This is a genomic window from Sphingopyxis sp. LARHCG72 (assembly GCF_052871675.1).
On the sequence record NZ_JBIXJU010000012.1, the window covers coordinates 1 to 103388 of the forward strand.

Below are 103388 nucleotides of genomic sequence, written 5' to 3' on the forward strand. Positions count from 1 at the left end.
CCCGCGTTCGCGGACCATCCTCACCGCCTCAAGCTTGAACTCGCGGCTGAACTTCCTTCTTTGCATTGTGGACCTCCGATAGGTGGAAACACCCTATCTCGGTGTCCACCAAACCGGCAGCAGGCCATGAAGCTCGTCTCGATCACGCAGGAAATGGGCGACGATCCCATGCACGTCATGATGCGTCAGATTATGGCGCTGTTCGACGAATATCAGTCGAAGGAGACCGCCAAGCATGTGCTTCGCGCGATGCGCGAGAATGCGCGGCAAGGGTTCTGGAATGGATCGCTACCACCGATCGGCTACCGCGTCGTTGCCGCCGAGCAGCGCGGCGCCAAGGTCAAGAAGCGGTTGGAGATTGACCCCTTCCATGCCGAGACCGTGCGCTCGATATTTCGGCTTGCCCTAGGAGGCGACGGTGTATCGGGTTCGATGGGCGTCAAGGCAATCGCGGCGTGGTTAAACGAGAGGTCCATTCGCACCCGCGATGGCGGGCGCTGGGGTCTCGGTGCCGTCCACCAGATATTGACCCGCTCGACCTACACCGGGCGCCACGAGTTCAACCGGCGGGGCAAGGACAGGAAGCTCAAGCCGAAGGCCGAGGCGGTCGTGGTCGATGTCCCCCCGATCATTGATCAGGCGACCTATGACGCGGTGCAGGCACACTTGCAGGCCCGCAACCCTAAGAAGGTGCCGCCTCGGGTCGTCAGCGGTCCTACGCTGCTTACAGGGCTAATCCATTGCGCGAAGTGCGGTGGTGCCATGACGATCCGCACGGGTAAGGGTGGGCAATATCGCTATTACGCCTGTTCGACCAAAGCCCGGCAGGGGCCAACCGCCTGCACCGGCATGTCGGTGCCGATGGAGAAGCTGGACGATCTGGTGGCGAAGCATCTGGAAGACCGGCTGCTCCAACCCGACCGACTGGAAGCCATCCTGTCTGCGGTGCTGGATCGACGGCAGGAACAGGCGACGCGCAAGCGCGCCCATGTGGCCGACCTCAACAAGCGCGCTACCGAAACTGACCTGCGACTCAAGCGGCTTTTTGACGCAATCGAGAATGGCATTGCCGACGTGAACGATCCCGACCTCAAGGATCGCATTGCAACGCTCAAGGCCACGCGCGATCAGGCGAAGGCGGATGCCGAGCGCGTGGCGGCATCGCTCGGCGCTGCGGGTCAAAAGTCGATCGCACCCGACATGCTGGCGAAGTTCGCCAACACCGCGCGCCAGAGGATGCGAATCGAGGGCGGCGGCTATCGTCGCGAACACGTCCGCGCGCTTGCGCAGCGGGTAGAGGTCGATGTCGGAGAGGTTCGGATACTCGGCTCGAAGAGCAATCTGCTGCAAGCACTGATCGCGGGGGCCGCCGAAACAAAGCCGGGCGCCGTGCCCAGCTTTGTTCCGAAGTGGTGCACCCGACTGGATTCGAACCAGTGGCCCCCAGATTAGGAATCTGAGATTGGGCCGCAGAAAAGCTGGCATTCAGCCAGCCTTGTTGCATCCATGTTGCATCGGGCCAAACACGCCGGGTCAGGCTATGCGATGATAAGCCGATATTCGCCGGTCGACCTGTCGCATGTCAGCGTCACCGATCGTGCGTCCGGGTTCGCGGCCAAGACGCCACGCAGAAATCCATAGACGTCTACGGCGGTCATGGTGGGGAAATCGGGATTGCTGGCCTCAGTGCTCATCCTCACCCTCCGCCAGCGCTGCGTCGATCATGGCTTGCCAGACCCGCTTGGCCTCGTCGAAATTCGACCAATGCAGAGGCCTGTCTTTCCCGACGCCGAGCACTTCTCCGCCGGCAACGGCAATAGGATCATCGAAAGACTGAAACGGCTCGCGGATCGCGGTGAGGACGGCGCGAACGGTCTCGACATGGTGGTGCCACTGCTCGTCCTCTTCGGCGAGGGTATAGGGGCCGTTGTCGTCGAGCTTATAGACGGCACGCGCGGCGCGTTCGAGCGGGGTCATGCCAGCAGCTCCGCTTGTGCCGCGGCGATCAGCGCGGCATCGCCCTCGGCGTCCATGATCAGGTGGCCATACGTGTCCAGAGTCAATTCGATGTTCTCGTGGCCAATCCAGACCTGAAGGCGCTTGAGGTCGATTCGCTGCTTAATCCACGCGCTGGCGGCCGCGTGGCGAAGGCTGTGAAGCCCATAGCGCGCCGCCTGAACCGGCTGGCCCTTCGCATCGAGCTTCGGCTTCCCGTCGACCAGCACCGGATCGCAGACCCCCGCCTTGATTTGCAGGGGGAAGAACTGGCGGCGTAGGAGGTGACCATAGTCCTGCACATTGCCCGCACGGTTTGGGAAAACGAGGTCGAAGTCGCCGATAGGGCACCGCAGCTTCCACCGTTTCAATTCGGTGACCAGCGCATCGCCGATCGGGATGGTGCGATAACCGGCTTCGCTCTTTGGGGGGCCGAGATGGCAATATTTGTCGGCGCGCTGCGCAACGGTGATGGTCTTCGCTTTGAAGTCCACGTCTTTCCACCGGAGTCCGCGGATTTCCGAGGACCGCATCCTCACCGGCGCCGTGTTTGGCCTCGTCGCGCTCAAGCCTGAGCTGGCGAAGGACGACCTTTTCAAGACGCTGGCGCAAGCCGTCGTCGTTCAGGGCCTCGTCGGCCTCGCCATGGCGTCGTGGTTCACGATCAAGCGCGGCGGGTCCTCGCCGACCGAAACCACCCCCGAAAAAGGAGAATGACCATGCGTAAGATGATGATCGCCGCGCTGGCGGCGCTCTGCCTGTCCGCGTGCGCCACGACGGGCAGCGGCAAGCCGCCCGCCCCTCCCGCCCCGGCCGAGACGCTGGCGCCGATCCTCGCGCCGATCGCGGGCAACCATGTCGCCGCCGAAACCATCGACCTCGCGTTCGCGACGGCCGACACGGCCCTCTATGTCGTCGATTTCATGCGGTCGGTCGGCTGGATCGTGGACGGCAGTCCCAAGGCGCGCGCGCTCGCCGACGTCGCCGATGACGTGAAGCGCTGGCTCGTCGTCGCGGATGCGGCGCAGACCGCGGGCGATCAGGCGAAGGCCGACAGCGCGTTCGCGAAGGCCAGGGCCGCCTATTCCCTCCTCCTCAAGGCACTGGAGCACTGACATGGACGACGCAATCAAGCTGCTCATCGCGGCCGGCAAGGCCGTGCTGCCCCAGATCGTGCCCGGCGCGGCCGTGGCGATTCAGGTCGGCAAGGGCATCGTCGACGCGCTCGAAGCCGCGAAGGACATCGGCACGCCCGGCGATCAGTCGGAAAATGCGGTTACCCGCGAAGCGGTGCGCGAGAAAATCCTCGAGCATTTCGATGCGACCATCAAAGGCCTTCGCGGCGACGATTGACGTCCTTGAAATCGAGAGCCTCGCAAAGCGCCAAGATGCCGCAGGGCGCGCGAACAGACGTCGCGCCAATTGGCGCTAGGTACGACGCTGCGCAGGCGCGGGGCGAGGTCCGGTCTCGGGCGGACAATCAACATGCTTCTTCCGAACGGGAAGAAGCAGTCGGCGCCTCCGACATCGGCCTGACCCACAAAGATGTCCACGAGGCCCGCACAGTTCGTGACGCCGAAGTCGCCGACCCCGGCGTGACGTGCCGCGCTTCGCGTGTCACCTTATGGTGACGCACGACAGCCTCGGCAGGGTGCCGTTGTCACGATATGGTTACGACTGGCGGGCGCGGCCAAAACTAAGGCAGGTGACCACCGTAGGTTCGCCCAACGCCACGCCCTAAGGCTCCCGTTTCTCACGACAGGCGCCGACCAGCCGGGCGCAACGTGTGCAAAATCTGCACCGGTTCGCAAGCAGAACAACCCTCAAATTGAGAGTATCGCCGGGGGCGGTAGGGGCGTCGGAGAGATCCGGCGCCCTTTTTCGTTTCTGCCCCGCCCGAACAAGCAAAAGGGCCGCGCACTGCACTAGCGCGGCCCTTCCGTCTCTTGGTATGGCTACGCAAGAGAGCCCTTTTGCCGATATGATATTTCTGGAGGCCGGGGAGTCAAGGCAGAGAAAACCCCGCCGGGTACACGTCCGGCGGGGTCAATTTGAGGGTTCCAGGATTATGGATCGCAAACGCTCGGGCGTGGGCTCGGTTCCGCGGGAAAGGTGCGCCGGGTTAGGGCGATACTTGACGTCGAGCCAGATTACAGCGGTCAAGCCGGATTTAGAAATCCCACGGGCGGGATGTGATGACGCACGTTGGCGCTCCGGCGATAAGTCATAACTTTAACCGTCAGGATCATGCCAGCGATCAGCATCAACGCGCCAAAGATCGGGTTAACCGCGACGATGGATACATTATAGTCTCGCTCGAACTCGGCAAAGCGCTTGTCGGTGAACATCTCAGGATGTTCAGACTCAACCCTTTGCGCCTTATCCCAAAACGCCCCAGTGGGGACGATGAGCGCAGCGATCAGGACAAAAGAGTCGATCGCCGCGGCCCTCCACGAGTAGGCGGTACCAAGTTGGTCACGGATGTACCCAGTGATCATTTCGTCATGCGCGTACTCGGCCAAGAGCGCGCCGCCGGTTCGCTTCAGGCGCAAGCGAGCGGGCCGCGCCACAAGCGAAAGCGATGCCAGAACGACAAAATACCCTACGACAAAGGCGATCAAATATTCCATTGCTCGCTCCTAAGTTAGTGTGTTTTCGTCATCGCCGCAATGGCCGGCGGCTAGATCGGGTTTTATGACCAGTTCGACGCAATCGAAAAGCGCACTGAAGCCCATGCAAGCAAGAATGGCGCCAACAGATGTCTGCGGGTCAGACATAAGGTCTGAAAACTGCGGGAAGAGACCAATGGCGTCGGCGAACGCGGCCACAGTGCCTATCTCCCCGGTGCGCGCCATACCGCGTCGTAACAGCGAGATACCGCTTACAATGTGTTGTGCAAACAAATTACCCCGCCCCTCTTATTCAAGAGGTGCTAACGCCATCTGGAACAAAACGGAAGCAACTTCCACCTCTCATACATGCCGGTCCACGCAAAGTTTCAGCAACGGCGCGGGACAGCAGCGGGACACGAGGCGGGACGCGCAACGCCGCCGCCACGGCGGCTTAGCCGGGGATCGCGGGACAGTCCCCGCGCCGAAAGCGAGACACGGTGAAAACCTTTCCGCCTACCGGCCGCTACTCCTCAGGGTCGAAAATGTTATCGAAGGCCGCCAGCGCACCTTCATCCTCAACCATATCCAGAAAAGAGCTGCCGTCCTCGGAAAGCATATTGTCAAGGCTGACTGGGCTACGACTTCCAAGACCGCAAAAATCTGCCACACGATTCACGATCGCACGCCCCTTCTCGGCCAGCCGATCTCGAGGCAATGACCCGTCTAGGACTGAAAGGTAAATTTCGGAGATTGCGTCCGATCTCACATCGTCGGCGAAGCCCAAAGGAATGAGCCGGTCAATCTCTCGGTATAGGTCATCCTTAAGCCGAGAAGATGCCCTGCCCGTTGATCGGAGCGCTCGCAAATTTCTCCCTCGCAGTATTACCTCAGGCGCTTCGCGCAGCCAGCGATCACGAGTGGGACGGGTAGTACGATAATGACGATCAACGCCGCATTTGGTCAAAGTCGGAGCGACTATTAAGAAATCATCCGGCATCGGATGGAGTCCATTCCGACACCCATGTCTTTTCTCGATGCAGTGTCCTCGGTGATTATGGGGGCCGCCACATCTGCATGGAGGAAGCGGTATCCCAGCGGCGCGGTACCGACGGCGAAAAACCTCAATATAGTGCTTTGCAGAAAACCCGGTCAGCCCCAGCCTCTCTTGGAGGCTCAACTTCGAGTACCCTTGCGCGATCAAGTGAAACGCATTTTTCCGCATTCGCGCGTAGGTGGCCGAGTCCGGCATCGGGCCGATTTTGGTCGGATGGTACCGGCGAGTCATGGCCAAGATCATACGAGCACAGTCGCGCTCGCAACTCGGAAAAATTGGCAGGGCGGCGGGCCTCGATGCCTCGCCGCCCTTTTTTATTCAAAGTCGATCGATTCAGGCTCACGCCCTCGGTCGACGGGGCACTCCGCGCTTGCGTTTGAGAAGCTGGCGGCGCGTCGGCGAGGTCGGCGGCAGAAGTAATGCATAACGATCGATCGTCCTCCGCTCTTGCCTCGCGCTCCAGTCGTACCACCGAACATATTTCGGCACGCAGCGCGTCCGACGAATCCGGTCCCGGTGCGGCCTAGATGCTTCCCGGTCGGAAGCGGTGACGATCGCGTCAGGTATATGCTCCCGCTGATCGATGCCCCAGTCGGGCGTCAGGTCACTTTCCTCGTCCTGCGGCTGATCTTCGATGCCATAGTCGGTGTCGGCCACTGGACAGCCTGGCACGCCCTTGGTGTAGCCGATGGCCTGTTTCGTCAGGTGAAAGTCATCCTCGGCGTCCGTGGCATCTTCGATATCCGGGTCGCCGTCGATCACATCGAGCACCGCGATGGCGGCCTCGATGAAGCTTTCGAGCGCCGGCCGACCTTGATCGGCGAGGCTGCGCAACAGCTCGGGCTCGGCAACGCCGCGGAGAAGCGGCGTGAGGTTGATCGGCCGGCTCATGCCAAACCTGCCTGCGCAATCGCCTTTTCCAGCCGCTCCTTGGCATTGAAAAGGCGACTGTCGATCTCAATCAGCATTGTCTGCGCCTTAATAACCTCCCGATGAAGCGGGGCGTTCGGGCAATCCCCGTCCGGCGCAAGCCACGTGCGCAGTTCTTCGAGAAAATTTTCCGCAGCCTCCTTGAAGACACCCGCGACTTCGAGATCGGCCGCCGCCATTTCGAGTTCGTTAATGGCCATGCTCATGATGCACCTCCCATCGCGCGGAGCGAACGCAGCGCGGCGAGGATGAGGCGCACGCTCCAATCGAACTGCGTCTCGTCGATAAAGAACCAGTCGAGATCCATGATATTGATCGCCGTTTCAGCCTCGCGGGTCTGTTCGATATGCGCGAGCGCGGTCCAGAGCTGGACCGCTACGCCCTGCGGGGTCGAGGACGTCGCTTTGCAGATTTGGATTTCAGCCGTATCCATTGCGTCGATCTGCGTTTGCTCTTCCGGCGTGTATTGAGTTTTCGGACACTCCGAGAATGGCAGGGTTCCGTAGATCGCACACGCGGCCGATCTGCGGCCCCATGCGGCGAGAATGTCGGCGTCGGGCTTGTCTTTGGTTAAAACGGTGGCGCCATCAGGCGCGCGGGTGCTATCGGCTCCCATAGTCGTTTCCCTTCGTAGCAGGGTTTCGATCAGGGCCGGGGCGAAGGCTGCAACCATCGCTCTGGCCCGCCTTGAAACGTCTCCAAGGTGATATGGTTTGTAAAGGCGGTTAACACTGGACGTCAAGCCTTTTTGATACTAAATGTAAAGGTATGACACCGACGCAATGCAAGATGGCGCGAACCGGGCTCGGGATGAGCGCTGACGACCTATCCCAAAAATCAGGGGTTTCGCGAGTGACGATCGCGCGCATGGAATCTGGTAAGCCCGTGGCCGACGCCTCGATCGCCGCGGTAGAGAAGGCGCTATCGGACGCTGGCGCGGACTTCACCCATCGCAAGGGCAAGGTCGGGGTCGAAGTCCCCGAATAGGTCATCACGAACGAACGGCCTACAGCGCACCGGCGAGCGCCCCTCTCCGGGGCGTTTCTTGTTGCATCCTTGTTGCATGGAGTGGCCGGAGTCGGAGGGGAACGGACAGAAAACATAGGGAAACTTGTTGCAACAGGATGCAACACGATTTCAGGCCGTTTTCATGCTAAGTCGTTGAAAAATTGGTGCACCCGCCGCGATTCGAACGCGGGGCCCCCAGATTAGGAATCTGATGCTCTATCCTGCTGAGCTACGGGTGCATCTCGGAAACGCCAGCATTTCCGGGGCTCTCGCTAGGATGGCAAGGAAAGCGCGTCAAGGGCTGGTGGGAACAAAACGGAAAGACGCGGCACATTGCGGCACACTGGCGGCACATTTTGCGGCACACTGTGCCGGGGAGGCGCGGCCATGAACAACGACGACAATATCTCCAAGCTGCCGGTCCGCTTCAAGACGCCCCTACCCGAGGGTCGATCAATCATGCGGGCATGGGAGGCTGGCCGCGCCGGGCCGTGCAATCATCTGTTCGCTACCTATCTCATCGAGGACGGCGGGGCGGAAGTGACGTGCGGCCGTTGCAATGGGAAGCTCGATCCGATGTGGGTGCTCGGCAGACTGGCGACCGAGGATCGGCGCATGGCGGAATCGCAGGCGCGGTATCAGGACGAGATGAAGCGGCTCGACGGGCGCATGCGCACGAAATGCCGCCGCTGCGGTGAGATGACGCCGATCAGCCGCGCTTGATCGAAGCCCTAACCAAACGCATCCTTGAAGATCGCCTTCACCACCTCATCCTCGATACCGGGGATCGACGTCAGTACCGAAGCGACCTCGATCTTGAGCAGGGCTTCCGTCTCTTCGGAGAGTTTGCCCTGAGCGGCAGCAGCGAGGTCCAGCACCACATCGAGGGGAAGGGTGATCGCGGATTGTTCGAGGTCGGCGCGTAGGGGCATGCCGGGCGATTTAACACGTCCGCTATGACCTGTAAAAATTCCGGCGAAATCTTTACACCAAGCCCATGCCCGATTCGCCCGAACTCGCCGGACAGAAGCTGCTCGACAGCCTACCGGACGGGTGCGAGCTCGAAACGACTGTCGAGCCTGAAGGTGCGGGCTGGAAAGCAACCGCTTGCATCAGGAACCCGCATGACACGCCTCGGCCCTGCTATGTGGGGCGCGGCGCCAGCGAGGACGAGGCGCTTCTTGCAGCCATCGCCACCTGCGCTCACTATTGGGAAGGGCGTCAGAAGCCCGGCATGAGCGTCATATCGGGCTGGCGCGTTGAGTGACCTCACCCCCGGCCAGCGCCACCGCCTCATCGCTCTGGCTCGCGCCGGAAACTCGCTCCCATGGGCAGACGGTGATGAGGATCTGGTGGAAAAACACCTCGTGCGCCGGTTCAGCGGTATCATGGGCGAGCAGTTCACCCACCTGACCGGACGCGGCATGGCGGCCGCACAGCGCACACAGGAAAGCGCGAGATAGCCGAAACTATCCCGCGCTCCCTGCACGCCCCCTCGGCGATCGGTTATTCGGTTGCCTTCGCCCCGGCCGCGACCCGCGCGCCGCATTCGCCATACATCTGGATCAGCGCCGCCTCCCAAGCCGCGCGCGCCGGATCAATCAGCGGCACCGGAGGCAGTGGCAGTGGCGGGCATTGCGCGCGGAGGCTGGCCGGCAACGGCTCGGTTGGTTGCTTCGGTAGCGTCTCGCAAGCTGTCAGCGACAGCAGCAGGAACGGCGCACTCAGCGGGAACAGCGATTTCACGATAGGTCTCCCGGATGATCGTTTGCGTGTCGTAGGCTTGCCGGTCGAGCGCGGCCCGCGTGTCCTCGAAGCCCATGGCGGCCGCATCGGCGACCTTGCGCTGCGCATCGATCGCCGCCCGTGTGAGCGTCACCTGTTCGAGCTCGTCGCTGTCGGCTTTCCAGCCGCGCACGGTCCAGCCCGCGCCGAAAGATGCCGAGAGGGCAAGCGCGCCGCCTGCGAGGTAGACCCACGGTGGAATCACGACAGGCCCGTGAGGCAGAGGCGGATTTCCTGCTTGCGGCGATTGGCGAGCCCGCGCACCTCTTTGCCGCCTGCATAGCGCCAAGCATAAAAGGCATTGCATCCGCCGCGCCAGTCGCCCGCGCGGAACTTCTTCGCAGCGGTCGACCGGCAGAAGCCTGCGGTGCCGATATTGTAGGCGAGGCTCACCGACGCGGCGAGCTGCGCATCGCGGCCCATGAGCTGCGGCACGCACTTGATCACTGGCCGCGCGTGATCGGCGATTTGTGCATAGAGACGGTCTTTGCATTGCGCGTCCGTCTGGCGCTGGCCTGGAACCACCCCGCGGGTATCGCCGTAGCAGACCGTCCAGACGCCCACGATGTCGCGGTAGGGGTCATTGCGCTTGCCCTCCCATTGCGCGATCAGCGGCGTTGCCAGCAGCAATGCCCCGGCGCCGAGAACGCCAATTGCCTTTTTCTTCGACGCGCTCTCGCCGGCGTCCATCGGCTGGATCGGATTATTTCGCTGCGGCATCGATCTTCTCCTGCATTTTCGGTTGGCGGACGAGGCGAGCGAGCATCGACAACGCGAACAGGACGGCGCCGATGGTCGACAGAAGCTGTTCCGGGATGAGGTCGCGCACCGGGGCGGGCATCATGTTCCAGACCGCCAGCAAGCTCACCGGGTCGATCGCGATCCAGCCGAGGATCAGGATGCCGAGCGCGTTGAGGCGGACGGACCATGAGCGCCAGAGGATGCGCCAGTGGGGGACGAGTTTCATTTGCTTCGCTCCTCGAGGATGCGATCAACCTTCGTCTCGATCCGGGCGAGGCGGTCGCTGTTGCTCACGCGCATCTGGACGATGGCGTTTTCGTTCTTGATCGATCGGGCGTTTGCATCGGAGGCGAGGTTGTAGAGGTCGTTGCCCGTCGCGATGGCGGTCGCGGCCACAACGATGATCGCGACCCAGCCGCTCGCGTTGCTCTGCCACCAGCGGCGGCCCTCGCGCGCCTCGCGCTCCTGCTCGCGCTTCCAGACCTCGAAAAGCTGTTCCGCAATGACGCGGACCATCTCGGAATTACCGGCACCGTCCGACATCACGGCGCCTTTACTTTCGGCGCGGATTCCAGCATGTTCCGGCCATGCAAAATCCCTTCGATCCGGGGTATTACTGCTCCGAAGAACTGCGCGGCTTCGGGTTTGCGCATGTTGGCGAAAATGTGCAGATCGCCAAGAACTGCACAATCATCGGTCTTGAGCACATCAGCTTTGGCGACCATGTGCGGATCGATGGATTTACGACGCTCGTTGCTGCGGCGCCGATGACGTTCGGAAACCGCATCCATGTTGGTGGGCTTTGCCATTTCGTCGCGTCCGAGCCGCTTACGATGGGTGATTTTTTCGGAGCCAGTCAGGGCGTGAAAATTTACACCGCCAGTGACGATTACACCGGGCGTGGACTGGTGGGGCCGATGGTTCCCGCCGAGCTGCGCAGAGCCACCCGGCGCCCGATTGCGTTGGGCGATTTTACGCTGATCGGGGCGAACAGCATCCTCCTTCCGGGGGCTAACATGGCAGAGGGCGCTACGCTGGGTGCGCAGTCGCTCTCGGCTAAACCTATGGAGGAATGGACCATCTACTTTGGCGCCCCGGCGAAGCGCGTCAAAAGCCGCTCGCGCCGATGCGTAGAGCTGGCCGCAAGCATCGGCACACAGCTTGAGATTGCCGCCTAGGATCATGCCGCGATTGCTCCGTAGCCCTTGAGGATCGCGTTCGTTCCGACTTCCTGAAATGTCACGGTGCCAGAGGTGACGGTTGCGCCGGAGCCGGTCGGCCACGACGGCTCGGTCCCGGTCGTACCGCCCACGGTGACAAGATAAGCGTGCGTATTGTCGACGGTCGGCTGCACATACTGGCCCGCGCCGAATTCACCCGCAGGAATGAATGGAGTGCAGTGAACACCGGCCCGGGTGACGACAACGCCCTCGAAGCCCCCCGCTGTCGCTTCGCCGTTCTCGATGCGGAAATTATTCGGCAGCGAATGCCCGAAATAGCTGACAGAGTTCTTCATGCAGCGGGCGGAGAACTGCCCCGGCGAAGCTACGATGACCTGAGGAACATGGATCGGTTGCCCGTACACACCGTCCCACACGTCATCTTCTGATTTGAAGCGCACGAAACCAGTTGTGGTGATCGTCGAATTGTTGAAGTTTCCGCGGCTTAGGGCGCGGGCGTTGCCGTTGATTTCGACGGGCTGGTTGATGATATTGGCATCCAGAATCACTTGACCCTGATCGTTGGGGGTAATCGGATTGTACGTCAGGAATTTGCCGTTGCCCGCTTCGGACTGGCAAAGTGAAATGACGATAGGGTCTGGACCAACCCCCTCCAGCTTGAACATGATGGAGGTGTTGAAGATGAGGCCCGCCGCGCAGTCGGCGATCCGAATGAAGGCGGCCTTCTTCATATAGAACGCGGTGCGCTTCACGTTCTCGAAACTGATCCGCTCGACCTTGGAATAGTCGGCGGCATTCGCTGCATCGATCACGAAGCCGTCCCCGCAGCTAATGAAATAGCCGTCTGAAAAGGTCATGTCGTCGCACTGCTCTAGCGGGTTGTCTGCGTTCGCATTGCCCCATTGCACGCCGATATCGGCCGCGACGATTGTGAAGTGGGAGAACGTTAGGCGCTTCGCTGCGGGGGCATTGTCGGACCCAATGAATATCGCCGTCTGGTTCGAGGCCTCCACACAGAGAATGCCCATATTGGAATAGGCTATCGCTTCCCGCCCATAGAAACTCAGGCAAGGATCGCTGGTGGCGCCCTGGTAGTCGATCCAGCTCCCGTAGAGGTTAAGCCCTCCGTTGAAATCAATGTGACGACCAGAGCCGAGAATATCGACCCCGGACCGCATCGTTAGCGTGTCCGTCGTCTTGTAGCGGCCAGCGGGGAAGTAGACGGTCCCGCCCCGTGTTTGGAGACTGTCGATGGCCTTCTGAATGTATGTCGTCAGGTCAGTGGTATTGGTCCCGGCGCGGATATTCGCGTGCAGGCTGCCCGGGATGAAGTCGAGCACATCGACAAAGCCGAGGAGCTTGTCCGATACGGAGCGCAGAAGAGCGTCCGTGCCGCTTTGCAGGAAGCCAATTCCATCCCCGCCAGTCGATGTGGCGAGCGCGACCGACGTCGGACGCTCTGCGATGGCTGCGGACGCGGCATCTAAATCATCCTGCACCGTTCCCGTGGGTGTCCCGACAAGTGTCGCCCCGTCATCGCCTGAAAGGTCGACAAGCACCTGGCTGGCCTCGAACATCGGGACGCCGATTTCCGCAGGCGCAACGAACACATCGTTCGCGTCGAAAAAGCGAATGTCATAGGTGCCGTTCGCGACATACCAGCGGAACATGCCGTTTTCGTCGCTCAAGGCGGCATTTGCTACGCCAGAGATCGTCGCAATGGGCGTGCCGCTCGCATCGGCGAATAGGTCAACTTGGTTGCCGTCGCTGTCATAGAGACGCGCGAAATAACCCGGCAGAGAGTCGCCGCTGCGATTGGTGAAGGCGTTGGTGTATTTAAACATTTATGCCCCGCTGATGTTTCGGAAGGTGACTGTCGCAAGGGCCTGTGCCGTCAGGCCGTTGCTGTCGGTGACCGTGCAGGTAAAAATGCCCTGCTCATTGGAACCGGGGCCAAGCGCCATCGCGAACCGGCTGGTCGCGTTGGACGGAGAGTCGACCGAAGCGGCAGGGCCGCCGGTTTGCGCCCAAAGATAGGTGTATGGCCCGGTGCCGCCCGTCACCGTCGCGGTAACGGGAACGCTCGTGACGACGGCGACCGATGGCGAGCTAAGTGAAGCATTGCTGGATGCTGGACTGGCCGCGAGCGAGATAGGCGGAGCGAAAGACTGCACAAGCTTCCACGCGCTGCCGTCGTATGCCTCGATCCGGGTCGCGCGCTTTTGCGATCCCTTGGTTACCTCGATCTTGACGCAGGCTTTCTCGGCCGTGCCGACGACGACGTTAAGCGGCATGGTAGATGACCAGAGAGCCCGCAGGCGGCGATGTCGGGGCCGCCGAGCCGTCGACCAGCGTGTAAATCCGGGGACCGGTGTGGCTGGCGTCGTTGGCGTAATAATGCCCGCCGCAGCCCGAACGGATGATGTTGCCTGTCACCATTCCGCCGGTCAGCAACAGCGGGTTACCGATCGCGACGACCTGATTGGACAGCTCCTTGCCATCCGCCATGATCTGGCGCATCTGGTTGTTGTAGCTCGCCAGTGCCGTGCTGTTTTCGGCAAGCGAAAGCCCCGCCAGCGTGAGGTTCGCGCTGGGCGTGAGGGAGTAGGCGCTAAAGCTCATGGCCTTGCGTTCCTTTTTGGATTATGGAGCGGGGATGGATCGAAGCGTGATGGTCCCGATCGCAATCGGGATAGCGGTGCTAATCAGGATATTGCTGACCGACTGGATGGCTCGTCGGAAGCGTCGGTTCCTATTGAGAAAGCTGCGGAAGCATCGCGACGCCCGTCGCCGCGCCGAAAAGGCCCGCTTTGCGACGCTGTTGAACGAGCTTAGTGCCAATAGCACGTGCGGTCGGGCCGCGCCCGGTCAGTGCCTTTTGAGCGACTTTCGCCCCGGCCTTGGACGATAGCGCCGCGAGCAAGGCCAACGGAGCGGCAATTTTGGGGTCTAGGTATTGCCCCGCCGCTACAGCGCCGCCGCCGAGCGTAGCGGGAAGCAGCAGCCCAGCCATCCCGCGATCTGCGCTTCCTGTGTTGGGAACAGTCGAAGGCAAGACCTCCTGACCTGATTTGGTCAATTGGTAGAACGGGGCATTCGTGCCGCTCTGCGCATATTTGCTAGCCCGAACCGCCGCCTGCAACTGCGCGGGGGTGAATACCTCGGGGGTTCCCGATTGCGCGCCGCCCTGTCCGCGCTCAGAAGCATTCTGGAGAAGTTTGTAATCCCGATATGATGTTCGCGCCTTGCCGAGATTCTCGATTACTTCCGGACCAGCGCCGCGAGCGATGGCGCCGTCCAGAGCCGACTGAACGCGGCCAAGCGCGTCACGGTAGTCGCCTTCGAACCCAGCTTTCTGATGCTCGGCGCGGTAGCCCTTAATTCCCCTCGTCATCTCTGCATAATCGTCACCAGAAAGAGTCCCGGACGACACGCCAGGCTGGACCTTGTTCTGGTTCACAAGCGCGAATTTCTGGGCGAAGTCAGGCGGCAGCGCCTCGCCGCGAGCCAACGCGTCGGATAGTTCGCGCTGAAACTGGTCATCGAGTTGAATATTCACACCAGCCGTGGCGTCGTCTATAGCCTGCCCAGACGCCTTCAAGCCGTCCTCGATGCCTGCAAGGCCGCTAGAGCTGGGTGAATAGCCAATCCCGGCCCCGGCGTCGTCGATCGCAGCGCGGTTGAAGGCGTTGAATGAGTCCATCCGGCGGGCGGCCAAGCTATCACCAATTAGGGGCAGGCTTTCCATCTTGCTCATCGCGCGTCCGACAATTCCACGATTGCCCAAGAGTTGGCCTGCCGTCATCGGGACGCCACGGGAAGCAAGATAGTCTACTGCCGGGTTTGAAATGCCCCGCGCAAGCCGTCCAACTCCACCGATCAGGCCAGATCCGACCTTGTTTCCTACCCCAGCCGCGAGAGCGCCGGTCAGAGCGCCAGCAGGGCCGTTGTCGAAGCCGCCGCGGGCAGCGCCATACGCAACGTCTCCCCCCAAGCCTCCGCCGCGCGTTAAGAGCGTCCCGAGACGCCCCGCCTGACCCGCCAAACCTTGAACGCCCATAAGCGCGGAAACACCGCCTGCCACTTCGCCCGCGATTGACGATCCGGGGCGCTCCAATGCCGCAGCCTGCATAACTGCGGCGCCCTGATCTCCAGCGAGATAGGCAGGCAAACCCGCTGTGGCTGCGTTCGCAGCATTCATCGCAAAATTGCCAGCCGTTGTGTCGGCAATACGCCCCATCAATGACGGGGGTGTCGGATCTTCATAGCCTCCGAGAATTTCCCAGCCCTGCCCCAGTGAGCGGACAGGTTTTTGAGGATTGGCGCGATGCTCGGCAACGCGCTGCCCAACCCATGCCGCGAGATCGGGGCCAACGCGGAGATTGCCACCGTGCTCGTTTTTCGTGGCTTCATAGGCCTTATTCAGAAAGCTGATGACCTGCGGAGCGTCAGCACCCTTGCCGATCATGTCCACGACAGCCTGATCAATCCCGCGAAGGCCAGCAACATATTTAAAGCCACCCGACGACGTGACGCCGTCAGGCGATGCTCCCATGTCGGCCTGTGCGCCGACTGCCCGCGGAAGCGCTGCGGCGCCAGTCACAGGGTTCTGAGCGGCGCTAGGAGTAATCTGTCCGGGCACAAACGCCTCGTAAGGAGTCACGTCCTCACCTGCAGAACGCAGAACTTCAATCGCGGTGTCACGAAGGTTCGTCATGCGATTGACGTTCGTCTGATCGCGCTCGGTATTCGACGGAAGCAGATCGCGATAATCGGCGGCGTCGCGATCCGACTGCGCCCCCTCACCCGGCGAGCGGCTAAGCTGCTTGGCGAAAGGGAGCATCTGCGTGCTGTAGTCGTTGAACTCCTGTACGACGCCAGAGAAGGGGTTGTATTCCCCGATTGCCCCCAAGCCGCCACCGCTGAAATTCTCCACAAACGACTTATTTTGAAGTTGGAGGCGCGACAAAAGCTGCTTAGCCGCCCGCACAGCCGCCGGCGACGGCGCATCGCCCTTCTCATCGACTTTCGGGGCAGGGTTGTCCTGAAATAACTGCCGGGGCTGACCATCGGGGCCAACCTCCCAAATCGAACCATCGTTTGACTCAAAGCGGTACGGCGCCTTTGCCTCAGGTGGGCGGGGCGTGCCAACCGTGAATGGACGCGGACCAACTTGCTGCGGGGGCTGCTGCTGTGGCGCGCGGCCTGCGAATACGGGGGCGCCATCGGCACCCACATTCCACAGGTTGCCGTCCTCGTCGATCATCTGCTGCATTATCGTTTCAATCCTGTCGTGCCGCGTGCGCCATAATAGGGAACGTTCCAGCCCTCGCCCTCGGTGTGGACATGGCCCTTGTGGATGAAGGCCTTTCGGACGCCGGGGAGCCTGCGCGCTTGTTCAAGCAGCGCGGGAAGATTCGGACCGTCATAATCAACGGCTCTGCCGGAAAGGTGCGCACTGTTCGGGACACCACCTACGATCCGGTTGCCTTCCGGGGTGCGGCGACCGCTTGTCATTGTCCCGCCGTTGAGACGGGCGGGTGGAACAAAGCCAGCGGGTGCGGGCTTAGCGAAAGTTGCCAGACGGGGTTGCCGTCTGACCTCCATTGTACGGGGTGAGCTTGCCTTTCGGACGTTGGGGTGCCGCGTTCTGGGCCGGGGCCTGCGGGGCCGCATTGATCGGTCCATTTGGTCCCATCGGCACAAGCTGATAGGTCCCGTCACCATTGTCTGCCCTGATCCAGTCGATAGGGTTCGCACGGCTTCTGACGTAATTTTGGATTGCCTCGGTCTGCTTTTCTGGCGACAGTCCGGATGCGGCGACCAAGCGCTCAAACTCGGTGGGCTGCGGTGCGGGACGATTTGCCGCCTCCCATTCCTGCCGGGCGATCCAGTCGGCGTTCTCATCTCCACGGCGTCGCTGGTACTGCTGCTCCGCATAGGCTTGCGCCTGCTGGCGATTGCGTTGGTCGATCAGGCTGGGGACATATTGAGCCTGTCCCCCGCCGATGATCGATAGGCTGTCTCCGAGCACGCCAAGCGCCTTGCCCCAGTCGAAACCCCGCTTTTGAGGTTGCGAGCTGGCCGTCATGGCGGGGGCCTGCTGTGGGACGCGCGCTGACGCCCCGAACAGGCCGCGCGGACGCTGCTGCGTCAATCCGGGTGCCAGTGCCATCGTCAGCCCCCCGTCGCGTAAGCTTGGGCCGCGTTGCCCGCGAGCTGCGCCAAAAGGCCTGCCAAGCTACCTTTCTGAGTGCTTTTGACGGTTTGGTATTGCGACAGTAGGCCGCCGATCCCCTGACCGGCCCCGACAGCAGCGCGAACCGGCGCCTGCATTGCTTCGTAAGCTGCGAACGCCGGATCAAGGATGCCATTCTCCGCGGCGATGAGACCCGGCACCTGCGACACAGCTTGGCCCATGCGATCGCGCTCTTTGCCGTAATCTTCATACCGGAGGCCTGTTTCATTCTCAGCAAGGCGCTTCGTGATGAGGCTCGCGAAATCGCTGCCGCCTGTCAGGCCGCGCGTGCCGAGAGAGGCGGCGACACCGTTGCGGGCGTTGTTATTGGTGAGGGCCACCATTTCCTCAAGATGAGGATTGCCAGCGTCCAGATATTTACCGCCGAGAACGTCAGCATTGTAGCCGCGCGCAGCCGCGATATTGGGATCACCCTGATTATAGCGCTCCATGACACTATCAAGGACGCCGCCGAACTTGGCCGCGCCAGCTTCAAGGCCGGGGCGAGCTTGATTATAGGCGCCCGTGATGTTGTTCGCAGCACCTTCGACCTGCGCCGAGTAAATCGGCTTATTGGTCTGCTTCGTTTTGCTTTTCATGTCACCGGCAACTCCAAATCATCGCCCACGCGCGTCCAGTGCGGCAAGATCCTTTGCCAGCCACGACGCCCTTCAATTTTCAACTTTTTGCACCCCACCGCCTTGGCGAAGGCGCTGATTTCTGCCTCTGCCGTACCGCACCAATCGCGGACGCCCTGGCCAACGCCGACCCAGATCAAGATCGCATCGTCAGCCGTGCGAGCGAGCAACAGGAACCCGTTCGAGACGGGCCAGCCGATTGCTTTGCCCGTAGAAACCTCTTCGATAATCTCCGCTGCCGTGTGGCCGCCCTGTTCCGCGCATTTCACTATCTCGGGCCACCACTCGGAAGCCCAAGGGGTCACCAGTGGTCGTTCCATATGCCGCCAGCGTAAGTGCGCAGCTTGCCGGACGCGCTGTCGAGATACGTCATGCCTTCAACAGGGCTGACGGGTTCTGCAATGGGCGTGAAGGTAACAGTCTCGACCGTGTAGGCCGTCATTCCGAGCAGCGTCCTGACCTTGTTCTCAAGCGCGTTTATCGCAGCAGCGACAAGGCGGGGCCAATCCGCTGTGCGGTTGTAGCTCGGGATCGTCATCGCCGCCCCCCGGCGCCCAGTTCATATTCGAAGGCCCGACAGTAGTTCCACTCTGTTCCGGCTGGGATGGTCATCGTCGTCTTGACGTATTTCCCGGTGGCGCGGCAAGGCATGATACCACTCGCGCGCAAAGGGCTTGCTGTCACAAGGTTCTCTGCATCGCCGAGCCGCTGGCGGCAATCAAGGACGCATTCGGCCGCCGTCATATCACCAACCGGGCGAAACGAGCGAATGCGCGAAACGGCGTCCTTGCTGAATTCGACGAATCCAAGCCCGATACGAGCCTTGAGGGGAACGCCTTCCATAGTTCCGATCTCGCCGTCCTGCACCATGAACAGCCGGGGTGCCCCTCCCGAGAAGCGGGGATCGTCGACGGTCAGCGCCGGGTCGGCGTCGGTGTCGGTGATCCCGGCATTGTCCGTGTCGACCGACGAGGTGAAGCCTGAGAACATACCGTCGCACGAGAACGAACCGAACGACCACTCCTGCATCGTCCAGTTATAAATCCAAATCTTGCCCATCACACCGGGCAACATCCACCAGACCAGCGTGTTGCGCGGGTCAACGGCTGAATAGATGCGGTGCCACTCGTCGCGGGGGATTTGCGACTGAAAATCCCTATCGACCTTCTCATTACCGATAGGCACCGGAATCTGCCCATCCTCGCACGCCATGAACCCGCGGTCAGACAGGAAGAAAACCGATCGCCCTGCCTGTGCGACGCTGCCCTTCGACGCGCAGCCAACATTCGGCGTAATTTCATCAAAGGCGAACGGTGCGTTTGCATCCCCGGTGCGCGACATGCGAACGAGGCGCTGGCGTTGGAGAATAACCCCGAACTCTCCGCCGGCCAGTCCCATGACCTCGCCACCAGTCAACATCGGCTGGAACCCGCTCTGATCGGTTCCCGGTGTCCATCCAGTGTGATCATTGAACGCCGACCACTTGATAAGCAGTATGTTCCCGTCGGCCTGTCCGATCACCACCTGATCGCCGACAACGGTAATGCACGTTCCGGTTGGAGCGCCAGCAAGCGCCCCCGCCGTTCCCGCGTTCAGATCAACATCCTGCGTGACACCGCCGTTGACCGTGACGACATAATCGCCGAACTGCGTATAGGCCCAGCGCTCCGGAACCGTGAGGCCCGTCAACAAGTCAACCCATCCGCCTGCCGAGTAGCGAACAAGCTCGTCGGTCGTCCCCGCCAGAAGGTAGCTAGTGCCGCCAGTCGAAATGAACGCGGCGCCGCCGTTGAAGGGGTTCGGCAGCGCATCCGATCCGGTGAGGAAGTCGCGCACAGGCCGATACCCGTCGACCGCGCGGTAGACGTTCTCTGCCACTGTGATGACGCCGCTATTGAGGGATTGATCCGGCAGATATGCCGGGAGATCGATCCTCACACGACGCCTATCATCGTGGGCTTGAGTGGGGCGCCGCTGTTGCGGTAGCGTTCGCTCTCATCGATCATCTGCCCGAGCACCGTTTCGAACATGGTGCGGTAACGGCCGATTTTGTTCGGATCCTCGATATAATCCGCAGCCTGGACGAGGGCGCCGTAGAAATATGCGTCGGGGTGCTTGTCGAGAACCCAATTCGACGGAGAAGATTCGGTCAGCGCCGGAATTTTTCTCTCATAGACCAGCGTCCCGTTATGAGTGCTGTTCGGGATGGGCGAGAACCAAAGCTGCTGCGCGATGATGGCATAGGCGTTGGGGCAGCCGGTGCACTGGTTGTTTGCCACGACGGAGGCAGCGGCGAGGCTCAGCGGCACGCCAGAGCCTACGGTTATATGCCGTACAGCCTTGAAATCGATCGGCAGCGGCGAGGTCTGCGCGCTAACCGAAAGTGCGGTCGTCACCTCACGAGCAGCGACGGGCAAGACCCGCTCCATTTCGCGCTCTGCAAGGTAGATGAAGTCCGTCAAGTCGTCATTGTCGAACGTGCGATCTAGACGCGCGGAGATCGACTCCTTGAGGCCCGCCAACGTCTGGAAACGAACGCTGTCTTCGGTCGAAATAACAATCGTCATAGCGACCTCACAGTTGGAAGTGGTTCACACGAAGGTAGCGGTATTCGGACGAGTTCAGCAGACGCTTGACGGCCTCTTTGTGGTTCGGATCCCACATATTGACGCCGTACTTGTCGATCCATTCGAATTGCACCTGAACCGGGATCGAGGCGGCGAGACGCATGTCCTTGCCCATCCCTTGGCCCTCAATGCGGGCGTTCTGATCAAGAACCGCCTTCGTCGTCGGAGCGTCGATCTCGTCGATAAGATATTCCTGCCCGTCTGCGTCCACGCCGAAATACTGGCGAACGCCATTCAACGGGTCGTAGTCGAGCAGGAACTTCTTCATTCGACGATCTTCTTGTCTTTCAGCACCTTGGCCTGCTCAGCCGTCAGCGCGATTTCGTCGCCCGCGAGACACTTCTTGCCGTCCTTGTCGAAGGCGACATTGCCCTCGGTGACGGTCAGCGTGGTGTCGGTCTTTTTGGTGTCGGTGGTCATGGTATTTATCCTCAGGTTGCGATGATGCCAGCCGTGCGAAGCTTCGCCAGCAGAGCGTTGAAGTCGGTCACCAAGGCCGCAACGTCGGCAGCGGCAGTGTTGGCCTGCACTGCTCCTTGGAGGACCGTGCCGGGGCGCGAAGTCGTCGCGCGGCCATTGCGTTGAGATACCGGAGAACCAGCAGCCATATCTCTCACTCCTGAAAAGCGGGGGAAGCCGAAGCCTCCCCCGGATCATTACGCCGCCTGAACGTCCGCGATGTTCGCGTTGCCCAGCTCGTTCGCGCATTTGAGCGTTGCCTGAACCGAAAGCATCTTCCGGTCGGCGTGCCCCGTTTTTGCCAGTTCGGCGGTGCTGAACCTCTGGAGGTAAAGCAGCTCCCACAGAGACGTGTCGATGATCGACACGTCGCGGCCTGTGGTGAAGCGCGAGGGAGTGAACGAGATGTTCCCGAAATCCGAAACATACACGTCAGCAGCGCCGATAATGGTCGCCGCCTTGCTTCCCGGCGCATCCTTACGGATGTCCGCGATACCGGCAAACGTCGAAGCAGTCTGCTTGAGAGTGCCCGACATGAGCGCCATCGTCGGCTCGCCGCCTTCGTTCCACGCATCCTGAATGGCATCCTTGATCAGCGCCTCAGTGAAGTTGCGGAGCGTGCCGTTTGTCGCCGCGGCGTTGACATAGCCCGCCGTGGTGCCTGAAAGGGTCGCCGCCGCGCCGCCAGCACCGCGCGAGCCGTTGGTGCGGATGAACGCCACCATGCCCGCCGATTCACCGGCAGTGCCGTTAGCCAGAGGAACCGCGGCAAAGTTGCCGCAGAAACGCTTCTCCATGTCGCGTTTGATTTCCTTGGACTTCTTCAGCATCTGGTAGGCCATCTTGGTCTGATTGCCCGCAGATTTGACCGCTTGCGTGGTCGACGAGATGCCGACCACCTTGTCCATGAGCTGGGTATAGTTACCCAAGCGCACAGCGTCGGTGAGGGCGTCGTTCGCAGCGTCGTCGCCGTCGATTACCTTGTTGTCGGCATCAGCGGCGGCGAGGGTGTCCGTCAGCCATTCCTCATAGGTCTGGTTGGCGTTGCCGCTGCCGATGTTCGAGATGAAGGGGGTCTGCGTCGGCGCGATATTGCTGATCGTGTCGTGCAGGCTTTCGCGCACGGCGACTTTGCCCGCGCGCTGGAAGGTATTACCCGGTACTGCCATGTCTAAAATCCTTGTGCTTCGAATGCCGCAATCGCGTCGGCATCACTGCCGGTCTTGCGGAGCCTCGTGGTTGCGTCTTTGAGGGCACGGGCTGTGCGGCTGCCTGACGGCTGGGCTGCACCCGGCTTGGCGGTCTTTCCGTTCCGCACACGCTGCATCTGCTTCGCCATGATGGCGTCGTATTTCGCAGCTTTGTCTTTCCACCCATGGGCGGCTACCAGCGCCTTGAAGTCGGTCGCGTTGCCATCCCGCAAGAGGATGTCGCGATCATATCCAAGCGCCTCTGCCACGCCGAAGGCCCGGTCGAAGAAGTCCATCCGCGTTTCCTCGTTCGCGACCTCTGGGATGGCTAGAAGTTCCCGGTCGCGCTGCTGGATAAACGCCTGATCGATTTCCTGACTGGCCTCGTCTCCGAGCGCCGATACTTGCTGCACGAGCTCGTCGTGCTGGGCTTTCAGGGCGTCGTAATGGGCTTTCTGTGCGATATATTCGCCCGGGTTCTCGCGAGCCAATGTGGGATCGGGAGGGGTCGGGGCGAGGTGGCTTGCGAACTCCGCAAGCTGCGTGGCGAATACCGCCTTCGCCTTGCTGTGCGCCTCCGCTGCGTGCGCTTCCGCGCTCCGCTGGGCATTGGCGGCTTTGGTGGTCGCATCTTGGACTTGTGAATTACGGCGAGCTTCGCTGGCGGCCCATGCGCGCTGGGCTTCCGGGGGAAGCTGCGCGAATACCGCCTTCTCGTCTGCGTTCAGGCTAACAGGCGCTTCGATGGCCGTTTCCGGTTCGTCGCCTTCCTGCTCGTCCTCGTCTGCCTCCTCACCTTCGTCCAGATCATCGGCTTCAGGTTCATCACCCTCGGCTTCTTCACCGTCTTCCGGCAATTCGTCGTCCTCATTTTCGAGGTAATCTGCAAAAGCCGCTACCGCGCCGTCGTCCCCAAGGGATTCGGACACGTCAACGGCTTCCGAACCCTCAGGGAACGGATGGGCCATGACACTACTCCATGATTTGCGCCGTAGCGCGGCTTAGAAAAACTTCCCGACCCTGTGGATGCGGGCGAGGTGCTCGTCCTGCTGGGCTGAAATATCGCCAGCGGAAATGACGGCACTGATTTGGCGGTCCAGTTCGTCGACCAGCTTGGAAGCGATCGACAGTTTAAGCAGCGCGGCGGTGTCCTTGACACCAAGGTCCGCAGCGCGCTCGAAATAGGCCCGGCGCAGATCGGTCAGCATGTCGTGAAGGCCGCCCTCCTCCTGATAGAAGGCGCGCCAGCGGTCAGAGCGGGCTTTGGGGTCCATCATTTGTCTAGATCCCCGCCGGGTCGGTTCTTACTGACTTCAACCGCCGTCTGCGCCTTGAGCGAGGCCTGTTCGCGGGCCATCGCAGCTTCAAACATCATGCGGTCGCGGGATTGCTCTTTCTCGAACTCGAATTTCTCCCGTGCGAGTTGAGCCTGAAACTCCGCCTCTTCCCGGGCGAGTTGCTGCTTTGCCGCAGCCTCATCGCGCTGGCCCTGAATGCGAATGGCGGAAAGCTGTTGCTCGCCCTCGATCTTCGCCTTCTGCGACTCCGCTTCCATCTGGGCCTTCACCATTTCGGGATCAGGCTTCGGATCTTCGGGTGGCGCGTTCTTGGGGTCGACGAAATAATCGTCCGGCTGCCCAATGCCCATGTCGCGGACAAGGCCGGCGGCGCTGTTGAACAGGCGCTGGTTATCTACAAGACCGATCTCGCGGCCTTCGCGCTGGATTCCGAGCAACTGCATCCGCTGGGCGATGCGATATTCCTTGCGGTTCGTGCCCAGCCCGGTGCGGATGATCAAGTCAGGCTCGTCGGGCCACGTCGAAGGGTCAACCTCCGCATAGCTGCCGCCAACCTTCACCGTGAACGGCTCGCCAGCGTCCTTGACCAGACGGTATTTCCGCCAGAACATGCGGCCCACGCACTCGGCGAAGTTGCGGGCGATGAACTCTTCGTATTGCTGGCCCTGAGCCTGCATCAACGCGGTTCCGGTCGCCGTCTTGTTCAGCGCGTCCGCATCAAGGCCTTGATTCATCCGGGTAATGCCGGTGCGGCTTTCCTTCTCGCCGCTCCAGAACTCGAGAACGCCAAGGGACTTGCCGATGTCGAACCCGTCGTTAAGCGCTTGGGGGGCAGCGCCCTTCCCTCGCACCGGAGCGCCCGGGATCACCGTTAGCAGATCATTGATCGTGTTTTCGGTCGTACTCTCCGTCGGCACCCAATAGCGGGGCATGTTCGATAGGTACATGCCGTTCATCAACTGGCGGGCGACGACAGAGCGGATGCGCTGGATGTCCATCGCCTTCTCTGCGAGGCTGTCGCCAACCATGCGATGCGGGCGCGGGAACGGGCAAAAGACCGTGAACGGATGATCCGTTACAATCTCGGGCTCACCAAGCAGCCTGTCGCCAACCCGAAAGCATTTCAGAAGCTCGGCAATTCCATCGCCGTCCGCGTCAATGCGGATATACTCTTCCCAAAGCTCCAGTTCTTGCATCGAGGCCTGCCGGGTGTCCGACCAGCCCCGGTCGTAATCCTCGTCACGCTCCTGCGATCGACCGTCGCTCCACAACGTGTCCTCGCCGGTGGGCAGATCATAAACAACCTCGACGTCGAAACCCATCTCCACGAGGTCGGAGCGCGTCTTGCGGCACACATGAGCGAGATAGTCCGCCTTGTCCTCATGCCGGGTTCGGGCGCTGAAACGAAATTCCTCGCTCGGCACCGTGTAATCGCAGAAATAGCGCCGCTTGGTCGCCCTCTTCACCGTGACGCGGAATGATCCATCGCCATTGTCGATGATCTCCGCATCCTCGGGAACTTCCCCCCGCTCGTCGGCCGCCGCGATCTCCTCAGCCGAAGCCTCGAATACTTGCTCGTCAACGGCATCTTCTTCGATCACCGCGGACTTCACGACCCCGATAATCTCGATCAACCCAGCCTTGAGCCAGTCGTGCAGGACGCGATAACCGTCCTGGTGCTGCATGAAAATCTGCTGGATCGTCTCGGTCGCCTGATCGACGGCTTCCTCTTCGTCTGGCGACTTGGCCTGAAACTCCACGACCCGATCACCGGCTACAAACGTCCGCAAGACGCTGATCGTCATGTAATCGACGGTTTCCTGAACGTCCTTGACGACGATCTGGGAAAGCCCCTCGACTTCATCACCGAACAGATCGCCGTCGTAATATTTCAGGCACTGCTCCTGACGCTCGGCAAGCGTGGTGTCGTGGAACGTGCAGGCGCTGTCCGCCTCGTTCTTGAGCGCGTTGACCAGTTCGTCTTCGTCTAGGGGTTCAGGCTTCATGCTACCCCTTTCATCAGGCGGCTGAGGTCGAGCGGTTTGGCGGATTGTGGTTCTTCGTAAGCAACACAGCCGGCGCCGAACGCGTCCGAGCTGTGCGATGACCAGTCATGCTCAGGGCCAAGCCCTATGCCGCGCGCGTCGTCTTTCTTTTCGTGATACCAGCCCAAGGCTTGGCGACCGCCGACTGTCCTCGTTTCGTCGAACCGCATGCGAGGGAACAGCTTGCGAGCGCGCTCTACGCGTTGGCTTGCGGCACCCTTGCCTTGGTTGGGAATGATGACGACCGTGTACCCTGCGTCCTCGAATGACTTGCGGAACGACGTGTCGATTGTCTTCTCTTGCTGGTCGCCGTCGTGCGGCAGGTAGATGATCACGCGGTCTGGCGTGTAACCTTGGGTGCGGAGCCAATCGAGATGCGCGCCGATCGGTTGGCCCTGACGCTCGTAATGGTTGGTCCAGCGGATTTCGAGGCCGACCCATTGGGCAGCCCAGAACACGAAATTATCAGCCTTTGCCCCGGTGCCGCCAAGATCTGCGAACAACCTGACAACAAGGTGCGGGTCTTCGGCAATGAAGCAGATACGGTCCTCCGCCTTCGCCTTGGCCAAGTCCGCCGCAAAATAAGCCCCCTCGGCAACGGTGACATATCCCCCGTCCCATATGTGGTCGTATTGCTCCGGCTGCATCCTGAGACAGTCGAGCCGCTCCTGTTCAAGCTCAGGGGTGAACCACGGGTTATCTTGCCAGTTCGCGTCAACGACTGCCGCCCCGGTTGGAATCTCGTCGCCCGTGAACATCACGTCCACCGCATCAGTCGGTCGGTTGCGGTTGTAGCTCCACCAAAGCTGCGACCCCGGCGCGCGCATTGTCGGGCGCAACAGGTTGATCGATTTCTTCGTTGCGGTGTGGGCCTCTTCCCACCATGCCCGCTTGAACCCTTCCAGCGATTTGATGCTGTCGGCGGTGTAGTTGTTCATCCCCTTGAAGATGACCAGCCCGTCGCCTGGGGTTGATATGCAATCCTCGTAAATCTTGAAGCCGTCAGCCTCGCCAAGCCGGAACTCGTATAGCTTTGCCTCGATCAGCCGCTTGGCCGACTGGGCTAGATCCTTTTGGACTTCGCGAAGGCAGGCCGACAACAACCCGACGCCGCCGCAATTCCCCGGCTCCGCCAAACTGTCTTCAACAAGCAGGCCGCCAAAGAAATGTGACTTCCCCGATCCTCGCCCGCCCCTTGCAACCTTGTCTCGTGCTGGCTCCAGCAGCGGCAGGAAAACCCTAGCCGTTGGAATGCTGAGGGTCGACGACCTCACGCTCTACCCTCGAAATGCCAACATGCCCGCTAAGCTCGTGGCGGCGCGTCTTGTCATCGCTAAATGCGTTCGACAGCTTGCCGACGTACCAGCGCTCCGCATCGAAGGCCAAGCGGCCTAGCGAAGCATCCTCGGCGGCCTTAGCTTCTTCCACCGCCTTTTCAGCGCGGACAAACATTCCCGCCTCGCGCGCACGCATAACTGCGGCATCGAACTTCTCATCATCATCTTGCCAACGTTGAACAGTCCGCCGATCGGGCATGTCGTCATCGCGGCAAATCTGCACGAGACTTTCGCCATCGGCCAAGCGCTCAAGCAAACTCTCTTCGATGGCCGCGCGAAGGGCTCCGTCAATATGGTCAGCCATATGGGCCAATCCTCTCTTTCTGCTCCGCAAGCGGTGGGCAGTTTCGGATCGTGGGTGTCGGCGTTGCTATCTTCGCCGCTCATATGAAGGGATCGGAACCCCCGGAGGCGCACGGCGTTTAGTCAAGAACCAGAGTAGCCGTTAAGCCCGCCGCCGACGGTCAGGCCAAGGAGAACGCGCTTCCTGTCGAATTTTTCCCGCCGCACAACAGATGCCGACCGCTTTACCAGCGTGAGCTATTACGGTGCGTCGGATGATGGCGGCGGGAGGGCGTGCAAGGGAACAACACGCCGGAACGAGAAAGGGCCGCCGAGCGATGTGCCGGCGGCCCTTGGTGACGCAAAGCGCCATGTTCAATTAATCCGTGTCTGCCTAATTTTTGAGCAGTCGTCAAGCGGCTAATTCATTCAGCACCTTGATCGCCAAGTCCAGCTTCGCCTTGCTGGTTTCGCAGTCCTGCTTGGCAATGAGCGCGTCCAGCCAGTGCGGCCCGTAGTCAGGCCAGAAGTCCAAAACCAGCTCATCGAAGGCCTTACGGTGATCGCGGCCCATCGCGTCGACGCGCTGCACGGTTTTGACCACCCATTGCTCCCTGTCGATATCGCCATCCCCATCTCCCCCGGATCGATCGCCAAGCGTGCAGCCGATTTGCCCGACGCCGAACATGGGCCAATAGGCGCGGTGAAAGCTGCGGGCGGTCTGCATGAGGCGTTGACCATTCTCCCCGAGAAGGCCCGAGCGATAGGCGCGGCCGATGGCGTCCCCGCCGTCCGTGCCGAACGCTTCCCGCTTGGCTGCCGTGCGATCGTTGCCGCGGTCCGGCATGATGATCGGGCGCAACTTGCCCTTCGCATCGCGTCGCCCCTCTTTCCGCTTACGTCCGGCCCTTGCCATTCACTCAGCCTTTCCGTTGTCGATCGTCAGCACGGTCATTGCACTCCTGTTGCGGCGGCGGGGATGTGGGGCGAGGTCATATCAGCCGCTCCGACTTGCTTGCTGGCAGCGGTTCGTGCGGGACATTGCGGCCGATGCTGATCAGCTTGAGGTTGCCGCTGTCGTCGACGATCCACTTCATCCCGGTCTTTCCTTCGGCGGCGCGGCGGGCGTTGTATTTGTTGGCGAGGGCATGGGCCTGGCTACCCATTGGCCGGCACCGGGACAGGACGGGCGCGGTAAACGCCATCGTCGTAGAGCCGCAGGAAGCCACGCTCGGCCGCGATCTGCTTCACCTGATCGGGCAGCGCATCGATTTGCCCCTGATCGAGCTCGCGGCGATCGAGGGATTCCATGATGTCGCCGAGCCGCGCCTGTCGCTCTTGCCGAACGGCGCTCGCGGCCATCACTGTGCGGTGCTTGTGGACCACGGCGTCATGATCGCGCCAGTCGGCAAGAATATCGAGGCACTGCCGCGGCGTCGGGAACCAGTCGAACCGCTTCATCGCCTCTTCGACCATGAAGGCGATCGCCGCGCGCGGATATTGGCCCATCATCCGGTGATAGATGCTCAGCCGCAGCTTTCCGGTCACCTCGTCGTCGGCGCGGCTCGGCAGGATCGAGAGCGAGCGCATCAGCTTGGCGAAATCAGCCGCGTCACAGGGAACCGGGGCCACCAAGGGCAAGTTGGCGAGATCCTCCATCACCGCCAGTTGCTGATCGTTGAGCCTCGTCGATCCAGTCGTCGCAAGCGCGTTTGAACCCATCTCGGTTATCACGCTGTCCTCCAAGGCTTTGCCGAGCGCTTCGCTGATTTCCACCGTTCCCATTCGCATTGATCGCCGCCTTCATCTCGTTCGTTTCGTAAATTCCTGCCCATCCTTCCTCGACACAGGCGAGGAAGACCCTGCCGGGTGGCCAGCCAGTCCGGGCAGCGATCTTGGCTACGTCGCGCAGCATCTTGTCGTGAGCGGTGACCGTGTTCGGTTGACGCTTTTCTTTGCGGTTTTTCAGGAAGTCGGCCCAAGGTTGAGGGCGTGAGAAGTAGGGCTTCGGGAACGGGTTTTTCTCCCGCCAAGCCAGCCAATCGGTCACATGGCCATCGGCCGCCTCGCGCACGCGCGGAGTATTATTCTCGGGGGTAGGTGTGGGGGGGTTAGAATTATTATCATTGGGGGGGAGAGGAAGGGGGCCGGTGTCCGCAATTGTCCGCGGATTTCCGCCCGTTCCTTCCGATTTCCCCGCCAATTCCGCATTTGTCTGCAATTTTCCGCGATTGTCCGCCTTTCTTATGCGGTCGCGCTTCCGCGCATTGCACGGACGGCAAAGGGTTTGCAGGTTCTCGATGTCGGTCGGGTGGCCGCCCTTGTTCAGCGGAATGATGTGGTCGATCTCAAGGCGATCGTCGCTTCGACATTCGCAGCATTGGTATCCGTCTCGGCGAAAAACTTCCTGCCGCACGTCGTCGGGGACTTGCCCGCCTCCCCGCTGGCGATACCGGGCCTGCCGCTCCGCGGCCTTTGACCGCTCGGGAACCATCTCGGCGAGGGCGGCGTGCATCGACTCTTCCATCTCCGCCACAGCGGCGATGATCGCTTCCGGGGGCATCCCAGCAGCAAGGAAATGCTTCAAGGCTGTCGCAATTACGGTCACAGCGCGAACGCCCTCCGGCGCCGCTCGCGGTCGATCGCCATCTGCTCTCGCGCAATGCGGAGACGCTCCGGGCGAAGCAGTTTCTTGCGCTTCAGCGACTTGTAGAGGTCGAGATACTGCGGTGGCAGATCAGGCAGCGCCGCGCGGCTAAGGCCGGAACGCCGCCGCGCTTCCTTCTGCGGCGTCCATTTCTCTGCCGATATCTCCCATATCCGGTTCGCCTTGGCGTTCACGCTCGCTTGCGCGCGCTTTTCCGGGAGCCGGTTGATGCGCGTCATATGCTCGCGCTTCTCGGCGAGGAAATCAGGGTTTTCGCGATAATGCTTGCGCATCGACTTCGACCGCTTGGCCGCGACGTCCGGCGATTTATGGGTGCGGAAGTGGTCTCGGCACAGGCCGGACGTGTTCTGCGAATGCAGCTTCTTCGAACAGACCGTGCAGCCTGAGGTCATCGCCATCCGTAATACTCCCTTGTCATGTCGGGCACGGTGAGCCGGTTGAGCTTGGCGATGCGCGCGAGATAGCGGTCGATCCGCTCAGCGAGGAAGTCGCGGGCGGCGTGAACCTGGGTCTCTTCTGCGGTGAGATTGTAGACGCGACTGCTCACCGCCGCGGGCGTGCGGCGCAGGCGCTCGCCGATGACCTCGACCGTGAGTCCGGCCTGTTTCAGCTTCATCAGCGTGGCGTCGTGCTCGCGGGTCCATGGCCGTTCGCGCGGGCCGCCTTTGGTGGAGATGGGAAGCGTCATACCCGCGCCTCCTTCATCCACGACAGCACCTGATCGGGCGTGGCGCTCACCTGAGGAGCAACCGCCGCGGCAATGCGCTGGTCGGTCATCGGGTGTGATTTTGCGGCTTCACGGGCGCGGGCGACGTGCTTCAGGGCAAGGTCGCGTTGGAAGCGCTTTTGGTCGGGCGATAGGCTCATAGCGAATAGACCGAGCGTTCCCGGCCCTCCTCGTCGTGATAGGTGGCTTTGGAGAGACTGCCGCCCATGTCGTTGGCGGCCCGGATCGCCGCGCACCGCAGTTCGTTCCGCACGCGATATTTAGCGATCATCTCGGCATATTCGGATGCGAGGTCAGCACCGCCGAACAGGTCGAGCGGGACGAGGTTGATAGCCCATTGCGCCCATGTCGCCGGATATGCCTCTGCGCCTGTCCGTCCGGTCGCGGCATCACGCGCCAATCCATCGAGCAGTTGCCGGGCTTCGCTGACCAGCGCGTCATCTCGGGTCGGATAAGCTTCGCGACCGAAGGGGCCTCCGCCGCCGCCGTTCGGATATCCGTAATCACGGCGGACGTGCCAGCCATCGTCCATCAAGAGTAGCCCGATGCTGTAATATGGCTTCCGGTGCGCGGGATCGCCGATCATGACGGTTTTAGGCTCGCCCGCCGCGGCGACGCGCGCACTGAACGCATTCCATTCAGCGACCCGCTGTTCGGCTTCGGCACGGCGACGCGCGCGATATTGCTCGTCGGTTTCGGGGGTGATCATGGCTTCGGTCACGCCACACCCCCCAGCGCTGGCCGCAGCACTTCGTTGGCCCGCCAAGGCGGAACGATACCCTCGCGCTCACACGCATAATCAAGAATGCCGAAGCTCTCGGCTTCGTCGTCGTTCGTGGGATTAACCCCGAGCTGGCGGGCGCGCTCGATCGCCAATGCCTTCAGCGTCGGCCGCTTGGTGCCGCGCTTCATTGGCCCGAGGAAATAGCGCCGCCAGACCGTTTGATTGGTCGGGTGGAATCGGATGCCCTTGGCCTCGCAATAGCTCCACGCATGGGCGTAAAGGCCATAGGCGAGCGTGACCGTCTCGGACGTCGTATGGCCTTGGATAGCCGCTGGCTGCAGCGGCTCCTCGCAATAGATCACGTCCGCCCCGCCGATGACCATGTTGAGATCGTTGATGACGCCGTGCAGCCGAGCGCACGCCATGCCGGGGCTGGTCATCGTGCTGCCGAGCTGTTTGGACAGGACGACCGGCTGGGTGGTTTTGCCATCCCAGCCGGCCAGCCCCGCCGATCGCTTCGACAGGTCGAGGCAGATCAGCTTCATCAGTTTACGGTCGCCAGTTCGGGGCGGGTCTTGTCGACTACGGGAATGACCGGCTTCACTTCGCCGCCTTCCGCCTGGTCGACGAGGTCACGCGAGATGCCGATGCCGGACGTTTCGAGCAGGCCGCTCAGCGTCCGGAAGAAGTCGTCGCGCAGTTCCGGGTCCATGCGGAGCAGGGAGTGGAAAAGCTTCGCCGCCTTCTTGTTGCAATGGCAGTCGTCTTCGATGACCTTCCAGCCCGCGGCCTGATCGCCGCGAACCTTGGCCGACCGTTCGAGCAGGGGATTAAGGTCGTTGGTGATGACCTTGATCGCGCGTTCGAAGTCGGGCTTTACGATTTCCCCGCCATTCTGCGGGCCGTCGTCTTTCTTCGCCATGTCTCAGGCTCCTTTCATCGCTTTGGGGGTTTCAGCGGGGGATGGTTGACCGCGCCGGGTGAGAGGGGCCGACGTCCTGACGGCCAGAGCGGGGGCTTGCGCGCCCGACCGAACCCTTTGACCGGGCCGCTGAGCCCCGGCAGGATGAGACAAAGGCGCAGGAGGGGGTTGGTCCTCCCGCGCAGGGGATGACGCCGGGCAAACTCCCCGCCCGGCGCGGTCCAGTGGCTTGTTGCGCGCCGCGACACAGCGCCGCAGCTTTTCGGTTCGCTCGGCAATCAGCGCGCGCTCGGCCTTATGCGACTGGCGCCCCGCTTCACGGCGTTGTTCGGCAATCAGGTCGAGCTCGGCCTGTGCGATCAGCATCTTGCCGCTGTCCCGTTCCCACCATTCGCGGAACAGGTTCGCCGATGCTCTCGCCCCGTTCAGGCGGGACCGGAAATAGAGGGCTGTCAGTGCGGCCGCAGTGGCGGACGATGCAGCGCACGCCAGCATGATCGAGACCGTCGTCATGCGGGTATCTGGTCAAGGGCGAGTTCGCCGTTCTGCCGGTCGAACCTGTGGCCGTCGACGGCCGCTTGGACGTTCTTCACGGCTTGCCGGAAATAGCTTTCCTTCAGTTCCGCGCCGATGCCGCGACGGCCGAGCAGGATCGGGCTGTAAACCTCGCTGCCCACGCCCATGAACGGCGTGAAAACCGTCTCGCCGGGGTTGCTGCGAAGCACGACGCAGCGATCGATGACGTCGAGTTGCAAGGGGTGGACGTGCTTTTCGTCGTCTTCTTCGCGGCACGACTGGAACGGGAGCACGCGCTGGAACCGGATATCGTCCCACATGCAGTCAGCGTATTGCCGCCAAATCCAGTGCGAATAGCGGTTCTCAGTCTGCTTGCCGGTCCATCCGCGAAAGCCGAGCACGTCGGACGGAATTTTACGCTCACCGGAATATTCGAGCAGGCCGACCGGATGCTTGACCGGAATCGGGTTCTCGCCATTGCGGCGGAAGAGAAGAAGATAGTCGCCCGAGGCAATGCCGCAATCGAGGCTGTCGGCAACAAGCGAGGCGTGAGCGAGGTTCTTCTGCATCGTGCGCAGTCGGACCTCGAGAGGCTCTTTCCAGATCATGTGGCGTCCAGCGTATTCCCACCCTTCGCGCTGATGCAGACGGATGATGTCGCCGGGGAAATCGCGGTAGCAGTCGGTCCCGCTATTGGACTTTGGAACGTCCATCGCATGAACGCAGGTCATTCGGCCCGGCATTGTGATGCGCGACAGTTCGCGGACGACATAGGCGTAATGGTCGAAAAACTGGTCGTAATCGTCGCAGTTCGACAGATCCCGCTCATCGCTCGAATAATGGTAGAGCCCGCCGAACGGTGGCGAATAGACCGACAGGTGAATTGACGCGTCCGGCATGCCCTGCATGACCTCGACGCAGTCGCCGTTATAGATGGCGTGGTTCGCGCCAATATCCTGATGCCTTACAGCCATGCTGGCAGCTCCATTTTTGCAGGGAAGGATTTGCTGCGCTCAATCGAGAGCGCGTCGTTCATCTCGGCCACGAGGTTCGCGAACATCTCTTCGGCCTGCGCGGCTTTGCGCTGAAGATTAGACAGGACGCCGACCTCGCCTTCAGAGGCGATAACATCGACTTCGACCTGCCGCTTTTGTCCGAAGCGCCAGCAGCGCCGGATCGACTGGTAATATTGTTCGAAGCTGTGCGACGGAAAATAGACCACCCGGTTGCAGTGCTGATAGTTCAAGCCCCAGGCACCGATCTTCGGCTTGGTGATGATGACCCGGTACTTACCCTTGCCAAAGCCGAGCAGCCGGTCCTCTTTCTTATCGTCGCTGTCGGACCCCGACACCTGCACAGCGTCAGGGATGAGGCTTTCGAGCAAGTCGCCTTCGTCGTTCAGATGGCACCACAGCATCACCGGTTCGGTTGTGCCGTTCGCGATGTAGGCAGCGCGTTCGCACCGCTCGGCAATCGTGCGGCGGCGCTCTTCGCGCTGCTCCGCCAAACCTTGCGCCGGCAGCGCGAACAGCGCGCCATCGGGCAGCGTGCGGGCATCAACGATATGCTCGCGCTCGAGCAGCGGCGGCAGTTCGAACAAGTCGTCAGCGAACCCAAGGTCGGAAGGCTTGCGGCAAGCGCGCGCCCACGAGCAGACCCATCGCCAAAACGGCTGCTCGGCGTGGCCCTTCAGACGCCATTTGATGACCTCGCCGCGCATCCGGCCCGAGGCGCTGTTGTTCAGGTCGTTTTTGAAGAACCGGTTGAGCATGTCCATGTAACCGAGATGGCCGAGGGCCTCGGAGGACGTGCCGAGTTCGATGAAGTCGTTCGGTGCCGCAGTGGCGGTCGCGAGAAGGCGGTATGGCCGCTTGCGCATGAAGGCGGTGATTTCGGTCTTACGCGCGCCCGCGAAGTTCTTGAGGATAGAGCTTTCATCGCAGACGACGCCCGCGAAGTCGGACGGGTTGAACAGGTGCAGACGCTCATAGTTTGTGATCGTGATGCGGTGCGCGGTCCCGTCGATCGACCGCTTCGCGCCGATCCCGAACTTTTCGGCTTCCTCCACCATCTGTTGTGCAACTGCGAGGCAGGTTAGGATCAGCACATTGCCGCCAGTTTCGAGGCAGATATTCTCGGCCCACGCCAATTCCATGAGCGTTTTGCCGAGTCCGCAGTCCGCAAAGATGGCAGAGCGGCCGCGCTGCACCGAATGTTCGATGAGCGATTTCTGAAAGTCGAAAGCGTCATCAGGCATGAAGCGCGGCGCAAAACCGAACTCCCCGCCCAATTGCGTCTTCGCGTCGAGGAACTGGGTGTAGGCGTTCATCAGTCCGCCACCCCTGCCCGCGCGCGCAGCTTCCCGGCGATCTCCGCGAGTCGCGCGCTTTCGGTATGACCAAGGTGAATTCCGGCCTCGCTGTGTGGGCGGCGGGCGTCGGTATACATCTGGTCGAGTTCGGCCGCGATCTCGCAAAGCTCCTCGATGTCGATCTCGCCGCGTGAGGTGACCGAGCAGCCGAAAGGCAGAGAGACGAGCGAGAGCAGTTCATCGGGAACCCCGGCCTGCTTCAGGGCGAACAGCGCCCATGCGGGCATCGCGACACCGCGGCGCCAGCTTTTGAGCGTGCTCGTACTCAGCTTCGTGCGCTGGGCGATCAGGGCGATCGTCAGGCCGTACCGGCTTTCGGCGAGACGGAAGAGTTCGGCCTGCTGGTCGACACAATCCTGACCGATGGTCTGTGCGTCAGACATTATCTTGACCGCCCTTCAGGGTAATAGGCTCGGAATGAAACGGGGAAATCTTCACTCGGGCGCGGCCGTTCGCGATCAGGCGATGGAAGTGCAGCGGCTGCACGACGTAGCCGCCCGCCCCGATGTCGATCAGTTGGACAGGCGCGTTCAGCGCCCGCGCGCAAGCCTGTGCGAGTGTGTCCCGGCTGACCGTGAGGGGGGGGGTGTGGTCAGCCGGGACGTTCGCCGGGGGGCGTGGCGAATGGGTAGGCGGGTTCATGAAAAGCTCCCGGCATATTCAGCGTCCGTGTGGCCGCAGAGAGCGAGGCCACAGACCGAACAGGAGGAAAGATGGATATCGGAGCGCAGCAAATGGGGCTGGCGCTGGTCACCGGGCTGCGCGACGCGGGCGTCATCAGCTCGCGCCAGATGGAGCGCGTTGGCCGGTCGATGGTCGAGTTCTTCAAGGACCCGTCCAACCTGCTGGACCCGGCCGATCTTGAGGACCTGCGCGGACTGGCCGGCGACATCGTGCTCGAAAGCGGTGCGCCGATCAGGCGATGCGACGGGTTCGATGCGATCGTGGAGGTGTGGCCGGGGTGACATGGGTCAGGCGGCTTTCCGTTCGACGGTCGGCCACGACAGCGACGGCGCATCTTCGACGCGTGTGAAGCCCGCCCAGTCGACCGCGATCATCCGATCATGCGCGGCGACGGCTGTCAGCACCTCCTTCGACCAGATGTAATTGAGCGCGCGGGGGCAAACCGGATGCGCGGTTTTGGGGATAATGCGATGAACGCGAGCCTCTACATCGGTGGCGTCGAAATGGGCCTGATGATCGTCAGCAGGGACGAACCACTCGCCATCGTCATGATACTGCGCGAGCAGGCGATAAAGTTCGGGGGTCGGGTAACGCCACTCGCCCTTGATCGCCCGCGCCGCGGTGGCCGCGAGCATATCCGCTTCGCGCTGGTAACCGTCAAAGGTGATGCCGACGATCCGCGCGTCGACCGGGGTCGCGAGATCGAATGCCTTGAACCGCGAGCGCGGCCTTGCGGTGCGGCCGATCTTTACCGGGCCTCCGGGCAAGTCGAGTTGCACGATGTAGGCGAACGCGAACCGCGTCATGCCGCGGCACCTTGGGCGGGCGCCTGCTGGCGTGCGCGTGCCACGACATGCGAAAGGTCCGACGCGCTAACCTCGCCATTCGTCGCGTCCTCGACCTTGAGCGCCAGCTCGGGCGGCCAGTCCGTCGAATCTCGAAGCTGAGAGAGCCGCCCCTTGGACACCCCCATGTCAGCGGCGAGAGTCGTGAGCGATAATGCGCCGTCGCGCTTGAGGTATGTATCGAGCGTCATGACAGAACGTTTAGACAGTCTAAACGTCGATCGCAACAATTTTTGTTTAGGTGAGCGAAACGACTTCGCGCGTGCGTGCGCGTATCCTCACGCCATGGTTGCTCCCGCCCACGACTGGTATCTCAAAGAGTGGCTCTCGACGCTCCGCAGGAAGCAGGCTGACATTGTCCGCGATCTGGATTGGAACAAGGCGCGCGTCAGCCTCATGCTTCGGGGTGAGCAGCCGTATACCAGGGACGCTGTAAACGAGCTGGCCGACTATCTGAATTTAAGACCTTACGAACTGCTGATGCATCCCGATGATGCGATGGCGCTTAGGAGGTTGCGAGAGGACGCGCTGCGGATCGCCGCGGAAGGTCCGCGTACTAGCCAGCCGGAAGCCGAAGTGACCCATCGCGGAAAGACTGGCACTGGGGGGAAATAAGCTTGGGAGGTTATATGCTGCCGGAAGAGCAGTTAGAAGCTCGTCTTTCTGATCTGGAAGAGCGGCTAAGCGAATACCATGAACATCTTGAACGGTCACTTGAGCGCGATCGGCGCTTCCAACTCGACGCCACTTGGGGAATCGTTTCCTCATTCGTCAGTCTCTGCACAGTGGCCGGGGCAATTTGGCTTCTGAACAAGACTGGGCTCGACGGATGGGAGTGGAGAATTTCCGCCACCGTCGTCGGTCTGATCGCTTTCATCGCCCCTGCGTTCTGGATTTACAAACAACGCGAACAGGATGAACGCCGCCTTTCCATCCTTCCGCAATGGGACGATTTGCAAAGGCATGTTCGAGGAAAATAGGACCACGAATCAGAGGGAACGACCGTTTCGTTCACCTCATCGAAACCCCTCGCCATATCGGGGTACGGGATAAAGTTTCGCTCATCTAAACTTTTTTCTTGATCAATCCGTTTAGCGTGTCTAAACATTCTCCATCAGCCGCACCCCGCGGCGAGATGGAGAACCCCGGTGGCCCGCCACGAAGTCTTTACCGCTGACGCGCTTGGATCGGTGCTCGTTTATGCCGAGACGGTTCTGGCCTCGCGTAACTTCCACCTCTTCCACGACATCGAAGACCGCCGCGTCGACTTCCGCGCCGTCACCGCTCGGCTCATCGACCTTGGCGCGCCGATTGCCGACTGGCGCTTCGATCCGCGCGTGCTGGATATCCGCCTCCCCGATGCTTTTCCCGTCTTCTACGAGGGCGACACCCGGCGTTATGGCGGTGCCGTAGCAGAGACCCTGCGCGGTATTCGCCGCGAGTATGAGAAGAGCCTGACCGACTGGTTCATGGCCGACAAGCCGCCTGTCCGTTTCGACAGCGACGAGGCGAAGGTCTGCCACTGGCTTATCCAGCATATGCCGAGCGTCGAGGAGTTCATCGACGAGGGCTTTCCGGTCGGGGCCGCAGCATGAGCGCCCTCGCCCTCCGCATCACCGAAGCCGAGGAATCGCACGCTGATGCTGCCCTCCTCGCCCTGTCCCGCTGGCGCGATTCCGTTCGCCATCGGGGCGACCACCTTACTGCCGACCTGATCGACGACGCTATCCATGCGGTCGAGGCGGCTTCGCGGGAGCCGAAAGCATGAGCAATGTTCAATATGGCCGGGGTGGCGCAGAGGTAGCGCGCCCTCGTAGGGGAGCCGTGCGCTGTGGTCGGGTCGCTACCGATCGCATCACGGACGTCGCATGTGACGTGTCGCAGGTTCGAATCCTGCCCCCGGCCAACCTTCTGTTGTCGCCCGAAATCATCCCCGCCGAGACGATTCAGGCCGACGAGGCCGAACACGCGCCCCGCATCACCCTCCGCTTTGCCATCGGTCTTGCCGTGCTGGCGACTGCGTTGATCGGGGCGCATGTCGTGTGGGCTTCGACGCTGTGACCCGCTCGGCTCGCCCCTATGCCGATGGTGCCGCGACCGCGCGCCAGTTCGACGGACTCGATGTCGAAACCCCTGTTGCGGGTTTCTACCGCATGGCCCTGCGCAGCGGTGCGGCTCCTGTCGGCATTCGCATCTGGTTCGGGCCGCCGCTCGATCCCGTCACCGGCGAGGAAATGGACCGCGGTCACCGCTGGCAGGCGGCAGCGAACGGCGAGCCGATCGACCTTGACCGGGTTTGGCCCCGCTGCGCCCGCGAGACGATCGACGGCCGCGAATATCGCTTCCTGACCGAGCGGGCAGCTTGGGCGCGCGAGAATGCGCCGAGCAGCCCGCACGCCAATCCGACCCGGCGCATCGACCCGATGACCGCGCCGCCCCCGTTTTGAAGGAGAAGAAGAAATGGCCATTGTCCAGCGCCTGAAACCCGACGCCGAAGTTGAAGGCAATCCGCGCGCCGTCATCGGAGGAAACAATCCTCCCATAGAAGAGCAGATTGTTATCGACCTGGCCGAAGCCCTTGAGGTCGAAGGCATCACGAAGCGCATCGGCGACTTGCTCGCCAGCGCCGGCCGCGCGCCGCTCGTCATCACCGACGCGGAAATGGCGGGCAGCTATGCCGACCTGATCAAGCAGATGGTCGCCGCTGGGAAAGCGGTCGAGGCCGAGCGCGAAAAGCTCAACCGCCCGCTCCTGAACGCGCAGCGCGCGCTCAAGGGCCGCGCCGACGCTATCGTCCAGCCGCTCGCCGAAGCCGAGCGCACGGCGCGCGCGCGGGTCAAGGCGTTCGACGACGCCGAGCAGGAAAAGGAGCGCCAGCGTCAGGCGGAAATCCGTCGCGAGCAGGAGGCCGAGCGCCAGCGCCTACAAGCCATTGCCGACGAGGAAGCCAGGAAAGAGCGCGAGCGGTTGCAGGCGATCGAGGACGCGCGCGCCGCCGCCGAGGCGCGGGAGGCTGTCGCCGTCGAGGTCGCTGCGCCGGTCGTGGAAGTTCAGCCCGAGCCGGAACCCGAGCCCGCCGCCCCAATCGTGCGCGGCGACTACGGCGCCAAGGTCGTCCGCACCACGACGTGGAAGCATGAAATCCTGAGCGTCCGCCAGCTTCCCGACAGCATCCTGAAACACGCCAAGGTCGTCGAGGCGATCGACAAGGTGATTGCGGCACAGGTCCGCGGCGGGACGCGCGAGATGAAGGGCGTTCGCATCTTCTCCGAAACCGGGACGGCGATCCGATGATCACCGATATCGAAACCGCGCGCGACAAACTCGCCGACGCTATCTGGTGGCTCAAGGGTTTTGCCGCCGCACGCCCGGCGTCGATCGACGAAGGCGCGGGCGAGCATCTGCGTTTGGAAAGCGAGCTGACAGAGGTTCGCGTATTTCTGACGAACATCAACAACGCCAGCATCCGGCGCATGGGCGAGGAAACGGCGGTGGTTCTGTCGTTCGCTGAGTTCGAGCGGCTCGTCGATGCCGTACGCGTCCCTCGCCTGCACGAAACGCAAATCGCGATCCGGACCATCGAACAGGTGCTCGCCCAATATCGCGACGAAGAAAAGGCCGCACGCCGCGGTGACGAAATTCCGTTCTGAAAGGATCCGATATGAATACCGCCCGCAGCCGCGCCCTCGCCACGCAAGAGGAAAGCATCCAGAACAATATCGCCCAGATCGAAGAGGCAAAGGCGCGCCCGACCGCTATTCAGGCCATGGCCCAGCGCCTCAATCTCTCCCCGGCCAAGTTGCAGGAAACGCTCCGCGCGACGGTCTTCAAAGGCGCCAACGATTCCGAGTTCGCCGCGCTGATCGTCGTCGCGAACGAATATAAGCTCAACCCGCTGACCAAGGAAATCTACGCCTTCGCGGCGAAGGGTGGCGGCATCGTTCCGCTCGTGTCGATCGACGGCTGGGTTCGCATCATGAACGAGCATCCCCAGTTCGACGGGATCGAATTCGAGGACATCGTTGACGAGAAGGGCAAGCTCTACGCGATCGAGAGCATCATCTGGCGCAAGGATCGCAGCCGCCCGATCAAGGTCACCGAATATCTGGACGAGTGTAAGCGCAACACCGATCCGTGGAACAAGTCGCCGAACCGGATGCTGCGCCACCGCGCGCTGATCCAGGGCGCCCGCTATGCCTTCGGCTTCTCGGGCATCTATGCCGACGACGAAGTTGAAATCCAGATCATCGGCGATCCGGTCGAGGCCCGCAATGTCACGCCGCCGACCCGCGCGCAGATGATCGACCAAGACACCGGAGAGATCATCGATACCGTCACCGACGACAACCCGAACGCCGCCGAAGGTCGCGCCGAGGCCGATCATGGCGACCAGCACGACGATAGCGAAGAACCGCACGCCGCGATCGTCGCCGAACTGATCGAGCGTGCCGCCGGTGCCGGGACCATCATCGACCTGAAAGCGGTTGAGAAGGACTGGCAGAAGCATATGGAAGCCCTGCCCGATGGCGAGAACAGCCGCATCGACGCCGCCGTGAGCGAGCGCCGCGAGCATCTCGAAAGCAAGTAAGATGGGCGACCATTCCCCTCTCTATTTCACCGCGCGCCTCGGCGGCCTGTTCCCTGCGAACGCTGCCGCCGAGGAAGCGATGAAGGAAATCACCGGGACGGTTCGCGCCACCCTTACTGGCGGCAAGGCCAATCAGCGCCGCCGCTCGCTCTATTGGGTGCTCGTCGGAATCGTGACGCCGATCCTGAACGACATGCACAACATGACGCTCACGGATGAGGATTTGCACGACATCATGCGCGACAAGCTCGGCATGTTCGATGAGGAAACCCTGCCGTCCGGCGAGGTTTACCGCAAGCGCTGGTCGACCAGCAACCGCGCGATGAACGAGGCCGACCGCGCCGCATATCTGAACAAGTGCATCGAAATCTGGTCCCGTTGGACCGGGATCGAACCCCATCTGCTCGCCGAAGAAGGCCGGCGAGCTGCTTAGCCATCACCAGCAGAGGTCCGGGCGGGCCAATAACCCGCCCGGTGAATTTCACAAGGAGAATGACGATGTTCGGATTGATGACCAGGAAGGCGCACATTGCCGCCCTCGATCGCAAGGACGGCGAAGCCTATAAGGCATGGAGCAAGGTCACCGACGAACGGGACAAGTTCCGTCAGCAGGTGCGCGACACCTGCACGCGTGCAGAACGGGCCGAAAGGGAACTGACGGAGGCGCGCAGCACGATCACCGGCCTCCGCGCACAGGTGAGCGCCGCAGAAACCGTCATCGCCGAACTCAAGCCCGACGTCGAAGCATGGCGCGATCGCCAGCGCAAGGCCGCCGACTACGAGAAGAACCGCCGCGTCCGTCCGGCGCGCGCGAAGAAAGCCGCGAAGTGACCGACCAGCTCGCAGCCTCGCTTATCAGCGGCGCCCTGTTCCTTGCGGCGACCATTTGGGACGTCATCAAGGCGGGGGATCGTCGGTAATGGGCGCGCCAGTCGACCATAAGCGCATGAAGCCCAAGGCCGGCGCGAAGCCGACTGCGGCCGAGAAGCGCCATATGGACCGCGTTGCAGCCATGCCGTGCCTCGTGACCGGCAAGCGCCCCGTGACCCTGCATCACCCGACCGCATACGGCGACAGGATCGGTCGCCTTCTGCGTTCGCATTCCATCGTAGTGCCGCTGATCGCTGAGATGCACCTGATCCAACACGGCCCCCGGCTTTCGGTCGAAGCACTCGGTCATCAACGGTTCTGCAAGATCCACGGCATTTGCCTTCGCACGGAAGGCGAGCGGCTTCGCGCCGAGAGCGTCGAACTCGGCATTTTGCCCCGCACCGGAGAGCTCGCATGACCGACAATCTCACCCCCCTGATCGAAAGAGTGGAGGCGGCGAGCGAAGGTTCGCGCGAGCTTGATGCGCTGATCCACTTTTCGGTCGATGGAAAATGGATCGGCCGCCTGCCCACATGGCCGCCGTCGAAGGTCTATCGGCCCGCCATGGAAACCGGACTTTATATGGTCGTCGAAGGCGACGGTTATTTCTATGGCGACTCCGTTCCGCACTACACGGCATCTATAGATGCGGCGATGACCCTCGCCCCGCAAGGCGACGACCATTGGCCCCAGATCATATACACCAGCACCAACCCGAACAACGCGCACCGTCAAATGGACCGCGCGGAAATATGGGTCAAGGGGCGCTCGAAGGCTAATCGCGGGCATGCTCGCACCCCCGCGCTCGCGCTCGTCGCAGCCTCCCTCCGCGCCCTCCAACATCAGGAGACGGGGCATGGTTGAGCCCTTAAGCGCAGCAGACGCAATCGCGAAGGACATCGGCCGCAAATGCTCTGATGATGTCGGCGCGGCAATCCGGCGCAACATGGCGCTTATGGCCGACCAACGAGGCGCGTTCATGGTCGCCGCCTACGGTGCCGCGACCGCGATAGGCTCGGCAACCGGCGCATTCTCGGCGCTGGCTGACGATCTGCCCGAACCCAACGAAAAGATGGTTGACGAGATGTGGCGCGATTTTCTCCGCCCGCTCGCTCTCGGCCAATTGCCTAAAGGAATCTGCGATGACCGCGATTGATAACCCGCCCGCGTTCCCGAACCATCCGTCAATCCAGATTGATGGCGGGCCGAACGTCTGGATCGGCATGACCCTTCGCGACTGGTTCGCTGGTCAACTGGCTGCGGCCGAGGTCGCGTCCGCTGGCGCCAATGAGTTCGCGGCCATCGCACTGTCGGATGCCGCCGAAGAGGCGGGTCAGACCATCGAAGAGCGCATCGCCTTCAATGCCTACCGCGTTGCCGACGCCATGCTCTCCGCCCGAAAGGACCGCCCGTGACCCAATCATCTGACCCTGTGGGCGGGCATACGGTGGGGCCGCGTGTTCTCGATGCCTGTTGCGGATCGCGCATGTTCTGGTTCGACCGCGCGAACCCCGACGCCTGTTTCGTCGATATTCGCTCGGAGCGCCACGAATTGACCGACAAGTCCAGCCGGGGCGGAAGCCGCTCGCTCGTCATCGATCCCGACATTCAAGCCGACTTTACCGCCCTGCCGTTTGCAGATGGAACCTTCGCACTGGTAGCTTTCGATCCTCCGCATCTCGTCCGCAACGGGCGCTCTGGCTGGCTAGCCAAGAAATACGGCAAGCTCGGGGCTGACTGGCGCGAAGATCTGCGCCGGGGCTTCACCGAGTGCTTCCGCGTCCTGCGCCCTGATGGCGTGCTGGTGTTCAAATGGAACGAGCACGAGGTGAAGGTCAGCGAGGTTCTAGCACTCACCGACGCGCGGCCGCTGTTTGGCAACCGCTGCGGCAAGACCGCGAAATCCCACTGGCTCGTTTTCATGAAAAGCGATGCCAACGGAAAGGCATCATCATGACCGAAACACCCGTAACGCAGGCGCAGGAACTCGCATTCTCGATCAGCAAGCGCCGATACGAAGATCGCAGGGCCGTATCTCGTGATCCCGCAGCCCTAAGTTACGCGGAGAAGAACGCACTACTCGCAATCGCAAAGAGGGGGAACACCCATGACTGACGCAACGAAGGGGGCGGACGTCGAAGCGGTCGCGCGTGCCCTGTTCGTCTTTCAGCATCAGGGGGACATTGCCGACCCCGGACGGACTTGGGACGCCCCGGACAAGGGCGAGCATCCGATCTACTGGCAGCAGAAGATGGAGCATAATCACCCGCATTATCGCGCCATGGCCGCCGCAGCCCTCGCCGCATCGAGCCACCCGGCTAGTGCGATCAGCGATGCCACCCGGCGCATGGAAGAAACGCTCGGCGCGAAGTTCGTCCCGGCTAGTGCGATGGACACCCTACAGCGGCTTGGCCAGGAGATGGACGAGCGCCCCTGCCGCCATTGCAACGGCACCGATCCGCATTGCAGCGTATGCGAAGGGGTCGGGTCCCTGCCGGGTGAACCTGTGCAAAAAGTGCACGAGTTGCCCCCGGCTAGTGCGGGGGACCGTCTGCGCGAGGCGATGCGCGACATCGAGCAGAGATGCCCGGAAGGCGATGAACAAGGCGATTTGCTCGACGACGACATTGCCGTTGAAGTCGAACTGACGTGGGCGGACCTCCGCGAAATCCGCCGTGTCCTCTCCGCCACCCCCGCACAGGAGGGCGAGAGCGATGTCTGATCCGCTTCCCGCTTTGTTAGCGAACATGGACCGATCAGAAGATCGCCTCGCTCGCGCCCTTTGGCTGGCGAACGGAAATCGTGCCGATCTGTGGGACAACGAACATGACGACGGCTGGCGCTTGTATATGCAGCAAGCGAAGGCAGAATATCGCGAGCGGACGCAACGTTTTCTCGCAGCCTTTTCCCCCGCACAGGAGGTTGATGAAACCGAGAGACTGCGGTCTGCCCATGAAATGCTGCGTTGGGCGCGCGAGGCGCTCGATAGCGGCTATCGCACCACTCGCGCCAAGCAGGAAATCGCGAAGATCGACGAATATTTCGCCGCCCTCTCCGGTGATGAGGGGGAGTTGAGCTAATGAAGAAAGAGCAAAAAATACTGCTCGTCTCTTATTATGTAGCCCTCGCGATGGCGGTCATAACCAACACAGCCGGCTTCATGGACACCTTCCAGCTTTTCGCCCTTTCCGCGATCATCCTGCGCATAGATTTGTTTGAGATATCCGCCATCGCCGATACCAAGAAAGGCGGTGCTGAATGAGCGCGCGCGGACAGCAACCCGGCCAGGTCGTCTACAGCGGCGGCAAGGCCTATTACATCAACAGCGCGGGGGAATATGTGCCCCATTGCCCGGTTAAGCATCAGGCGAGCCGAGAGAGGTCGCGGTGGGGTCGGCGGTTGCCTGTCGATCGGCGGGAGATGACGTTGTGACCCTCGCCAATCTCCGCGCCGCCGCCCGCCTTGCCCGTGAAGCATCGCAGGGACGGCGGACTATCGAACTGGTCGTGACCGAGGAAGGCGTTCTCGTTCGTGGCTGGACGATGGCCGGCACGCTTTATGATCGCCGCCGCTCCGCCTCGCGCGAAGTCGCATGGCCTGAACTCTCCAGCCCCGCCGATCTCGCATCGAATGCCGTCATGCTCGTCGATCGCGAGCTTTCGGCGATGGAAGGGAGGGCGTCGTGAGCCGCGCCGACAGCGCCCTTCGTCATGCGGTCGAGCTTCAGGACCGCCTCAAGGCCGCGGGAAATCACCGCGACGCCGAGATCGTCCGCGCCATCTGCCACAGCTTCCGCGTCGGTCGGTCGACGAATGCCGTCCTGCACCGCGACAACCGCACCTTTCGCAATCTGCCGGCATGGCTCGACACCCGCGCCGATCGCTGCCCGTCCCGTCTCGGGGCGCGGCTTTACCGGATAATTGCCGATGACCTCAGGGCTCGGCTGCATGAGGAGGACAAGGCCGATGGCTGAGACCGAAGCCCCTTACCAGACGCTCGATCGCCTCGAAAACGAACTATACGCGTTGGTTCCACCCCTCGACCCGGCGCCCTGCCATTGGCTCGATAGCGATGCGACCTTCTCGTATTGCTGGGCTTGCGCGCGGCAGGCTCGTTGGGAGGAAATGGGGAATGTCGGCCCCGCACCGTTCGAGATCGCCTTCTACTATCGCGACCCGATCGAAGAGAACATCCGCGGCGGCATAGATGGCGGATTTGATGCGAGCGCGAGCGACAGCCCGGAAAGCTGTGAGGGGTGCCGACGCACACTTCGTCACACGCTCACGGAATATGGAGTGGAAACCGAACTCGATCACTTCCGGGAGCATCCGGGCTTTCAGGTGGTCCGCGATGAGGATTCCTACGTCATCTCCCGCATTTGCCTCAACCTGACGTGGTCGGGCGCCCCTGATGATCAGGTCGGCGAGGCTATCAAGATTGTCGAGGATGCGCTTGCGACCGCCAAGGCGCAGGCCGTCGAGCAGAGGAACATCGACGCATGACCCCGCGCCACCCCCAACCCGGCCATGTGCGGGCGAGCAATTGGTTGATGCCGTGAACAACGCCGAGCATCTCCTAAAAGCCCCGGAAGCAGCTGCAAAACTGCGCGTCTGCACGAAGAAGCTGCGCAGCCTGCGCCAGCAAGGCCGGATCGACTACATCTTGATCGACGGCGCGATTCGATACAGCGTCGCCGACCTTGACCGATTCATCGCCGAAAGCCGAACCCGATGCGCCTCTATGAAAAGCCCGGCTCCCCGTTTTGGTGGCTCGACGTCACGCTCGACGGTCACCGATATCGCGTCAGCACGAAAAGCCCGCTTAAAAAGCCGAAGCGGGAGGCACGGGTCGCCGCAGACCGCATAGTCGACCAGCTCGAACAGCAAGCGAAGGAAGCCGCGAAGCGGGCGGGGCAAGCTTGGACGATCAGCGAATCGCTCACCAAATGGTGGGACGAACACGCCTCACACACCGACAGCGCCGATGCGATATGGTCGAACATCGAAAATCTCGACCGCTGTCTCGATTGCTCAACGCGCGTCGACCAACTCACCAGCGCCATGCTCATGGACTTCCGCGCCAAACGCCGCGGCGAACTCGCGCACCGGTCGGCAAAGACGAAGAAGGCAAAGGAGCGCGCGGCGCAGCGACCGCTGAAATATGTCTCGGCGTCGACCGTCAACCGCGACCTCGCATATCTTCAGGCCGCGCTCCGATATGTGAAGCTCATCCACCTGCAGCCGATCGCGGATTTGCCGTGGTCGAAGATCAAGGCGGCCGAAAACGAGCCACGCAACCGCTTCGCCTCTCATGAGGAGTTCGACGCGATGCAGGCGATCGATGACGCCGACCTGGCGGACATCATCCTCGCCGCCGTCGCGACCGGCCTGCGCCGCGGTAACATGCGCTGGCAATGGCACATGATCGACTTGCGCGGGACGAGCGTCACGATCGCACGGACGAAGGGAAAGCTGCCCATGGTGATCAAGTTATCGCCGCCCGTCGTCGCGATGCTGAAACGCCGCCGCGCCGCTGCGCTTGCGGAGACCGGATCCATTCCCTCCGGCGCGGACGAGGTTTTCGTCTGGCGGAATTTCAAGCGCCGGTGGGCTCGCTTGCAAAAGACGCTCGAACTGGTCGATTTCCGCTGGCACGATCTGCGTCACACCTTCGGGACATGGGCGCGCAAAGCGGGGGTCGATCTGCCGACGCTCAAGGAAGCGATGGCGCACAAGGACATCAAGACGACGCAGCGTTACGCGCATGTCGAGCCGGACGAAATCGAGGGCACTTTCGACAAAGTTGCAGCGCGAATGGCACAATCTGCGGCACACTCGAAACAGAAATCGCGCAAAGTCAGGTAGATAACATGACCCGATCAAAGATTAGGAATCTGATGCTCTATCCTGCTGAGCTACGGGTGCGCCGCGGTTCGTGTAGCGGCGCGGGGGGCCGAGCGTCAATCGGCGGGGATCAATTCGCCGTTTCGGGCGGAACGATAGGCACGAGCAGCGGCATCGCGGCAATCCCGTCGTCGCGCAGTGCCTGCGCCTCGTCGGGCGAAGCCTGGCCGTGGATCAGGTCCTCGGGCGCGCGTCCTTCGTGCATCGCCCGCGCCGCGTCGGCAAAATCGCGGCCCACCCAGCGCGACTGCGGCAGCATTTCGGCCTGTTTTGCGGCAATATCGGCCAGCACCCGGCGCACCAGTTCGGGTGACGGTTCGTCGCCCGCGGCGGGTTTCGCGGGGGCCTGAACGGACTGCTGCTGGTTCGACTTGGCGCCCACCCGCGGCGCCATCACGGCCTTCGTAACCGCATCGTCGCCGCACACGGGACAGTTGATCAGCCCGCGCGCCTGCTGTTCGGCAAAGCTGTCGCTGCTCGCAAACCAGGCTTCGAAACGGTGATCGCCGGCGGCACAACAAAGGTCGAAAACGATCAAGGTCGGCCAAGCCCCAGCATGGGATCGAGCCCGCCGCGGGCGTCGAGCGCCGCAAGATCATCGCTGCCGCCGACATGCTTGCCGTCGATGAATATCTGCGGGACGGTACGCGCACCGCCGGCGCGCGCGACCATCGCGTCGAACCCGGCGCGATCCGTCGTCAGGTCGATCTCCTGATACTCCACGCCCTTGCGATCGAGCAGCGCCTTCGCGCGCGTGCAATAGGGGCAGAAGAATTTGGTAAACACTTCGATCTTGGCCATGCGGCTATCCTGTCATCTCTTCGTCCGTCATATCGGAATCCAACGAAGCAAAGTCAAATATGTTGCCGGTCATCAGCGCATCCGGAACGACGCGGGCCCAGCTGATCGCCGACACGCGCGCCGCGCCGCTCCGCCCCAGCGCCCGCGCCGCCGCGCGCAGCGTCGCGCCGCTGGCGTGGACATCGTCGACCAGCACCAGATGCCGCCCCGCCGCGCGCGCCTTCGCATCGGGGGCAAGTGCGAAGGCGCCCGCGACGATCCGTTCGCGCTCGCGACGCGCCTTGCCGCGCAGCGATGCCGTCGCCTTGACCCGCAACAGCAGGTGATGGTCCCGCGCCGCACCGGTCAGCCGCGCGAGTTCGTCGGCGACCAGCGCCGCCTGGTTGAACCCGCGCGACCACAGCCGCCAGCGGTGCAGCGGCACCGGTACCAGCAGCATGGACCCGGTTTCGCCCAGCGCTGCGAGCTGCCGCGCCATCAACCGCGCCATCAGCCGCGCATGTCCGGTCCGCCGTCCATATTTGAGCCGCAACGCCACGGTGCGCGCGACCCGGCCATAAGCGACCGCGGCGGGCGCGCCTTCGAACGGCGGGGGATTCGCGAGGCACGCCCCGCAGGCGACCGGGCCGCCGGGCAAGGCCGCGGGTAACGGGATCGAACAGCGCGAACAGCATGGCCCGTCGAGGAAATGAAGCGACGACCAGCAGCCGAGGCAGAATTGGCGGTCTTCGCCGACGATGACGCCGCAGCCGGGGCAGCGCGGGGGCAGCGCATAATCGACGATCGCGCGCACCGCCGCGCGCAGCCCGCCGGACAATTTCCCGGTCGCCGCGCCTGCTTCCTCGACATCCCCCGTCGCGCTCGCCATCACCGGCTTGTGAAGCATCGCCGGGGACGGCACAAGCGGCGCATGTCGCAGTCTCCCCGCCCGCTCTTCTCCTCCGCCCGCCACCGCGCCCAGCGCGATCGCATGGCGCGCCTCCCCGCATCGGCCAATTTCCTTGCGCCGATCATTGCCGAAACGCTGCTCGACCGCCTCGCGATGGTGACGCGCGACTTTCCGCGCACCTTGCTCGTCGGCGCGCATGACGCGGCGCTCGCCGAGCATCTGCGTTCGATCGGCACCGCGCTCACCATCGCCGAAGCCGCGCCCGCCCTCGCCGCCGAAACCGGCGCCATCGCGGTCGAGGCCGACGCGATCGACCTGCCCTTCGGCAGTTTCGACCTCATCCTCTGGCCCGGCGGGCTCGACAGCGTCAACGACGTGCCGGGGGCGCTCGTCCGCCTTCGCGCATTGCTCGCGCCCGACGGGCTGCTCCTCGGCGCCTTTGTCGGCGACGGCAGCCTGCCGCGGCTGCGCCGAGCGGTGATGGCCGACGGGGTGCGCTCGATCGCGCGGCTGCATCCGCAGATCGATCTCGCGGCGATGGGCAATTTGCTCCAGCGCGTCGGCTTTACCCTGCCCGTCGTCGACGTCGAGGCGCTGACCGTGCGCTATGGCGACTGGTTCGCGCTCGTTCGCGACCTGCGCGCCGCGGGCCTGTCGAGCCGGCTCACCCCCGCCCCCCCGCCGCTGACGCGCGAGGAAGCGGCGCGGATCGCCGCTTCCTTCGCCGCACAGGGCGATCCCGACGGCCGCATCGGCGAGGCGTTCCGTATCGTCTATTTCAGCGGATGGGCGCCGCATCCCGACCAGCCCAAACCGGCGCGGCGCGGCAGCGGCACTGCCTCGCTTGCCGAGGCGCTGAAGCCAAAGGGCTAGATCAGCGCCTCGAGCAGGCCGATCAACGGCTTGTCGGCGGGCGGCATGGCGAGTCCGTGCAACTCGACGGGGCGCACCCAGCGCAGCGCGCTCGCGTGCTGCGCCACCGGCGTCCCGCGCCATTTGCGGCACACATAGAGCAGCAGCAACAGATGCTTGTCGCCCAGCGTATCGCTGGCAAAACAGGCGGGCGCGAGGCAGGCATGATCGACGTCGATCGCCAGCTCCTCGTCAAGCTCGCGGATCAGTGCCGCTTCGGGGGTTTCGCCGGGCTCAAGCTTGCCGCCCGGGAACTCCCACAGCCCCGCCATCGCCAGGCCCTCGGGACGCTGCTGGACAAGCAGCCGTCCGTCGCGATCGACAAGCGCCGCGGCGACGACGATCAGCGGCGTTTTCGGCAGTTTTCCGGGGCTGGAGACGGACAAATTGTTAACCTTCCTGTGCGAATAGAGGACCCCTCGGGAACTATAGCTTTAGTCAGGGGTGGAACAATGCGAAGCTTTTACAGGCTGATGCGGTCGACCAGGGCCGCCACAGCCGTCGAATACGGGCTGATACTGGCCTTGGTATTTCTGGCCGCCGTCGTCGCGGTGGGCAACGTGGCCAATTCCACGAACACCATGTGGAACAAGGTCTCAACAGCCGCCGAAACACACATGTAATTCTGCGGCGGCTGTCCCTTTTCAGGACCGCCGCCGGACCAGCAATCACCGGTGCCCATTAAGATTTTCAAAACCTATTCATCCTAAACCCCCGGATGTTGACCCAGACCAGACCGTCAACAGGGTAAGTGAAATCAGGAGACCAGTCATGAAGTTCATCAAGAAATTCGCTCGCGACACCAAAGCCGCCACCGCCATCGAATACGGCCTGATCGCCGCTCTGATCGCCGTCGCCGGCATCACCGCGATGGGCGCCGTCGGCAACGGTGTCAGCAACACGTTCAACGAAGTCTCGACCGAACTGAACAAGTAAGGTCACGGCTTCGCCTTCGGGCGTAACCGAAACAGGAAGGGCGGTGGAGCGATCCACCGCCCTTTTTGCTTGCCCGTCACATTTTACCGGCTGGCATAGACGACGATCTTCACCTTCTGCCCGGGAGTCAGCCGGCTCGACGCGGTGAGGCGATTGAGCACCTGGAACCGTTCGGCCTGGTAATTGCTGTACGCCATCCGCCGCGCCAGCGTCGCAACGGTGTCGCCGCGGCCGACGGTCACGACATCGATCCGCCGTGGCTTGATCGCCGCGGCCTCCGCCGTGCTCAGGCGCCGGACGCTGTTGAACATCGAATTGAACACGCCGCCGCCGCCCGCCTGCGTCAGCGTGATGAAGTGGAAGGCGCTGCTGCGCGAGAATTCATAGGCAAAGACTGTGACGTCGACCTGCCCCGACTGGGTGTTCACGCGCGCGGTCGAGTAGGAAGCCGGAATGCCGTTCACCGTCGTGCGCTGGATCGCGCCCGGGCTGATCGACGCGTTGCCCGCCACCGCCTTGAACGCCGCAGCGATATAGGCGTTCATGTCGCCGCTATACGGCCCGGTCGAAAATTGCGCCTGCCCGCCGTTGCCGCTGACCAGCACCGCGTCGGATCCGTTCTGCATCCCGTAACCGTTCGGCACCGTGAAGCGCAGCCGCAGGTCGGGGTGCAGGAAGTCGCGCCCTTCGACGACGCCCTGCGCCGGATCGTCGCCATAGAGCACGCCGTCGATCGAGGCGAGGAAGGCGTCGGCATTGCGGTTGCCGCCGCTGCCGCCGACGCGGCTCGCCAGCGCCTCCGCATTGCGCACGCGCGACGCGGGATCGGGGTGCGTGCTCGCCCATTCGGGAAGCGAGCGCGCGTCGCCGCCTGCTAGGCGCGCGTCGAGCGTCGTCTGGTTCGCAAGGCTCGTCAGCATCGTCGACAGCGCAAGCGGGTCATAGCCTGCGCTCCGCAGATACTGCACGCCGAGCTGGTCGGCCTGCAGTTCCTGACTGCGCGAAAAGCCCAGTGTCGCAAGCTGCGCGACGCGCATCGAATTATTCTGGAGCAGCCCGCCGAGACCACCGAGCAGGCCGCCATTGTCGCCGATCGCGCCGCCCAGCACCGCGCCGAGCACGCCGAGGATCTGGTTGCGGGTCGCGGCCGACTGGCGCTTCTTGCTGTGCTGCGCCGCGACATGGCCGACTTCGTGCCCGAGGACGCCCGCCAGTTCAGCCTCGTCGTTCATCAGCGCCATCAACTGGCGCGTGACATAGACATAGCCGCCGGGGATCGCGAAGGCGTTGTTCACCGGCGAGTTGAGCAGCGTCACGGTGAAATCGCTCGGGCTCCGCGACAGCCCCGACTGGACCGCGATATTCTGCCCGATGCGGTTCACATAGGATGCCTGCGGACCGGCATAGGCACCGCCGAATTCCTGGAGGAGTTGCGGGTGCGCCTCGTTGCCCTGCTTGCGTTCGGCGGGCGAGATATTGGTCTGGGTCTTGATCGTTTTAAGCTGCGCGTCGGCGGCGCCGGTGAAGGCGATGCCGCCCATCGCCAGGGCTGCCGCCAATGTTTTTCCGGTCTTCCAGCTCATCTATGCCTCCCACTCGATACTTCGCTCAGGAATATTCCCCTCGCGCGACAAGACAAGCCGCCTGATGGACCGCAGCCTGTCGATTTCGAAAAAGGAACGCCATAACCCGCAATCGGGTTCCGGCCGGACCGCGCCTAAGCGCGTCCCATCGCAAGGAATTTTTCTTCACGCGCGGCGAGCAATGTGTCGCGCGGCAGGCCCGACAGCGCCCCCAGCTCCTGCTCGATCGCGTCGCCCAGCGAGGCGATTGCGACGTCGGGCGCGCGGTGTGCGCCGCCGACGGGTTCGGGGACGATCCGGTCGATGACCTTGAGGCCCAACAGGTCCTGCGCCGACATCTTCATCGCCGCGGCGGCATCGGCCGCCTTGTCCGACGTGCGCCACAGGATCGACGCGCAACCCTCGGGCGAAATCACCGAATAGACGGCATGTTCGAACATCAGCACGCGGTTCGCCGCGGCGAGCGCGATCGCGCCGCCCGAACCGCCCTCGCCGACGACCGCAGCGACCATCGGCACGCCCAATGCAAGGCATTGTTCGGTCGAGCGCGCGATCGCCTCGGCCTGCCCGCGTTCTTCGGCCTGGATTCCCGGAAAGGCGCCCGAGGTGTCGACGAGCGTCACGACGGGCAGGCCGAACCGGTCGGCCAGCTGCATCAGGCGGATCGCCTTGCGATAGCCTTCGGGCTTCGCCATCCCGAAATTATGCTTCATGCGCGACGGGATATCGTCGCCCTTTTCATGACCGATCACCATCACCCGGCGGCCGCGAAAACGCGCGAGCCCGCCCAATATCGCCTGATCGTCACCGAAATTGCGGTCGCCGGCGAGCGGCATCCAGTCGTCGAACAGTCCCGCGACATAATGTTTGAAATGCGGCCGGTCGGGGTGGCGCGCGACCTGCGTCTTTTGCCAGGGCGTCAGCTTGCCATAGATTTCGCGCAGCAATTTCGAGGATTTATCCTCGAGCCGCGCGATGTCGTTGTCGATGTTGAGCGACGGATCGTCACCCATTTCGCGCAGTTCGGCAATTTGGCGATCGAGCGCCGCGACCTGTTTTTCGAAGTCCAGAAAGGCTGTCATGGCGGAGAGCGCTAGGCCGAAGGCGCCTTGCCGTCAACGCCGTCCATATGCGCGAGCGGGTGGCGGCGGTTGACGAGTTCGACGAGGCGGCGGCTGTCGACATGCGTGTAGATTTCGGTCGTCGCGATGTCGGCATGCCCCAGCATCAGTTGCAGCGCGCGCAAATCCGCCCCGCCTTCCAGCAAATGGGTGGCAAAAGCGTGACGCAGCACGTGCGGACTGACCCCGGCCGGATCGACACCCGCGCGGGCGGCAAGGTCGCGCAGCATCTGGAACAGCCGCACGCGCGACACATGCGCCTTTCCCGACGGGAACAGCCAGGGCGATCCATCGGCGACCAACGGCAGCCAGCGCTCGAACGCTTCGCGCGCGCGCTGCGACAAGGGTACCAGCCGTTCCTTGTCGCCCTTGCCGCGGACGATCAGATATTCGCTTGTCCCCGCGATCGCGCGGCGCGGCAGCGACACGAGTTCGCTCGCGCGCAGCCCCGATCCGTAGAGCAATTCGAGCAACAACAGCATCCGCACCGCGGCAGCCGGGGGCGCCTCGCCCGACGCCTCTTCGCCCGCCTGCTCGAACAATCGCTCGACGTCGGCATGGGTCAGGATACGCGGCAACGGCCGCTGCGTCGCGGGGCGCGCGATATCGAGCGCCGGATTGTCGGCGCGGTCGCCCTCGTCGAGCAGGAAGGCGAAAAACTGCCGCAGCGCCGACAATTTGCGCGCCGCGCTGCTCGCGGCGAGCGACCGGTAATCGGCCATCAACTTGCGCAAGGCCGCCGCATCGGCATCGCCGAGCGCGCCTTTCACCCCATCCGCCGCCTGTTCGAGATCGCGGCGATAGGCGACGAGCGTGTTGCGCGAAGCACCACGCTCGGCCGCCATCATCTCCAGAAAACGGTCGATCAGGGCGCCGTCAGACATGGTCTGACCGCAACATCAAACCCTCAGACACGCACCAGCGCTTCGGCGGCGATCATCCGCGCTTCGGACGGCAGGCCGACCTCGCGCAGCGCGCGCACGATATAATAGAGATGATAAGGCGGCACCTTCGACCATTCGCCCTGCATCCCCGCTGCGGCAAGCAACGCGACCATGCCCGGCTCGCGCCGCTCGGCCGCCGCCAGGATCGCACGCGACCAGCGCGTCTGCTTGCCGAGGTCGACTTCGAGGTCGCTCGCCGCCGATGCGACGGCACCCGCATCGAGACGGCCAAGGCCGGCAAGCCCCGCGAGCAGGAATTTCGAGCGCAGCGCATCGGCGCTGTCGTCGTCGCCCGCGAACTGCCCGACCGCACCCGCGCTCATGCCAGTCAGCGGCCGTGGGGAGCCGACTGCAAGCACGCCCCACGCGCGGCTTCCGACCGAAACCGTCGGCACCCACGCGATGGCATTCTCGTCATAGCCTGCCGCCAACATCGATCCCAGAAGCTGCCATGGATCGTCGCCGACCTCGGTGCTCGGCGGCAGCGCCGCCGCGGCACGCGCGGTTGCGACCATCGCGGCATAGCTCTGGTTCGGCGTGCCCCCCGCGCTCCACATCCGCTCCATCGCGGCATAGCGGTTGACCCCGGTCGCGAGACGGAACGCGCCGCGAAGCTGTTCGGTCTGCGCCGCCAGCGCTTCGGCGGGTTCTTCCTCGCTCGCCGCGGCGCTGAGCAGCGAGACATAGGCCTCGCTCGACAGCACGCCGCGCGCGGCCGCCTCGGGCGCCGCGGCGACGCGGTTCGCCATGTCGGTCATCGGCGCGAGCACCGTCCAGCCCTTCATATAGGAGGGCGCCGAGGCGCGCAGCGTCTCGGGGACCGGGATGGCTGTCGCGGTCGCCATGCCGAAGCGCCAACTCGTCAGCCGGTCGATATTCGTCCACTCGATCGTCGTCGAGCGGCGTCCCGCCCCCGTCGCGCCAAGTACGCGTTCGGCCAGCAAGATGTCGAAGTTCGAGATTTTCCCGCTCGACCGCACGCGGCCGATCGCCCAGCCCGCCGGCCCGGCTTCGCCCGACAGGCCCGAACAGATTGCCGCCGACAGCCGCCACGCCTGTTCGTCGCCGTGCGCGAGGCCGGCGGGAACATAGGGGCACATGCCCGCCGGATCGGCATTCGCAAGATAGGTCTGCTGCGCCGCAGCCACGAGGCGCGGGCTCGCGCGGTCGTAATCGACCGACTGGACGATCCGGCGCGCGGTGGTCGATTCGCCCATGCGGAGGAGCAGCGACGCGCGGTCGGCGGCAAGGTCGGCGCCGTTGATCGTGTCCGGCGTATCGATCGCCGACGCAAGCGCGCGGCGGAGCAATATCTGTCCCCAGCGCGACGCGAGCTGGCCGTTTGTCTTGCGCATGATCGCGGCGGCATATTGGCCGCGCACGCCAAAGGCATCGGGCGCGAGCCCGCCCGTTTCGGGGGTCAGTGGCCCGATACGCGTGAGCAGGCGGCGCGCGCCGGGCGGCAGGTCATATTTCAGCCCGCCCGATGCGACCTCTTCGCCTTCCTCGGTCTCTTCGCCCTCTTCGGCCGGGGCCGCGGTCGTCGTCGTGGTGCCAAGCGTCGGGGCGACGGGCGGCGGGGTCGCGCCGTTTTTCGGCGTGGCCCCCGGCGCCGGCGTCGGGGTCGGCGAAGGCGTCGGCGAGGACTTCGGGGCGGGCGTCTCGGCGGGGTTGCCGAATCCTTCGGGCAACAGCGATTCCTGCGCGAGCGCGGGCAGCACCAGCGCGGCGGCCATCGCCGTTCCCGACAGGCCCAGCACGAGCGATAACGTCATTTTCCTCATTGCGTCGCGCTTTCGGCCATCCTGTCGGTCACGTCCACCTCAATCATCTCGGGTCCGATCGGCCATCGCATGATCGACCAGCCTTTTCCCGAACTCTTCCGCGCGCGCAATATCCCATGCCCACCGTTCGTCCCGTATCGCGCAAAACCATTGTCCCGCGCGGGATGGTCGGTATAGCCGCGCGCACCATGTCGCGAAACCCGAAAAGCCCCCTTCCGGCCATCCCCGCGTCGATCCGCGACCGGTCGGTCGTGCTCGTCGGGTTGATGGGGTCGGGAAAATCGACGATCGGCCGCCGCCTTGCACAGCGGCTGGGAATGCGGTTCGCCGACGCCGACGACGAAATCGAACGCGCCGCCGGCATGACGATCTCCGACATTTTTGCGCGTTTCGGCGAAGCGCATTTCCGCGATGGCGAACGCCGGGTGATATCGCGCCTCCTCGCGGGCAAGCCGATGGTGCTCGCGACCGGCGGCGGCGCCTTCATCAATGAAGAGACGCGCGCGCTGATCCTGCAGGACAGCCTGTGCATCTGGCTCGACGCCGACATTCCGACGCTGGTCGAACGCGTCGGCCGCCGCAGCCACCGCCCGCTGCTCAAGAACCGCGACCCCGGCGAAGTGCTTCGCGAACTGGCGGCGGTCCGCAATCCCATCTATGCCGAAGCGCATCTGCGCGTCAGTTCGGCAAGCACGCCGCACGACCACACCGTACGCGCGATCCTGGAGGCATTAGCGACATGGAAAAGCTGACCGTTGACCTCGGCAGCCGCAGCTACCCGATCCTGATCGGCGACGGGCTGATCCGCGACATCGGGGAGCATGTCGCACCGCTGCTGAAGCGGCCGCGCACGATGATCGTCACCGACACCCATGTCGCCGAACATTATCTGACCCCGCTCGGCACCTCGCTCGCGATGGAGAATATCTCCTTTTCCTCCTTCGTGCTCGAACCCGGCGAAGGCACCAAAAGCTGGGCCGGCCTCGCGCGCCTCACGGAGTGGCTGATCGGCGAAGGCGTCGAGCGCGGCGACCATGTCATCGCGCTCGGCGGCGGCGTGATCGGCGACCTTGTCGGTTTCGCGTGCAGCATCGTCAAACGCGGCTGCCACTTCATCCAGGTCCCGACCACCCTCCTCGCACAGGTCGACAGCAGCGTCGGCGGCAAGACCGCGATCAACGTGCCCGCAGGCAAGAATCTGATTGGCGCCTTCCACCAGCCCGCGCTCGTCGTGATCGATCCGACGACGCTCGAAACGCTGCCGCGCCGCGAACTTGGCGCGGGCTATGCCGAAGTCGTCAAATATGGGCTGATCGACGACGCCGGCTTCTTCGGCTGGTGCGAAGCGAATGGCGCGGCATTGCTCGCCGGCGACAGCGAAGCACGGCACCGCGCGATTGCGCACAGCGTCGCCGCCAAGGCGCGCATCGTCGCCGCCGACGAGCGCGAGACGCAGGATATCCGCGCCCTGCTCAATCTCGGCCACAGCTTCGGCCATGCGCTGGAGGCCGAAACCGGCTATTCGGACCGCCTGCTCCACGGCGAGGCGGTCGCCGCGGGCATGGTGCTCGCGCATCAGTTCTCGGCCGCGAACGGGCTCTGCTCCGCCGACGACGCCGCGCGCGTGCGCGATCATCTCGCGAGCGTCGACCTGCCGCACAGCCTCGCCAGCGCGGGCGTCAACAGCGACGGCGCGACGCTGGCCGGCCATATGGCGCACGACAAGAAGGTGCGCGGCGGCAAGCTGCCGCTGATCCTGACGCGCGGTATCGGGCAGAGCTTCGTCACCGAAGCCTATGGCCTCGACGCGGTCGCCGCTTTTCTCGACAGCTGACCCCGCGGCGCCCGCGCCCTTAAAAGCGGATCTCCACCGACGGCGCGCTGCGGTCATGCTCGCCATGATAGACCGCCTCGATGTTGTTGCCGTCGGGATCGAGCAGGAAGGCGGCGTAATAGCCGGGATGATAGGGACGCTCGCCCGGTGCGCCATTGTCGCGCCCGCCCGCCGCGAGGCCCGCCGTATAGAAGGTATCGACCGCGGCACGGTCCACCGCCTGGAACGCCAGATGGTGCCGGCCGGTGAGCTTGCCGAGCGCCGCGGCGCTGTCGGCGGTCGACACGAACAATTCGTCCGCCCAGAAATAATCGGCCTCCTCGCCGCCGATCGGCACATCGAGCACTTCGAAGATCGCGCCATAGAATGTGCGGCTCGCCTTCAGGTCGGCGACGACGAGCTGGATATGGTCGATCAGGCGGCCGCGGTGCAGCAATTGCGTTTCCATGCGTTTCACTCCTCTCTCACGCCCCGCCTGCCGCCCCCGAAAACCCGTACGGCGCGGAGATGGTTCCGCCATTCGCGTTCCTCCGATCCGCCGCAATCGCTTGCATCATCGATAAATACAACATATTGCGCAATATATTGTACGAATCGCATGACAGGCAGGAAAATCGATGAACAACAAGCGCTGGACCGTCCTTCTGACCGCCACGACCGCATGGCTGGCGACCGTCGCGGCGACCGACGAAGCCCCGTTCACCGCCGCCGAAAAACGCGCCGTGGTCGAGCAGCTCGGCCAGACGCTGGAGGCGAACTATGTGTTTGCCGACAAGGCCAGGACCATCGCCGCGACGCTGCGCCGCCACCTCGACGCCGGCGATTATGATGCCGCGACCGACCGGCACAAACTCGCAAGCGAGCTGACCGACGATCTGATCGAGGCGAGCAACGACCTGCATTTCGCCGTCGGGGTCGATCCGGCGTGGGTCGCCGACTATGCCGCGCGGCAGGACCCCGCGCGCGTCGCCGCGCTGCGCGAGAGCGATCGGCAGGGCGAAGCGCGACAGAATTTCGGCTTTGCCGGCCTCCGCTACCTCGACGGTAATATCGCCTATCTCGACCTCACGCATTTCGCCGACCCCGAACTCGCCTATGACGCGGCCGCGGCCGCGATGCGCTTTATCGAGAATGGCGACGCGGTGATTTACGACATGCGCTACAATAATGGCGGGCACCTCGAGATGGCGCAGCTGCTCGCGAGCCAGCTCTTCCGCGGCGACAAGGACCAGGAACTCTTCGATTATGATTATAATCTCGACGGCCGCCGCGTCGAACGCGGTCAGTGGGTACTCCCCGCGCTGCCCGCGAAACGCCTGACCGGAAAACCCGTCTATGTCCTCACCGGTTCGACCAGCTTTTCGGCGGCCGAATGGTTCGCCTACACGCTGAAAAAGCTGGGCCGCGCGACGCTGGTCGGCGAACGCACCGCGGGCGGCGCGCATCCGGTCGATCGCAAGCCCGTCGGCACCGACTTCTTCCTGCAGGTGCCGATCGGCCAGATTCGCGATCCAGTTGACCGCGGCGATTTCGAGGGTCAGGGCGTCACGCCCGACCATCCGGTTGCCTCCGCCGACGCGCTCGCCGTCGCGCATCGCCTCGCGCTCGCCGAGCTCGCCAAAACCGATCCGGCCAAACGCGCCGACGCCGACTGGCTCGCGCCCGAACTTGCGGCGCGCCCGCAACTGCCCGCCGCCGCACTCAAGACGCTCGCCGGCCGCTATGAAGGACGGCGCATCGACCTCGTCGGCGGCAAATTGCTCTATACTTGGCGCGAACGCTTCCGCCTGGCGCTCGAACCGCTCGGCGGCGACTTGCTGGCGATCGAGGGCGTGCGCGACTTCCGCTTCCGTATTGTCCGCAAAGGCGGCAAGGTCACCGCTCTCGAACGCATCGACCGCGACGGAACAACCCAAATTTATGCCCGCCTCGACTGATTTCACCGACCTCGACGACATCTCGTTCCTCGGCCGCCTCAGCGAAGCACTGAGCCAGCGGATCGAGGAACAGACGCGGCCGCTGTTCGACGATGCCGGCATCACCGTCCCCGTCCGCTCCTGCTCGCTGCTCACCGCGTTGGACGCGGCGGGCGAAGCGTCGGCGGCCGAGCTCGCGCGCGCGCTGGGCCAGTCGCATCAGCTGGTGGTCCAGAAATGCCCGGCGCTGCTTCGCCTCGGCGTCATCACGCAGCACCCCGACCCCGCCGACGCGCGGCGCAAGATTTTACGGCTGACCGACGCCGGCCGCGACCAGCTCCGCCGCATCGACGACTATAGCGCGAAGATAAGCGACGTTTATCGCACACTCTTCGAGGAGGTCGGCGACGTTCATGGCGCGATACTGAAGGCGCTGAACGCGCTCGCCGACAAGCCGCTGGCCGAACGCATCAAGGAATAGTCAGAGCGTCCGGACCATCACCAGCGCATCGACAAATCCCTCCGCCGGATGATCGAACACCCCCGGCAAGCGGCCGACGACCTCGAACCCCAGCGACTGCCACAGCCCGACCGCGCGGACATTGCTACTGACGACGAAGTTGAACTGCATCGCGCGAAAGCCGCGCGCCTTCGCACGCTCGATCGAATGCAGGCACATCGCCCGCGCAACCCCGCGTCCCGTTGCCGCGGCGCCGGTCATATAACCGGCGTTACACACATGGTTGCCGCCGCCCGCCTGATTCGCGCGCAGATAATAGGTGCCGAGGACGCCGCCGCCGTCCTCGGCCACGAATGTCTCCCTGTCCCCCCCGAACCAGTAAGCGAGCGCATCATTCTCCGACATGTCGCGATCGAGCGTGTAGGTTTCGCCCGCGCGGATCACCGGTTCGATGATCGCCCAGATCGCGGCGGCGTCGGCTTGGGTGGCGGGGCGGATCAGCAGCGCGGTCATATCGCGTCGATGGCGCGCTGCATCAGGTGCGACCCCGGTCCATAGGGGCCTTCGATCGCGGACCCGACATAGGCGAACCCCTGCGCGTGCCAATAGCTGTCGGCGCCCTGAATCGCGACCAGCCGCACGTCGCGGCAGCCTTCGGCGCCGGCCTGGCGCACGACGAAGGCGGTGGCCGTCGCCCCCGCGCCGGTTCCGCGTGCCGCGGGGAGCAGCGCGATGTCGTGCAGATAATAGCTGTCCGACGCCCGAATCGACCCCAGCACGGCGCCGAGTTTCGGCGGCTCGGCGTCGCGGGGCCAGGGATGGCTGATCAGATAGCCCAAAGCCTCGCCATCGCGTTCGAGGATCGCGCAGCCGGCAGGATAATGCGCAAGGCGATCGGCGAAGGTTTCCAGCGGCTCGGTAAAATCGCCGTGCACCACGTCCGAAATGCGAACGACCATCGGCAGGTCGGCGGCGTCCATCGGCCGCCACCCCGCCGCGCCGCTCATCGCGCGTCGCCGGCGAACGGCGCCACAATCTCATCGGTCACGCGCAGCGGCCGCCCGCTCGCCTTATCGAGCAGCGCCCACACCGTTCGCGCGCGGACATGCACTTTGCCATCGGCGCCGGTGAACTCCATGAAGCGGTCGAACTTCGCGCCCTGCGGCTTGTCGGCGACCCACGTCCGCGCGGTCACCGTCTCGCCGGGGCCGAGCGCGCGCAGATAATCGATCTCGTGCCGCACCACGACCCAGATATACGCGTCCTTGTGGCTCTGCGGCGCCGCCGCATCCCAATGCCCGGTCGCAACCTGCTGGATCCACTGGACCCACACCGCATTGTTGACATGCCCCAGCTCGTCGATGCTCGCGGGCGTCGCAACGAACTCGAGCGTGAACTCCCTCATGCGAGCTCGACGGTGGTCACCATATAACCCGCGTCGCGCAGCGAGGCGACGAGGCTGTCGAGATGCTCGCGGTCGCGCGCCTCGCACTCGATGTCGGTGATCAGCCCCTTGGCGGGCAGCGTCGTGAAGATGCGCTGGTGATAGATTTCGATGATGTTGACCTGCTTCTCGTCGAACAGCTTCATCACCTTGAACAGCGCGCCCGGGCGGTCCTGCAGGCGGATACGCAGCCGCGCAATGCGCCCCGAGCGCGCGAGGTCGCGCAGCAGCACATTGGCGAGCAGGCGCGTGTCGATATTGCCACCGGTCAGCACCAGCCCGACCTTGCGCCCGGCGAACTCCTCGGGATGCGCGAGCATCGCCGCGAGTCCCGCGGCGCCCGCGCCCTCGACCACCGTCTTTTCGATCTGGAGCAGCAGGCTGACCGCGCGTTCCAGGTGGCGCTCCGCCACCAGCACGATATCGTCGTTGAGTTCGGAGACGAGCTTGCGCGTATAGGCCCCCGGCTCCTTCACCGCGATACCCTCGGCCAGCGTGTCGCCCTCGCACGCCATGTCGACGCCATTAAGCTCGGCGTACATCGACGGATAAAGCTCGGCCTGCACGCCGATCAGCCGCATGTCGTTCTTGATCCCGCGCGCCGCGGTGCCCATGCCCGCAAGCAGCCCGCCGCCGCCGATCGGCACGATCAGCGTATCGAGTTCGGGCACATCCTCGAGCATTTCGAGCGCGACCGTGCCCTGCCCCGCCGCGACATGCGGATGGTCGAAGGGGTGGACGAAGGTCAGTCCGCGCTCCTTTTCGAGCACGCGCGCATGCGCATAGGCATCGTCGAACGTCTCGCCATGGAGCACGATCGTCGCGCCGTGACTCGCGGTTTGCGATACCTTCACCTGCGGCGTCGTGCTCGGCATCACGATCGTCACCGGCACGCCCAGCCTTTTGCCATGATAGGCAAGGCCCTGCGCATGATTGCCCGCCGACGCCGCGATCGCGCCGCGCGCCTTCGCCTCGTCGCTGAGGAGGAGCAACGCGTTCAGGGCGCCGCGCTCCTTATACGCCGCAGTGAATTGCAGATTCTCGAACTTCAGCCACACCTCGGCGCCGACCAGCTCGGAGAGCGTCTGCGAATGCAAGGTCGGCGTCCGCACGACCGCGCCGTTAATTCGCCCGGCCGCCGCGCGCACATCGTCCAATGTGATCGCCGGGAGATCGGCAGCGGAGGTCAGGGTGAGTTGATCGGTCATAACGATAGGCGCCCTAGCCCATCTGGCGCGCGAAGCAAACAATGCTATGGACCGCGCATGAGCGAACAAAAATTGCGCATCAGCTTCATCGGTACCGGCGTCATGGGCGGACCGATGGCGGGCCACCTCGTCAAGGCGGGGCACGCCCTCACCGTCTATAACCGCACCCGCGCCAAGGCCGACGCCTGGGTCGCGCAGCATGGCGGCACCGCGGCAGCGACCCCGGCCGAAGCGGCTAGGGACGCCGACGTCGTCCTCGCCTGCGTCGGCAACGACGACGATCTCGCGCAGGTCACGCTCGGTCGCGACGGCGCGTTCAAGGCGATGCGCAAGGGCGCGCTGTTCGTCGACCACACCACCGTTTCGGCGCGTATCGCGCGCCAGCTCTCGGTCGAGGCCGAAGGGCTCGGCCTGCTCTGCCTCGACGCCCCCGTGTCGGGCGGCGAGGCGGGCGCGCAGAACGGCACGCTCTCGATCATGTGCGGCGGGACGAAAGCGGCATTCGAGGCCGCGGCACCCGTGATGGACGCCTATGCCGCGCGCATGGTCCATATCGGCGGCCCCGGCGCCGGGCAGACGACCAAGATGGTCAACCAGATCGCGATCGCGGGGGTCGTTCAGGGCCTGTCCGAGGCGCTCCGTTTCGCACAGGCGTCGAAGCTCGACACCGACAAGGTGTTCGAGGCCGTCTCGGGCGGTGCCGCGGCGAGCTGGCAGATGCTCAACCGCTGGGGGACGATGGCCAAGGACGAGTTCGACTTCGGCTTCGCGGTCGACTGGATGCGCAAGGACCTCGGCCTTGCGCTCGACGAAGCGCGCGTCAACGGCGCGACCTTGCCCGTCGCCAGCCTCGTCGACCAATTCTACGCCGATGTGCAAAAGGCCGGCGGCGGGCGAAAGGACACCAGTTCGCTCGTGACGAGGCTCCCGAAATGAAGCGCCTGATCCTCACCGCGCTGGCGCTGACCCTCGCCGCCCCCGCGCACGCCGACACGCTCGTCGACAACGTCAACGGCATCACGCTCGACAAGGACGGCAAGCTCGTCCGCTTCACCGGCCTCGTCATCGATACGCAGGGCAAGGTAAAGCAACTGCTCGACCGCAAGGACAAGCGCCCCGAGCGCCCCGACTTCAAGGAAGACGGCAAGGGTCGCACATTGATCCCCGGCCTGATCGACGCGCACGGCCATGTCATGGGGCTCGGCTTCCAGCTCATGCTGCTCGACCTGTCGAACACCAACAGCCTTGCCGAGGCGCAGGCGGCGATCCGCAAATATGCCGCCGATAATCCCGAAATGCCGTGGATCATCGGGTCGGGGTGGAATCAGGAGAAATGGGGCCTCGGCCGCTTCCCGACCGCCGCCGATCTCGACGCCGCAGTCCCGAACCGCCCCGTCTGGCTCGAACGCGTCGACGGCCACGCCGGCTGGGCGAACAGCGCCGCGATGGCCGCCGCAAAGATCACCCCCGCCAGCAAGTCGCCCGAGGGTGGCCGCATCGAAATGGAGGGCGGCAAGCCGAGCGGGGTCTTCGTCGACGCCGCGATGAGGCTTGTCGACAGCGCCAAGCCCAAACCGCTCGCACGCGATCTCGATCGCGCGCTGTATCTCGCGCAGCAGAAATTGCTCGAACAGGGGATCACCGCGATCGCCGACATGGGCACCAGCATCGCCGACTGGCAGGCGTTTCGCCGCGCGGGCGACAAGAAACAGCTTTCGGTGCGCATCCTCTCCTATGGCGGCGACATCGACAATATGGCGATCATCGCGGGGTCCGAACCGACGCCATGGCTCTACGACGACCGGCTGCGCATGGTCGGGGTGAAGCTTTATCTCGACGGCGCGCTGGGGTCGCGCGGCGCGTGGCTGAAGGCGCCGTACAGCGACGCCCCGGGGCAAAAGGGCCTGCCGCTGCTCACCCCCGCGCAGCTCCGCAACAAGATGGTGCGCGCGTCGATGGACAAGTTCCAGGTCGCGATCCACGCGATCGGCGACGCGGCGAATGCCGAGGCGCTCGACGCGATCACCGACCTCACCGCCGACCTCCCCGGCGAACGCCGCTGGCGGATCGAACATGCGCAGATCATCGACCCCGTCGACATCCCGCGCTTCGCGACGCTCAAGGTCATCGCCTCGATGCAGCCCGTCCACCAGACGAGCGACCGCGTGATGGCCGAAGCACGCCTCGGCCCCGATCGACTGAAGGGCGCCTATGCCTGGCGCAGCCTCGAAAAGGCGGGCGCACGCCTCGCCTTCGGGTCCGACGTGCCGGTCGAAAGCGCAAACCCCTTCCCCGGCATCGCCGCTGCGATCTCGCGCACCGATGCGAAGGGCGAACCCTTCGGCGGCTGGCGCCCCGAAGAAGCGGTGAGCCGCGAAACCGCGCTGGACGGCTTCACGCGCACTGCGGCTTTTGCAGGTTTTGCCGAGGACCGCATCGGCACGCTGATGCCCGGGATGCGCGCCGACTTCCTGATCGTCGATGCCGACCCGATGCTCGCCAGCCCCGACGAGATCCGCCGCATGACCCCGCTCGAAACATGGATCGGCGGCTATCGCTATTACAAGAAGAAGGAGGGCGCGACCGTTGGCCGATAGTCCGACGCGCCGCGCGCTCCTCACCGGCCTCGCCGCGCTGCCCGTCGCGGCAGCCGCGACTGCGGCCGAGCGCAAGGAACGCAAGCCGAAGAAGCGCAAGCCCGCCAAACCCAAGGTCCAGCATGTCGATGTCGCGATCATCGGCGCGGGCGTGTTCGGCGCGTGGACCGCGTGGCACCTGCTCCGCGCGGGCAAGTCGGTGCGCCTCTTCGACGCCTATGGCGCGGGCAACGCACGCGCGTCGTCGGGGGGCGAAAGCCGCGTCATCCGCATGGGATATGGTGCCGACACCATCTATTCGGAAATGGCGCGCGATTCGCTCAAATACTGGAAGGACCTCTCCGACACGGCGAGCGCACCGATCTTCCACAACACCGGCGTGCTCTGGTTCGCGCCGCAGGGCGATGCCTATACCGCGCAGTCGCTCGCATGGCTGCAAGCGAACCGCGTGCGCCACGAGCATGGCGACGTCCGCTGGCTGCAGGACAAATATCGCCAGATCCAATTCTATCAGGGCGAGACCGGCATTCTCGAGACCGAAGCGGGCGCGCTCATCGCCGCGCGCGGGGTGCAGGAATTGATCGCCGACGCGCAGATCGAGGTCGAACGCGTCGTCATGCCCGCGCCGCTCTTCTCGAAGCGGACGAAGCGCCACACGCTCCCCGACGGCGGCACCGCCGATCATCTCGTCTATGCCGCAGGCCCGTGGATCGCCGAACTCTTCCCGCAGCAATTGATGAACAAGATCGTCGCGACGCGGCAGGAAGTCTATCATTTCGGCGCGCCGCAGGGGGACAGCCGCTTCGCGCCGCCCGAACTGCCTGTCTGGGCCGACTTCAACAACGGCCGCATCGTCTATGGCATCCCCGATCTCGAAGGCGCGGGGTTCAAGATCGCGATCGACGTCCATGGCCCCACGGTCGACCCCGACACGATGGAGCGCCAGCTTTCGCCCGCGGGCATCGCCGAAGCGCGCGCCTATATGCAGCGCCGCTTCCCCGCCCTCGCCTCGGCGCCGCTGATCGGCGGGCGCGTCTGCCAATATGAGAATAGCTCGAACGGCGACTATCTGATCGACCGCTTTCCCGGACAGCAGCATGTCTGGCTCGTCGGCGGCGGATCGGGGCACGGCTTCAAGAACGGCCCCGCGGTCGGCAAGCGCGTCGCGGCGCATATCCTCGACGCGAACCTCGCGGTCGAACCGCGCTTCAGCTTCGCGACCAAGGGCACGGTGGCGGCGCGGACGGTGTTTTAAGGAGTCTGTGCCCCTGCGAAGGCAGGGGCCCATCTCCGATGCTGGAATTTTACGCGGCGGCAGGTGATGGACCCCTGCCTTCGCAGGGGTACAACGGGGATTAAAGTGCGCCTGACCGACTGCCACAATATCGACGACTTCCGCGCGCTCGCGAAGCGCCGCCTGCCCTGGCCGGTGTTCGACTATATCGACGGCGCCGCCGATGACGAGGTCACGCGCCGCCGCAACCGCGCGGCGTTCGACGACTGCGACCTGATCCCGCGCGTGCTCGCCGGGGTCGAAAGCGTCGACATGAAGACGACGCTCTTCGGCCGCGAGATCGCGATGCCGCTCTTCCTCTCGCCGACCGCGCTCCAGCGACTCTTCCACTGGCAGGGCGAGCGCGCGGTACTCCGCGCCGCGGCGAACGCGGGCACCGTCGCCGGCATATCGAGCCTCGCGACGATCAGCCTCGCCGAGGCCGGGGCACTGACGAGCGGCCCCAAGCTGTTCCAGCTCTATGTCCACCACGACGAGGGCCTCAACCAGGCGATGCTCGACGCCGCGCGCGACGCGAAATTCGACGCGGTCGCGCTCACGGTGGACACGATCGTCGGCGGCAATCGCGAACGCTGCCTGCGCTCGGGCTTCACCTCGCCGCCACGCTTCACCGCGGGCAACATGCTGAGCTACGCCGCCAAGCCCGGCTGGGGACTCAACTATATGCTCCGCGAAAAATTCAGCCTGCCGAACCTCGCGACACATGTCTCCGAAGGATCGAGCGTCCCCAAATCGGTCGCCGAATATTTCACCTCGATGCTCGACCAGAGCCTCGACTGGAAACGCGCCGAGGCGATCCGCAAGAAATGGGACGGCCCCTTCTGCCTCAAGGGCATCGTCGCGGTCGAGGATGCGAAGCGCGCCGCCGACATCGGCGCGACCGCGATCATGGTGTCGAACCATGGCGGGCGCCAGCTCGACGGCAGCATTTCGCCGTTCGACGCGCTTGCCGAGATCGTCGATGCGGTCGGCGACAGGGTCGAGGTCATCTGCGACGGCGGCATCACGCGCGGCACACATGTGCTCAAAGCCTTGTCGGTCGGCGCCAAGGCCTGCTCGGGCGGCCGCCTCTATCTCTATGCGCTCGCCGCGGCGGGCGAAGATGGCGTCGCGCGCGCAATCGCGCAGCTCCGCGCCGAGATGGAGAGGGGCATGAAATTGATGGGGGCCAAGACCCTCGCGGATCTCGGCCCCCATAATCTCCGCTGGCGGTAGCCAGATTATGTGAACCCCGGCGAAAGCCGGGGCCCACGAGGTGTAGCGCAAGGTAGCATGGGCCCCGGCTTTCGCCGGAGAACACTCAGGCCACCGCAACCTCATCCTTCTTGCCGATCCCGCCCCAGTCGATGTTGCGCGTCATGTACATCACCCCGGCGAGGGCGAAGAACATCAGCACCGACCCGATGAGCAGCGCATAGGCTTCAAGGTTGAGCAGCGTGTAGAGCAAGGCATAGAGCCCGATCAGCATCGCCGCGAGGAAACGCGCGCGCTTCCAGCTTTTCAGCACCGCCGCGCTATAGAAGGTGAGCAAACCGATAATCGCCGCCGATGCGACCATATAGGCGGGCATGAACCCGATCACCTCGGCGAACGCCAGCAACAGCACGAAGAACAGCACCAGCGCGATGCCGGTCAGCAGATATTCGGCCGGTGCCACCCGCGCGCCCGCGATGATGTCGAACATCAGGAAGGCGACGAAGGTGAAGCCGATGAACAGGAAGCCATATTTGATGCTGCGATCGACCTGGCTGTAGAGGTCGACAGGCTCGATCAGGCTGATCGCAACCGCCTTGGCGGTGCCGCCCGATGCCTCGCCCGTGCTGCCATCGGGTGCCGCCGCGACCTCGACGGCCACGTCGGTATAAGCGTCGCGCCGGCCATAATTGGTCGCAACCGGCGGCGACAGGTCGCCGGTGAGCACCTGCGCCTGCCCCAATGCAAGGTTCGGGATCGCATAGGTTGCGGTAAAGCCGCTGCCCTTCACCTCGCGCTTCGCGGGTAGGAAGTCGCCGCCGAAGCTCGGGTTCGGCCAGCTCGACTTCACCGTCCAGCGCGTATCGACCCCGCGCGGGATCAGCTTGAAGTCGCCGAGCCCGCGCACCCCGATCCTGTAATCGACCTTCATCGGCGCCGCGGCGCTCCAGTCGACAAAGGCGAAGGTGCCCGAATTGCCCGTCGAGAGCAGCCCCTTGCCCGGTTGAAGCGCGAGCGGGGTGCCGTCGACCGACAGGCTGTTGCCATCCACCAGCCCGCGCGCGTCGCTGATGCCGAGGCGTACCTCGGCGCGGTCGAGCATCAGCGCCTCGCGCGTCACGCCATAGCGCGCGATATCGGCGGGCAGCACGAACTCGGCGCTCCCCGCGATCTGGCTTTCGTAGACGACGGTCTCATAGATCGCCTTCTTGCGCTTTTCGGGCTTGATGACGACGTCGGCGCGGTTCGATTGCGGCGAGAGATAGAGGTTGCGGATCGTGTTGACGGTCCGCGTCACATCCTTGCCATTTTCCTGCACGGTCGTCGTTTCGGTGGCGCGGTACGGGATGACGATCACGGGTCCGCCGATCGTCTGTTGCCCGCCCCAGCCCTGCCCGATCGACGCCTGCGCGGTTTCGGCCTGCTGCTGGCGATCCCAGAGCAGGCCGTAGATCATCAGGAGGGGGACCATCAGCGCGACAGCGATCAGCACCGCGATGACCAGCTTGACGCCGGGACTTCGCTCGCTTCGCGCGGACGGGACGGGAGGAACGGAAACGCTTTGAGAGGCCTCGGTCATGGGGGATCAAACTCCGCTGCTTCAACTCGTCTATGAAATTGCACGCTTCACCGATGCGGTCAAGCGCGTTGCGGCGAAGCGTATTCGTAGCCCTTTTGCGCACGAAAAAGGGGGCGGCCTCCCCCGAAGCCGCCCCCTTAGCGCGTGGTCGCTGACCCGCTAGGCGATCAGAATGATGCGCCCAGCGTAAAGACCACGGTTGGATCGTAAAGCGTGTCGAGCGCCTTGATGCCCGTCTTTTTGACGTCGGTGTCGATATATTGGACCGAGAAGGTCGCGAAGCTGGCGGAGAAAGACGCGCCGAGCGACCAATCCATATATTTGCCGTCGGGCGACACGAGGCCGAGCGAACCGTCGTTATAACCGACGCCCGCGGTCAGCGTGACCGGCGAGTTGGGAATGCCGAAGCCTGCACCGAGGTTCAGGTAGATATTGTCGTCGTCGCCCAGCGAGTTCTGCTTGGGCGCATAAGCGACCATGCCGGTGATCGAGACCGGACCGATGTCGTGCGACAGCTTGCCGATGCCTTCGAAATAGTCGGTCGGGGCGCCGCCATCCTCGCTGCCGGGATAGGTATAATAGGTGACGCCGATGTCGGCGGTCGTGCCCGAGGCGATTTCGGTGGCGAAACCGCCATAGATGTCGAGTTCGAACTTGCCATAGGCGGGGCTGTCGGGAAGCGTCGAGCCCCAGACGCCGGCATAGAGGCCGCTTTCGTGGCTGACGGTCAGCGTCGGCTGCACGGCGACCTTTTCGTTCGACAGCGAAATGCCGCGGAAGCGATAGTCCGACGTCACCGCGATGCCGCCCGAAAGCGTGAACGGGCCGCTGGGTGCTTCTTCTTCCTGGGCGAAGGCGGGCGTCGACATGGCCGACGCGGCGAGCAGCACGCTGAAGCATGCCTTGGTAAGAAACTTCATGGGTGATCCCCCTATTCGAAAAAACGGATCGTCCCGGCCTGCCGTGCGCGTCCACGCCTCTTCGTACGGGCTTGTGACGACGAACGCGTTCGAAGTTGCCGATTTTGTTGCGACGCACAAACGAAAATTGCGCAACGCGCCGAATCCGCGCCAGAGTGTGTCTTTCGCGCAACAGGCGCGGCAGGACGCGCAGGGCTTTGCCAAGCCGCCGCCGGACGGCTAAAGAGCGGCATACCCCCCCTTCTGTCGAGCAGCATCCATGAGCGATCACAATCCCGGCCTGCGCCCCTGGCGCGACATTGCGCGGCGCGAATGCCGCCAGATCATGGTCGGCAATGTCCCCGTCGGCGGCGGCGCGCCGATCAGCGTGCAGACGATGACCAACACGCTGACCAGCGACCCGGTCGCGACGATCGACCAGATTCGCCGCTGCGAAGAGGCCGGCGCCGACCTGATCCGCGTATCATGCCCCGACACCGATTCGACCGCAGCGCTCGGCCAGATCGTCCGCGCGTCGCGCATCCCGATCATCGCCGACATCCATTTCCACTATAAGCGCGCGCTGGAGGCGGCCGACGCCGGCGCCGCGTGCCTGCGCATCAACCCCGGCAACATCGGATCGTCGGAGCGCGTCGGCGAGGTCGTCCGCGCAGCGAAGGCCAACGGCTGCGCGATCCGCATCGGGGTCAACGCCGGCAGCCTCGAGAAGGACCTGCTCGAAAAATATGGCGAGCCCTGCCCCGAGGCGCTCGTCGAAAGCGCGCTCGACCATATCAAGCTGCTGCAAGATCACGACTTCCACGAATATAAGGTCGCGGTGAAGGCGAGCGACGTCTTCCTCGCGGTCGCCGCTTACGCGCAGCTCGCCGACGCGGTCGACTGCCCGCTCCACCTCGGCATCACCGAAGCGGGCGGGCTGATCGGCGGCACGGTGAAAAGCGCGCTCGGCATCGGCAATCTCCTCTGGGCGGGCATCGGCGACACGATCCGCGTCAGCCTTTCGGCCGAACCCGAAGAGGAAATCCGCGTCGGCTATGAAATCCTGAAATCCTTGGGCCTGCGCACCCGCGGCGTTCGCGTCGTCTCCTGCCCCAGCTGCGCACGGCAGGGCTTCGACGTGATCCGCACCGTGCAGGCGCTCGAAGAGGCGCTCCAGCACATCAAGACCCCGATGTCGCTCTCGGTCCTCGGCTGCGTCGTCAACGGCCCCGGCGAGGCACGCGAAACCGACATCGGCATCACCGGCGGCGGCAACGGCAAGCATATGGTGTTCCTCTCGGGGGTCACCGATCATCATGTCGAAGACCCCGACATGATCCAGCACATCGTGAAGCTCGTCGAGGCGAAGGCCGCCGAGATCGATGCGGGCAGTTCGGTGAGCATGGACACGCTGCACGGCAAGGCGGCGTGACGGTCATCCGCGCGCTGGCGAACGCCATCGCCGATTATTTCCGCCGCGGCGTCAGCCTGTTCTGGATCGGCCCCGCGGTCGTCGCACTCGTCGTGCTCCCCGAGTTCGCGCAGCATGTCGCCGAAATTCAGCTCGGCATGTTCGACGGCCTCGACGCGGCGAAGGCGGCCGGCGACGCCCCGCTGCGCTGGGCGTTCGGTTACGTCAAGATCGCGGGGCTCGTCCTGACCTTCATCGCCGCGGCACGTTTCTGGTGGTGCCGCACGCACGGCGGACGCTGGTACGATCTGCGGCAAATCGCCTGGGGCCGCCTGTTGTCCGGTTTCGTCCTGTTCATGGCGATCGGCTCGGTCACCGAACTGGTCGCGCCACTGACCGGGCAGAAAGCGCCGCTCGCGGCGATCGTGATTGCCAGCCTGCTCTCGCTTCCTTTTCTCTTCGTGATGCTCGCCGGCCTGTTCGGCGACCGCACGACGCCGATGAAGACGCTGATCGCGCGCAGCTGGCCATGGCTGCTGCTGCTCGCGCTACTCCTGCCCCTCGGTTATGCGCCGCTCTTCTGGCTCCACGGGATGAACCATAAATGGGCACTGGGCGCGCATGATGCCGTCGTTTGGACCCTGATGGTCTTCGACTCGCTCGTCGTCGGGCTAATGGCCTCGTTCGTCGGTGCGGCATTGTTTGTCGCCTACGACCGCTTTTACCGGAGCATTGCATCATGATCCGCACCAGGCCCGACCCGCTCGACCGCCTCGCCCAACTCCTGCTGATCATCGCCGCGGTCACGACGGTCGCCAACGGCGTCTTCATGCTCGTGAAGCCGCTCGACTGGTATGTGTTCGTCCCCACCGTCGTCACGACCGGCCCGCCCAACGCGCATTTCATCCGCGACATCGGCCTCGCCTATATCGGGTCGGGCCTGATCCTCCTCTACGCCGCCGCGAACCCGGCTCTTCGCTGGCGCGCCGCCGTCGTCGGCGGGCTCTGGCTGACCTTCCACGGTCTGCTCCATATCTATGAGGTTGCCGCCGGCATCTGCGGTCCGGCGACCTTCTGGGCCGACGCCCCCGCCGTGCTCGGCCAGCCGGGCCTCGTCATCGCCGCGCTCCTCATCCTTCGTGCTCGCAAGCGCATTTGACAGTGGCGCCGCGGCACGACAGACGGCTGCCATGACCATCTCGATCCGCTCCGCCACGCCCGCCGACCTGCCGCTTATCGCGCAGTTCATCCGCGATCTCGCCGACTATGAAAAGCTCGCGCACGAAGTCCGCTTCGACGAGGCGAAGCTCGGCGAAAAGCTCTTCGGTCCGCGCCCCTATGCCGAGGTCGTGATCGGCGAAATCGACGGGACGCCGCAGGGCTTCGCGCTCTTCTTCCACAATTTCTCGACCTTCGAGGGGCGGCCCGGCATCTATCTCGAGGATCTGTTCGTGCGCCCCGAAGCGCGCGGTTCGGGACTGGGCAAGGCGCTGCTGACCCACCTCGCGGCGCTCTGCACCGCACGCGACTGTGCCCGTCTCGAATGGAGCGTGCTCGACTGGAACGCCCCCGCCATCGGCTTCTACCAGAGCCTCGGCGCGAAGCTGATGGACGAATGGACGGTGATGCGCGTGGATGGCGATGCGCTGACAAAGCTGGCATCCAGCTGACCCCTTCCCCCTCGATGGGGGAAGGATACGCAGCCTTGTCGCGAAGCGATTAGGCGAAGTTGGATGGGGGTGAGGATGCGTCCTCCCGCGGGCGCGCCAGGCCGAGACCACACCCCCACCGCTGCGACTAGCGAACAAGTTCGCAAGTCTCGCTGCCTCCCCCATCGAGGGGAGGATGATTTACTTCGCCCCGCGCGGCTTGCGCCGTTCCATCGGCCAGCTCGGCACATGCGCGTCGGACAGCACTTTCGCTTCCGCCGGCGCCACACCCAGTTCGGTCAGTGCGCGCACCAACGCGTCGGCGGGCGCCACCACGATGTCGGGCTGGACGCCGTCGCCTTCCCAATCCTTGCCCGTCGCGGGGTCATAGGTGCGGCCGACCGGGATGAAGGCGCCGTAGCCGCCGCCCAGATCCTCGCCGGTCCCGAAATGATTGGCGCCCGCGGTCGGCGCCCCCACCAGCGTTCCGCGTCCCGTATGCTTCATCGCGAGCGCGAAATGCTCGGCCGCCGACGCGCTCGCCCCCGATGTCAGCACATAGATTTTCGCATCGCGCAGCCGCGCGTCGGCATTCGGCGTCGCCCAATGCTCGCGCGTCACCATGCCGGAGTCGCCCTTCACCACGCGCATCGAGGGCAAGCCATCGATCGGCGAACCGCCGCGCGCATCGACCGAGGCGCGCGTCGCCATCGTCACCAGCCGCGTCGGCTCGGCGAACAGCCAGGGGAAGATGACATCCATCTGATCGAGCCCGCCGCCGTTGTGCGTCCGGATATCGAAGATGATCGCCTTCGCATCGGCATGATCGGTCATGAATTTCGCGGCGGCCGACGTCACAGCCGCATCCTGCGGAAAGACGTTGAAGCGGACGAAGCCGATTCCCGGCGCGATCCACCCCGCCTGTTCGACCGGCACCTTCGGCGGACGGCGGACCGGCGCAGCGCCGCCCGGCGGCGCAGCGCCCGGCGTGGCGGCCGCGTCAGGCGTCCGCAGGCGCAAATGGCCGTCGGGCGACACGGCATGGACGTCGCGGTCGATCGCCTGCCCCAGCGCCTCGCCGGTCAGCGTCGCATAGCGGCCCGCCGCGATGCCCGCGCGGATCGCCGTGGCATAACGCTTGCCGGTTTCGGGATAGACATAGTCGCGCTCAAGCAGCGCAGCATATTTTTCGGCGACCACATCGCCCGCCACTTCGTCGGCGGCAAGCGCGGCCGGCGGGGAAACCACCGGAACGGCAATGATCGTGGCGGCCATCAGCAGGCCGGGCAAGACGCGTCGGGAAATCGTCATTTTCATCTCCAATCCAACCCCGGATTGGCCATGGTGTATCACATAGGCAATACAGAACAACTACATTTGTAGTCGGCTCATCACGGCTGCGGTCTTTTGCGAGCCAGCAACAGCAGGACGACACCGAAGATCGACAAAAGCACGCCATTGCGCGTCCAAACCGTGTCGCCGAGCATGAAGCTGCTCGCCGGCCAGCGTATGATGTCGAGCCCCTGCAACGCCCACAATCCGCCGACGAGGATCGCCGCGACGCCGACGATCGTCAGCATTCCCCTCAAAGCGCCCATGACGTCCTCCCTATTTTCGCTGCAATCCGATCAGCGGTCGCAGCCAGCCGATGTTGCGCCCGATCCAGTAGAAAAGCCAGCATCCCAGCGTCGTCGCGGCGAGCAGGATCAGGAAGGAGGGCAGCGCCGCAACGCCGGCCTGAAGCAGGTACCAGCCGACGACGACGATGATCGTCTGGTGGATGATGTAAAAGGGAAACACCGCCTCGGCGAGCGTGGTGCGCGAGCGATGATCGCGGTTCCAATAATGATCGGCGATCCCGACCAGCGCGACGATCGTCGCCCAGCCCTGCACCAGATGCGCGATATCGAATGCCAGCTTGCCCGATTCGGCGGGCTGTGCCCCCGTCAGCCAGAGGCACAATATCCACGCGACCACCCCGAACGCCGCGACCGCGATGGCCAGCGCGACGCGCCACCAGCGCGCCACCGCGCCGAACAGCTGCGGCCGCACGCGGAGCAGCCAGCCGACAAAGAAGGGGATCAGGTAGTGAAGGTGCGACGGCCCGTCGTCGAACAGCGCGTGCGTCTCATCATGGTCCGGAAAGGCGGCATAGATGAGCAGCCACGCCGCGAGCGGCCAGAAGATCAGCCCGGCGCCGCCGAGCCACCGCGCCGCGCCATCGGCAATCCGCGTCCGCATCGCGCCCGGCACGACCACCAGCAACGCCGCGGCGAGCATCGTATAGACCCACAGATAGACGACGAACCACAGATGTTGCCACGTCGGCAGGACGATCCCGCCCAGCGATCCGAAACGGAAATAGTCATGCGCCCAGAAATGCAGGAAGCCATGGGTGTAGCCATGCTGGCCGACGAGCTCGACCCACGGCTGCGGCGGGATGACGATGATGATGCCGAAGGCGAGCGGGATCAGCAGCCGCGCGCTGCGCGAGCGGGCAAAGGCGCCGCTTCCGCCGAGCTTCGCGAACAGCGCCGCGCTCGCATAGCCCGACACGAGGAACAGCAGCGCGAGCCGCCAGCTGTTCGTCGCGAGCATCGGCAACTGCACCCAGTCCAGCGGCTCGGCGATCTTCACATGCCAGCCCCACGGCACGAAATACATGCCGATATGATAGAGGATCAGCAGGCCGAACGCCCCGATCCGCAGCCAGTCCATACCGAGATGGCGCACGCCGGTCATAGGCCTCCCCCAACCTCATCATTGCCCGCGGCAATCCAGAGTCGCATAAACCGCTCTGGATTGCTTCGCTTCGCTCGCAATGACGAGCCTTTTTCTACGAACGACTGCTCAGCACCCGCCACGCCAGATCGGCAAACTCGCACAGCAAAGGCCGCGTATCCCTCGGGTCGATGATATCCTCGACCCCATATTTCTCCGCCGTCCGGAAGGGCGAGCGCACGCGATTGAGCCGCTCCCTGATCGCTTCCAGATGCGCCGCCGGGTCCTCGGCCGCCTCAAGCTCGCTCTTGTATGCGACCTCGACCCCGCCCTCGATCGGCAGGCTGCCCCAGTCGCCCGACGGCCAGGCGAAGCGATACTGGAACCGCTCGGCGTTCGACATCGCGCTCCCCGCGATCCCATAAGCGCGCCGCACGACCACCGACGCGAGCGGCACCGTCGCGCGGTAGATCGCGTTCATCGCCTGCACGCCATACCGGATCGTCCCCGTCCGTTCGGCCTCGCCGCCGATCATGAAGCCCGGATTGTCGACGAGGTGGACGATCGGCAGCCGGAACTGGTCGGCCATCTTGACGAAACGCTCGGCCTTCTCGCTCGTCTTCGCATCCCACGATCCGCCGAGGTACGACGGGTCGCTCGCGAGCACCGCGACCGGATAACCGTCGAGGCGCGCGAACGCCGTGATCACCGCGCGGCCCCAACGCGCACCCATTTCGAAGAAGCTGCCCGCGTCGAACACCGCGCCCGCGATGCGCCGCATCGAATAGACCTGTTTCGCCTCGCGCGGGACGATCGACAGCAGGCTCTCGTCGCGCCGGTCGACCGGATCGCTGCATGGCGTGCGCAAGGCCCGGTCGTGGATCGACGAGGGCAGGTACGACAAGAAGCGCCGCGCCGCCGTAAAGGCCTCGGCCTCTGATCCGACCTCGTCGTCGACGACGCCGTTGCGCGTATGGACATCGACCCCGCCCAGTTCCTCGCGATCGAGCGTATCGCCGATCGCCGCCGCGACCGCGGGACCCGCCGCGAACAGCTGCGACAGTCCGCGCACCATGATGCTGTAATGGCTCGCGACGACGCGCGCCGCGCCGAGCCCCGCGGTTGGCCCCAAGGCCAGCGCCACGACAGGCACGGTATCAAGGTTCGCGATGATCTCGTCCCAGCCGGGCACGTGCGGGATATAGGTATAGCCCATATCCTCGAGCGTCTTGACCGACCCGCCGCCGCCGGTGCCGTCGATCATGCGGATCAGCGGCAGGCGATATTCATGCGCCATCGCCTCGCACTGGACGAACTTGCGGTGCAGCGCCGCATCGGCCGCGCCGCCGCGCACGGTGAAATCGTCGGCCGAGGCCACGACCGGCCGCCCGTCGATATTCGCGCGCCCGAAAATGAAATTGCTCGCAGCGAGGTCTTCCAGCGCGCCATCGGCGCCATAGCGCCCGCGCCCCGCGATCTTGCCGATCTCGCGAAAACTGCCCGGATCGACGATCCCCGCGAGCCGCGCCCGCGCGTCCATCTTGCCGCGCCCATGCTGGCGCGCGACCTTTTCCTCGCCGCCCATCTTCTCGGCCATCGCGCGACGTTGACCCAGCTCTTCGATCTCTTTTTTCCAGCTCATGGGACGAAGGCTATCTTACGTTGACGGAAACGTCATGCAAAACCTATCGTCGCCCCATGACGCGCCCGATCACCCTTGCCTTCACCGCCGCGCTGATCGCGATGGCGCCCGCCGCCGCCGCCGAAACGCGCAGCCTCCCGGGCGTCGCGGATGCCTATAAGAGCGATGCCTTCGTCGCCGATCCGATGCCCGCGATCGACGCCGCGCTGGCGCGCGCGAAACAGTCGGGCAAGCCCGTCCTCCTCGTGATGGGCACCGGCGGCTGCCACGACAGCGCCTGGCTCGCGAACCTCATCGCGACCGATCGCTTCGCTCCCGTCCGCGCGCGCTACGAGATCGTCTACGCCGACATCGGCATGCCGCACATCCGCGGCCTCGGTCGCAACCCCGAGGTCGCGAAGCGCTTCGGCTTCAAGATCAAGGGTACGCCCACCGTCGCGGTCCTCGACGCGAACGGCACCGTCCTCAACCGCAAGGCCGCCCCCAAATGGCGCAACGCCGCGAGCCGCAGCGACGACGACATCTATAATGAACTGATGAGTTAGGGAGAGAGACATGGCCGACAGCAACCTTGCGGGGCGCGTCGCGCTCGTCACCGGCGCCTCGCGCGGGATCGGCCGCGGCATCGCGATCGGCCTCGCCGAGGCGGGCGCCGACGTCGCGGTCAATTACACCCGCGGCGAGGACGCCGCCGCCGAAACCGTCGCCGCGATCAAGGCGCTCGGCCGCAAGGCGAAAGCCTATCAAGCCTCGGTCACCGACGAGGCCGCCTGCGCCGCGATGGTCGCCGCGGTCGAGGCCGACTTCGGCCCCCTCTCGATCCTGATCAACAATGCGGGCATCGCGAGCCGCGGGCAATCGGTCGCCGACACCAGCCCCGAGGAGGTCGACAAGCTCTTCGCCGTCCACGCCGCCGGCCCGCACCGCCTCAGCCGCCTCGCGCTACCGCAGCTCCGCACGCACAAGCGCAGCGACATCATCGTCATTTCGAGCATCGCGACCTACACCCACTCGCCCAACGGCGCGCCCTACACGATGGCGAAGGCGGCGGGCGAAGCCCTCGCCTTCGCGCTCGCCAAGGAGGAGCTCGCGAACGGCGTCCGCGTCAACATCGTCGCCCCCGCGCTCACCGTCAGCGACATGGGCGAAAAACTGTCGCGCGCGATCACGGGTAACGAGGATATCCACCACCTCGACACCAAAATGCCCTTCGGCCGCGTCGCCGTCCCCGCCGACGTCGCGGCGGCGGTGGTGTGGTTCGTCAGCGACGCGAACAGCTATTGCTCGGGGCAGAAGCTCAACATCGACGGCGCGGGACAGGCAACCTTCCGGTGATACGTTGCGGCGGCTTGCTGCTTGGCCTGTTGCTCCTGCCCCTTGCGCCGGCGGCCGGGCAGATCACATCGCCGGCGGGGGAAGATGGGCCTGCGGCTGAACCGGATGTGCGGCTGGCGACGGGCACGCCCGCTGCGAGCGCGATCTGCCTCGGCCTCGACGAAGGTCAGGAGACGGCGCGTAAACAGCTCGATGAGGCCAAGAGCTTCTTCGACCCTCTCGCCTTTACCTGCGACGGCGATCTGCTCGATGCCGAAGAGGGTTTCGCTCCGCTCCTCCGCCGCCGCGGGCAGGAATCCTTCCGCCCCTATGACGATTCGAACAGAGCGCAGCTCGCGCCTGCAATCCACCTCCGTTCGACGGCGCTCTACATGCGCAGCAACTATCAGATCGTCCGGATCGATTGCGAATATCTGCCTGCCGACGACAGCGATGGATTGGGCAACCCGAAACCGAAGCGGGGGCGGGTCGTCCTTGATTTCCAGAACGAGTATATCAAGCCGGACCGGGGCAAATTCGAACTCGCGCTCGGCGCCGCCGACTGCGGCTTCATTGCCGAATGGCTGGAAGAATATAGTCCTGGCGAAGTGACCGGAAAACTGCCGTTTGACCCGGTGGGCGAGGTCATCCCGCACGCCGGAAAGTCGATATTTGAAGCCGTCGACATCGGCGGACGCCATTCACTATTTCATCGCTATGGCTCACTCGGCGTGCTTCCCGACCCACCGAGCGACGCCATCGAAGGCAGGCTTGACCAGCTCATGGCCTATTTCGCCAACCGGGCGAAGGAAAGCGGCCGAAAAGTCCGCTGACTCTGCTAGTTGCCCACCCATGCGCCCCGATTCACCCTCTCCCGTCATTCCCTTCCTGATCGCGTGCGCAGGCATCGCGACCTTTTCGGCGATGGATGTGCTGATGAAGGGTCTGTCGATCGAGATCGGCGCCTATAACGCCGTGCTCTGGCGCACGGGCACCGGCACGCTCGTCGCCGGGCTCATCTATTTCGCAAGCCGCCCCAAATGGCCCGACCGCCCGACAATGCGGATCCACGCCTGGCGATCGGTCTTCGTCGCGGGGATGGCGCTCTGCTTCTTCTGGGCGCTTGCACGCCTGCCGATGGCGGAAGCGATCGCGCTCGCCTTCGTCGCGCCGCTGATGGCGCTTTACATGGCCGCGATCTTTTTGGGCGAAAAGATCGGTCCGCGCTCGATCGCAGCGTCCGTGCTGGGGCTTGCCGGGGTGATCGTCATCGTTGCGGGCAAACTCGGCGGCAGCGACTATAGCGACGAAGCGCTGCTCGCGGTCGGCGCGGTGTTCCTGTCGGCGGTCTTCTACGCCTATAACCTCATCCTTGCGCGGCGGCAGGCGAAGATGGCCGAGCCGATGGAAATCGCCTTCTTCCAGAATTTCTTCGTCGCCGCGATCCTCGCATTGGGCGCGCCATGGTTCCTCGCGGTGCCCGCCGCGAGCCACGCACCGCACATCCTCGGCGCCGCCGTGCTCGCGACCACCTCGCTGCTGCTGCTGAGCTGGGCCTACGCCCGCGCCGAGACGCAGATCCTCGCCACCACCGAATATACCGGCTTCCTCTGGGCGATGCTCTTCGGCTGGTATTTCTATGACGAGGCGGTCACGCTGCCGACGATCGCGGGCGCGGTGCTGATCGTTGCCGCCTGCCTGATCGTCGCGCGCAAGGTGCCGCACGGCGATCCGGTCGAGCCCGCGGCCGCCTAAACCGCGGCGCGCGCCAGCCGGTCGTTGATCGCGGCACCCAACCCCTCGACCGGAATCGCCGCCACCGCGATTTTCGCCTTCGCGCTCGCCGCCCCGGCGTGAAGCGCGTCGAACAGGCGCGCCGCCGCCTCCGTCAGGTCGCCGCTCGCGCTCAGGTCATAGTCGCCCGCGACCGCGCCGAACCCGATCCCGAACTCATCCTCCGCGAAATCGACCGCCCCCAGCCGTACCGGCTTCCCCGGTGCATAATGGCTCGCAAGCATCCCCGGCGCGACGATCTCCGATCCCTCGACGCCGGTCACCGACAGCCCGCTCGCCGCCGCCAGCATCTCCGTCGTCACCGGCCCCGGCCGCAAGACCTCGACCGCGCCGTCCCTCACCCGCGCGATCGTCGATTCGACGCCCGCGCTCGTCGGCCCATCGTCGATCACCAGCGCGATCCGCCCGTCGAGGCTCGCAAGCACATGCCCCGCTTTCGTAGGGCTCACCCGCCCGCTCGCATTCGCGCTCGGCGCCGCGAGCGGCGCCCCACTTTCCGCCAGCAACGCCTGCATCGCACGGTGGCCCGGCACCCGGATCGCGATCGTATCGAGTCCCGCGGTCGCGATGCTCGCCACCGGGCAGTCGGCGGCGCGCGGCACGACCAAAGTCAGCGGCCCCGGCCAGAAGCGCGCAGCAAGCTGTCGTTCGACGGCGCCGAACACGCCCAGCCGCTCGGCGGCGTCGAGGTCCGGCACATGTACGATCAGCGGATTGAAATCGGGCCGCCCTTTTGCGGCATAAATCCGCGCGACCGCCTCGGCATTGCGCGCATCGGCGGCGAGGCCATAGACCGTCTCGGTGGGCACCGCGACCGGCTGGCCCGCCACGATCAGCGCAGCCGCCTCGGCGATCGCTGCGCTATCGAACGGACGTGCAATTGTGGAGTTTGAGGCATCGGCCATGCCGCGCTATAGCGCCCGCGCAACGAGATTCACCAGCAAAGTAGCTTGCCCATGACCTATACGCCGCCCACCACCGAACAGCTTTTCGTCCTCAACCATATCGCGCGCGTCGACGCGATGGCCGCCCACGACAAATTCGCCGCCGCGACCCCCGACATGGTCGAGGCGATCGTCACCGGCATCGGCGACTTCGCGGCCGAGATGTACGCGCCGCTCAACCGCGTCGGCGACACGGTCAACCCCAAGTGGGACAATGGCCAGGTCACGATGCCCCCGGGCTTCAAGGACGCGTACAAGCAGTTCGTCGAAGCGGGCTGGGGCAGCATCGACGGCCCCGGCGAATATGGCGGGCAGGACCTGCCCTTCACCCTCGCGACCGTCGTGATCGAGGCGCTCGGCAGCGCGAACATGGGCTTCACCCTTTGCCCCATCCTGACCGCGGGCGCGATCCACGCGCTGATGGCTTATGGTACCGAGGAACAGCGCCAGACCTGGTTGCCGAAGCTGGTCAACGGTGAGTGGAACGGCACGATGAACCTGACCGAGCCCGCTGCGGGCAGCGACGTCGGCGCGCTGCGCTCGACCGCCGAAAAGGTCACCGAAGGGCCGAACGCGGGCCTCTACAAGATCAAGGGGCAAAAGATCTTCATCACCTTCGGCGAGCATGACCTCACCGACAACATCGTCCATCTTGTCCTCGCGCGTACCGCGGGCGCGCCCGAGGGAACGCGCGGCATCTCGCTCTTCCTCGTCCCCAAATACCGCCTCGACGACGCTGGCAATCCGACGATCCCGAACGGCGTCCACTGCGCCTCGATCGAGCATAAGCTCGGCATTCACGGTTCGCCGACCGCCGTCATGGTCTATGGCGAGGGCGAAGATTGCCTTGGCGAGATCGTCGGCGACGAAATGGGCGGCATGCGCGCGATGTTCGTGATGATGAACAACGCGCGCCTGATGGTCGGCTGCCAGGGCGTCCAGATCGCCGAGCGCGCGACGCAGCAGGCACAGCGCTATGCCGCCGAGCGCGTCCAGTCGTCGCTCGCGGGTTCGCCCGATCGCACCCCGGTGACGATCGCGCACCACCCCGACGTCAAGCGCATGCTGTGGCGGATGCGCGCGCAGACCGAGGCCGCGCGCGCGCTGACCTATTATGCCGCCGCGCAGATCGACTTCGGCAAATTGGGCGACGAAGCCGCCGCGATGCGCGCCGAAATCCTCATTCCGCTGGTCAAGGCGCACGCGACCGATATCGGCTGCGAAGTCGCGAGCCTCGGCGTGCAGGTGCATGGCGGCATGGGCTTCATCGAGGAAACCGGCGCCGCGCAGCATTATCGCGACGCGCGCATCGCGCCGATCTACGAAGGCACCAACGGCATCCAGGCCGCCGATCTCGTCGGGCGCAAGCTCGGCATGGCGGGCGGTGATCTTGTCCGCGCGCTGATCGACGATATCGCGGCCGGCTCGGCGGAATCCCCCGAACTGCAGCAACTGGTCGACGCGTGCCGCGCGGTCACCGACTGGATGGCGACGGCCAATACCGCCGATCGGCTCGCGGGCAGCTACCCCTATCTGACCATGCTCGCCACAGCCACATGTGGATGGCTGATGGCGATCCAGCACAAGGCGGCGCGCGCCGGGATCGACGAAGGCAGCGGCGATGTGGCCTTCCTCGAAGCGAAGATCGCCTCGAGCCGCTTTTACCTGCAACAGATCGTCCCCGCGGCGACCGGCCTCGCCGCCTCGGCGCTCGCGGGCGACGCAGCGCTGGAACCGCTGCCGGCAATCGCCTGAAACGCTTGGAATCCTGCGCCTCACGCGCCATCGCACGGCGCAGGATTTCCCTCATGATTAACGCGATGATAACCATCTGACATTAGGCACGGGCCGGCAATTGCTGGAGACGTGCGTGCCCATCCCGGTCAAAAGTCTGATCATCAGCTGGCGAACGATCGCGCTGTCGCTGCTGCTGGCGCTCGCGGTGGGCATTTCTTCGGCCGGCGAGGTCGCCGATCGCGTGCTCGACGCGGTCGTGGGCCGCCTCGCTTCGCGGCCCGTTACGGGCGACGTCGTGATCGTCGCACTCGACGAACGCACGATGGCGCAGGCCCCCAACCACAATTTCTCGATGACCCAATATGCGAATGTCGTCGACGCCGTGAACCGCGCCGGCGCCAAGCGTCTCCTGATCGATTTCTATTTCGACCGGCGCGAAGCCGATCGCGATTTTCCGCGCTTTGTCGACGCGATCCACAATATGGGCGACCGCGCGGTCCTCGCCGTCTCGACGCGCCAGGTTCCCGGCAGCGACGAAATGGTCACGATCTTTCCCAGCAAGAAGTTCGGGCCCGATGTTCCCATGGCGAGCATCGCGGTCGAAAGCGAATTCTGGCAGGTCTGGAGCGCGCCGATCGCATATCGCGCCGAAGGGAAACTGCTCCCGACCTTTGCCGCGATCATCGCGGGCAAGCATAGCGATACGCCGCAGAGCTTCCGCCTCGACCTCGGCTACGACACCCGGACGATTGTCGAATATAGCGCGGCGGACCTGATTTCGGGCAAGGTCGGCGCGCGCGAATTGACCGGCAAGGATGTGATCTTTGCGCCGACGGCGTCCAGCTTCCAGGACTATTTCTACCTGCCCGGGCACAATCGCATTCCGGGGGGCTATCTTCACGTCATCGCCGCCGAAACACTGAAGCGCGGGAATCCGGTGGACATCGGCTGGATTCCGCCATTCCTCTTTGCCGTCGCGGCGATCGGGCTCGCGCTTCTCCCGCGCTTTCAACGCGCCTTCGCGCCCGTCGCGTTCGGCACGGCGGCCGTCCTGATCGGTGGCAAGGTCTTCCTCGGCACCATGCTGGTGACGGCGTGGATCGGGACCGCGCTCATTTTCATCGCAGCGATCGCAACCAACGTATCGCGCACGCGGCGCCGCAGTTCGGCGCAGCGCGAGAACCCCGTTTCCGGCCTGCCCAATTTCGAGGCCCTGCGGTCGCAGCCGGCGTTCGGCAGCGCGACCGTCGTCGCCGCCAAGGTCGTCAATTTCGAGGATCTGGCCGCCTTCATTCCCGGCGACGGGATCAGCAAGCTCGTCGAACAGGTGACCCGCCGCCTCCAGCTCGCCTCGCAGGGCACGACGCTCCACCATGATCTCGACGGCACCTTTGCCTGGCTCGTCCCCTATTATCAGCACAGCCAGATCGAGGGGCAGCTGGCGGGCCTTGCCGCGCTGTTCAACGCGCCGCTCACGATCGGCGATCTCCGCGTCGACGTCGCGATCGCCTTCGGGGTGAACGACGAATTCGAGGGGTCGAACGCGCAGCGCCTCGCCGCCGCGCTCGTTGCCGCCGAACGCGCGATCCGCACACGCTCGCTGTGGACCAAATATACCTCGCGCCAGAAAGAAGACGCGGGCTGGCAACTCAGCTTCCATTCGCAGCTCGAGGATGCGCTGACCGGCGGCGACATCTGGGTCGCGTTCCAGCCGCAATATGAAATCGCGACGAAGACGCTCGTCGGGGTCGAGGCGCTCGCGCGCTGGACGCACCCGACGCGCGGTCCGATCCCCCCCGACGAATTCATCGTCCAGGCCGAAAAGAGCCAGGACATCTATCGCCTCACCCTCTTCGTGATGGATCAGGCGATCCGCTCGGCCGCGCAGCTGCGCGAGCGCGGCATTCACATCAACATGTCGGTCAACCTGTCGGCAACGCTGCTCGATCACAGCGACCTTGTCGGCACGATCCGCGTGATGCTCACCGCACACCATCTGCCGCCCGAGACATTGACGATCGAGATCACCGAAACCGCGCAGATCGAAAACAGCCGCCAGGCGCGCCAGACGCTGGCGCAGCTGCGGCGCACCGGCATCCGCCTGTCGATCGACGACTATGGCACGGGCCAGTCAAACCTCGAATATCTGACCGAAATCGAGGCCGACGAAATCAAGATCGACAAGCGATTCGTGATGACGATGCGCGATTCGCAACGGAACCTCGAAGTCGTCAAATCGACGATCGACCTCGCCCATCGCCTGGGCGCCGTCGCGGTCGCCGAAGGCATCGAGGATGCCGAAACCATGGCGCTGCTCGGCGGCCTCGGCTGCGACGTCGGACAGGGCTATCATCTTGGGAAACCTCAACTGTTTTCCGAGCTCGCCAGCACGCTCACCGCCCCGCCCCAGAACCGCACCGCGTAACTGCCAATCTGGCGGCAATGCTTATAGTTAAGACTCGATTTACCTTACTAATTAAGGTATACGCTCCGTTAACTGTTCCTCGTGGGCAGTGTGAACAGGAGACAAGTCATGGGTTGGTTTTGGCGATTCCTGGGCGGCACCGGCACGGACAGTGCTGGCGGTCAGGCCTAAGCAGGAAACAGATTTCAGATAGGGCTCCGGCATCGCCGGGGCCCTTTCTTTTTGCCCGCCGCACACGCGGACGGCGCGGACCGTCCAACCCTTTCCGGTCGCCCTTGGCGGCGTGACCCGCACCAATCCGCCACCGGGGCCGGACAGCCAAAATTTCTGCCTTGTCAGAGGCATTTCGGGGATCGCCGCGAAAACCCGCGGAATGCCTTGCCCGCCGCGTGCGAAGCGTCCATCAGCAGCGACGAGACGAATCAAATTATCGACGAGTTGAGTCGTCAATCTGTCATTTACTCTCTTGCATCGCAGCGCCGACGTGGCACTATAGGTGGTGGGTCAACCACGGGGGCACCCCAATAAATTGTATCAGGCTGCAAGTGGCGGATTTCCGTCGTCCATCCCATATGGACACGGGAAAACCCTTCCTGCGCTCAAAAAAAGTGCCCACGCGGACAGGTTTAGATGCTAGGATCGGGGCTTCGCCCTGAGTCGAACAAGACAGGAACAAAGCGCATCATGTGCGCGTTCAGATCGGGGGCGAATTCGATGGATTTTCGGGAAACGGAACGGGTGGAGACAAGCGACGTGGCGACGATGGAACTGGCAAAGAGCGACGCTCCGGCGACCCCTGAAGGCAAGGGCGAATCGGCTCCCGAGGCGGTGCCCGCGGCAAAGCTCAACGACAGCAGCGAGCCCAAGGTCCACGCGCGCCGGTTCGAGATCGTGACCGACAAGAGCCGCGACGCGCTGCTCACCGACTTCGGCAAGGAAACGCTCGAAGACCGTTACCTGCTGCCCGGCGAATCATACCAGGATCTCTTCGCGCGCGTCGCGTCGGCCTATGCCGACGATCAGGATCACGCGCAGCGCCTGTACGACTATATCTCGAAACTCTGGTTCATGCCCGCGACCCCCGTGCTGTCGAACGGCGGCACCGGCCGCGGCCTGCCGATCTCCTGCTACCTCAACTCGGTCGACGACAGCCTCGAGGGCATCGTCGGCACGTGGAACGAGAATGTCTGGCTCGCCTCGCGCGGCGGCGGCATCGGCACCTATTGGGGCGCGGTGCGCGGCATCGGCGAACCCGTCGGTTTGAACGGCAAGACCAGCGGCATCATCCCCTTCGTCCGCGTGATGGACAGCCTCACCCTCGCGATTTCGCAGGGCTCGCTGCGCCGCGGTTCGGCCGCCTGCTACCTCGACATCTCGCACCCCGAGATCGAGGAGTTCCTCGAGGTCCGCAAACCCTCGGGCGACTTCAACCGCAAGGCGCTGAACCTCCACCACGGCGTGCTCATCACCGACGAGTTCATGGAGGCCGTCCGCGACGGCGCCGAATTCAACCTCCGCTCGCCCAAGGACCAGAGCGTCCGCGGCACCGTCGACGCGCGCGGCCTGTTCCAGAAGCTCGTCGAAACGCGCCTCGCGACCGGCGAGCCCTACATCATCTTCATCGACCAGGTGAACCGCATGATGCCGAAGCATCATCGCGACCTCGGGCTCAAGGTCACCACCTCGAACCTCTGCAGTGAAATCACGCTGCCGACCGGCCGCGACCATCTGGGTCAGGATCGCACCGCGGTCTGCTGCCTCTCGTCCTTGAACCTCGAAACCTGGGACGAGTGGAACGGCGACAAGCGCTTCATCGAAGACGTCATGCGCATGCTCGACAATGTCCTTCAGGACTATATCGACCGCGCCCCGCCCGAAATGGCGCGCGCCAAATATAGCGCGAGCCGCGAACGCTCGGTCGGCCTCGGCGTCATGGGCTTCCACAGCTTCCTGCAGGCGCGCGGCCTGCCGTTCGAGGGCGCGATGGCGAAGTCGTCGAACCTCCGCGTCTTCAAGCATATCCGCGCGCAGGTCGATGCGGCCTCGATGCTGCTCGCGAACGAGCGCGGCCCCTGCCCCGACGCCGCCGATCAGGGCGTGATGGAGCGTTTCAGCTGCAAGATGGCGATCGCGCCGACCGCGTCGATCTCGATCATCTGCGGCGGCACCAGCGCGTGCATCGAGCCGATCCCCGCGAACATCTACACGCACAAGACGCTCTCGGGCAGCTTCTCGATCCGCAACCCGCACCTCGAAGCCCTGCTCGTCGACAAGGCGAAGAACAGCGACGCGGTGTGGAACTCGATCCTCGAACGCGGCGGCAGCGTCCAGCACCTCGACTTCCTGTCGCAGGACGAAAAGGATTGCTACAAGACGAGCTTCGAGATCGACCAGCGCTGGCTGCTCGAACTCTCGGCCGACCGCACGCCCTATATCGATCAGGCGCAGTCGCTGAACCTGTTCATCCCCGCCGACGTCGAGAAATGGGACCTGCTCATGCTCCACTATCGCGCGTGGGAACTCGGCATCAAATCGCTCTATTATCTCCGCTCGAAATCGGTGCAGCGCGCTGGCTTCGCGGGCGGGGTCGAGGCCGACAACACCGCCGAAGCGCCGAAGTTCGAACTGAGCGCCGAAAGCACCGACTATGACGAGTGCCTGGCCTGCCAGTGAGCCTTCGCCTCTCCCTCGTCACCCCGGACTTGATCCGGGGTCCACGCGAGGGAGAGCAACCCATCGATGGATTCCGGCCTTCGCCGGAATGACGAACAAGATCTGATCCGAGGATAAGCCGCCATGTCCCTTCTCGAAGCCCGCAAGACCTACAAGCCCTTCGAATATCCGTGGGCCTATGATTTCTGGAAGCGCCAGCAGCAGATCCACTGGGTTCCCGAGGAAGTGCCGCTGGGCGAGGATTGCCGCGACTGGGCGCAGAAGATCAGCGACCATGAGCGCAACCTGCTCACGCAGATTTTCCGCTTCTTCACGCAGGCCGATATCGAGGTGCAGGATTGCTACCACGACAAATATGGCCGCGTGTTCAAGCCGACCGAAATCAAGATGATGCTGACCGCGTTCAGCAACATGGAAACCGTGCATATCGCGGCGTACAGCCACCTGCTCGACACGATCGGCATGCCCGAAAGCGAGTATGGCATGTTCCTCGAATATGACGAGATGCGCGCCAAGCACGACTATATGGGCACCTTCGGCGTCGACAGCGACGAGGATATCGCGCGCACGCTCGCGATGTTCGGCGGCTTTACCGAGGGCTTGCAGCTCTTCGCCAGCTTCGCGATGCTGATGAACTTCCCGCGCTTCAACAAGATGAAGGGCATGGGCCAGATCGTCAGTTGGTCGATCCGCGACGAAAGCCTCCACTGCGAAGGCATTATCAAGCTGTTCCACACCTTCGTGAAGGAACGCGACTGCCTGACCAAGGCGGTGAAGGAAGACATCATCGACACCTGCCAGAAGACGGTGCGGCTCGAGGATGCGTTCATCGACCTCGCGTTCGAACAGGGCCCCGTCCCCGGCATGACGCCGAAGGAAATCAAGCGCTACATCCGCTACATCGCCGACTGGCGCTTGGGGCAGCTCGGCTTCCAGCCGATCTACATGATCGACGAACACCCGCTCCCCTGGCTCGCCCCGCTGCTCAACGGCGTCGAGCACGCCAACTTCTTCGAAACGCGCGCGACCGAATACAGCAAGGGCGCGACGCGCGGCGACTGGAACACCGTGTGGACCAGCTTCGACAGCCGCAAGAAGGCGAAGAACAGCGAAGACGCCGCGCCGGTGAACGACGCCGAAGCCGACGGCGAAGACATGTTCAAGCAAGCCGGCATCGCCGCCGAGTAAAACCAATCCCCTCTCGCAAGCGGGAGGGGCAGCGAGAATTGCGGGCAGCGCCCGCTAGTCCCAGCGGGGTGGGCACGAAAGCCCACCCGACGCACCAAGCAACAAGACGTCAGAGGCCATAATGACCGACAAACAAAAACAGAAACTGCTCATCCTCAGCCAGCCGCAACGCGCGACCCTCGAAGGCCTCTCGAACCGCCGCCCCCAACTCCCCACCGATCCGATCCGCGACGAACTCGTCACGCTGGGCCTCGTCGTGAAGCAGGGCGCCAAATGGGCGCTGACCCCGACGGGCAAGAAGGTGCTCGCGGCAAGCTCGAACCGGCGGAACTCAGGCGGGTTTTCGGTTTGAGGAATAGCCGCTCTCGCGATGTCCAACATTAGACGTATAGGGGAACTTCACCTCAGCGCCGCCCGGACTAGGGCCCTGAGGATTTTTGCTTTCGCAGGTGCCGTGTTCCCCGGCGAATGGGAAAGCACATATGTTGAGACCATCACGCAAGACTTGCTAGAATTTGCCTTTCATGCACGACGCATAAACCAGATATGCTCCGTGGATATCAACAGCCTTCCTTCGATCAATGTTACGATCGTAGATATCTCGCAGGCCGACCCTGGCCAATGGGTAGAACGTTACGACTGGGCTTTAAACAGACTCATGCACGCCGAAGAGTTCACTTTCGGAAACTGTCACGCTGACCATCGGCGTATTTTTACCAATTCCGTAAGTAATCTTATGCCTCTCTACGTACGAGTATCCACCGATGAGCGGTCGGAGGAAACGATCAGTTTATTCGGCATGGTGCAGTGCTTTCTCGTTGGCGTTATTCCGCAAATACAGCAGCGTTTTCCCGATTGGCGATACTAGGCCAAGACTGCGCCGACAGTCTATTAACGGATGTCGGAGATACGGTTACGGGTACGATAACACCCAAATAGCCGTCGCTTAGCAGGCTCGCATGAGCTAACCACGGCCCATGCCCGGGGTCTTCGTCCATCGCCGCGACACGCACTATGCCGACGAACCCTATCGGCAATATCAATTCCCCAAGGCCTATTTCTCACGCGCCAGCCAGTTCGAGGGCGATTGGGCGGTCTACTATGAGCCGGTAAAGGCTGGCGGCCGGGGCTTTTATGCCGTCGCTTGGGTTGAACGCATCGTTCCCGACCCCACACGCGAAGGCCATTATCTCGCGCTGATCAAACCCGACACCTATCTCGATTTCGCACACAATGTCCCGCGCACGATCGACGGTCAGCTTGTCGAAAGCGGCCTCGCCAATGCACAAGCTGCCGTGCGCCCACTCAGCCAACAGGACTTCGCCCGCATCATCAATCTCGGCCTCGGCGATGATGAAAACACGCTGCCCCGCGTCGGCGACCCCGTCGCGCCGCTGGCGCCCGCCCTCAGCGACAACCAGCGCCCGTTCCGCTTCGAACAGGAACGTGTCCGTGCCGAAAGCCTGACCTCGCGCATTGTTCGCGACCGAGTTTTCCGCTCCGCCGTGCTCGCGGCCTATGACAAGCGTTGCGCGATGACCGGCCTCAAATTCATCAACGGCGGCGGCCGCGCCGAAGTGGTGGCAGCCCATATTCGCCCCGTGGCCGCAAACGGACCCGATAGCGTCAACAATGGCCTCGCCCTCTCGGGCACTGCGCATTGGATGTTCGATCGCGGCCTGATTTCTTTGGGCGACGACCTTTCCGTCATCGTCTCGCGCCACGTCAACGACACCGAAAGCCTCGACCGGCTGCTCCGGCCCGATCGCAAAGCCATCGAACCGCTCGACCCGGCGCTTCGCCCGCACCCAAGCTTCCTCGCATGGCATCGGGAAAACGTCTTTAAGATGTAAGGAGGGCTTAGCCCCTCAATGCACCGTCACCGCCTCCAGCCGGCCGCCCACGCGCGCCACCGCGAACATCACCCCGTCGCGCACGACCTCGGGCGGGCCTTCGAGCATATAGAGTTTCACCAGCTCGCGCGTGACCTCGCTGTCGTCGTCGACGACCAGCCGCAGCGACTCGAGCCCCAGATTGCCGCGCGCCACGACGACATCGCGGACCAGCGCGAGCGGCCACTGCGCGCTCGCGCCGCGATAGAGCGTCTTCCCGTCGTGGCGAAGATAATCGCCGCGCCGTCGCCACATGCCGATGATATAGGCCCAGACGCCCAGCACCGCGGCGATCCCGAGCAGCAGCAGCGTTTGTCCGAAGACCATGTTCCAGAAGGCATCGAGCGGATCGCCGCTCCAGTCGAGCCGCGCCGCGAGCACGCCGAGCAGCACCGCGCAGGCGAACTGCCACCCCACGAGGGGCGCGGCGCGCAGCCGCGCGATCACTACCATATTCCGGTCCCCGCGTTCCATCGCCGCCCAGATAGGCATGGCATGAGCATCTTGCCAGCCGTCGCCGCCCGATCGCGCATAAAAGGCTGCTGCGCCATGCCGCCCTGTACGCGCGGCGCGCGGCGGAACCTTCCCACGCGCGAACGGTATTGCTGCGTGGAGAGGGTCATCGTCCATTCGGAGTGAAGAACATCGAACCGAGAACCCTGATCGCCTATGCGCTCATTTTCCTGCTGGTCGCGGCGCTTGTCGGCGGCATCGCTTATCTGCGGCACAACAGCCTCCACCGCCGCATCCACCGCGAGCGCGAGCGCGAGCTTGCGCGCCTCGAGGAGAAGGCGCTCGATTCCTGACGCGGCCGTTGCGGCCTGCCGCCCCGTTGGCGCGGCGGGGCGATCGCGCGGCGGCGCGCGCGATGCTATGATCGCGGCGAAAGGAGAAAGCCCATGCAGGCCGTAACCGAAGGCGACCGCCGCAAGGAGGTTCGCGTCCTCCTCGACCAGATCCAGGCGCACCCCGAACGCGACTGGAGCGCCGAGCGCCGGCGCCTCGCGACGCTGAACAAGCTGATCGCCGGACCGCCCCGACAGCCGAGGCACTGAGGGAGCCAGCCGCTCGTCGTCCGCGCGCGGCAGTCCGTCGCATCGGCACGCGGCGCGGTGCAACGATCGGACTTTGCACAAGTTTCCCTCGCGAAGGCATCGGCCGCGCCCCATCCCCCCCCGGGAGCGCGCGCCGGTGCCCGACCATGGAGACAGACATGCGCAACGCCCCCGCCTCGATCGCGGCTGTCCTGCTGACGGCCGCGCCCGCCCTCTTCATCGCAGTCCCCGCGATCGCCCAGTCCGCGATCGGCACCGGCGCCGCGGTCGGCAATCTGACCGATCCCGTCGGCAGCACGGTGGGGCGCATCGACAGTACCGTGAACGGAGCGGTCGACACCGCCAGCCTGACCCTCGCAACGCGCGAACAGGTCCGCGCGGGCGCCGAACTCTACGACACCAGCGGCAACAGCGTCGGCACCGTGCAAAGCGTCGAGGGCGATACCGCGGTCGTGATCCGCGGCGGCAAGCTCTACAATGTGCCCGTTTCAGCAATCTATCATGGCGCGGTCGGCGCCAGCCACGGCCTCGTCACCAAGCTGTCGCGCGCCGAAATCACCGCGCGCACGACCGCCGAGATCGAAACGCGCTAGGCTTTTTCCCCGGCCCCGGCCCGTCCCCCAACCCGGGCGGGTCGGGGTGCCGTCACGTCCCCGGAAATTTCGCGCCCGCGGTGACGTCGATCGCGCCGTCGCCGCCGGTCGGGATCACCGTGCGCCCGAACCAGACGAAGCGCGCGGTGGGCTGCGTCAGGTCGCGGTCATAGCGCGCCTCGACCGCTGCGGGCTCATATCCCATCCAGATCAATGTCGCGGGAAAGACCTGGCTCGTCGAATGGCCGGCGCGCGGCGCCGCGGCGTAGCGCGCGGTCCCCGCCTCGGACAGGAAGGCGAGCAGCGGCACGCGAAACTCGTCGGCGACCGCCTCGCGGCTGCAATGCGGCAGCGCGCCGGGGGTCAGGTTCTGCCCATGGTCGGAGGTGTAGACGATCGCCACCGCGCTGCGGTCGACCCCCGCGAGCAGGCGCTCGAAAAAGGCGCGCTTCGACCAGCCGAGCGCGGTGTCATATTGCAGCGCGACCGGGCTGTCCGCGGGGATCGTCCCTTTCGGATAATGGTCGCGATACTGGAAATGCACGCCGCGCAGCACCGCATAGGTAAAGCTCCGCCCCGCACCCTTCATGCGCGCGTTGAGCGCGTCGGCGATCTTCAGGTCGGTGTCGATCCCGCCGACCATCGGGCGGTAATCGTCGATCAGCGCGCGCTCGGGCGGCAGCATCAGGTTCTGCGGCGCGCCCGACGTCTGCCCGTCGATCAGCATCGTCATATAGCCCGCAGCCTTCGCATAAGCCCAGATCGACGGCGTCGTCCGAAGATCGGTGGCGGGCGAGGCGCGGCGCACATCGACCCCCGAACGCAGCGCCACCTGCGCCGGCGCGCTGCAATGGCCGAGCGCCGCGGCGACACCGAAATCATTGTGCGGCACCCCTGCCAGCTTCGGCACAATCAATCGCCGGAACGGCGCCTCGGCGACGCTTTCGTCGATCACCCACACGATATGCCGCGGCGTCGCGGCCGCCGCGTCGGGTTTCAGCGCGACCGCGGCGCGCGCCGGCGGCGGCGGCGCGGTGGCAAGGTCCCAGCCGAGCGCGTAGAGGCTGCGTTCGGCCGCTTCCGGCCAGGCGCTGGTGTGGCGATAGATCGGCGCCGGCAGGATAAGCAGCACGAGCATCGCCGCGGCAATCGCCCGGCCCCATGGCATCGGCGCGGCGCCGCGCACCAGCCGCCGCGCGAGCACGAACAGCGCCAGCGCAGCGATCGCCTGCGCCGCGACCCACAGGAACTCGCCGCCGAATTCGCCCGCGGCATTTCCCGCCTGCCCCGTCTCGGCGACCATCCACGCGAGCGATCCGCCATCGACAAGTTCGCCGACAATCTGGCTGTAGCCGATGTTGACGAGGATCGACGCGCCGGCGAGCGTCAGCAGCAGCGCGGCCCAGCGCCGCGGAAACAGGAACAGCGCCGCCATGAAGACCGCGGCCTGGAACGCCATGAACAGGAAAGCGATGGCCGCGCTCTGCGTATCGCCCGCGGCGAAACGATAAGCGACCGCATGGGTCAGCTGGAACCGGTTCGCGATCGCATATCCCGCGCCGAAAACCAGCGTGGCGGCCGCCAGTTTCCACAAGCCTATGCGCGCGCCGCGCGGCTCGCCTTTTTGTTCGCCCTGTCCCATCGGGCACCGGCCTAACGGCAAGACGTTGAAAAATCACATATGAAAATGGCCCGCCCCCGGGGGGTGGGTGCGGGCCAGTTTCGGTGCCGGCGCGCCCGATTGCGCCGCCGGCCCTCTTTTATCTCGTGCGCTATTCGGCTTCCTCGAACAGGTCGATCGCGTTCGCGGCGTTCGCCGACAGGCGGACCGTGTCGCCCTCGACCGCCGCGACAAGGCCCGCGGGCAGGTAATGATGCTTGCCGTCGCCACTGTCGGCCTTGGTCAGCTTGATGCGCTCGCCGTCGAGATGGTCGACGGTGCCGATGTGGACGCCGTCGGCGCCGATGACATTCATATCTTCCTTGATCGCGCTATGGTCATGCTCAGCCATCGTCATTCTCCTTGCCGCTCCGGAAGGGGGAGCTTCGCCATCATACGCACAGGCGGCGAGTCGGCTCCATAGCGCCCGACGAGCCGCCCGAAAGCTGCGTCCGCTTTGCAATCGGCGCGCGCGGCGCTACCCTTCGGCCATGCGCTCGCTTCTTCCGCTCATCGGCCTCGCGCTGCTCGCCGCGCCGCTTCCCGCTGCCGCCTGCTCGGTCGCGCCCGGATATCGCGTGCCGACCAATATCGAGCTGGTCGAGCGCGCCGACCTCATCCTGCTCGGCACCGTCACCGACGGCGATTTCGAACCCGACGGCACGCCGGAGCAGATGATCGCGGTCGAGCCCGTCGCGGCATTGAAGGGCACAATGCCCTCCGGCCCGATCGCCCTGCCCGCGATGATCGCGACCGATGCCGAAATACAGCTGAGCAATCCGTATGAATTGCACGAAGCGCATCCGCAGAGCTTTGCGGGCGCGTGCACCCGCTATGTCTTTCCGCGCGGATCGCGCGTCCTCTTCTTTCTCGATCGGCAGGATGGCGCATGGCGCGAAGCCGGCGGCCCCTTCAGCCGCTGGGCCGAGGATGTGCTGACCGACGACGCGCCCTGGCTGCAGGCTGTGCGCTTCTATATCGAGGTCGCAAAACTGCCCCAGGAGGACCGCGCCGCCGCGCTCACCGCGCGCCGCGACGAACTCGCGGCGCTCGGCGACGATCCGGTCGCACGACTGATCGCCGCCGATATCGCCCGCCAGCTTGCCGGCCCCAATGCGCCGCTCCGCGAAGGATTGCCGCCGCCGCCCGGCGATACCAGCGCCGAAGACGTCGAAGCGATGGCGGACGGCGCCATGAAGGCCGCGAAATGCGCGGCTGTGGCGGCAAGCGATGCCGAGATGGCACGATGCGTCGGCAAATGAACTAGCACCAAGGGCGACGGCGCCCTTCCCACGGCCGCGCCAGCCCTTCGTCGACGAGCACCGACCCGACGCTTTCGCCGCCGCGTGTCGGGACACGCAGCTTGCGCCCATAGCGATCGGCATCGCGTCCCGCACTTTCGAGCGTGAAGGCGCCGTCGTTCAGCCATTGCTGAAGCCGGTCGGTGGCGGCTTCGCCCAGCGCCGCCTCTTCGGCGCAGCGCGCGGGGTGTGTTTCGGGCGTATCAATGTCGGCGATCCGGTATTTCTCGCCCTGAAACCAGAAGGTGTCGCCGTCGACGACGCAGTTGGTCCCGCCGCCGCTATGGCAGAGACCGAAGCGCGCCGAGAGCGCATCGCCGCGCAGGAAAGGCATGGCGGTTGCGCCGGGTGCGTCGGCGGCCAGGGTGACGGGCATCTTCTGGAATCCCGCCAGCGCCGCAATGAACGCGACCGCCATCACCGGGGTGAGCCACAGGTTCGATCGGGCCGTGTGCCACGAACGCGCGGGTTTCCGGCGGTGGCGCACGCCACGGCGGTGCGGGTAGTGAAAATCGGGTCCGGCCATGCCCCCGACCCTAGCTGCGGAGCCTTAGCAAAATCCCAACGAGGCGGCTCCGCTATGGCACGCAAAGACCGTCAACCGCACCCGGTACGGCGCCGTTTCCGAACAAGCGAAAGGACGGGTCTGCTACGGTGCCCCACGCGGCTCATCGTCCTCGACTCCGCCCGGGCCGAGTTCGTCATCCTCGTCATCGTCGCTGCGTTCGCCGCGATAGGCGTCCATGTCGATGACCCCCGACCTCTCCATCTGGCGCATATGATCGACCAGGTCCTGCACGTCGTCGCTGTCGTCGCCGCTACTGACCTTGTCGCTATCCTCCTGCCGCCGGTCGCGCCGCGCCGCCTCGGCGACGGTCTGCGCCTGCGCCTGCGCCTCTTCGTCATCCTGCTCGCGGTTACGCGCTTCGGGGGCGTCTGCTTCGGGCTTGCGGGGATCGTCGATCATGGCCGGCTCCTTTTTTAGGGGGTAGCCGTAAAACGCGCGGCGGCAGACCGTCGTTCCTCAAGCCGCGGCGGCGAGTATCTTATTCTCGATCACCCGAATGAAGACCTCGGGATCCTGCGCGCCGGGAACGAGCATCCGCCCACCGAGGATGAAGGCGGGCACGCCGGTGATATTCTGGTCGGCCCAATAGGATTCTTCGGTGCGCACCATCTCGCCGAACTCGCCCGACGCAAGGATCGCCGCGGCGCGGGCGCGGTCGAGCCCGACCGACGCTGCGATGTCGGCGAGCACCATATGATCGCTGACATCGCGATTGTCGGTGAAATGCGCCGCGAACAGCGCGAGCTTCAGCGCGGTCTGCACGCCCGTCGGCCCCTCTTGCTCGGGCTCTTCGAGCGCGCCCGCCCACGTCAGCAGGCGGTGCGCGTCGAAGCTGTTGCGCATCCGGAAACCCGGTCCGCGATTGAAGGTGAAGCCAAGATCGGCGGCCACACCGGCCAGCCGCCCCGTGTTGGCGCGGCTTTGCTCGGCGCTGATGCCATATTTGCGCATGACATGCGCCGCCGCATCCTCGCCCTCCGGCGGCATATCGGGATTCAGCTCGAAAGGATGCCATTGGACGCGAAAATCCAGTCGCCCTTCGAAATGGGCGATGACCTGCCGGAACTTCAACCAGCCGATGATGCACCAGGGGCACATGACGTCGGACACGATGTCGACGCTGAGGCGCGGCACGCGCGGTTCGGTCAAAGCCTGTCTCCTGCCAGCGCGTCTCGCCTCTCAATCGGGAGAGCGGCGATCCTTGCCCGTTCGCCGGTCGCCCTTGCGGCGATCCGGTCCCTTGTAATCCGGATCGTCCGCGACCCGCCGGTCGGCCGACCGCCTGTCCGGACTCGCCCGTTTATCCTCATCGGATGCCATACGCTCCCCCTTCCACCACAAAAGGAAACAGCGACCCAGGGCGCAATAATTCACATTATGGTTAAAAAGACAAGTTTTGCCGGGCTTCGGATGGGCCGCCGCGGCCGCCGCGGGGTTGGAGAGCGGGCCGCCGGCTGATAGGGCGGCCGCATGTCCGATCCGTCCCTGCTTGTCGCCTTTCTCGCCGCCGCCACGATCCTCACGATCACGCCCGGCGTCGATACCGCGATGGTGCTCCGCTCAGCGACGGTCGAGGGCCGGCGATCGGCGGTCCTCGCATCCTTCGGCATCGGGCTCGGGTGCCTCATCTGGGGCGCGGCGGTCTCGCTCGGCCTCGGCGCCCTGCTGCATGCGTCCGAGCTCGCCTACACGATCGTCAAGCTTGCCGGCGCCGCCTATCTCTTGTGGCTCGGGGTCCAGCTGCTGCTGAAACCGCGCACGGCGATGGGCGATGCGTCCGGGCAGGTCGCGGCACGCAATGGCCGCGACGCCTTTTGGCGCGGCTTGCTGACGAACCTGCTCAATCCCAAGATCGGGGTATTCTACATCACCTTCCTGCCGTTGTTCGTGCCAAAGGGCGCGGGCGTCGCAGGCTATTCCTTCTTTCTCGCTTGCCTCCACGTCCTGTTGACCTTCGCGTGGTTCGCGGCGCTGATCGCCGCGACGGTGCCGCTGGGCCGCCTCCTCCGCCGCCCCGAAGCCGTCACCGTCATGGACAGGCTGACGGGCGTCGTCTTCGTCGGCTTCGCGCTGAAGCTCGCGGCATCCCCGGCGCGCTGAGCGGCCGGACGTCAGGCCGCTATTCGGTCGGCACGGCCGCGGCGTCGGCCGCCACCGCCGGCCGCGACAGCACCCACCAGCTGCCGACCATCAACAGCACGGTCAGCGCTTCGATGATCATCGCCTGCACGATCCCCGAATTGACAAGGTCGCCGTTCGCCACGCCGAACAGGCGGCCGGCAAGCGCGGTCCCGTACAGCGCGGCGGGGACGAGCAGCGCGCGCAGCCAGCCCGGCACCAGCGCCCCGATCGCCGCGGCGCCCGCCGCGACGAGGAAGAAAGCCGACAGGTCGGCACGGATGGTGTTGGTCGCCACCCCCTCGACCAGGATGCCGAAGGTTTCGGAATAGCTGGCGGGGTCGAACAACCCGCGTGCGCCGACGATGAAGAAGAAAAGCGCCCACAGCAGGACGGCGCCGCGCAAGACCCAATTGACCATTATCTGTCTCCCCTTGGTTGCCGGCAGGCTGCGGCATCGGGGCAGAAAGTGCAATCTATTCCGCGGCGAAGGTTTCTTCGATCCAGCCGCCGCCGAGCACGCGCGAATTGTCGGCCGCATCGTACAGCACCGCCGCCTGCCCCGGCGCGACGCCATATTCGGGGGCCGCAAAGACCAGCCGCGCGCCGTCGACCCGCGCCGGAACGGGCTTCGCCATGCTGCGCACCTTCGCGAGCACGTCGCGGCCCTCGACCGCGGCGAGCCAATTGGCTTCGCCGAGCCGTGCGCCCGACACCGCGAGCGCGCGCCGCGGCCCGACGACCACCCGCTTCGCGTCCGCATCGAGGCGCACGACATAGAGCGGTTCGGCCTGCCCGCCGATCTCGATCCCGCGCCGCTGGCCGACGGTATAATGGATCAGGCCCTTGTGCGCGCCGAGCACGGTGCCGTCGACATGGACGATCTCGCCCCGATCGTCGGCTTCGGGACGCAGCTTGCGCACCAGCGTCGCATAGTCGCCGTCGGGGACGAAGCAGATGTCCTGGCTGTCGGGTTTGCCCGCGACGCCGAGTCCGAGGTCGCGCGCGATCTCGCGCACCACGCTCTTTTCGAGCCCGCCCAGGGGAAAGCGCAGGAAGTCGAGCTGGTCCTGCGTCGTCGCGAACAGGAAATAGCTCTGGTCGCGCGCCGGATCGACCGCGCGGTGCAGTTCGGCGCCATCGGGCCCCGCCACGCGGCGGACATAATGGCCGGTCGCGAGGCAGTCGGCGCCCAGTTCCTTCGCCAGCCGGAACAGGTCGGTGAACTTCACCCCCATGTTGCATCGCACGCACGGGATCGGCGTCCGGCCGGCGAGATATTCGTCGGCGAACTGGTCGATCACCGTGTCGCGGAAACGGCTTTCATGATCATAGACATGATGCGCGAAGCCCAGCCGGTCGGCGACCGCGCGCGCGTCGCGAATATCCTGCCCGGCGCAGCACGCGCCGACACGCTTCGCTTTCGCACCATGGTCATAAAGCTGGAGCGTCACCCCGATCACCTCGGCGCCCGAGCGCGCGGCGAGCGCCGCGACGACGCTCGAGTCGACTCCGCCCGACATCGCGACGACGATTCGCCGGTCCTTGAGCGGCGCGGCGAGCTGGAAGTCGGCCTGGGCAAGCCCGGCAGGAGAGGAAAGCAGTGTTGCCATATGCCCGGCCATCTAGGGATGCGGACCCCGAAATGCCAGCTTTTCCGCGCAAAGCGTCAAGATATTGACAGGGGTTAAGCTTCGCTAACAAGCCATGAAATGGGCATTTACTGGACCTTAGGCGGTCTTCGCTAGACGAGTCCCATGAACTTCGTCCCGTCAGAACTTCCACGCATTGCCGGTGCGGCCCGGCTGTCGAAGCCCGACTTCGACATCATCATGGCCGTTTCGGGCGTGCGCCAGGCATCGCTGCCGACCGTGCGGCTGGTGCGGGCGCAGGCGCATCGCGAATCGCATGCGGCAACGCTTAACGCGCTGCGCAAAATCTTGTGCGGGACCGTTCGCGTGGCGGAACAAAAAGCGCCGCGGGCCGTTCGTTTCCTCGACCTGTCCGACGATGTGAACGCCTTGCCCGAAACTATGAACAGCCTGTTTACCAGAGGATTTCAGCCGATGTTGAGTCCCTCTGATTTAGAACGAAACGCGTCGGACCTACCCCCAGCCGACGTAGAAAATATGGAATGAATATGATCGAGAATCAGAAAATCCGGCCCGCACAGGTCATCGGCCCCTTGGGTGAACCGCTGACGCTGGACTCGCTGCCGCCGCCGTCGACGACCCGCTGGGTCGTGCGCCGCAAGGCAGAGGTCGTCGCGGCCGTCAACGGCGGGCTGCTGTCCGTCGACGAAGCGTGCGAACGCTATGGGCTGACCCTCGAGGAATTTGCCGGCTGGCAGCGGTCGATCGATCGCAGCGGCATGCCCGGACTGCGCGTCACGCGCATCCAGCATTATCGCGACCTCTACGAGCGCCAACAGCGCTTCTAAAGGGCCGCGGGACCGGACCAGGCACGAGAGAGGGCGCTTCGGGCGCCCTCTTTTTTGCCCCCGATGCGGGCGGACACCGGCCGTTTTGGGCCCGCCGCAATGCCGTGGCCGCGGCATTTTGACGATTTTGTTGCAACCCTCGCGTTCACCCCGCGTTAAGCCCCGGAGTCAACTTTGGGAGTCACTCGATATGCGTAAGATGTTCATCACCCTCGCCGCCACATCGGCCCTCGCGCTCGGCGCCTGCCAGAGCCCGGCAGCCGACAAGGTCGAGGATCAGGCGGAAGCCCAGGCCGACGCCATCGACGATCAGGCTGACGCGATGCCCGAAGGTCCGGCGAAGGAAGCCACCGAGGCAAAGGCCGACGCGGTCGAAGCCGCGGGCGAGGAAAAGGCCAATGCGATGGACGACAAGGGCGAAATCGCCCCGTCGGAAACCGCGCCGGCCACGGCACCTGCCGATCCCGCCAAGAAATAAGGGCTGCCTCCCCTAAAGGGCAGGGTGAAGGGCGCCGGATCGATTCCGGCGCCCTTTATCGTGCGCGCTCGTCCGGTTCGCCTGCCACATTTTCACAGGCCTGTGATCGCGATCACCGCCGCGCCGCGCGAACAGGGTTAATCCCGCATTCG

Annotated in this window: 143 protein-coding genes, 3 tRNA genes and 1 pseudogene; 67 read left to right on the forward strand and 80 right to left on the reverse strand. The window is 64.3% G+C overall.

Features of this window, described 5'->3' with window-relative positions; translation table 11 throughout:
- Window positions 1-126 precede the first annotated feature (126 nt).
- Window positions 127-1452, forward strand: coding sequence for a recombinase family protein (locus tag ACIPPQ_RS19990; RefSeq protein WP_446545805.1), 1326 nt, complete (start codon window positions 127-129; stop codon window positions 1450-1452).
- Here the strand turns inward: ACIPPQ_RS19990 and ACIPPQ_RS19995 are convergent.
- From ACIPPQ_RS19995 to ACIPPQ_RS20005, 3 genes are all read right to left on the reverse strand, one after another.
- Window positions 1411-1502: transfer RNA gene (locus ACIPPQ_RS19995), tRNA-Ser, on the reverse strand. The two genes, ACIPPQ_RS19990 and ACIPPQ_RS19995, sit on opposite strands and share 42 nt — an antisense overlap.
- A 181-nt stretch (window positions 1503-1683) precedes the next feature.
- On the reverse strand, window positions 1684-1977 hold the full coding sequence (locus ACIPPQ_RS20000; protein WP_446545806.1) for a hypothetical protein: 294 nt from the start codon (window positions 1975-1977) through the stop codon (window positions 1684-1686).
- Entirely contained in the window at window positions 1974-2489 is a 516-nt protein-coding gene (locus ACIPPQ_RS20005; protein WP_446545807.1) for a tyrosine-type recombinase/integrase, read from the reverse strand. Before ACIPPQ_RS20005 ends, ACIPPQ_RS20000 begins: the two co-directional genes overlap by 4 nt.
- Between ACIPPQ_RS20005 and ACIPPQ_RS20010 the strand changes: the two genes are divergently transcribed.
- From ACIPPQ_RS20010 to ACIPPQ_RS20020, 3 genes are read left to right on the forward strand one after another with little or no spacing between them, the layout of a single operon-like run.
- Entirely contained in the window at window positions 2479-2712 is a 234-nt protein-coding gene (locus ACIPPQ_RS20010; RefSeq protein WP_446545808.1) for a hypothetical protein, read from the forward strand. The two genes, ACIPPQ_RS20005 and ACIPPQ_RS20010, sit on opposite strands and share 11 nt — an antisense overlap.
- Window positions 2713-2714: 2 nt before the next feature.
- Window positions 2715-3110 (forward strand): hypothetical protein, encoded by a 396-nt coding sequence (locus ACIPPQ_RS20015; RefSeq protein WP_446545809.1) that lies wholly within the window; start codon window positions 2715-2717, stop codon window positions 3108-3110.
- A gap of 1 nt (window position 3111) precedes the next feature.
- Complete coding sequence (locus tag ACIPPQ_RS20020) at window positions 3112-3348, forward strand: hypothetical protein (RefSeq protein ID WP_446545810.1); 237 nt, start codon at window positions 3112-3114, stop codon at window positions 3346-3348.
- 806 nt (window positions 3349-4154) lie between these two features.
- On the opposite strand, the gene ACIPPQ_RS20025 is transcribed toward ACIPPQ_RS20020, so the two are convergent.
- From ACIPPQ_RS20025 to ACIPPQ_RS20045, 5 genes are all read right to left on the reverse strand, one after another.
- Window positions 4155-4625: a hypothetical protein gene (locus tag ACIPPQ_RS20025; RefSeq protein ID WP_446545811.1), complete on the reverse strand. Its 471-nt coding sequence runs from the start codon at window positions 4623-4625 to the stop codon at window positions 4155-4157.
- 9 nt (window positions 4626-4634) lie between these two features.
- Complete coding sequence (locus ACIPPQ_RS20030; RefSeq protein ID WP_446545812.1) at window positions 4635-4823, reverse strand: hypothetical protein; 189 nt, start codon at window positions 4821-4823, stop codon at window positions 4635-4637.
- A gap of 1177 nt (window positions 4824-6000) precedes the next feature.
- Complete coding sequence (locus ACIPPQ_RS20035) at window positions 6001-6552, reverse strand: hypothetical protein (protein WP_446545813.1); 552 nt, start codon at window positions 6550-6552, stop codon at window positions 6001-6003.
- Window positions 6549-6797 carry a hypothetical protein gene (locus tag ACIPPQ_RS20040; protein WP_446545814.1) on the reverse strand — a complete coding sequence of 83 codons (249 nt, stop codon included), beginning with the start codon at window positions 6795-6797 and terminating at the stop codon, window positions 6549-6551. Before ACIPPQ_RS20040 ends, ACIPPQ_RS20035 begins: the two co-directional genes overlap by 4 nt.
- A complete protein-coding gene (locus ACIPPQ_RS20045; protein ID WP_446545815.1) occupies window positions 6794-7264 on the reverse strand; it encodes a hypothetical protein in 471 nt (156 codons plus the stop codon). The genes ACIPPQ_RS20040 and ACIPPQ_RS20045 overlap by 4 nt, the downstream gene beginning before the upstream one ends.
- A gap of 116 nt (window positions 7265-7380) precedes the next feature.
- Between ACIPPQ_RS20045 and ACIPPQ_RS20050 the strand changes: the two genes are divergently transcribed.
- Entirely contained in the window at window positions 7381-7578 is a 198-nt protein-coding gene (locus ACIPPQ_RS20050) for a helix-turn-helix domain-containing protein (protein WP_446545816.1), read from the forward strand.
- A 183-nt stretch (window positions 7579-7761) separates the two neighbouring features.
- Here ACIPPQ_RS20050 and ACIPPQ_RS20055 read toward each other — a convergent pair.
- A tRNA-Arg gene (locus ACIPPQ_RS20055) sits at window positions 7762-7838 on the reverse strand.
- 148 nt (window positions 7839-7986) lie between these two features.
- Between ACIPPQ_RS20055 and ACIPPQ_RS20060 the strand changes: the two genes are divergently transcribed.
- Entirely contained in the window at window positions 7987-8322 is a 336-nt protein-coding gene (locus ACIPPQ_RS20060) for a hypothetical protein (protein ID WP_446545817.1), read from the forward strand.
- A gap of 8 nt (window positions 8323-8330) precedes the next feature.
- On the opposite strand, the gene ACIPPQ_RS20065 is transcribed toward ACIPPQ_RS20060, so the two are convergent.
- Window positions 8331-8531 carry a hypothetical protein gene (locus ACIPPQ_RS20065; protein WP_446545818.1) on the reverse strand — a complete coding sequence of 67 codons (201 nt, stop codon included), beginning with the start codon at window positions 8529-8531 and terminating at the stop codon, window positions 8331-8333.
- Window positions 8532-8596: 65 nt separating this feature from the next.
- Between ACIPPQ_RS20065 and ACIPPQ_RS20070 the strand changes: the two genes are divergently transcribed.
- Window positions 8597-8866 carry a hypothetical protein gene (locus ACIPPQ_RS20070; protein WP_446545819.1) on the forward strand — a complete coding sequence of 90 codons (270 nt, stop codon included), beginning with the start codon at window positions 8597-8599 and terminating at the stop codon, window positions 8864-8866.
- A 330-nt stretch (window positions 8867-9196) separates the two neighbouring features.
- On the opposite strand, the gene ACIPPQ_RS20075 is transcribed toward ACIPPQ_RS20070, so the two are convergent.
- From ACIPPQ_RS20075 to ACIPPQ_RS20090, 4 genes are read right to left on the reverse strand one after another with little or no spacing between them, the layout of a single operon-like run.
- Window positions 9197-9589, reverse strand: coding sequence for a hypothetical protein (locus ACIPPQ_RS20075; RefSeq protein WP_446545820.1), 393 nt, complete (start codon window positions 9587-9589; stop codon window positions 9197-9199).
- Complete coding sequence (locus tag ACIPPQ_RS20080; protein ID WP_446545821.1) at window positions 9586-10074, reverse strand: lysozyme; 489 nt, start codon at window positions 10072-10074, stop codon at window positions 9586-9588. Before ACIPPQ_RS20080 ends, ACIPPQ_RS20075 begins: the two co-directional genes overlap by 4 nt.
- Window positions 10075-10087: 13 nt before the next feature.
- Complete coding sequence (locus ACIPPQ_RS20085) at window positions 10088-10351, reverse strand: DUF7940 domain-containing protein (protein WP_446545822.1); 264 nt, start codon at window positions 10349-10351, stop codon at window positions 10088-10090.
- Window positions 10348-10668, reverse strand: coding sequence for a hypothetical protein (locus ACIPPQ_RS20090; protein ID WP_446545823.1), 321 nt, complete (start codon window positions 10666-10668; stop codon window positions 10348-10350). Before ACIPPQ_RS20090 ends, ACIPPQ_RS20085 begins: the two co-directional genes overlap by 4 nt.
- A 44-nt stretch (window positions 10669-10712) precedes the next feature.
- Here ACIPPQ_RS20090 and ACIPPQ_RS20095 point away from each other — a divergent pair, with 44 nt between their 5' ends.
- On the forward strand, window positions 10713-11303 hold the full coding sequence (locus tag ACIPPQ_RS20095; RefSeq protein WP_446545824.1) for an acyltransferase: 591 nt from the start codon (window positions 10713-10715) through the stop codon (window positions 11301-11303).
- Between the two features lie 2 nt (window positions 11304-11305).
- Here ACIPPQ_RS20095 and ACIPPQ_RS20100 read toward each other — a convergent pair whose 3' ends face one another.
- From ACIPPQ_RS20100 to ACIPPQ_RS20270, 35 genes are all read right to left on the reverse strand, one after another.
- Window positions 11306-13150 carry a glycosyl hydrolase family 28-related protein gene (locus tag ACIPPQ_RS20100; protein WP_446545825.1) on the reverse strand — a complete coding sequence of 615 codons (1845 nt, stop codon included), beginning with the start codon at window positions 13148-13150 and terminating at the stop codon, window positions 11306-11308.
- Window positions 13151-13600 (reverse strand): PKD domain-containing protein, encoded by a 450-nt coding sequence (locus ACIPPQ_RS20105; protein WP_446545826.1) that lies wholly within the window; start codon window positions 13598-13600, stop codon window positions 13151-13153. It abuts the gene before it with no gap.
- Window positions 13590-13928, reverse strand: coding sequence for a hypothetical protein (locus tag ACIPPQ_RS20110; protein ID WP_446545827.1), 339 nt, complete (start codon window positions 13926-13928; stop codon window positions 13590-13592). Before ACIPPQ_RS20110 ends, ACIPPQ_RS20105 begins: the two co-directional genes overlap by 11 nt.
- Window positions 13929-14058: 130 nt before the next feature.
- Window positions 14059-16581: a hypothetical protein gene (locus tag ACIPPQ_RS20115; RefSeq protein ID WP_446545828.1), complete on the reverse strand. Its 2523-nt coding sequence runs from the start codon at window positions 16579-16581 to the stop codon at window positions 14059-14061.
- Window positions 16581-16982 (reverse strand): D-Ala-D-Ala carboxypeptidase family metallohydrolase, encoded by a 402-nt coding sequence (locus ACIPPQ_RS20120; RefSeq protein WP_446545829.1) that lies wholly within the window; start codon window positions 16980-16982, stop codon window positions 16581-16583. Before ACIPPQ_RS20120 ends, ACIPPQ_RS20115 begins: the two co-directional genes overlap by 1 nt.
- On the reverse strand, window positions 16873-17397 hold the full coding sequence (locus tag ACIPPQ_RS20125; protein ID WP_446545949.1) for a hypothetical protein: 525 nt from the start codon (window positions 17395-17397) through the stop codon (window positions 16873-16875). Before ACIPPQ_RS20125 ends, ACIPPQ_RS20120 begins: the two co-directional genes overlap by 110 nt.
- Window positions 17398-17483: 86 nt before the next feature.
- Window positions 17484-18143 (reverse strand): hypothetical protein, encoded by a 660-nt coding sequence (locus ACIPPQ_RS20130; protein WP_446545830.1) that lies wholly within the window; start codon window positions 18141-18143, stop codon window positions 17484-17486.
- Window positions 18140-18502 (reverse strand): hypothetical protein, encoded by a 363-nt coding sequence (locus ACIPPQ_RS20135; protein ID WP_446545831.1) that lies wholly within the window; start codon window positions 18500-18502, stop codon window positions 18140-18142. Before ACIPPQ_RS20135 ends, ACIPPQ_RS20130 begins: the two co-directional genes overlap by 4 nt.
- Complete coding sequence (locus ACIPPQ_RS20140; protein ID WP_446545832.1) at window positions 18484-18720, reverse strand: hypothetical protein; 237 nt, start codon at window positions 18718-18720, stop codon at window positions 18484-18486. The genes ACIPPQ_RS20135 and ACIPPQ_RS20140 overlap by 19 nt, the downstream gene beginning before the upstream one ends.
- Window positions 18717-20120 carry a hypothetical protein gene (locus ACIPPQ_RS20145; RefSeq protein WP_446545833.1) on the reverse strand — a complete coding sequence of 468 codons (1404 nt, stop codon included), beginning with the start codon at window positions 20118-20120 and terminating at the stop codon, window positions 18717-18719. The genes ACIPPQ_RS20140 and ACIPPQ_RS20145 overlap by 4 nt, the downstream gene beginning before the upstream one ends.
- The gene (locus tag ACIPPQ_RS20150; protein WP_446545834.1) at window positions 20117-20749 is read right to left on the reverse strand and encodes a phage adaptor protein; all 633 of its coding nucleotides are present in this window, start codon (window positions 20747-20749) and stop codon (window positions 20117-20119) included. The genes ACIPPQ_RS20145 and ACIPPQ_RS20150 overlap by 4 nt, the downstream gene beginning before the upstream one ends.
- A 7-nt stretch (window positions 20750-20756) precedes the next feature.
- Window positions 20757-21077 carry a hypothetical protein gene (locus ACIPPQ_RS20155; RefSeq protein WP_446545835.1) on the reverse strand — a complete coding sequence of 107 codons (321 nt, stop codon included), beginning with the start codon at window positions 21075-21077 and terminating at the stop codon, window positions 20757-20759.
- Window positions 21074-21229, reverse strand: coding sequence for a hypothetical protein (locus ACIPPQ_RS20160; RefSeq protein WP_446545836.1), 156 nt, complete (start codon window positions 21227-21229; stop codon window positions 21074-21076). The genes ACIPPQ_RS20155 and ACIPPQ_RS20160 overlap by 4 nt, the downstream gene beginning before the upstream one ends.
- A gap of 11 nt (window positions 21230-21240) precedes the next feature.
- Complete coding sequence (locus ACIPPQ_RS20165) at window positions 21241-21417, reverse strand: head fiber protein (RefSeq protein ID WP_446545837.1); 177 nt, start codon at window positions 21415-21417, stop codon at window positions 21241-21243.
- Between the two features lie 48 nt (window positions 21418-21465).
- Window positions 21466-22437 (reverse strand): DUF5309 domain-containing protein, encoded by a 972-nt coding sequence (locus ACIPPQ_RS20170; RefSeq protein WP_446545838.1) that lies wholly within the window; start codon window positions 22435-22437, stop codon window positions 21466-21468.
- Between the two features lie 2 nt (window positions 22438-22439).
- On the reverse strand, window positions 22440-23426 hold the full coding sequence (locus ACIPPQ_RS20175) for a hypothetical protein (RefSeq protein WP_446545839.1): 987 nt from the start codon (window positions 23424-23426) through the stop codon (window positions 22440-22442).
- A gap of 33 nt (window positions 23427-23459) precedes the next feature.
- Window positions 23460-23735, reverse strand: coding sequence for a hypothetical protein (locus ACIPPQ_RS20180; RefSeq protein WP_446545840.1), 276 nt, complete (start codon window positions 23733-23735; stop codon window positions 23460-23462).
- The gene (locus ACIPPQ_RS20185) at window positions 23732-25762 is read right to left on the reverse strand and encodes a portal protein (protein WP_446545841.1); all 2031 of its coding nucleotides are present in this window, start codon (window positions 25760-25762) and stop codon (window positions 23732-23734) included. The genes ACIPPQ_RS20180 and ACIPPQ_RS20185 overlap by 4 nt, the downstream gene beginning before the upstream one ends.
- A complete protein-coding gene (locus tag ACIPPQ_RS20190) occupies window positions 25759-27075 on the reverse strand; it encodes a phage terminase large subunit (RefSeq protein ID WP_446545842.1) in 1317 nt (438 codons plus the stop codon). Before ACIPPQ_RS20190 ends, ACIPPQ_RS20185 begins: the two co-directional genes overlap by 4 nt.
- Complete coding sequence (locus ACIPPQ_RS20195) at window positions 27041-27442, reverse strand: terminase small subunit-like protein (protein ID WP_446545843.1); 402 nt, start codon at window positions 27440-27442, stop codon at window positions 27041-27043. The genes ACIPPQ_RS20190 and ACIPPQ_RS20195 overlap by 35 nt, the downstream gene beginning before the upstream one ends.
- Window positions 27443-27832: 390 nt before the next feature.
- Window positions 27833-28336, reverse strand: coding sequence for a hypothetical protein (locus ACIPPQ_RS20200; protein WP_446545844.1), 504 nt, complete (start codon window positions 28334-28336; stop codon window positions 27833-27835).
- A 76-nt stretch (window positions 28337-28412) separates the two neighbouring features.
- A complete protein-coding gene (locus ACIPPQ_RS20205) occupies window positions 28413-28586 on the reverse strand; it encodes a hypothetical protein (protein ID WP_446545845.1) in 174 nt (57 codons plus the stop codon).
- Window positions 28579-29061, reverse strand: a complete 483-nt coding sequence (locus tag ACIPPQ_RS20210; protein ID WP_446545846.1) for a hypothetical protein — start codon at window positions 29059-29061, stop codon at window positions 28579-28581. Before ACIPPQ_RS20210 ends, ACIPPQ_RS20205 begins: the two co-directional genes overlap by 8 nt.
- On the reverse strand, window positions 29033-30007 hold the full coding sequence (locus tag ACIPPQ_RS20215; protein ID WP_446545847.1) for an HNH endonuclease: 975 nt from the start codon (window positions 30005-30007) through the stop codon (window positions 29033-29035). The genes ACIPPQ_RS20210 and ACIPPQ_RS20215 overlap by 29 nt, the downstream gene beginning before the upstream one ends.
- Window positions 30008-30024: 17 nt before the next feature.
- Window positions 30025-30486, reverse strand: coding sequence for a hypothetical protein (locus tag ACIPPQ_RS20220; RefSeq protein ID WP_446545848.1), 462 nt, complete (start codon window positions 30484-30486; stop codon window positions 30025-30027).
- Window positions 30477-30776 carry a hypothetical protein gene (locus ACIPPQ_RS20225; protein WP_446545849.1) on the reverse strand — a complete coding sequence of 100 codons (300 nt, stop codon included), beginning with the start codon at window positions 30774-30776 and terminating at the stop codon, window positions 30477-30479. Before ACIPPQ_RS20225 ends, ACIPPQ_RS20220 begins: the two co-directional genes overlap by 10 nt.
- On the reverse strand, window positions 30773-30955 hold the full coding sequence (locus tag ACIPPQ_RS20230; RefSeq protein WP_446545850.1) for a hypothetical protein: 183 nt from the start codon (window positions 30953-30955) through the stop codon (window positions 30773-30775). The genes ACIPPQ_RS20225 and ACIPPQ_RS20230 overlap by 4 nt, the downstream gene beginning before the upstream one ends.
- The gene (locus ACIPPQ_RS20235) at window positions 30952-31536 is read right to left on the reverse strand and encodes a hypothetical protein (protein ID WP_446545851.1); all 585 of its coding nucleotides are present in this window, start codon (window positions 31534-31536) and stop codon (window positions 30952-30954) included. Before ACIPPQ_RS20235 ends, ACIPPQ_RS20230 begins: the two co-directional genes overlap by 4 nt.
- Entirely contained in the window at window positions 31533-32084 is a 552-nt protein-coding gene (locus tag ACIPPQ_RS20240) for a hypothetical protein (protein WP_446545852.1), read from the reverse strand. Before ACIPPQ_RS20240 ends, ACIPPQ_RS20235 begins: the two co-directional genes overlap by 4 nt.
- On the reverse strand, window positions 32084-32461 hold the full coding sequence (locus ACIPPQ_RS20245) for a hypothetical protein (RefSeq protein ID WP_446545853.1): 378 nt from the start codon (window positions 32459-32461) through the stop codon (window positions 32084-32086). Before ACIPPQ_RS20245 ends, ACIPPQ_RS20240 begins: the two co-directional genes overlap by 1 nt.
- Window positions 32462-32464: 3 nt before the next feature.
- The gene (locus tag ACIPPQ_RS20250) at window positions 32465-32974 is read right to left on the reverse strand and encodes a hypothetical protein (RefSeq protein WP_446545854.1); all 510 of its coding nucleotides are present in this window, start codon (window positions 32972-32974) and stop codon (window positions 32465-32467) included.
- Window positions 32971-33885, reverse strand: a complete 915-nt coding sequence (locus ACIPPQ_RS20255; protein ID WP_446545855.1) for a DNA methyltransferase — start codon at window positions 33883-33885, stop codon at window positions 32971-32973. Before ACIPPQ_RS20255 ends, ACIPPQ_RS20250 begins: the two co-directional genes overlap by 4 nt.
- 56 nt (window positions 33886-33941) lie before the next feature.
- Window positions 33942-35306: a helicase-related protein gene (locus ACIPPQ_RS20260; protein WP_446545856.1), complete on the reverse strand. Its 1365-nt coding sequence runs from the start codon at window positions 35304-35306 to the stop codon at window positions 33942-33944.
- On the reverse strand, window positions 35306-35731 hold the full coding sequence (locus ACIPPQ_RS20265; RefSeq protein WP_446545857.1) for a hypothetical protein: 426 nt from the start codon (window positions 35729-35731) through the stop codon (window positions 35306-35308). Before ACIPPQ_RS20265 ends, ACIPPQ_RS20260 begins: the two co-directional genes overlap by 1 nt.
- Window positions 35724-35990, reverse strand: a complete 267-nt coding sequence (locus ACIPPQ_RS20270; RefSeq protein ID WP_446545858.1) for a hypothetical protein — start codon at window positions 35988-35990, stop codon at window positions 35724-35726. Before ACIPPQ_RS20270 ends, ACIPPQ_RS20265 begins: the two co-directional genes overlap by 8 nt.
- A 71-nt stretch (window positions 35991-36061) precedes the next feature.
- Between ACIPPQ_RS20270 and ACIPPQ_RS20275 the strand changes: the two genes are divergently transcribed.
- A complete protein-coding gene (locus tag ACIPPQ_RS20275; protein ID WP_446545859.1) occupies window positions 36062-36313 on the forward strand; it encodes a hypothetical protein in 252 nt (83 codons plus the stop codon).
- A gap of 6 nt (window positions 36314-36319) precedes the next feature.
- Here the strand turns inward: ACIPPQ_RS20275 and ACIPPQ_RS20280 are convergent, their stop codons facing one another.
- Window positions 36320-36838 carry a hypothetical protein gene (locus ACIPPQ_RS20280; protein WP_446545860.1) on the reverse strand — a complete coding sequence of 173 codons (519 nt, stop codon included), beginning with the start codon at window positions 36836-36838 and terminating at the stop codon, window positions 36320-36322.
- Window positions 36835-37068 carry a hypothetical protein gene (locus ACIPPQ_RS20285; RefSeq protein WP_446545861.1) on the reverse strand — a complete coding sequence of 78 codons (234 nt, stop codon included), beginning with the start codon at window positions 37066-37068 and terminating at the stop codon, window positions 36835-36837. The genes ACIPPQ_RS20280 and ACIPPQ_RS20285 overlap by 4 nt, the downstream gene beginning before the upstream one ends.
- On the opposite strand from ACIPPQ_RS20285, the gene ACIPPQ_RS20290 reads away from it, so the two are divergent.
- From ACIPPQ_RS20290 to ACIPPQ_RS20410, 25 genes and pseudogenes are all read left to right on the forward strand, one after another.
- On the forward strand, window positions 37067-37492 hold the full coding sequence (locus ACIPPQ_RS20290) for a hypothetical protein (RefSeq protein ID WP_446545862.1): 426 nt from the start codon (window positions 37067-37069) through the stop codon (window positions 37490-37492). The two genes, ACIPPQ_RS20285 and ACIPPQ_RS20290, sit on opposite strands and share 2 nt — an antisense overlap.
- Window positions 37493-37506: 14 nt before the next feature.
- Window positions 37507-37857: a hypothetical protein gene (locus tag ACIPPQ_RS20295; protein ID WP_446545863.1), complete on the forward strand. Its 351-nt coding sequence runs from the start codon at window positions 37507-37509 to the stop codon at window positions 37855-37857.
- 168 nt (window positions 37858-38025) lie between these two features.
- A complete protein-coding gene (locus ACIPPQ_RS20300) occupies window positions 38026-38472 on the forward strand; it encodes a hypothetical protein (RefSeq protein ID WP_446545864.1) in 447 nt (148 codons plus the stop codon).
- Window positions 38469-38645: a hypothetical protein gene (locus ACIPPQ_RS20305; protein ID WP_446545865.1), complete on the forward strand. Its 177-nt coding sequence runs from the start codon at window positions 38469-38471 to the stop codon at window positions 38643-38645. The genes ACIPPQ_RS20300 and ACIPPQ_RS20305 overlap by 4 nt, the downstream gene beginning before the upstream one ends.
- A gap of 15 nt (window positions 38646-38660) precedes the next feature.
- Window positions 38661-38782: transfer RNA gene (locus ACIPPQ_RS20310), tRNA-OTHER, on the forward strand.
- A complete protein-coding gene (locus ACIPPQ_RS20315; protein ID WP_446545866.1) occupies window positions 38753-38938 on the forward strand; it encodes a hypothetical protein in 186 nt (61 codons plus the stop codon). Before ACIPPQ_RS20310 ends, ACIPPQ_RS20315 begins: the two co-directional genes overlap by 30 nt.
- A complete protein-coding gene (locus ACIPPQ_RS20320; RefSeq protein WP_446545867.1) occupies window positions 38935-39324 on the forward strand; it encodes a hypothetical protein in 390 nt (129 codons plus the stop codon). Before ACIPPQ_RS20315 ends, ACIPPQ_RS20320 begins: the two co-directional genes overlap by 4 nt.
- A gap of 13 nt (window positions 39325-39337) precedes the next feature.
- Complete coding sequence (locus tag ACIPPQ_RS20325; RefSeq protein WP_446545868.1) at window positions 39338-40171, forward strand: hypothetical protein; 834 nt, start codon at window positions 39338-39340, stop codon at window positions 40169-40171.
- The gene (locus ACIPPQ_RS20330) at window positions 40168-40527 is read left to right on the forward strand and encodes a hypothetical protein (protein WP_446545869.1); all 360 of its coding nucleotides are present in this window, start codon (window positions 40168-40170) and stop codon (window positions 40525-40527) included. Before ACIPPQ_RS20325 ends, ACIPPQ_RS20330 begins: the two co-directional genes overlap by 4 nt.
- An 11-nt stretch (window positions 40528-40538) precedes the next feature.
- On the forward strand, window positions 40539-41465 hold the full coding sequence (gene bet / locus ACIPPQ_RS20335) for a phage recombination protein Bet (RefSeq protein ID WP_446545870.1): 927 nt from the start codon (window positions 40539-40541) through the stop codon (window positions 41463-41465).
- A gap of 1 nt (window position 41466) precedes the next feature.
- Window positions 41467-41898, forward strand: a complete 432-nt coding sequence (locus tag ACIPPQ_RS20340) for a hypothetical protein (RefSeq protein WP_446545871.1) — start codon at window positions 41467-41469, stop codon at window positions 41896-41898.
- A gap of 65 nt (window positions 41899-41963) precedes the next feature.
- Window positions 41964-42296: a hypothetical protein gene (locus tag ACIPPQ_RS20345; protein WP_446545872.1), complete on the forward strand. Its 333-nt coding sequence runs from the start codon at window positions 41964-41966 to the stop codon at window positions 42294-42296.
- Between the two features lie 88 nt (window positions 42297-42384).
- Window positions 42385-42753: a hypothetical protein gene (locus ACIPPQ_RS20350; protein ID WP_446545873.1), complete on the forward strand. Its 369-nt coding sequence runs from the start codon at window positions 42385-42387 to the stop codon at window positions 42751-42753.
- Window positions 42750-43199 (forward strand): hypothetical protein, encoded by a 450-nt coding sequence (locus ACIPPQ_RS20355; RefSeq protein WP_446545874.1) that lies wholly within the window; start codon window positions 42750-42752, stop codon window positions 43197-43199. Before ACIPPQ_RS20350 ends, ACIPPQ_RS20355 begins: the two co-directional genes overlap by 4 nt.
- The gene (locus tag ACIPPQ_RS20360) at window positions 43192-43491 is read left to right on the forward strand and encodes a hypothetical protein (protein WP_446545875.1); all 300 of its coding nucleotides are present in this window, start codon (window positions 43192-43194) and stop codon (window positions 43489-43491) included. Before ACIPPQ_RS20355 ends, ACIPPQ_RS20360 begins: the two co-directional genes overlap by 8 nt.
- Window positions 43478-43750, forward strand: a complete 273-nt coding sequence (locus ACIPPQ_RS20365) for a hypothetical protein (RefSeq protein WP_446545876.1) — start codon at window positions 43478-43480, stop codon at window positions 43748-43750. Before ACIPPQ_RS20360 ends, ACIPPQ_RS20365 begins: the two co-directional genes overlap by 14 nt.
- Window positions 43751-43821: 71 nt before the next feature.
- Complete coding sequence (locus ACIPPQ_RS20370) at window positions 43822-44292, forward strand: class I SAM-dependent methyltransferase (protein ID WP_446545877.1); 471 nt, start codon at window positions 43822-43824, stop codon at window positions 44290-44292.
- Between the two features lie 150 nt (window positions 44293-44442).
- The gene (locus ACIPPQ_RS20375; protein ID WP_446545878.1) at window positions 44443-45057 is read left to right on the forward strand and encodes a hypothetical protein; all 615 of its coding nucleotides are present in this window, start codon (window positions 44443-44445) and stop codon (window positions 45055-45057) included.
- Complete coding sequence (locus tag ACIPPQ_RS20380) at window positions 45050-45415, forward strand: hypothetical protein (RefSeq protein WP_446545879.1); 366 nt, start codon at window positions 45050-45052, stop codon at window positions 45413-45415. Before ACIPPQ_RS20375 ends, ACIPPQ_RS20380 begins: the two co-directional genes overlap by 8 nt.
- Window positions 45415-45597 (forward strand): hypothetical protein, encoded by a 183-nt coding sequence (locus ACIPPQ_RS20385; RefSeq protein WP_446545880.1) that lies wholly within the window; start codon window positions 45415-45417, stop codon window positions 45595-45597. Before ACIPPQ_RS20380 ends, ACIPPQ_RS20385 begins: the two co-directional genes overlap by 1 nt.
- A 166-nt stretch (window positions 45598-45763) precedes the next feature.
- Entirely contained in the window at window positions 45764-46021 is a 258-nt protein-coding gene (locus ACIPPQ_RS20390) for a hypothetical protein (RefSeq protein WP_446545881.1), read from the forward strand.
- A complete protein-coding gene (locus ACIPPQ_RS20395; RefSeq protein ID WP_446545882.1) occupies window positions 46018-46308 on the forward strand; it encodes a hypothetical protein in 291 nt (96 codons plus the stop codon). The genes ACIPPQ_RS20390 and ACIPPQ_RS20395 overlap by 4 nt, the downstream gene beginning before the upstream one ends.
- Window positions 46301-46837: a hypothetical protein gene (locus tag ACIPPQ_RS20400; protein WP_446545883.1), complete on the forward strand. Its 537-nt coding sequence runs from the start codon at window positions 46301-46303 to the stop codon at window positions 46835-46837. Before ACIPPQ_RS20395 ends, ACIPPQ_RS20400 begins: the two co-directional genes overlap by 8 nt.
- A pseudogene (locus ACIPPQ_RS20405) lies at window positions 46782-47045 on the forward strand (helix-turn-helix domain-containing protein); the annotation flags it as partial. The gene ACIPPQ_RS20400 and the pseudogene ACIPPQ_RS20405, both read left to right, overlap by 56 nt.
- Window positions 47046-47065: 20 nt before the next feature.
- Entirely contained in the window at window positions 47066-48199 is a 1134-nt protein-coding gene (locus ACIPPQ_RS20410) for a tyrosine-type recombinase/integrase (RefSeq protein WP_446545884.1), read from the forward strand.
- Between the two features lie 109 nt (window positions 48200-48308).
- On the opposite strand, the gene ACIPPQ_RS20415 is transcribed toward ACIPPQ_RS20410, so the two are convergent.
- From ACIPPQ_RS20415 to ACIPPQ_RS20425, 3 genes are read right to left on the reverse strand one after another with little or no spacing between them, the layout of a single operon-like run.
- The gene (locus tag ACIPPQ_RS20415; RefSeq protein ID WP_446545885.1) at window positions 48309-48776 is read right to left on the reverse strand and encodes a DUF1178 family protein; all 468 of its coding nucleotides are present in this window, start codon (window positions 48774-48776) and stop codon (window positions 48309-48311) included.
- Window positions 48773-49039: a glutaredoxin 3 gene (gene grxC / locus ACIPPQ_RS20420; RefSeq protein ID WP_446545886.1), complete on the reverse strand. Its 267-nt coding sequence runs from the start codon at window positions 49037-49039 to the stop codon at window positions 48773-48775. Before grxC ends, ACIPPQ_RS20415 begins: the two co-directional genes overlap by 4 nt.
- 4 nt (window positions 49040-49043) lie before the next feature.
- Window positions 49044-49925 carry a double zinc ribbon domain-containing protein gene (locus tag ACIPPQ_RS20425; RefSeq protein WP_446545887.1) on the reverse strand — a complete coding sequence of 294 codons (882 nt, stop codon included), beginning with the start codon at window positions 49923-49925 and terminating at the stop codon, window positions 49044-49046.
- Window positions 49926-49949: 24 nt separating this feature from the next.
- Between ACIPPQ_RS20425 and ACIPPQ_RS20430 the strand changes: the two genes are divergently transcribed.
- Window positions 49950-50801, forward strand: coding sequence for a methyltransferase domain-containing protein (locus ACIPPQ_RS20430; protein WP_446545888.1), 852 nt, complete (start codon window positions 49950-49952; stop codon window positions 50799-50801).
- On the opposite strand, the gene ACIPPQ_RS20435 is transcribed toward ACIPPQ_RS20430, so the two are convergent.
- Window positions 50798-51226: a (deoxy)nucleoside triphosphate pyrophosphohydrolase gene (locus ACIPPQ_RS20435; RefSeq protein ID WP_446545889.1), complete on the reverse strand. Its 429-nt coding sequence runs from the start codon at window positions 51224-51226 to the stop codon at window positions 50798-50800. The genes ACIPPQ_RS20430 and ACIPPQ_RS20435 overlap by 4 nt on opposite strands.
- A gap of 77 nt (window positions 51227-51303) precedes the next feature.
- Window positions 51304-51534, reverse strand: coding sequence for a hypothetical protein (locus ACIPPQ_RS20440; RefSeq protein ID WP_446545890.1), 231 nt, complete (start codon window positions 51532-51534; stop codon window positions 51304-51306).
- A gap of 77 nt (window positions 51535-51611) precedes the next feature.
- Between ACIPPQ_RS20440 and ACIPPQ_RS20445 the strand changes: the two genes are divergently transcribed.
- Window positions 51612-51776 (forward strand): Flp family type IVb pilin, encoded by a 165-nt coding sequence (locus tag ACIPPQ_RS20445; RefSeq protein ID WP_327451385.1) that lies wholly within the window; start codon window positions 51612-51614, stop codon window positions 51774-51776.
- Window positions 51777-51859: 83 nt separating this feature from the next.
- On the opposite strand, the gene ACIPPQ_RS20450 is transcribed toward ACIPPQ_RS20445, so the two are convergent.
- The 4 genes from ACIPPQ_RS20450 to ACIPPQ_RS20465 form a co-directional block, all read right to left on the reverse strand.
- Window positions 51860-53359, reverse strand: a complete 1500-nt coding sequence (locus ACIPPQ_RS20450; protein ID WP_446545891.1) for a M48 family metalloprotease — start codon at window positions 53357-53359, stop codon at window positions 51860-51862.
- A 134-nt stretch (window positions 53360-53493) separates the two neighbouring features.
- Window positions 53494-54441, reverse strand: coding sequence for an acetyl-CoA carboxylase carboxyltransferase subunit alpha (locus ACIPPQ_RS20455; protein ID WP_446545892.1), 948 nt, complete (start codon window positions 54439-54441; stop codon window positions 53494-53496).
- Between the two features lie 11 nt (window positions 54442-54452).
- The gene (locus ACIPPQ_RS20460) at window positions 54453-55364 is read right to left on the reverse strand and encodes a tyrosine recombinase (protein WP_446545893.1); all 912 of its coding nucleotides are present in this window, start codon (window positions 55362-55364) and stop codon (window positions 54453-54455) included.
- Window positions 55365-55387: 23 nt separating this feature from the next.
- Window positions 55388-57199 (reverse strand): hypothetical protein, encoded by a 1812-nt coding sequence (locus ACIPPQ_RS20465; RefSeq protein ID WP_446545894.1) that lies wholly within the window; start codon window positions 57197-57199, stop codon window positions 55388-55390.
- A 197-nt stretch (window positions 57200-57396) separates the two neighbouring features.
- Between ACIPPQ_RS20465 and ACIPPQ_RS20470 the strand changes: the two genes are divergently transcribed.
- Both ACIPPQ_RS20470 and aroB read left to right on the forward strand, forming a co-directional pair.
- The gene (locus ACIPPQ_RS20470; protein ID WP_446545946.1) at window positions 57397-57960 is read left to right on the forward strand and encodes a shikimate kinase; all 564 of its coding nucleotides are present in this window, start codon (window positions 57397-57399) and stop codon (window positions 57958-57960) included.
- Window positions 57948-59042 carry a 3-dehydroquinate synthase gene (gene aroB / locus ACIPPQ_RS20475; RefSeq protein WP_446545895.1) on the forward strand — a complete coding sequence of 365 codons (1095 nt, stop codon included), beginning with the start codon at window positions 57948-57950 and terminating at the stop codon, window positions 59040-59042. The genes ACIPPQ_RS20470 and aroB overlap by 13 nt, the downstream gene beginning before the upstream one ends.
- 19 nt (window positions 59043-59061) lie before the next feature.
- On the opposite strand, the gene ACIPPQ_RS20480 is transcribed toward aroB, so the two are convergent.
- Window positions 59062-59490 (reverse strand): VOC family protein, encoded by a 429-nt coding sequence (locus ACIPPQ_RS20480; RefSeq protein WP_446545896.1) that lies wholly within the window; start codon window positions 59488-59490, stop codon window positions 59062-59064.
- 169 nt (window positions 59491-59659) lie between these two features.
- Between ACIPPQ_RS20480 and ACIPPQ_RS20485 the strand changes: the two genes are divergently transcribed.
- Together ACIPPQ_RS20485 and ACIPPQ_RS20490 are read left to right on the forward strand one after the other, a co-directional pair.
- A complete protein-coding gene (locus tag ACIPPQ_RS20485) occupies window positions 59660-60979 on the forward strand; it encodes a S41 family peptidase (protein WP_446545897.1) in 1320 nt (439 codons plus the stop codon).
- Window positions 60963-61439 carry a MarR family winged helix-turn-helix transcriptional regulator gene (locus tag ACIPPQ_RS20490; RefSeq protein WP_327451399.1) on the forward strand — a complete coding sequence of 159 codons (477 nt, stop codon included), beginning with the start codon at window positions 60963-60965 and terminating at the stop codon, window positions 61437-61439. The genes ACIPPQ_RS20485 and ACIPPQ_RS20490 overlap by 17 nt, the downstream gene beginning before the upstream one ends.
- Here the strand turns inward: ACIPPQ_RS20490 and ACIPPQ_RS20495 are convergent, their stop codons facing one another.
- From ACIPPQ_RS20495 to ACIPPQ_RS20510, 4 genes are read right to left on the reverse strand one after another with little or no spacing between them, the layout of a single operon-like run.
- The gene (locus tag ACIPPQ_RS20495) at window positions 61440-61931 is read right to left on the reverse strand and encodes an N-acetyltransferase family protein (protein ID WP_446545898.1); all 492 of its coding nucleotides are present in this window, start codon (window positions 61929-61931) and stop codon (window positions 61440-61442) included.
- Window positions 61928-62425 carry a GNAT family N-acetyltransferase gene (locus ACIPPQ_RS20500; protein ID WP_446545899.1) on the reverse strand — a complete coding sequence of 166 codons (498 nt, stop codon included), beginning with the start codon at window positions 62423-62425 and terminating at the stop codon, window positions 61928-61930. The genes ACIPPQ_RS20495 and ACIPPQ_RS20500 overlap by 4 nt, the downstream gene beginning before the upstream one ends.
- Window positions 62422-62823 (reverse strand): acyl-CoA thioesterase, encoded by a 402-nt coding sequence (locus ACIPPQ_RS20505; protein ID WP_446545900.1) that lies wholly within the window; start codon window positions 62821-62823, stop codon window positions 62422-62424. Before ACIPPQ_RS20505 ends, ACIPPQ_RS20500 begins: the two co-directional genes overlap by 4 nt.
- Entirely contained in the window at window positions 62820-64070 is a 1251-nt protein-coding gene (locus ACIPPQ_RS20510) for a threonine ammonia-lyase (protein WP_446545901.1), read from the reverse strand. The genes ACIPPQ_RS20505 and ACIPPQ_RS20510 overlap by 4 nt, the downstream gene beginning before the upstream one ends.
- Window positions 64071-64127: 57 nt before the next feature.
- Here ACIPPQ_RS20510 and ACIPPQ_RS20515 point away from each other — a divergent pair, with 57 nt between their 5' ends.
- From ACIPPQ_RS20515 to ACIPPQ_RS20530, 4 genes are all read left to right on the forward strand, one after another.
- On the forward strand, window positions 64128-65006 hold the full coding sequence (locus tag ACIPPQ_RS20515) for an NAD(P)-dependent oxidoreductase (RefSeq protein ID WP_446545902.1): 879 nt from the start codon (window positions 64128-64130) through the stop codon (window positions 65004-65006).
- Window positions 65003-66667 carry an amidohydrolase gene (locus ACIPPQ_RS20520; RefSeq protein WP_446545903.1) on the forward strand — a complete coding sequence of 555 codons (1665 nt, stop codon included), beginning with the start codon at window positions 65003-65005 and terminating at the stop codon, window positions 66665-66667. Before ACIPPQ_RS20515 ends, ACIPPQ_RS20520 begins: the two co-directional genes overlap by 4 nt.
- Window positions 66657-67922 carry an FAD-dependent oxidoreductase gene (locus ACIPPQ_RS20525; protein ID WP_446545904.1) on the forward strand — a complete coding sequence of 422 codons (1266 nt, stop codon included), beginning with the start codon at window positions 66657-66659 and terminating at the stop codon, window positions 67920-67922. Before ACIPPQ_RS20520 ends, ACIPPQ_RS20525 begins: the two co-directional genes overlap by 11 nt.
- A 105-nt stretch (window positions 67923-68027) precedes the next feature.
- Entirely contained in the window at window positions 68028-69176 is a 1149-nt protein-coding gene (locus ACIPPQ_RS20530) for an alpha-hydroxy acid oxidase (protein ID WP_446545905.1), read from the forward strand.
- Window positions 69177-69261: 85 nt separating this feature from the next.
- Here ACIPPQ_RS20530 and creD read toward each other — a convergent pair whose 3' ends face one another.
- Together creD and ACIPPQ_RS20540 are read right to left on the reverse strand one after the other, a co-directional pair.
- Window positions 69262-70734, reverse strand: coding sequence for a cell envelope integrity protein CreD (creD, locus tag ACIPPQ_RS20535; protein ID WP_446545906.1), 1473 nt, complete (start codon window positions 70732-70734; stop codon window positions 69262-69264).
- Window positions 70735-70901: 167 nt separating this feature from the next.
- Window positions 70902-71654, reverse strand: coding sequence for a TorF family putative porin (locus ACIPPQ_RS20540; RefSeq protein WP_446545907.1), 753 nt, complete (start codon window positions 71652-71654; stop codon window positions 70902-70904).
- Between ACIPPQ_RS20540 and ACIPPQ_RS20545 the strand changes: the two genes are divergently transcribed.
- Genes ACIPPQ_RS20545 through ACIPPQ_RS20565 form a run of 5 tightly spaced genes read left to right on the forward strand, consistent with a single transcriptional unit; the run spans window position 71653 to window position 74714 of the window.
- Complete coding sequence (locus ACIPPQ_RS20545; RefSeq protein WP_446545908.1) at window positions 71653-71877, forward strand: hypothetical protein; 225 nt, start codon at window positions 71653-71655, stop codon at window positions 71875-71877. The genes ACIPPQ_RS20540 and ACIPPQ_RS20545 overlap by 2 nt on opposite strands.
- A 36-nt stretch (window positions 71878-71913) precedes the next feature.
- A complete protein-coding gene (ispG, locus tag ACIPPQ_RS20550) occupies window positions 71914-73065 on the forward strand; it encodes a flavodoxin-dependent (E)-4-hydroxy-3-methylbut-2-enyl-diphosphate synthase (protein WP_446545909.1) in 1152 nt (383 codons plus the stop codon).
- Window positions 73062-73787: a hypothetical protein gene (locus tag ACIPPQ_RS20555; RefSeq protein ID WP_446545910.1), complete on the forward strand. Its 726-nt coding sequence runs from the start codon at window positions 73062-73064 to the stop codon at window positions 73785-73787. Before ispG ends, ACIPPQ_RS20555 begins: the two co-directional genes overlap by 4 nt.
- Complete coding sequence (locus ACIPPQ_RS20560) at window positions 73784-74203, forward strand: hypothetical protein (RefSeq protein ID WP_446545911.1); 420 nt, start codon at window positions 73784-73786, stop codon at window positions 74201-74203. The genes ACIPPQ_RS20555 and ACIPPQ_RS20560 overlap by 4 nt, the downstream gene beginning before the upstream one ends.
- Window positions 74204-74234: 31 nt before the next feature.
- On the forward strand, window positions 74235-74714 hold the full coding sequence (locus tag ACIPPQ_RS20565; RefSeq protein ID WP_446545912.1) for an N-acetyltransferase family protein: 480 nt from the start codon (window positions 74235-74237) through the stop codon (window positions 74712-74714).
- A 180-nt stretch (window positions 74715-74894) separates the two neighbouring features.
- Here the strand turns inward: ACIPPQ_RS20565 and ACIPPQ_RS20570 are convergent, their stop codons facing one another.
- The 4 genes from ACIPPQ_RS20570 to ACIPPQ_RS20585 all read right to left on the reverse strand — a co-directional run bounded on the left by ACIPPQ_RS20570 (window position 74895) and on the right by ACIPPQ_RS20585 (window position 79056).
- Window positions 74895-76004, reverse strand: coding sequence for a S41 family peptidase (locus ACIPPQ_RS20570; protein ID WP_446545913.1), 1110 nt, complete (start codon window positions 76002-76004; stop codon window positions 74895-74897).
- Between the two features lie 80 nt (window positions 76005-76084).
- Window positions 76085-76291, reverse strand: a complete 207-nt coding sequence (locus tag ACIPPQ_RS20575) for a hypothetical protein (RefSeq protein ID WP_446545914.1) — start codon at window positions 76289-76291, stop codon at window positions 76085-76087.
- Window positions 76292-76301: 10 nt separating this feature from the next.
- Window positions 76302-77435: an acyltransferase family protein gene (locus ACIPPQ_RS20580; protein WP_446545915.1), complete on the reverse strand. Its 1134-nt coding sequence runs from the start codon at window positions 77433-77435 to the stop codon at window positions 76302-76304.
- Window positions 77436-77529: 94 nt separating this feature from the next.
- The gene (locus ACIPPQ_RS20585) at window positions 77530-79056 is read right to left on the reverse strand and encodes an acyl-CoA carboxylase subunit beta (RefSeq protein WP_446545916.1); all 1527 of its coding nucleotides are present in this window, start codon (window positions 79054-79056) and stop codon (window positions 77530-77532) included.
- 56 nt (window positions 79057-79112) lie between these two features.
- On the opposite strand from ACIPPQ_RS20585, the gene ACIPPQ_RS20590 reads away from it, so the two are divergent.
- Genes ACIPPQ_RS20590 through ACIPPQ_RS20605 form a run of 4 tightly spaced genes read left to right on the forward strand, consistent with a single transcriptional unit; the run spans window position 79113 to window position 82125 of the window.
- Complete coding sequence (locus ACIPPQ_RS20590; protein WP_446545917.1) at window positions 79113-79601, forward strand: thioredoxin family protein; 489 nt, start codon at window positions 79113-79115, stop codon at window positions 79599-79601.
- 10 nt (window positions 79602-79611) lie between these two features.
- Complete coding sequence (locus ACIPPQ_RS20595) at window positions 79612-80391, forward strand: SDR family NAD(P)-dependent oxidoreductase (protein WP_446545918.1); 780 nt, start codon at window positions 79612-79614, stop codon at window positions 80389-80391.
- Between the two features lie 14 nt (window positions 80392-80405).
- The gene (locus tag ACIPPQ_RS20600) at window positions 80406-81203 is read left to right on the forward strand and encodes a hypothetical protein (protein ID WP_446545919.1); all 798 of its coding nucleotides are present in this window, start codon (window positions 80406-80408) and stop codon (window positions 81201-81203) included.
- 19 nt (window positions 81204-81222) lie between these two features.
- Window positions 81223-82125: a DMT family transporter gene (locus ACIPPQ_RS20605; protein ID WP_446545920.1), complete on the forward strand. Its 903-nt coding sequence runs from the start codon at window positions 81223-81225 to the stop codon at window positions 82123-82125.
- Here ACIPPQ_RS20605 and ACIPPQ_RS20610 read toward each other — a convergent pair.
- Window positions 82122-83069 (reverse strand): L-threonylcarbamoyladenylate synthase, encoded by a 948-nt coding sequence (locus ACIPPQ_RS20610; RefSeq protein ID WP_446545921.1) that lies wholly within the window; start codon window positions 83067-83069, stop codon window positions 82122-82124. The two genes, ACIPPQ_RS20605 and ACIPPQ_RS20610, sit on opposite strands and share 4 nt — an antisense overlap.
- Window positions 83070-83120: 51 nt before the next feature.
- Between ACIPPQ_RS20610 and ACIPPQ_RS20615 the strand changes: the two genes are divergently transcribed.
- The 6 genes from ACIPPQ_RS20615 to ACIPPQ_RS20640 all read left to right on the forward strand — a co-directional run bounded on the left by ACIPPQ_RS20615 (window position 83121) and on the right by ACIPPQ_RS20640 (window position 92984).
- Window positions 83121-84863: an acyl-CoA dehydrogenase gene (locus ACIPPQ_RS20615; protein ID WP_446545922.1), complete on the forward strand. Its 1743-nt coding sequence runs from the start codon at window positions 83121-83123 to the stop codon at window positions 84861-84863.
- Between the two features lie 115 nt (window positions 84864-84978).
- On the forward strand, window positions 84979-87270 hold the full coding sequence (locus tag ACIPPQ_RS20620) for an EAL domain-containing protein (protein WP_446545923.1): 2292 nt from the start codon (window positions 84979-84981) through the stop codon (window positions 87268-87270).
- Window positions 87271-87984: 714 nt separating this feature from the next.
- Window positions 87985-89943 carry a ribonucleoside-diphosphate reductase subunit alpha gene (locus ACIPPQ_RS20625; RefSeq protein WP_446545924.1) on the forward strand — a complete coding sequence of 653 codons (1959 nt, stop codon included), beginning with the start codon at window positions 87985-87987 and terminating at the stop codon, window positions 89941-89943.
- Window positions 89944-90066: 123 nt separating this feature from the next.
- On the forward strand, window positions 90067-91131 hold the full coding sequence (locus ACIPPQ_RS20630; protein WP_325541294.1) for a ribonucleotide-diphosphate reductase subunit beta: 1065 nt from the start codon (window positions 90067-90069) through the stop codon (window positions 91129-91131).
- Window positions 91132-91252: 121 nt separating this feature from the next.
- Complete coding sequence (locus ACIPPQ_RS20635) at window positions 91253-91483, forward strand: hypothetical protein (RefSeq protein ID WP_446545925.1); 231 nt, start codon at window positions 91253-91255, stop codon at window positions 91481-91483.
- A 625-nt stretch (window positions 91484-92108) separates the two neighbouring features.
- Window positions 92109-92984, forward strand: coding sequence for an HNH endonuclease (locus tag ACIPPQ_RS20640; RefSeq protein WP_446545926.1), 876 nt, complete (start codon window positions 92109-92111; stop codon window positions 92982-92984).
- Between the two features lie 15 nt (window positions 92985-92999).
- Here ACIPPQ_RS20640 and ACIPPQ_RS20645 read toward each other — a convergent pair whose 3' ends face one another.
- The gene (locus tag ACIPPQ_RS20645; protein WP_446545927.1) at window positions 93000-93515 is read right to left on the reverse strand and encodes a hypothetical protein; all 516 of its coding nucleotides are present in this window, start codon (window positions 93513-93515) and stop codon (window positions 93000-93002) included.
- A 143-nt stretch (window positions 93516-93658) separates the two neighbouring features.
- Here ACIPPQ_RS20645 and ACIPPQ_RS20650 point away from each other — a divergent pair, with 143 nt between their 5' ends.
- The 3 genes from ACIPPQ_RS20650 to ACIPPQ_RS20660 all read left to right on the forward strand — a co-directional run bounded on the left by ACIPPQ_RS20650 (window position 93659) and on the right by ACIPPQ_RS20660 (window position 94671).
- A complete protein-coding gene (locus tag ACIPPQ_RS20650; protein WP_446545928.1) occupies window positions 93659-93829 on the forward strand; it encodes a hypothetical protein in 171 nt (56 codons plus the stop codon).
- Between the two features lie 93 nt (window positions 93830-93922).
- The gene (locus tag ACIPPQ_RS20655; protein WP_446545929.1) at window positions 93923-94078 is read left to right on the forward strand and encodes a hypothetical protein; all 156 of its coding nucleotides are present in this window, start codon (window positions 93923-93925) and stop codon (window positions 94076-94078) included.
- A 158-nt stretch (window positions 94079-94236) separates the two neighbouring features.
- Window positions 94237-94671 carry a hypothetical protein gene (locus ACIPPQ_RS20660; protein ID WP_446545930.1) on the forward strand — a complete coding sequence of 145 codons (435 nt, stop codon included), beginning with the start codon at window positions 94237-94239 and terminating at the stop codon, window positions 94669-94671.
- Window positions 94672-94723: 52 nt separating this feature from the next.
- On the opposite strand, the gene ACIPPQ_RS20665 is transcribed toward ACIPPQ_RS20660, so the two are convergent.
- A complete protein-coding gene (locus tag ACIPPQ_RS20665) occupies window positions 94724-96313 on the reverse strand; it encodes a sulfatase-like hydrolase/transferase (RefSeq protein ID WP_446545931.1) in 1590 nt (529 codons plus the stop codon).
- 130 nt (window positions 96314-96443) lie between these two features.
- A complete protein-coding gene (locus tag ACIPPQ_RS20670) occupies window positions 96444-96683 on the reverse strand; it encodes a DUF2171 domain-containing protein (protein WP_446545932.1) in 240 nt (79 codons plus the stop codon).
- 139 nt (window positions 96684-96822) lie between these two features.
- Here ACIPPQ_RS20670 and ACIPPQ_RS20675 point away from each other — a divergent pair, with 139 nt between their 5' ends.
- The gene (locus ACIPPQ_RS20675) at window positions 96823-97593 is read left to right on the forward strand and encodes a hypothetical protein (RefSeq protein WP_446545933.1); all 771 of its coding nucleotides are present in this window, start codon (window positions 96823-96825) and stop codon (window positions 97591-97593) included.
- Between the two features lies 1 nt (window position 97594).
- On the opposite strand, the gene ACIPPQ_RS20680 is transcribed toward ACIPPQ_RS20675, so the two are convergent.
- From ACIPPQ_RS20680 to ACIPPQ_RS20690, 3 genes are all read right to left on the reverse strand, one after another.
- Complete coding sequence (locus tag ACIPPQ_RS20680; protein WP_446545947.1) at window positions 97595-98008, reverse strand: thermonuclease family protein; 414 nt, start codon at window positions 98006-98008, stop codon at window positions 97595-97597.
- Between the two features lie 273 nt (window positions 98009-98281).
- A complete protein-coding gene (locus ACIPPQ_RS20685; protein ID WP_446545934.1) occupies window positions 98282-98599 on the reverse strand; it encodes a hypothetical protein in 318 nt (105 codons plus the stop codon).
- Between the two features lie 57 nt (window positions 98600-98656).
- Window positions 98657-99349: a DsbA family oxidoreductase gene (locus tag ACIPPQ_RS20690; RefSeq protein WP_446545935.1), complete on the reverse strand. Its 693-nt coding sequence runs from the start codon at window positions 99347-99349 to the stop codon at window positions 98657-98659.
- A 321-nt stretch (window positions 99350-99670) separates the two neighbouring features.
- On the opposite strand from ACIPPQ_RS20690, the gene ACIPPQ_RS20695 reads away from it, so the two are divergent.
- Window positions 99671-100300, forward strand: coding sequence for a LysE family translocator (locus tag ACIPPQ_RS20695; protein WP_446545936.1), 630 nt, complete (start codon window positions 99671-99673; stop codon window positions 100298-100300).
- A gap of 19 nt (window positions 100301-100319) precedes the next feature.
- On the opposite strand, the gene ACIPPQ_RS20700 is transcribed toward ACIPPQ_RS20695, so the two are convergent.
- Window positions 100320-100739 carry a hypothetical protein gene (locus ACIPPQ_RS20700; RefSeq protein WP_446545937.1) on the reverse strand — a complete coding sequence of 140 codons (420 nt, stop codon included), beginning with the start codon at window positions 100737-100739 and terminating at the stop codon, window positions 100320-100322.
- Between the two features lie 55 nt (window positions 100740-100794).
- Entirely contained in the window at window positions 100795-101931 is a 1137-nt protein-coding gene (gene mnmA / locus ACIPPQ_RS20705; protein WP_446545938.1) for a tRNA 2-thiouridine(34) synthase MnmA, read from the reverse strand.
- A gap of 144 nt (window positions 101932-102075) precedes the next feature.
- Between mnmA and ACIPPQ_RS20710 the strand changes: the two genes are divergently transcribed.
- From ACIPPQ_RS20710 to ACIPPQ_RS20720, 3 genes are all read left to right on the forward strand, one after another.
- The gene (locus ACIPPQ_RS20710; protein ID WP_446545939.1) at window positions 102076-102456 is read left to right on the forward strand and encodes a hypothetical protein; all 381 of its coding nucleotides are present in this window, start codon (window positions 102076-102078) and stop codon (window positions 102454-102456) included.
- Window positions 102457-102458: 2 nt separating this feature from the next.
- Complete coding sequence (gene sciP, locus ACIPPQ_RS20715) at window positions 102459-102758, forward strand: CtrA inhibitor SciP (protein ID WP_037518529.1); 300 nt, start codon at window positions 102459-102461, stop codon at window positions 102756-102758.
- Window positions 102759-102948: 190 nt separating this feature from the next.
- Window positions 102949-103236, forward strand: a complete 288-nt coding sequence (locus ACIPPQ_RS20720; RefSeq protein WP_446545940.1) for a hypothetical protein — start codon at window positions 102949-102951, stop codon at window positions 103234-103236.
- The last annotated feature ends 152 nt before the right edge of the window (window positions 103237-103388 follow it).

Excerpts from the sequence above, each read along its gene's own strand:
- ACIPPQ_RS20560 (WP_446545911.1), top strand. The coding sequence starts at position 73,784 with ATGATCCGCACCAGGCCCGACCCGCTCGACCGCCTCGCCCAACTCCTG.
- ACIPPQ_RS20340 (WP_446545871.1), top strand. The coding sequence starts at position 41,467 with ATGGGCGACCATTCCCCTCTCTATTTCACCGCGCGCCTCGGCGGCCTG.
- ACIPPQ_RS20260 (WP_446545856.1), bottom strand. The coding sequence starts at position 35,306 with ATGAACGCCTACACCCAGTTCCTCGACGCGAAGACGCAATTGGGCGGG.
- ACIPPQ_RS20000 (WP_446545806.1), bottom strand. The coding sequence starts at position 1,977 with ATGACCCCGCTCGAACGCGCCGCGCGTGCCGTCTATAAGCTCGACGAC.
- ACIPPQ_RS20175 (WP_446545839.1), bottom strand. The coding sequence starts at position 23,426 with ATGGCCCATCCGTTCCCTGAGGGTTCGGAAGCCGTTGACGTGTCCGAA.
- ACIPPQ_RS20280 (WP_446545860.1), bottom strand. The coding sequence starts at position 36,838 with ATGACGCGGTTCGCGTTCGCCTACATCGTGCAACTCGACTTGCCCGGA.
- ACIPPQ_RS20100 (WP_446545825.1), bottom strand. The coding sequence starts at position 13,150 with ATGTTTAAATACACCAACGCCTTCACCAATCGCAGCGGCGACTCTCTG.
- ACIPPQ_RS20040 (WP_446545814.1), bottom strand. The coding sequence starts at position 6,797 with ATGAGCATGGCCATTAACGAACTCGAAATGGCGGCGGCCGATCTCGAA.
- ACIPPQ_RS20165 (WP_446545837.1), bottom strand. The coding sequence starts at position 21,417 with ATGGCTGCTGGTTCTCCGGTATCTCAACGCAATGGCCGCGCGACGACT.
- ACIPPQ_RS20580 (WP_446545915.1), bottom strand. The coding sequence starts at position 77,435 with ATGACCGGCGTGCGCCATCTCGGTATGGACTGGCTGCGGATCGGGGCG.
- ACIPPQ_RS20575 (WP_446545914.1), bottom strand. The coding sequence starts at position 76,291 with ATGGGCGCTTTGAGGGGAATGCTGACGATCGTCGGCGTCGCGGCGATC.
- ACIPPQ_RS20015 (WP_446545809.1), top strand. The coding sequence starts at position 2,715 with ATGCGTAAGATGATGATCGCCGCGCTGGCGGCGCTCTGCCTGTCCGCG.
- ACIPPQ_RS20325 (WP_446545868.1), top strand. The coding sequence starts at position 39,338 with ATGGCCATTGTCCAGCGCCTGAAACCCGACGCCGAAGTTGAAGGCAAT.
- ACIPPQ_RS20685 (WP_446545934.1), bottom strand. The coding sequence starts at position 98,599 with ATGATCGACGATCCCCGCAAGCCCGAAGCAGACGCCCCCGAAGCGCGT.
- ACIPPQ_RS20045 (WP_446545815.1), bottom strand. The coding sequence starts at position 7,264 with ATGGTTGCAGCCTTCGCCCCGGCCCTGATCGAAACCCTGCTACGAAGG.
- ACIPPQ_RS20135 (WP_446545831.1), bottom strand. The coding sequence starts at position 18,502 with ATGGAACGACCACTGGTGACCCCTTGGGCTTCCGAGTGGTGGCCCGAG.
- ACIPPQ_RS20265 (WP_446545857.1), bottom strand. The coding sequence starts at position 35,731 with ATGTCTGACGCACAGACCATCGGTCAGGATTGTGTCGACCAGCAGGCC.
- ACIPPQ_RS20605 (WP_446545920.1), top strand. The coding sequence starts at position 81,223 with ATGCGCCCCGATTCACCCTCTCCCGTCATTCCCTTCCTGATCGCGTGC.
- ACIPPQ_RS20375 (WP_446545878.1), top strand. The coding sequence starts at position 44,443 with ATGACTGACGCAACGAAGGGGGCGGACGTCGAAGCGGTCGCGCGTGCC.
- ACIPPQ_RS20295 (WP_446545863.1), top strand. The coding sequence starts at position 37,507 with ATGCTGCCGGAAGAGCAGTTAGAAGCTCGTCTTTCTGATCTGGAAGAG.
- bet (WP_446545870.1), top strand. The coding sequence starts at position 40,539 with ATGAATACCGCCCGCAGCCGCGCCCTCGCCACGCAAGAGGAAAGCATC.
- ACIPPQ_RS20330 (WP_446545869.1), top strand. The coding sequence starts at position 40,168 with ATGATCACCGATATCGAAACCGCGCGCGACAAACTCGCCGACGCTATC.
- ACIPPQ_RS20245 (WP_446545853.1), bottom strand. The coding sequence starts at position 32,461 with ATGGCGAAGAAAGACGACGGCCCGCAGAATGGCGGGGAAATCGTAAAG.
- ACIPPQ_RS20505 (WP_446545900.1), bottom strand. The coding sequence starts at position 62,823 with ATGAGGGAGTTCACGCTCGAGTTCGTTGCGACGCCCGCGAGCATCGAC.
- ACIPPQ_RS20665 (WP_446545931.1), bottom strand. The coding sequence starts at position 96,313 with ATGGGACAGGGCGAACAAAAAGGCGAGCCGCGCGGCGCGCGCATAGGC.
- ACIPPQ_RS20645 (WP_446545927.1), bottom strand. The coding sequence starts at position 93,515 with ATGCCTATCTGGGCGGCGATGGAACGCGGGGACCGGAATATGGTAGTG.
- ACIPPQ_RS20020 (WP_446545810.1), top strand. The coding sequence starts at position 3,112 with ATGGACGACGCAATCAAGCTGCTCATCGCGGCCGGCAAGGCCGTGCTG.
- ACIPPQ_RS20630 (WP_325541294.1), top strand. The coding sequence starts at position 90,067 with ATGTCCCTTCTCGAAGCCCGCAAGACCTACAAGCCCTTCGAATATCCG.
- ACIPPQ_RS20105 (WP_446545826.1), bottom strand. The coding sequence starts at position 13,600 with ATGCCGCTTAACGTCGTCGTCGGCACGGCCGAGAAAGCCTGCGTCAAG.
- ACIPPQ_RS20655 (WP_446545929.1), top strand. The coding sequence starts at position 93,923 with ATGCAGGCCGTAACCGAAGGCGACCGCCGCAAGGAGGTTCGCGTCCTC.
- ACIPPQ_RS20590 (WP_446545917.1), top strand. The coding sequence starts at position 79,113 with ATGACGCGCCCGATCACCCTTGCCTTCACCGCCGCGCTGATCGCGATG.
- ACIPPQ_RS20680 (WP_446545947.1), bottom strand. The coding sequence starts at position 98,008 with ATGCCCGTCACCCTGGCCGCCGACGCACCCGGCGCAACCGCCATGCCT.
- ACIPPQ_RS20545 (WP_446545908.1), top strand. The coding sequence starts at position 71,653 with ATGGGTGATCCCCCTATTCGAAAAAACGGATCGTCCCGGCCTGCCGTG.
- ACIPPQ_RS20035 (WP_446545813.1), bottom strand. The coding sequence starts at position 6,552 with ATGAGCCGGCCGATCAACCTCACGCCGCTTCTCCGCGGCGTTGCCGAG.
- ACIPPQ_RS20520 (WP_446545903.1), top strand. The coding sequence starts at position 65,003 with ATGAAGCGCCTGATCCTCACCGCGCTGGCGCTGACCCTCGCCGCCCCC.
- ACIPPQ_RS20080 (WP_446545821.1), bottom strand. The coding sequence starts at position 10,074 with ATGGACGCCGGCGAGAGCGCGTCGAAGAAAAAGGCAATTGGCGTTCTC.
- ACIPPQ_RS20635 (WP_446545925.1), top strand. The coding sequence starts at position 91,253 with ATGACCGACAAACAAAAACAGAAACTGCTCATCCTCAGCCAGCCGCAA.
- ACIPPQ_RS20385 (WP_446545880.1), top strand. The coding sequence starts at position 45,415 with ATGAAGAAAGAGCAAAAAATACTGCTCGTCTCTTATTATGTAGCCCTC.
- ACIPPQ_RS20720 (WP_446545940.1), top strand. The coding sequence starts at position 102,949 with ATGCGTAAGATGTTCATCACCCTCGCCGCCACATCGGCCCTCGCGCTC.
- ispG (WP_446545909.1), top strand. The coding sequence starts at position 71,914 with ATGAGCGATCACAATCCCGGCCTGCGCCCCTGGCGCGACATTGCGCGG.
- ACIPPQ_RS20365 (WP_446545876.1), top strand. The coding sequence starts at position 43,478 with ATGACCGCGATTGATAACCCGCCCGCGTTCCCGAACCATCCGTCAATC.
- ACIPPQ_RS20470 (WP_446545946.1), top strand. The coding sequence starts at position 57,397 with ATGTCGCGAAACCCGAAAAGCCCCCTTCCGGCCATCCCCGCGTCGATC.
- ACIPPQ_RS20150 (WP_446545834.1), bottom strand. The coding sequence starts at position 20,749 with ATGACGATTGTTATTTCGACCGAAGACAGCGTTCGTTTCCAGACGTTG.
- ACIPPQ_RS20485 (WP_446545897.1), top strand. The coding sequence starts at position 59,660 with ATGAACAACAAGCGCTGGACCGTCCTTCTGACCGCCACGACCGCATGG.
- ACIPPQ_RS20240 (WP_446545852.1), bottom strand. The coding sequence starts at position 32,084 with ATGAAGCTGATCTGCCTCGACCTGTCGAAGCGATCGGCGGGGCTGGCC.
- ACIPPQ_RS20660 (WP_446545930.1), top strand. The coding sequence starts at position 94,237 with ATGCGCAACGCCCCCGCCTCGATCGCGGCTGTCCTGCTGACGGCCGCG.
- ACIPPQ_RS20120 (WP_446545829.1), bottom strand. The coding sequence starts at position 16,982 with ATGCGGCCCCGCAGGCCCCGGCCCAGAACGCGGCACCCCAACGTCCGA.
- ACIPPQ_RS20360 (WP_446545875.1), top strand. The coding sequence starts at position 43,192 with ATGGTTGAGCCCTTAAGCGCAGCAGACGCAATCGCGAAGGACATCGGC.
- creD (WP_446545906.1), bottom strand. The coding sequence starts at position 70,734 with ATGACCGAGGCCTCTCAAAGCGTTTCCGTTCCTCCCGTCCCGTCCGCG.
- ACIPPQ_RS20425 (WP_446545887.1), bottom strand. The coding sequence starts at position 49,925 with ATGCTTCACAAGCCGGTGATGGCGAGCGCGACGGGGGATGTCGAGGAA.
- ACIPPQ_RS20480 (WP_446545896.1), bottom strand. The coding sequence starts at position 59,490 with ATGGAAACGCAATTGCTGCACCGCGGCCGCCTGATCGACCATATCCAG.
- ACIPPQ_RS20270 (WP_446545858.1), bottom strand. The coding sequence starts at position 35,990 with ATGAACCCGCCTACCCATTCGCCACGCCCCCCGGCGAACGTCCCGGCT.
- ACIPPQ_RS20155 (WP_446545835.1), bottom strand. The coding sequence starts at position 21,077 with ATGAAGAAGTTCCTGCTCGACTACGACCCGTTGAATGGCGTTCGCCAG.
- ACIPPQ_RS20255 (WP_446545855.1), bottom strand. The coding sequence starts at position 33,885 with ATGCAGGGCATGCCGGACGCGTCAATTCACCTGTCGGTCTATTCGCCA.
- ACIPPQ_RS20140 (WP_446545832.1), bottom strand. The coding sequence starts at position 18,720 with ATGACGATCCCGAGCTACAACCGCACAGCGGATTGGCCCCGCCTTGTC.
- ACIPPQ_RS20450 (WP_446545891.1), bottom strand. The coding sequence starts at position 53,359 with ATGAGCTGGAAGACCGGAAAAACATTGGCGGCAGCCCTGGCGATGGGC.
- ACIPPQ_RS20640 (WP_446545926.1), top strand. The coding sequence starts at position 92,109 with ATGCCCGGGGTCTTCGTCCATCGCCGCGACACGCACTATGCCGACGAA.
- ACIPPQ_RS20290 (WP_446545862.1), top strand. The coding sequence starts at position 37,067 with ATGACAGAACGTTTAGACAGTCTAAACGTCGATCGCAACAATTTTTGT.
- ACIPPQ_RS20180 (WP_446545840.1), bottom strand. The coding sequence starts at position 23,735 with ATGATGGACCCCAAAGCCCGCTCTGACCGCTGGCGCGCCTTCTATCAG.
- ACIPPQ_RS20510 (WP_446545901.1), bottom strand. The coding sequence starts at position 64,070 with ATGACCGATCAACTCACCCTGACCTCCGCTGCCGATCTCCCGGCGATC.
- ACIPPQ_RS20615 (WP_446545922.1), top strand. The coding sequence starts at position 83,121 with ATGACCTATACGCCGCCCACCACCGAACAGCTTTTCGTCCTCAACCAT.
- ACIPPQ_RS20370 (WP_446545877.1), top strand. The coding sequence starts at position 43,822 with ATGTTCTGGTTCGACCGCGCGAACCCCGACGCCTGTTTCGTCGATATT.
- ACIPPQ_RS20110 (WP_446545827.1), bottom strand. The coding sequence starts at position 13,928 with ATGAGCTTTAGCGCCTACTCCCTCACGCCCAGCGCGAACCTCACGCTG.
- ACIPPQ_RS20050 (WP_446545816.1), top strand. The coding sequence starts at position 7,381 with ATGGCGCGAACCGGGCTCGGGATGAGCGCTGACGACCTATCCCAAAAA.
- ACIPPQ_RS20060 (WP_446545817.1), top strand. The coding sequence starts at position 7,987 with ATGAACAACGACGACAATATCTCCAAGCTGCCGGTCCGCTTCAAGACG.
- ACIPPQ_RS20285 (WP_446545861.1), bottom strand. The coding sequence starts at position 37,068 with ATGACGCTCGATACATACCTCAAGCGCGACGGCGCATTATCGCTCACG.
- aroB (WP_446545895.1), top strand. The coding sequence starts at position 57,948 with ATGGAAAAGCTGACCGTTGACCTCGGCAGCCGCAGCTACCCGATCCTG.
- ACIPPQ_RS20205 (WP_446545845.1), bottom strand. The coding sequence starts at position 28,586 with ATGGGTAGCCAGGCCCATGCCCTCGCCAACAAATACAACGCCCGCCGC.
- ACIPPQ_RS20250 (WP_446545854.1), bottom strand. The coding sequence starts at position 32,974 with ATGACGACGGTCTCGATCATGCTGGCGTGCGCTGCATCGTCCGCCACT.
- ACIPPQ_RS20220 (WP_446545848.1), bottom strand. The coding sequence starts at position 30,486 with ATGGCGATGACCTCAGGCTGCACGGTCTGTTCGAAGAAGCTGCATTCG.
- ACIPPQ_RS20305 (WP_446545865.1), top strand. The coding sequence starts at position 38,469 with ATGAGCGCCCTCGCCCTCCGCATCACCGAAGCCGAGGAATCGCACGCT.
- ACIPPQ_RS20115 (WP_446545828.1), bottom strand. The coding sequence starts at position 16,581 with ATGCAGCAGATGATCGACGAGGACGGCAACCTGTGGAATGTGGGTGCC.
- ACIPPQ_RS20585 (WP_446545916.1), bottom strand. The coding sequence starts at position 79,056 with ATGAGCTGGAAAAAAGAGATCGAAGAGCTGGGTCAACGTCGCGCGATG.
- ACIPPQ_RS20200 (WP_446545844.1), bottom strand. The coding sequence starts at position 28,336 with ATGGCAAGGGCCGGACGTAAGCGGAAAGAGGGGCGACGCGATGCGAAG.
- ACIPPQ_RS20170 (WP_446545838.1), bottom strand. The coding sequence starts at position 22,437 with ATGGCAGTACCGGGTAATACCTTCCAGCGCGCGGGCAAAGTCGCCGTG.
- ACIPPQ_RS20625 (WP_446545924.1), top strand. The coding sequence starts at position 87,985 with ATGGATTTTCGGGAAACGGAACGGGTGGAGACAAGCGACGTGGCGACG.
- ACIPPQ_RS20495 (WP_446545898.1), bottom strand. The coding sequence starts at position 61,931 with ATGACCGCGCTGCTGATCCGCCCCGCCACCCAAGCCGACGCCGCCGCG.
- ACIPPQ_RS20460 (WP_446545893.1), bottom strand. The coding sequence starts at position 55,364 with ATGTCTGACGGCGCCCTGATCGACCGTTTTCTGGAGATGATGGCGGCC.
- ACIPPQ_RS20570 (WP_446545913.1), bottom strand. The coding sequence starts at position 76,004 with ATGACGATTTCCCGACGCGTCTTGCCCGGCCTGCTGATGGCCGCCACG.
- ACIPPQ_RS19990 (WP_446545805.1), top strand. The coding sequence starts at position 127 with ATGAAGCTCGTCTCGATCACGCAGGAAATGGGCGACGATCCCATGCAC.
- ACIPPQ_RS20185 (WP_446545841.1), bottom strand. The coding sequence starts at position 25,762 with ATGAAGCCTGAACCCCTAGACGAAGACGAACTGGTCAACGCGCTCAAG.
- ACIPPQ_RS20380 (WP_446545879.1), top strand. The coding sequence starts at position 45,050 with ATGTCTGATCCGCTTCCCGCTTTGTTAGCGAACATGGACCGATCAGAA.
- ACIPPQ_RS20670 (WP_446545932.1), bottom strand. The coding sequence starts at position 96,683 with ATGGCTGAGCATGACCATAGCGCGATCAAGGAAGATATGAATGTCATC.
- ACIPPQ_RS20345 (WP_446545872.1), top strand. The coding sequence starts at position 41,964 with ATGTTCGGATTGATGACCAGGAAGGCGCACATTGCCGCCCTCGATCGC.
- ACIPPQ_RS20125 (WP_446545949.1), bottom strand. The coding sequence starts at position 17,397 with ATGACGGCCAGCTCGCAACCTCAAAAGCGGGGTTTCGACTGGGGCAAG.
- ACIPPQ_RS20445 (WP_327451385.1), top strand. The coding sequence starts at position 51,612 with ATGAAGTTCATCAAGAAATTCGCTCGCGACACCAAAGCCGCCACCGCC.
- ACIPPQ_RS20430 (WP_446545888.1), top strand. The coding sequence starts at position 49,950 with ATGTCGCAGTCTCCCCGCCCGCTCTTCTCCTCCGCCCGCCACCGCGCC.
- ACIPPQ_RS20500 (WP_446545899.1), bottom strand. The coding sequence starts at position 62,425 with ATGAGCGGCGCGGCGGGGTGGCGGCCGATGGACGCCGCCGACCTGCCG.
- ACIPPQ_RS20090 (WP_446545823.1), bottom strand. The coding sequence starts at position 10,668 with ATGTCGGACGGTGCCGGTAATTCCGAGATGGTCCGCGTCATTGCGGAA.
- ACIPPQ_RS20515 (WP_446545902.1), top strand. The coding sequence starts at position 64,128 with ATGAGCGAACAAAAATTGCGCATCAGCTTCATCGGTACCGGCGTCATG.
- ACIPPQ_RS20465 (WP_446545894.1), bottom strand. The coding sequence starts at position 57,199 with ATGACGTTATCGCTCGTGCTGGGCCTGTCGGGAACGGCGATGGCCGCC.
- ACIPPQ_RS20565 (WP_446545912.1), top strand. The coding sequence starts at position 74,235 with ATGACCATCTCGATCCGCTCCGCCACGCCCGCCGACCTGCCGCTTATC.
- ACIPPQ_RS20195 (WP_446545843.1), bottom strand. The coding sequence starts at position 27,442 with ATGGCTGACCATATTGACGGAGCCCTTCGCGCGGCCATCGAAGAGAGT.
- ACIPPQ_RS20275 (WP_446545859.1), top strand. The coding sequence starts at position 36,062 with ATGGATATCGGAGCGCAGCAAATGGGGCTGGCGCTGGTCACCGGGCTG.
- ACIPPQ_RS20355 (WP_446545874.1), top strand. The coding sequence starts at position 42,750 with ATGACCGACAATCTCACCCCCCTGATCGAAAGAGTGGAGGCGGCGAGC.
- ACIPPQ_RS20700 (WP_446545937.1), bottom strand. The coding sequence starts at position 100,739 with ATGGTCAATTGGGTCTTGCGCGGCGCCGTCCTGCTGTGGGCGCTTTTC.
- ACIPPQ_RS20540 (WP_446545907.1), bottom strand. The coding sequence starts at position 71,654 with ATGAAGTTTCTTACCAAGGCATGCTTCAGCGTGCTGCTCGCCGCGTCG.
- ACIPPQ_RS20085 (WP_446545822.1), bottom strand. The coding sequence starts at position 10,351 with ATGAAACTCGTCCCCCACTGGCGCATCCTCTGGCGCTCATGGTCCGTC.
- ACIPPQ_RS20610 (WP_446545921.1), bottom strand. The coding sequence starts at position 83,069 with ATGGCCGATGCCTCAAACTCCACAATTGCACGTCCGTTCGATAGCGCA.
- ACIPPQ_RS20160 (WP_446545836.1), bottom strand. The coding sequence starts at position 21,229 with ATGACCACCGACACCAAAAAGACCGACACCACGCTGACCGTCACCGAG.
- ACIPPQ_RS20695 (WP_446545936.1), top strand. The coding sequence starts at position 99,671 with ATGTCCGATCCGTCCCTGCTTGTCGCCTTTCTCGCCGCCGCCACGATC.
- grxC (WP_446545886.1), bottom strand. The coding sequence starts at position 49,039 with ATGGCCAAGATCGAAGTGTTTACCAAATTCTTCTGCCCCTATTGCACG.
- ACIPPQ_RS20130 (WP_446545830.1), bottom strand. The coding sequence starts at position 18,143 with ATGAAAAGCAAAACGAAGCAGACCAATAAGCCGATTTACTCGGCGCAG.
- ACIPPQ_RS20070 (WP_446545819.1), top strand. The coding sequence starts at position 8,597 with ATGCCCGATTCGCCCGAACTCGCCGGACAGAAGCTGCTCGACAGCCTA.
- ACIPPQ_RS20595 (WP_446545918.1), top strand. The coding sequence starts at position 79,612 with ATGGCCGACAGCAACCTTGCGGGGCGCGTCGCGCTCGTCACCGGCGCC.
- ACIPPQ_RS20350 (WP_446545873.1), top strand. The coding sequence starts at position 42,385 with ATGGGCGCGCCAGTCGACCATAAGCGCATGAAGCCCAAGGCCGGCGCG.
- ACIPPQ_RS20710 (WP_446545939.1), top strand. The coding sequence starts at position 102,076 with ATGAACTTCGTCCCGTCAGAACTTCCACGCATTGCCGGTGCGGCCCGG.
- ACIPPQ_RS20455 (WP_446545892.1), bottom strand. The coding sequence starts at position 54,441 with ATGACAGCCTTTCTGGACTTCGAAAAACAGGTCGCGGCGCTCGATCGC.
- ACIPPQ_RS20225 (WP_446545849.1), bottom strand. The coding sequence starts at position 30,776 with ATGACGCTTCCCATCTCCACCAAAGGCGGCCCGCGCGAACGGCCATGG.
- ACIPPQ_RS20025 (WP_446545811.1), bottom strand. The coding sequence starts at position 4,625 with ATGGAATATTTGATCGCCTTTGTCGTAGGGTATTTTGTCGTTCTGGCA.
- ACIPPQ_RS20675 (WP_446545933.1), top strand. The coding sequence starts at position 96,823 with ATGCGCTCGCTTCTTCCGCTCATCGGCCTCGCGCTGCTCGCCGCGCCG.
- sciP (WP_037518529.1), top strand. The coding sequence starts at position 102,459 with ATGATCGAGAATCAGAAAATCCGGCCCGCACAGGTCATCGGCCCCTTG.
- ACIPPQ_RS20095 (WP_446545824.1), top strand. The coding sequence starts at position 10,713 with ATGCAAAATCCCTTCGATCCGGGGTATTACTGCTCCGAAGAACTGCGC.
- ACIPPQ_RS20400 (WP_446545883.1), top strand. The coding sequence starts at position 46,301 with ATGGCTGAGACCGAAGCCCCTTACCAGACGCTCGATCGCCTCGAAAAC.
- ACIPPQ_RS20490 (WP_327451399.1), top strand. The coding sequence starts at position 60,963 with ATGCCCGCCTCGACTGATTTCACCGACCTCGACGACATCTCGTTCCTC.
- ACIPPQ_RS20065 (WP_446545818.1), bottom strand. The coding sequence starts at position 8,531 with ATGCCCCTACGCGCCGACCTCGAACAATCCGCGATCACCCTTCCCCTC.
- mnmA (WP_446545938.1), bottom strand. The coding sequence starts at position 101,931 with ATGGCAACACTGCTTTCCTCTCCTGCCGGGCTTGCCCAGGCCGACTTC.
- ACIPPQ_RS20230 (WP_446545850.1), bottom strand. The coding sequence starts at position 30,955 with ATGAGCCTATCGCCCGACCAAAAGCGCTTCCAACGCGACCTTGCCCTG.
- ACIPPQ_RS20410 (WP_446545884.1), top strand. The coding sequence starts at position 47,066 with ATGCGCCTCTATGAAAAGCCCGGCTCCCCGTTTTGGTGGCTCGACGTC.